This window comes from Streptomyces sp. NPDC001508 (genome assembly GCF_040298665.1).
Classification (GTDB): domain Bacteria; phylum Actinomycetota; class Actinomycetes; order Streptomycetales; family Streptomycetaceae; genus Streptomyces.
Genome location: NZ_JBEPAP010000011.1, coordinates 1 through 111,347 on the forward strand (window position 1 = coordinate 1; position 111,347 = coordinate 111,347).

General features: G+C 69.1%; 101 protein-coding genes and 22 pseudogenes (1 of these 123 running past the window's edge). 75 read left to right on the forward strand and 48 right to left on the reverse strand.

All coding sequences use genetic code 11. From position 1 onward, the window contains the following. From ABT245_RS12970 to ABT245_RS12995, 6 genes and pseudogenes are all read left to right on the forward strand, one after another. A pseudogene (locus ABT245_RS12970) lies at window positions 1-361 on the forward strand (IS701 family transposase); the annotation flags it as partial. 25 nt (window positions 362-386) lie between these two features. Beyond that, a pseudogene (locus tag ABT245_RS12975) lies at window positions 387-944 on the forward strand (HsdM family class I SAM-dependent methyltransferase); the annotation flags it as partial. A gap of 813 nt (window positions 945-1,757) precedes the next feature. Then, window positions 1,758-1,961, forward strand: a complete 204-nt coding sequence (locus tag ABT245_RS12980) for a cold-shock protein (RefSeq protein ID WP_042169227.1) — start codon at window positions 1,758-1,760, stop codon at window positions 1,959-1,961. 341 nt (window positions 1,962-2,302) lie between these two features. Next, entirely contained in the window at window positions 2,303-3,796 is a 1,494-nt protein-coding gene (locus ABT245_RS12985; RefSeq protein ID WP_351732537.1) for a DEAD/DEAH box helicase, read from the forward strand. 44 nt (window positions 3,797-3,840) lie between these two features. Next, window positions 3,841-4,241, forward strand: a pseudogene (locus ABT245_RS12990) (CBS domain-containing protein). A gap of 49 nt (window positions 4,242-4,290) precedes the next feature. Continuing rightward, complete coding sequence (locus ABT245_RS12995; RefSeq protein ID WP_235456259.1) at window positions 4,291-4,599, forward strand: SCO5918 family protein; 309 nt, start codon at window positions 4,291-4,293, stop codon at window positions 4,597-4,599. A 101-nt stretch (window positions 4,600-4,700) separates the two neighbouring features. Here the strand turns inward: ABT245_RS12995 and ABT245_RS13000 are convergent. Beyond that, a pseudogene (locus tag ABT245_RS13000) lies at window positions 4,701-5,047 on the reverse strand (hypothetical protein). 990 nt (window positions 5,048-6,037) lie between these two features. Between ABT245_RS13000 and ABT245_RS13005 the strand changes: the two are divergent. The 3 genes from ABT245_RS13005 to ABT245_RS13015 all read left to right on the forward strand — a co-directional run bounded on the left by ABT245_RS13005 (window position 6,038) and on the right by ABT245_RS13015 (window position 7,274). Beyond that, window positions 6,038-6,376: a helix-turn-helix domain-containing protein gene (locus ABT245_RS13005; protein ID WP_150944300.1), complete on the forward strand. Its 339-nt coding sequence runs from the start codon at window positions 6,038-6,040 to the stop codon at window positions 6,374-6,376. 341 nt (window positions 6,377-6,717) lie between these two features. Next, entirely contained in the window at window positions 6,718-6,906 is a 189-nt protein-coding gene (locus tag ABT245_RS13010) for a hypothetical protein (RefSeq protein WP_351732541.1), read from the forward strand. A gap of 8 nt (window positions 6,907-6,914) precedes the next feature. Then, complete coding sequence (locus ABT245_RS13015) at window positions 6,915-7,274, forward strand: hypothetical protein (RefSeq protein WP_351732543.1); 360 nt, start codon at window positions 6,915-6,917, stop codon at window positions 7,272-7,274. A gap of 319 nt (window positions 7,275-7,593) precedes the next feature. Here the strand turns inward: ABT245_RS13015 and ABT245_RS13020 are convergent, their stop codons facing one another. From ABT245_RS13020 to ABT245_RS13040, 5 genes are all read right to left on the reverse strand, one after another. Further along, window positions 7,594-8,214: a gamma carbonic anhydrase family protein gene (locus tag ABT245_RS13020; RefSeq protein ID WP_351732546.1), complete on the reverse strand. Its 621-nt coding sequence runs from the start codon at window positions 8,212-8,214 to the stop codon at window positions 7,594-7,596. 370 nt (window positions 8,215-8,584) lie between these two features. Further along, the gene (locus tag ABT245_RS13025; protein WP_351732549.1) at window positions 8,585-9,655 is read right to left on the reverse strand and encodes an ABC transporter ATP-binding protein; all 1,071 of its coding nucleotides are present in this window, start codon (window positions 9,653-9,655) and stop codon (window positions 8,585-8,587) included. Beyond that, a complete protein-coding gene (locus ABT245_RS13030; RefSeq protein ID WP_351732552.1) occupies window positions 9,652-10,932 on the reverse strand; it encodes an ABC transporter substrate-binding protein in 1,281 nt (426 codons plus the stop codon). Before ABT245_RS13030 ends, ABT245_RS13025 begins: the two co-directional genes overlap by 4 nt. A gap of 73 nt (window positions 10,933-11,005) precedes the next feature. Further along, the gene (locus ABT245_RS13035; protein WP_351732555.1) at window positions 11,006-11,848 is read right to left on the reverse strand and encodes a carbohydrate ABC transporter permease; all 843 of its coding nucleotides are present in this window, start codon (window positions 11,846-11,848) and stop codon (window positions 11,006-11,008) included. Continuing rightward, window positions 11,845-12,786 (reverse strand): carbohydrate ABC transporter permease, encoded by a 942-nt coding sequence (locus ABT245_RS13040; protein WP_351732558.1) that lies wholly within the window; start codon window positions 12,784-12,786, stop codon window positions 11,845-11,847. The genes ABT245_RS13035 and ABT245_RS13040 overlap by 4 nt, the downstream gene beginning before the upstream one ends. Window positions 12,787-13,152: 366 nt before the next feature. Here ABT245_RS13040 and ABT245_RS13045 point away from each other — a divergent pair, with 366 nt between their 5' ends. The 7 genes and pseudogenes from ABT245_RS13045 to ABT245_RS13075 all read left to right on the forward strand — a co-directional run bounded on the left by ABT245_RS13045 (window position 13,153) and on the right by ABT245_RS13075 (window position 18,922). Next, window positions 13,153-13,872, forward strand: a complete 720-nt coding sequence (locus tag ABT245_RS13045; protein WP_351732561.1) for a GntR family transcriptional regulator — start codon at window positions 13,153-13,155, stop codon at window positions 13,870-13,872. Window positions 13,873-14,026: 154 nt separating this feature from the next. Next, a complete protein-coding gene (locus tag ABT245_RS13050) occupies window positions 14,027-14,929 on the forward strand; it encodes a TauD/TfdA family dioxygenase (protein WP_351732564.1) in 903 nt (300 codons plus the stop codon). Beyond that, the gene (locus tag ABT245_RS13055) at window positions 14,926-15,765 is read left to right on the forward strand and encodes a 2-phosphosulfolactate phosphatase (RefSeq protein ID WP_351732567.1); all 840 of its coding nucleotides are present in this window, start codon (window positions 14,926-14,928) and stop codon (window positions 15,763-15,765) included. Before ABT245_RS13050 ends, ABT245_RS13055 begins: the two co-directional genes overlap by 4 nt. Window positions 15,766-15,999: 234 nt before the next feature. Next, on the forward strand, window positions 16,000-17,154 hold the full coding sequence (locus tag ABT245_RS13060; protein WP_351732570.1) for an NAD(P)/FAD-dependent oxidoreductase: 1,155 nt from the start codon (window positions 16,000-16,002) through the stop codon (window positions 17,152-17,154). A 74-nt stretch (window positions 17,155-17,228) separates the two neighbouring features. Further along, entirely contained in the window at window positions 17,229-17,441 is a 213-nt protein-coding gene (locus ABT245_RS13065; protein ID WP_351732573.1) for a helix-turn-helix domain-containing protein, read from the forward strand. Window positions 17,442-17,843: 402 nt separating this feature from the next. Then, window positions 17,844-17,960, forward strand: a pseudogene (locus ABT245_RS13070) (undecaprenyl-diphosphatase); the annotation flags it as partial. A gap of 14 nt (window positions 17,961-17,974) precedes the next feature. Further along, window positions 17,975-18,922 carry a tyrosine-type recombinase/integrase gene (locus ABT245_RS13075; protein WP_351732575.1) on the forward strand — a complete coding sequence of 316 codons (948 nt, stop codon included), beginning with the start codon at window positions 17,975-17,977 and terminating at the stop codon, window positions 18,920-18,922. A gap of 268 nt (window positions 18,923-19,190) precedes the next feature. Here ABT245_RS13075 and ABT245_RS13080 read toward each other — a convergent pair whose 3' ends face one another. The 4 genes and pseudogenes from ABT245_RS13080 to ABT245_RS13095 all read right to left on the reverse strand — a co-directional run bounded on the left by ABT245_RS13080 (window position 19,191) and on the right by ABT245_RS13095 (window position 20,392). Further along, window positions 19,191-19,664, reverse strand: a complete 474-nt coding sequence (locus ABT245_RS13080) for a hypothetical protein (protein WP_351732578.1) — start codon at window positions 19,662-19,664, stop codon at window positions 19,191-19,193. A gap of 33 nt (window positions 19,665-19,697) precedes the next feature. Continuing rightward, window positions 19,698-19,880 (reverse strand): annotated as a pseudogene (locus ABT245_RS13085) (transposase); the annotation flags it as partial. Continuing rightward, window positions 19,877-20,131, reverse strand: a pseudogene (locus ABT245_RS13090) (transposase); the annotation flags it as partial. The pseudogenes ABT245_RS13085 and ABT245_RS13090, both read right to left, overlap by 4 nt. 123 nt (window positions 20,132-20,254) lie before the next feature. Then, the gene (locus ABT245_RS13095; RefSeq protein ID WP_351732580.1) at window positions 20,255-20,392 is read right to left on the reverse strand and encodes a transposase family protein; all 138 of its coding nucleotides are present in this window, start codon (window positions 20,390-20,392) and stop codon (window positions 20,255-20,257) included. Window positions 20,393-20,662: 270 nt separating this feature from the next. Between ABT245_RS13095 and ABT245_RS13100 the strand changes: the two are divergent. Beyond that, window positions 20,663-21,694: pseudogene (locus tag ABT245_RS13100) on the forward strand (S9 family peptidase); the annotation flags it as partial. Here ABT245_RS13100 and ABT245_RS13105 read toward each other — a convergent pair. Continuing rightward, window positions 21,682-22,749: pseudogene (locus ABT245_RS13105) on the reverse strand (NAD-binding protein); the annotation flags it as partial. The pseudogenes ABT245_RS13100 and ABT245_RS13105 overlap by 13 nt on opposite strands. 171 nt (window positions 22,750-22,920) lie before the next feature. On the opposite strand from ABT245_RS13105, the gene ABT245_RS13110 reads away from it, so the two are divergent. Continuing rightward, window positions 22,921-23,955 (forward strand): permease, encoded by a 1,035-nt coding sequence (locus ABT245_RS13110; RefSeq protein ID WP_351732583.1) that lies wholly within the window; start codon window positions 22,921-22,923, stop codon window positions 23,953-23,955. Further along, window positions 23,952-24,671: a TIGR03943 family putative permease subunit gene (locus ABT245_RS13115; protein ID WP_351732586.1), complete on the forward strand. Its 720-nt coding sequence runs from the start codon at window positions 23,952-23,954 to the stop codon at window positions 24,669-24,671. The genes ABT245_RS13110 and ABT245_RS13115 overlap by 4 nt, the downstream gene beginning before the upstream one ends. Before the next feature lie 188 nt (window positions 24,672-24,859). Here the strand turns inward: ABT245_RS13115 and ABT245_RS13120 are convergent, their stop codons facing one another. The 3 genes and pseudogenes from ABT245_RS13120 to ABT245_RS13130 form a co-directional block, all read right to left on the reverse strand. Further along, window positions 24,860-25,132 carry a hypothetical protein gene (locus ABT245_RS13120; protein WP_351732589.1) on the reverse strand — a complete coding sequence of 91 codons (273 nt, stop codon included), beginning with the start codon at window positions 25,130-25,132 and terminating at the stop codon, window positions 24,860-24,862. A gap of 3 nt (window positions 25,133-25,135) precedes the next feature. Beyond that, window positions 25,136-25,336: pseudogene (locus tag ABT245_RS13125) on the reverse strand (transposase family protein); the annotation flags it as partial. A 5-nt stretch (window positions 25,337-25,341) separates the two neighbouring features. After that, window positions 25,342-25,497 (reverse strand): hypothetical protein, encoded by a 156-nt coding sequence (locus tag ABT245_RS13130; RefSeq protein WP_351732592.1) that lies wholly within the window; start codon window positions 25,495-25,497, stop codon window positions 25,342-25,344. Between the two features lie 10 nt (window positions 25,498-25,507). Between ABT245_RS13130 and ABT245_RS13135 the strand changes: the two are divergent. Further along, window positions 25,508-25,666, forward strand: a pseudogene (locus ABT245_RS13135) (transposase); the annotation flags it as partial. A gap of 306 nt (window positions 25,667-25,972) precedes the next feature. Here the strand turns inward: ABT245_RS13135 and ABT245_RS13140 are convergent. The 9 genes from ABT245_RS13140 to ABT245_RS13180 all read right to left on the reverse strand — a co-directional run bounded on the left by ABT245_RS13140 (window position 25,973) and on the right by ABT245_RS13180 (window position 33,185). After that, window positions 25,973-26,794, reverse strand: coding sequence for an inositol monophosphatase family protein (locus tag ABT245_RS13140; protein ID WP_351732595.1), 822 nt, complete (start codon window positions 26,792-26,794; stop codon window positions 25,973-25,975). Continuing rightward, a complete protein-coding gene (locus tag ABT245_RS13145; RefSeq protein ID WP_351732597.1) occupies window positions 26,791-26,955 on the reverse strand; it encodes a hypothetical protein in 165 nt (54 codons plus the stop codon). The genes ABT245_RS13140 and ABT245_RS13145 overlap by 4 nt, the downstream gene beginning before the upstream one ends. 665 nt (window positions 26,956-27,620) lie before the next feature. After that, a complete protein-coding gene (locus tag ABT245_RS13150; protein WP_351732600.1) occupies window positions 27,621-28,799 on the reverse strand; it encodes an alpha-D-ribose 1-methylphosphonate 5-triphosphate diphosphatase in 1,179 nt (392 codons plus the stop codon). Next, a complete protein-coding gene (locus ABT245_RS13155; RefSeq protein WP_351732602.1) occupies window positions 28,796-29,473 on the reverse strand; it encodes an ATP-binding cassette domain-containing protein in 678 nt (225 codons plus the stop codon). The genes ABT245_RS13150 and ABT245_RS13155 overlap by 4 nt, the downstream gene beginning before the upstream one ends. Continuing rightward, the gene (locus ABT245_RS13160) at window positions 29,470-30,285 is read right to left on the reverse strand and encodes an ATP-binding cassette domain-containing protein (protein ID WP_351732605.1); all 816 of its coding nucleotides are present in this window, start codon (window positions 30,283-30,285) and stop codon (window positions 29,470-29,472) included. The genes ABT245_RS13155 and ABT245_RS13160 overlap by 4 nt, the downstream gene beginning before the upstream one ends. Beyond that, a complete protein-coding gene (locus tag ABT245_RS13165) occupies window positions 30,282-31,148 on the reverse strand; it encodes an alpha-D-ribose 1-methylphosphonate 5-phosphate C-P-lyase PhnJ (RefSeq protein WP_351732927.1) in 867 nt (288 codons plus the stop codon). The genes ABT245_RS13160 and ABT245_RS13165 overlap by 4 nt, the downstream gene beginning before the upstream one ends. Before the next feature lie 5 nt (window positions 31,149-31,153). Further along, entirely contained in the window at window positions 31,154-32,230 is a 1,077-nt protein-coding gene (locus ABT245_RS13170; RefSeq protein WP_351732607.1) for a carbon-phosphorus lyase complex subunit PhnI, read from the reverse strand. Beyond that, window positions 32,230-32,763 (reverse strand): phosphonate C-P lyase system protein PhnH, encoded by a 534-nt coding sequence (gene phnH, locus ABT245_RS13175; RefSeq protein WP_351732610.1) that lies wholly within the window; start codon window positions 32,761-32,763, stop codon window positions 32,230-32,232. Before phnH ends, ABT245_RS13170 begins: the two co-directional genes overlap by 1 nt. After that, on the reverse strand, window positions 32,760-33,185 hold the full coding sequence (locus ABT245_RS13180; protein WP_351732613.1) for a phosphonate C-P lyase system protein PhnG: 426 nt from the start codon (window positions 33,183-33,185) through the stop codon (window positions 32,760-32,762). Before ABT245_RS13180 ends, phnH begins: the two co-directional genes overlap by 4 nt. 423 nt (window positions 33,186-33,608) lie before the next feature. Here ABT245_RS13180 and ABT245_RS13185 point away from each other — a divergent pair, with 423 nt between their 5' ends. The 15 genes and pseudogenes from ABT245_RS13185 to ABT245_RS13260 all read left to right on the forward strand — a co-directional run. Continuing rightward, window positions 33,609-34,439 (forward strand): carbohydrate ABC transporter permease, encoded by an 831-nt coding sequence (locus ABT245_RS13185; protein WP_351732616.1) that lies wholly within the window; start codon window positions 33,609-33,611, stop codon window positions 34,437-34,439. Then, window positions 34,436-35,272: a carbohydrate ABC transporter permease gene (locus ABT245_RS13190; protein WP_351732618.1), complete on the forward strand. Its 837-nt coding sequence runs from the start codon at window positions 34,436-34,438 to the stop codon at window positions 35,270-35,272. The genes ABT245_RS13185 and ABT245_RS13190 overlap by 4 nt, the downstream gene beginning before the upstream one ends. A 49-nt stretch (window positions 35,273-35,321) precedes the next feature. Then, complete coding sequence (locus ABT245_RS13195) at window positions 35,322-36,635, forward strand: ABC transporter substrate-binding protein (RefSeq protein WP_351732621.1); 1,314 nt, start codon at window positions 35,322-35,324, stop codon at window positions 36,633-36,635. After that, complete coding sequence (locus ABT245_RS13200; protein ID WP_351732623.1) at window positions 36,632-37,744, forward strand: ABC transporter ATP-binding protein; 1,113 nt, start codon at window positions 36,632-36,634, stop codon at window positions 37,742-37,744. The genes ABT245_RS13195 and ABT245_RS13200 overlap by 4 nt, the downstream gene beginning before the upstream one ends. 11 nt (window positions 37,745-37,755) lie before the next feature. Next, window positions 37,756-38,316, forward strand: a complete 561-nt coding sequence (locus tag ABT245_RS13205) for an HIT family protein (RefSeq protein ID WP_351732625.1) — start codon at window positions 37,756-37,758, stop codon at window positions 38,314-38,316. Between the two features lie 55 nt (window positions 38,317-38,371). Then, window positions 38,372-39,190, forward strand: coding sequence for a GntR family transcriptional regulator (locus tag ABT245_RS13210; protein ID WP_351732628.1), 819 nt, complete (start codon window positions 38,372-38,374; stop codon window positions 39,188-39,190). 236 nt (window positions 39,191-39,426) lie between these two features. Then, window positions 39,427-39,519, forward strand: a pseudogene (locus ABT245_RS13220) (transposase family protein); the annotation flags it as partial. Between the two features lie 208 nt (window positions 39,520-39,727). Then, window positions 39,728-40,255 (forward strand): annotated as a pseudogene (locus tag ABT245_RS13225) (transposase family protein); the annotation flags it as partial. Between the two features lie 49 nt (window positions 40,256-40,304). Further along, window positions 40,305-40,895 (forward strand): IS5 family transposase, encoded by a 591-nt coding sequence (locus ABT245_RS13230; RefSeq protein WP_351732631.1) that lies wholly within the window; start codon window positions 40,305-40,307, stop codon window positions 40,893-40,895. 87 nt (window positions 40,896-40,982) lie between these two features. After that, window positions 40,983-42,314 carry a type III glutamate--ammonia ligase gene (gene glnT / locus ABT245_RS13235; protein WP_351732634.1) on the forward strand — a complete coding sequence of 444 codons (1,332 nt, stop codon included), beginning with the start codon at window positions 40,983-40,985 and terminating at the stop codon, window positions 42,312-42,314. Window positions 42,315-42,347: 33 nt separating this feature from the next. Further along, a complete protein-coding gene (locus tag ABT245_RS13240; protein ID WP_351732637.1) occupies window positions 42,348-43,259 on the forward strand; it encodes a class II glutamine amidotransferase domain-containing protein in 912 nt (303 codons plus the stop codon). Continuing rightward, the gene (locus ABT245_RS13245; protein WP_351732639.1) at window positions 43,256-43,948 is read left to right on the forward strand and encodes a GltB/FmdC/FwdC-like GXGXG domain-containing protein; all 693 of its coding nucleotides are present in this window, start codon (window positions 43,256-43,258) and stop codon (window positions 43,946-43,948) included. Before ABT245_RS13240 ends, ABT245_RS13245 begins: the two co-directional genes overlap by 4 nt. An 11-nt stretch (window positions 43,949-43,959) precedes the next feature. Next, window positions 43,960-45,303 (forward strand): FMN-binding glutamate synthase family protein, encoded by a 1,344-nt coding sequence (locus ABT245_RS13250; RefSeq protein WP_351732642.1) that lies wholly within the window; start codon window positions 43,960-43,962, stop codon window positions 45,301-45,303. Next, entirely contained in the window at window positions 45,303-46,481 is a 1,179-nt protein-coding gene (locus ABT245_RS13255; protein WP_351732645.1) for an NAD(P)/FAD-dependent oxidoreductase, read from the forward strand. The genes ABT245_RS13250 and ABT245_RS13255 overlap by 1 nt, the downstream gene beginning before the upstream one ends. 10 nt (window positions 46,482-46,491) lie before the next feature. Continuing rightward, a pseudogene (locus tag ABT245_RS13260) lies at window positions 46,492-46,833 on the forward strand (HutD/Ves family protein); the annotation flags it as partial. 453 nt (window positions 46,834-47,286) lie between these two features. Here ABT245_RS13260 and ABT245_RS13265 read toward each other — a convergent pair. The 3 genes from ABT245_RS13265 to ABT245_RS13275 all read right to left on the reverse strand — a co-directional run bounded on the left by ABT245_RS13265 (window position 47,287) and on the right by ABT245_RS13275 (window position 49,419). Then, a complete protein-coding gene (locus tag ABT245_RS13265; protein ID WP_351732648.1) occupies window positions 47,287-47,937 on the reverse strand; it encodes a helix-turn-helix domain-containing protein in 651 nt (216 codons plus the stop codon). Window positions 47,938-48,035: 98 nt separating this feature from the next. Beyond that, on the reverse strand, window positions 48,036-48,761 hold the full coding sequence (locus tag ABT245_RS13270) for a LysR family substrate-binding domain-containing protein (RefSeq protein ID WP_351732650.1): 726 nt from the start codon (window positions 48,759-48,761) through the stop codon (window positions 48,036-48,038). Window positions 48,762-48,987: 226 nt separating this feature from the next. Further along, the gene (locus tag ABT245_RS13275; RefSeq protein WP_351732653.1) at window positions 48,988-49,419 is read right to left on the reverse strand and encodes a hypothetical protein; all 432 of its coding nucleotides are present in this window, start codon (window positions 49,417-49,419) and stop codon (window positions 48,988-48,990) included. Between the two features lie 266 nt (window positions 49,420-49,685). Here ABT245_RS13275 and ABT245_RS13280 point away from each other — a divergent pair, with 266 nt between their 5' ends. Next, window positions 49,686-50,987 carry an ammonium transporter gene (locus ABT245_RS13280; RefSeq protein ID WP_351732655.1) on the forward strand — a complete coding sequence of 434 codons (1,302 nt, stop codon included), beginning with the start codon at window positions 49,686-49,688 and terminating at the stop codon, window positions 50,985-50,987. A gap of 18 nt (window positions 50,988-51,005) precedes the next feature. Next, window positions 51,006-51,395: a TOBE domain-containing protein gene (locus ABT245_RS13285; RefSeq protein WP_351732930.1), complete on the forward strand. Its 390-nt coding sequence runs from the start codon at window positions 51,006-51,008 to the stop codon at window positions 51,393-51,395. Between the two features lie 98 nt (window positions 51,396-51,493). Here the strand turns inward: ABT245_RS13285 and ABT245_RS13290 are convergent, their stop codons facing one another. Further along, a complete protein-coding gene (locus tag ABT245_RS13290) occupies window positions 51,494-52,357 on the reverse strand; it encodes a site-specific integrase (protein WP_351732658.1) in 864 nt (287 codons plus the stop codon). Between the two features lie 716 nt (window positions 52,358-53,073). Between ABT245_RS13290 and ABT245_RS13295 the strand changes: the two genes are divergently transcribed. Together ABT245_RS13295 and ABT245_RS13300 are read left to right on the forward strand one after the other, a co-directional pair. After that, window positions 53,074-53,325 (forward strand): hypothetical protein, encoded by a 252-nt coding sequence (locus tag ABT245_RS13295; RefSeq protein ID WP_351732660.1) that lies wholly within the window; start codon window positions 53,074-53,076, stop codon window positions 53,323-53,325. Window positions 53,326-53,329: 4 nt separating this feature from the next. Then, window positions 53,330-53,707 carry a toxin Doc gene (locus ABT245_RS13300; RefSeq protein ID WP_351732663.1) on the forward strand — a complete coding sequence of 126 codons (378 nt, stop codon included), beginning with the start codon at window positions 53,330-53,332 and terminating at the stop codon, window positions 53,705-53,707. A 107-nt stretch (window positions 53,708-53,814) separates the two neighbouring features. On the opposite strand, the gene ABT245_RS13305 is transcribed toward ABT245_RS13300, so the two are convergent. The 6 genes from ABT245_RS13305 to ABT245_RS13330 form a co-directional block, all read right to left on the reverse strand. Continuing rightward, window positions 53,815-54,816, reverse strand: coding sequence for an NAD/NADP octopine/nopaline dehydrogenase family protein (locus tag ABT245_RS13305; RefSeq protein ID WP_351732666.1), 1,002 nt, complete (start codon window positions 54,814-54,816; stop codon window positions 53,815-53,817). A gap of 378 nt (window positions 54,817-55,194) precedes the next feature. Then, window positions 55,195-56,301, reverse strand: a complete 1,107-nt coding sequence (locus tag ABT245_RS13310) for an NAD(P)/FAD-dependent oxidoreductase (protein WP_351732668.1) — start codon at window positions 56,299-56,301, stop codon at window positions 55,195-55,197. Beyond that, on the reverse strand, window positions 56,298-57,167 hold the full coding sequence (locus tag ABT245_RS13315; RefSeq protein WP_351732671.1) for a phosphonate ABC transporter ATP-binding protein: 870 nt from the start codon (window positions 57,165-57,167) through the stop codon (window positions 56,298-56,300). The genes ABT245_RS13310 and ABT245_RS13315 overlap by 4 nt, the downstream gene beginning before the upstream one ends. A 94-nt stretch (window positions 57,168-57,261) precedes the next feature. Next, window positions 57,262-58,077 carry a phosphonate ABC transporter, permease protein PhnE gene (phnE, locus tag ABT245_RS13320; RefSeq protein ID WP_351732674.1) on the reverse strand — a complete coding sequence of 272 codons (816 nt, stop codon included), beginning with the start codon at window positions 58,075-58,077 and terminating at the stop codon, window positions 57,262-57,264. Window positions 58,078-58,096: 19 nt separating this feature from the next. Beyond that, window positions 58,097-59,023 carry a phosphate/phosphite/phosphonate ABC transporter substrate-binding protein gene (gene phnD / locus ABT245_RS13325; RefSeq protein WP_351732676.1) on the reverse strand — a complete coding sequence of 309 codons (927 nt, stop codon included), beginning with the start codon at window positions 59,021-59,023 and terminating at the stop codon, window positions 58,097-58,099. A 672-nt stretch (window positions 59,024-59,695) separates the two neighbouring features. Then, complete coding sequence (locus ABT245_RS13330; RefSeq protein ID WP_351732678.1) at window positions 59,696-60,520, reverse strand: COG4280 domain-containing protein; 825 nt, start codon at window positions 60,518-60,520, stop codon at window positions 59,696-59,698. 490 nt (window positions 60,521-61,010) lie between these two features. Here ABT245_RS13330 and ABT245_RS13335 point away from each other — a divergent pair, with 490 nt between their 5' ends. Further along, window positions 61,011-61,547: a Chromate resistance protein ChrB gene (locus tag ABT245_RS13335; RefSeq protein ID WP_351732680.1), complete on the forward strand. Its 537-nt coding sequence runs from the start codon at window positions 61,011-61,013 to the stop codon at window positions 61,545-61,547. A gap of 92 nt (window positions 61,548-61,639) precedes the next feature. On the opposite strand, the gene ABT245_RS13340 is transcribed toward ABT245_RS13335, so the two are convergent. Continuing rightward, complete coding sequence (locus tag ABT245_RS13340; protein ID WP_351732683.1) at window positions 61,640-61,852, reverse strand: hypothetical protein; 213 nt, start codon at window positions 61,850-61,852, stop codon at window positions 61,640-61,642. Between the two features lie 799 nt (window positions 61,853-62,651). Between ABT245_RS13340 and ABT245_RS13345 the strand changes: the two are divergent. The 3 genes and pseudogenes from ABT245_RS13345 to ABT245_RS13355 form a co-directional block, all read left to right on the forward strand. After that, window positions 62,652-62,915: pseudogene (locus ABT245_RS13345) on the forward strand (transposase); the annotation flags it as partial. Window positions 62,916-63,480: 565 nt separating this feature from the next. Continuing rightward, window positions 63,481-63,852, forward strand: coding sequence for a hypothetical protein (locus ABT245_RS13350; RefSeq protein WP_351732685.1), 372 nt, complete (start codon window positions 63,481-63,483; stop codon window positions 63,850-63,852). 143 nt (window positions 63,853-63,995) lie between these two features. Further along, on the forward strand, window positions 63,996-64,643 hold the full coding sequence (locus tag ABT245_RS13355; RefSeq protein ID WP_351732688.1) for a hypothetical protein: 648 nt from the start codon (window positions 63,996-63,998) through the stop codon (window positions 64,641-64,643). A 953-nt stretch (window positions 64,644-65,596) separates the two neighbouring features. Here the strand turns inward: ABT245_RS13355 and ABT245_RS13360 are convergent. Continuing rightward, a pseudogene (locus tag ABT245_RS13360) lies at window positions 65,597-65,914 on the reverse strand (M55 family metallopeptidase); the annotation flags it as partial. Between the two features lie 267 nt (window positions 65,915-66,181). On the opposite strand from ABT245_RS13360, the gene ABT245_RS13365 reads away from it, so the two are divergent. The 3 genes from ABT245_RS13365 (at window position 66,182) to ABT245_RS13375 (ending at window position 68,761) form a co-directional block, all read left to right on the forward strand. Then, window positions 66,182-66,739, forward strand: coding sequence for a TetR/AcrR family transcriptional regulator (locus ABT245_RS13365; protein ID WP_351732691.1), 558 nt, complete (start codon window positions 66,182-66,184; stop codon window positions 66,737-66,739). Beyond that, entirely contained in the window at window positions 66,736-67,629 is an 894-nt protein-coding gene (locus tag ABT245_RS13370) for an aldo/keto reductase (protein WP_351732694.1), read from the forward strand. Before ABT245_RS13365 ends, ABT245_RS13370 begins: the two co-directional genes overlap by 4 nt. A 112-nt stretch (window positions 67,630-67,741) precedes the next feature. Next, window positions 67,742-68,761 (forward strand): NADPH:quinone reductase, encoded by a 1,020-nt coding sequence (locus ABT245_RS13375; RefSeq protein WP_351732697.1) that lies wholly within the window; start codon window positions 67,742-67,744, stop codon window positions 68,759-68,761. Between the two features lie 502 nt (window positions 68,762-69,263). Here the strand turns inward: ABT245_RS13375 and ABT245_RS13380 are convergent. Then, a pseudogene (locus ABT245_RS13380) lies at window positions 69,264-69,553 on the reverse strand (transposase family protein); the annotation flags it as partial. Between ABT245_RS13380 and ABT245_RS13385 the strand changes: the two are divergent. Together ABT245_RS13385 and ABT245_RS13390 are read left to right on the forward strand one after the other, a co-directional pair. After that, a pseudogene (locus ABT245_RS13385) lies at window positions 69,554-70,057 on the forward strand (histidine kinase dimerization/phospho-acceptor domain-containing protein); the annotation flags it as partial. A gap of 127 nt (window positions 70,058-70,184) precedes the next feature. After that, the gene (locus ABT245_RS13390; protein WP_351732699.1) at window positions 70,185-71,243 is read left to right on the forward strand and encodes an IS630 family transposase; all 1,059 of its coding nucleotides are present in this window, start codon (window positions 70,185-70,187) and stop codon (window positions 71,241-71,243) included. A 151-nt stretch (window positions 71,244-71,394) separates the two neighbouring features. Here ABT245_RS13390 and ABT245_RS13395 read toward each other — a convergent pair whose 3' ends face one another. Continuing rightward, the gene (locus ABT245_RS13395) at window positions 71,395-72,126 is read right to left on the reverse strand and encodes an SDR family oxidoreductase (RefSeq protein ID WP_351732702.1); all 732 of its coding nucleotides are present in this window, start codon (window positions 72,124-72,126) and stop codon (window positions 71,395-71,397) included. Between the two features lie 70 nt (window positions 72,127-72,196). Here ABT245_RS13395 and ABT245_RS13400 point away from each other — a divergent pair, with 70 nt between their 5' ends. The 9 genes and pseudogenes from ABT245_RS13400 (at window position 72,197) to ABT245_RS13440 (ending at window position 81,794) form a co-directional block, all read left to right on the forward strand. Next, a complete protein-coding gene (locus ABT245_RS13400) occupies window positions 72,197-73,054 on the forward strand; it encodes a LysR family transcriptional regulator (protein ID WP_351732705.1) in 858 nt (285 codons plus the stop codon). A 161-nt stretch (window positions 73,055-73,215) separates the two neighbouring features. Next, a pseudogene (locus ABT245_RS13405) lies at window positions 73,216-73,710 on the forward strand (sensor histidine kinase); the annotation flags it as partial. Window positions 73,711-73,869: 159 nt separating this feature from the next. Next, a complete protein-coding gene (locus ABT245_RS13410; protein WP_351732708.1) occupies window positions 73,870-75,081 on the forward strand; it encodes a sensor histidine kinase in 1,212 nt (403 codons plus the stop codon). After that, window positions 75,074-75,739: a response regulator gene (locus ABT245_RS13415; RefSeq protein ID WP_351732710.1), complete on the forward strand. Its 666-nt coding sequence runs from the start codon at window positions 75,074-75,076 to the stop codon at window positions 75,737-75,739. The genes ABT245_RS13410 and ABT245_RS13415 overlap by 8 nt, the downstream gene beginning before the upstream one ends. A gap of 215 nt (window positions 75,740-75,954) precedes the next feature. After that, complete coding sequence (locus tag ABT245_RS13420) at window positions 75,955-77,235, forward strand: serine hydrolase domain-containing protein (protein WP_351732712.1); 1,281 nt, start codon at window positions 75,955-75,957, stop codon at window positions 77,233-77,235. Window positions 77,236-77,304: 69 nt separating this feature from the next. Then, on the forward strand, window positions 77,305-77,490 hold the full coding sequence (locus ABT245_RS13425) for a hypothetical protein (protein ID WP_351732715.1): 186 nt from the start codon (window positions 77,305-77,307) through the stop codon (window positions 77,488-77,490). Window positions 77,491-77,960: 470 nt separating this feature from the next. Beyond that, window positions 77,961-79,127: a hypothetical protein gene (locus tag ABT245_RS13430; protein ID WP_351732717.1), complete on the forward strand. Its 1,167-nt coding sequence runs from the start codon at window positions 77,961-77,963 to the stop codon at window positions 79,125-79,127. Between the two features lie 30 nt (window positions 79,128-79,157). Then, window positions 79,158-79,367 carry a hypothetical protein gene (locus ABT245_RS13435; protein ID WP_351732719.1) on the forward strand — a complete coding sequence of 70 codons (210 nt, stop codon included), beginning with the start codon at window positions 79,158-79,160 and terminating at the stop codon, window positions 79,365-79,367. A 240-nt stretch (window positions 79,368-79,607) separates the two neighbouring features. Continuing rightward, on the forward strand, window positions 79,608-81,794 hold the full coding sequence (locus tag ABT245_RS13440) for an MMPL family transporter (RefSeq protein ID WP_351732721.1): 2,187 nt from the start codon (window positions 79,608-79,610) through the stop codon (window positions 81,792-81,794). A gap of 837 nt (window positions 81,795-82,631) precedes the next feature. On the opposite strand, the gene ABT245_RS13445 is transcribed toward ABT245_RS13440, so the two are convergent. From ABT245_RS13445 to ABT245_RS13455, 3 genes are all read right to left on the reverse strand, one after another. Continuing rightward, complete coding sequence (locus tag ABT245_RS13445; RefSeq protein WP_351732724.1) at window positions 82,632-83,564, reverse strand: MBL fold metallo-hydrolase; 933 nt, start codon at window positions 83,562-83,564, stop codon at window positions 82,632-82,634. A gap of 61 nt (window positions 83,565-83,625) precedes the next feature. Beyond that, a complete protein-coding gene (locus tag ABT245_RS13450) occupies window positions 83,626-84,312 on the reverse strand; it encodes a TetR/AcrR family transcriptional regulator (RefSeq protein ID WP_351732726.1) in 687 nt (228 codons plus the stop codon). A 397-nt stretch (window positions 84,313-84,709) separates the two neighbouring features. Continuing rightward, complete coding sequence (locus ABT245_RS13455) at window positions 84,710-84,796, reverse strand: creatininase family protein (RefSeq protein WP_351732933.1); 87 nt, start codon at window positions 84,794-84,796, stop codon at window positions 84,710-84,712. A 116-nt stretch (window positions 84,797-84,912) separates the two neighbouring features. On the opposite strand from ABT245_RS13455, the pseudogene ABT245_RS13460 reads away from it, so the two are divergent. From ABT245_RS13460 to ABT245_RS13475, 4 genes and pseudogenes are all read left to right on the forward strand, one after another. Next, a pseudogene (locus tag ABT245_RS13460) lies at window positions 84,913-85,041 on the forward strand (RidA family protein); the annotation flags it as partial. 374 nt (window positions 85,042-85,415) lie between these two features. Next, a complete protein-coding gene (locus ABT245_RS13465) occupies window positions 85,416-86,084 on the forward strand; it encodes a GDSL-type esterase/lipase family protein (RefSeq protein WP_351732729.1) in 669 nt (222 codons plus the stop codon). Window positions 86,085-86,420: 336 nt separating this feature from the next. Then, complete coding sequence (locus tag ABT245_RS13470) at window positions 86,421-86,618, forward strand: hypothetical protein (protein WP_351732732.1); 198 nt, start codon at window positions 86,421-86,423, stop codon at window positions 86,616-86,618. Window positions 86,619-86,837: 219 nt separating this feature from the next. Beyond that, window positions 86,838-88,196 (forward strand): annotated as a pseudogene (locus tag ABT245_RS13475) (ISL3 family transposase); the annotation flags it as partial. 195 nt (window positions 88,197-88,391) lie between these two features. On the opposite strand, the gene ABT245_RS13480 reads toward ABT245_RS13475, so the two are convergent. After that, on the reverse strand, window positions 88,392-90,017 hold the full coding sequence (locus tag ABT245_RS13480; RefSeq protein ID WP_351732734.1) for an SDR family NAD(P)-dependent oxidoreductase: 1,626 nt from the start codon (window positions 90,015-90,017) through the stop codon (window positions 88,392-88,394). A 100-nt stretch (window positions 90,018-90,117) separates the two neighbouring features. Between ABT245_RS13480 and ABT245_RS13485 the strand changes: the two genes are divergently transcribed. Both ABT245_RS13485 and ABT245_RS13490 read left to right on the forward strand, forming a co-directional pair. Then, window positions 90,118-90,705, forward strand: a complete 588-nt coding sequence (locus ABT245_RS13485; protein WP_351732737.1) for a TetR/AcrR family transcriptional regulator — start codon at window positions 90,118-90,120, stop codon at window positions 90,703-90,705. Between the two features lie 39 nt (window positions 90,706-90,744). Next, window positions 90,745-90,926, forward strand: a pseudogene (locus ABT245_RS13490) (Zn-dependent oxidoreductase); the annotation flags it as partial. 149 nt (window positions 90,927-91,075) lie between these two features. Here ABT245_RS13490 and ABT245_RS13495 read toward each other — a convergent pair. Then, entirely contained in the window at window positions 91,076-91,408 is a 333-nt protein-coding gene (locus ABT245_RS13495; RefSeq protein ID WP_351732739.1) for a hypothetical protein, read from the reverse strand. Window positions 91,409-91,463: 55 nt separating this feature from the next. On the opposite strand from ABT245_RS13495, the gene ABT245_RS13500 reads away from it, so the two are divergent. Next, a complete protein-coding gene (locus tag ABT245_RS13500) occupies window positions 91,464-91,820 on the forward strand; it encodes an IS3 family transposase (protein WP_351732741.1) in 357 nt (118 codons plus the stop codon). Between the two features lie 53 nt (window positions 91,821-91,873). On the opposite strand, the gene ABT245_RS13505 is transcribed toward ABT245_RS13500, so the two are convergent. Then, window positions 91,874-92,122 (reverse strand): NAD(P)H-binding protein, encoded by a 249-nt coding sequence (locus tag ABT245_RS13505; RefSeq protein ID WP_351732744.1) that lies wholly within the window; start codon window positions 92,120-92,122, stop codon window positions 91,874-91,876. Further along, entirely contained in the window at window positions 92,073-92,720 is a 648-nt protein-coding gene (locus tag ABT245_RS13510; protein WP_351732746.1) for an FMN-dependent NADH-azoreductase, read from the reverse strand. Before ABT245_RS13510 ends, ABT245_RS13505 begins: the two co-directional genes overlap by 50 nt. Window positions 92,721-92,871: 151 nt before the next feature. Between ABT245_RS13510 and ABT245_RS13515 the strand changes: the two genes are divergently transcribed. Continuing rightward, window positions 92,872-93,285, forward strand: coding sequence for a winged helix-turn-helix transcriptional regulator (locus ABT245_RS13515; RefSeq protein WP_351732748.1), 414 nt, complete (start codon window positions 92,872-92,874; stop codon window positions 93,283-93,285). A gap of 24 nt (window positions 93,286-93,309) precedes the next feature. Here the strand turns inward: ABT245_RS13515 and ABT245_RS13520 are convergent, their stop codons facing one another. From ABT245_RS13520 to ABT245_RS13530, 3 genes are all read right to left on the reverse strand, one after another. Further along, a complete protein-coding gene (locus ABT245_RS13520; protein WP_351732750.1) occupies window positions 93,310-93,465 on the reverse strand; it encodes a hypothetical protein in 156 nt (51 codons plus the stop codon). Continuing rightward, window positions 93,462-94,145, reverse strand: coding sequence for a DsbA family oxidoreductase (locus ABT245_RS13525; protein WP_351732752.1), 684 nt, complete (start codon window positions 94,143-94,145; stop codon window positions 93,462-93,464). Before ABT245_RS13525 ends, ABT245_RS13520 begins: the two co-directional genes overlap by 4 nt. 550 nt (window positions 94,146-94,695) lie before the next feature. Continuing rightward, on the reverse strand, window positions 94,696-97,461 hold the full coding sequence (locus tag ABT245_RS13530) for an AAA family ATPase (RefSeq protein WP_351732754.1): 2,766 nt from the start codon (window positions 97,459-97,461) through the stop codon (window positions 94,696-94,698). Window positions 97,462-97,645: 184 nt separating this feature from the next. On the opposite strand from ABT245_RS13530, the gene ABT245_RS13535 reads away from it, so the two are divergent. The 10 genes from ABT245_RS13535 to ABT245_RS13580 all read left to right on the forward strand — a co-directional run bounded on the left by ABT245_RS13535 (window position 97,646) and on the right by ABT245_RS13580 (window position 110,824). Further along, a complete protein-coding gene (locus tag ABT245_RS13535) occupies window positions 97,646-100,420 on the forward strand; it encodes an AAA family ATPase (protein WP_351732756.1) in 2,775 nt (924 codons plus the stop codon). A 27-nt stretch (window positions 100,421-100,447) separates the two neighbouring features. After that, complete coding sequence (locus tag ABT245_RS13540; RefSeq protein ID WP_351732759.1) at window positions 100,448-101,413, forward strand: alpha/beta hydrolase; 966 nt, start codon at window positions 100,448-100,450, stop codon at window positions 101,411-101,413. Between the two features lie 73 nt (window positions 101,414-101,486). After that, window positions 101,487-102,515 carry an AraC-like ligand-binding domain-containing protein gene (locus tag ABT245_RS13545; protein ID WP_351732762.1) on the forward strand — a complete coding sequence of 343 codons (1,029 nt, stop codon included), beginning with the start codon at window positions 101,487-101,489 and terminating at the stop codon, window positions 102,513-102,515. After that, window positions 102,509-103,480 (forward strand): helix-turn-helix domain-containing protein, encoded by a 972-nt coding sequence (locus tag ABT245_RS13550; protein ID WP_351732765.1) that lies wholly within the window; start codon window positions 102,509-102,511, stop codon window positions 103,478-103,480. Before ABT245_RS13545 ends, ABT245_RS13550 begins: the two co-directional genes overlap by 7 nt. 110 nt (window positions 103,481-103,590) lie before the next feature. Beyond that, window positions 103,591-104,508 (forward strand): glyoxalase, encoded by a 918-nt coding sequence (locus ABT245_RS13555; RefSeq protein ID WP_351732768.1) that lies wholly within the window; start codon window positions 103,591-103,593, stop codon window positions 104,506-104,508. Window positions 104,509-104,529: 21 nt separating this feature from the next. Then, on the forward strand, window positions 104,530-105,891 hold the full coding sequence (locus ABT245_RS13560) for a cytochrome ubiquinol oxidase subunit I (protein ID WP_351732770.1): 1,362 nt from the start codon (window positions 104,530-104,532) through the stop codon (window positions 105,889-105,891). After that, on the forward strand, window positions 105,884-107,146 hold the full coding sequence (locus ABT245_RS13565; RefSeq protein WP_351732772.1) for a cytochrome d ubiquinol oxidase subunit II: 1,263 nt from the start codon (window positions 105,884-105,886) through the stop codon (window positions 107,144-107,146). Before ABT245_RS13560 ends, ABT245_RS13565 begins: the two co-directional genes overlap by 8 nt. Next, window positions 107,143-108,870, forward strand: coding sequence for an ABC transporter ATP-binding protein/permease (locus ABT245_RS13570; RefSeq protein WP_351732774.1), 1,728 nt, complete (start codon window positions 107,143-107,145; stop codon window positions 108,868-108,870). The genes ABT245_RS13565 and ABT245_RS13570 overlap by 4 nt, the downstream gene beginning before the upstream one ends. After that, window positions 108,867-110,363: an ATP-binding cassette domain-containing protein gene (locus ABT245_RS13575; protein ID WP_351732777.1), complete on the forward strand. Its 1,497-nt coding sequence runs from the start codon at window positions 108,867-108,869 to the stop codon at window positions 110,361-110,363. Before ABT245_RS13570 ends, ABT245_RS13575 begins: the two co-directional genes overlap by 4 nt. Continuing rightward, window positions 110,360-110,824, forward strand: coding sequence for a DUF5709 domain-containing protein (locus ABT245_RS13580; protein ID WP_351732780.1), 465 nt, complete (start codon window positions 110,360-110,362; stop codon window positions 110,822-110,824). Before ABT245_RS13575 ends, ABT245_RS13580 begins: the two co-directional genes overlap by 4 nt. 185 nt (window positions 110,825-111,009) lie before the next feature. Here ABT245_RS13580 and ABT245_RS13585 read toward each other — a convergent pair whose 3' ends face one another. After that, window positions 111,010-111,347: the final stretch of a LysR family transcriptional regulator gene (locus ABT245_RS13585; protein ID WP_351732783.1), read on the reverse strand. 454 nt of this gene lie beyond the right edge of the window; the window shows 338 of its 792 coding nt (coding positions 455-792); the start codon falls outside the window, past its right edge; the stop codon is at window positions 111,010-111,012.

A 111,347-nucleotide genomic window follows, 5' to 3' on the forward strand; every position in this document is an offset into this window, starting at 1 on the left:
CCTGGTCAAGGTCGCAGGTTCCAGATGGCGGGTGGAGGAAACCTTCCAAAGTGAGAAGGGACTGGCCGGGCTGGACGAGCACCAGGTCCGCCGCTGCCCGTCCTGGGCCCGCTGGGTCACCCTCGCGATGCTGGCCCATGCCTTCCTCGCCGTTGTCCGCGCCGACGAACATGCTCACCACCCCGCGCCGGACGACGTGATCCCGCTGACCTGCAACGAGATCCAGCGCCTGTTCATCACCGTCGTTGTCCGGCCCGTTCACGACCCGGCCCACCGGCTCAGCTGGTCCACCTGGCGACGCCGTCACCAGGCGCGATCACGAACCAGTCATTACCAGCGACAAGCCGCATCCCAGACATGAAGATCACGATCTACAGCTGGAGTATAAGGCGTTGAATCCGGATGCGACCGTCGACGCGTACGGGCAGGAGCTAAACCCAGAGTCGTGGGCTATCTTCCAGTTGGATTTCTTGATCAAAGGAAAGAGGCCAGACAGTATTGCGTTCGGTAATTCTCTTACCGGTGATGGGCATGCGCAGCGAAAGTTCGACTACCTCCTTGCCAATCCCCCGTACGGCGTGGAATGGAAAAAGGCAAAAGAAGAGGTTGAGCGCGAGTACCAGGACCTCGGAGCGTCCGGCCGCTTCGGGGCCGACCTACCGCGCATCAATGACGGCTCGCTTCTATTTCTTCAGCACATGATCTCCAAGATGAAGGCGTTAGACCAGGGAGGTTCCCGTGTCGCGATCATCTTCAACGGATCACCCCTGTCAAATGGTGCGGCCGGATCGGGCGAATCGGAAATCCGGCGATGGATCCTGGAGAACGACTGGCTGGAAGGGATCGTCACCTTTCCGGAGCAGTCGTTCTATAACACTGGAATTTTTACATACCTCTGGATTCTCACAAATCGCAAGACATCTGACCGTAAGGACGAGATAGTGCACTTCCACTCGGATCACGACGTGGACCTGCACCTCACGGCGGGTGTCATCCAGCGCTTCTCGGGCGTCTGTGGCATGAGTGCGTCCGCAGGGTTGGTGACCCGCATGTGATCGCTCGTGACACGTGAGGACCCCGTCGGCTCGTTTCGGCGAGGCCCTGCGTAGACCAGGGGCGCGGCGTGGTGTCTCGCCTGGTGCCGGCTCCTCCGCAGCGTTTGGGCGTCCAGCTGCTACTGGCGGGCGACCTGTTCTACCGTCCCGAATTCGAGTTTCGCATTCCGTCGGAATGACGCGGTGTGCCGGTTCGCAGGGCACCGACTTCGGCTGCATGGCGCGCTCCGTGTGTGCCGTCGTCTCTGCCCTGGCGGAGGATCGCCTGCGCCGGCGGCCCTTCCCTGCATCAGGAGCGAGGCGAGGGTGCTGCTGGACACCTTTCGAAGGCGTCTCACGGCCAGCCGCGTACGTCGTCGCCCCTGGCGGTCAGGGTTGCACTTCGTGAGACCGCTCTTCCTGAAACGTATCACTCCGAGTGGATCAATATCTGTGCTTGCGAAGTGAGGCTTTGGCGGACCGCGTAGTGAGAGTTTTTGCCGCACTGAGTGGAGCGGAATTACGTAATGCGCGCAGGCCGTTCCAGTGTGCTACTGTCGATCCCGGTTGCAGTCGTGGTTCCCGAAACTTCGAGTGCCCACCCGGTTCTGTCGGTTGGGGGCGCTTCTGTATTTCCGGTCATTTCCGGGCGGGGTAATCATTGCGGCGACACGGCGTCCGCGCAGTGCGGATCCCGATGTACTGCCCCGAAGGAGATATGACATGGCTACTGGTACCGTGAAGTGGTTCAACGCGGAAAAGGGCTTCGGCTTCATCGAGCAGGACGGTGGCGGCGCCGACGTGTTCGCCCACTACTCGAACATTGCCGCGCAGGGCTTCCGTGAGCTCCTCGAAGGCCAGAAGGTAAACTTCGACATCGCGCAGGGCCAGAAGGGCCCGACGGCCGAGAACATCGTTCCGGCCTGACGCTGACGCACATTTTGTAGCTGGGGCCCGCATCCTTCGGGGTGCGGGCCCCAGCTGCACACATCCCCCACAGCAATTTCAACTGCGGGGCGACTCGGAGGAATCCGTAGTCTCACCACGCGCGGCTCCTCCTTCAGTGATGCAGGAGCGTCCTGAAGAGCTGCGCTGCAGCCGACGCCCGGATCTTACGTCCCTATCGCGTCACCCATTTCAGCACCTGTGCCCCGGGTGTTTCGTCGGCCCAAATCTGTTTTTTCGCCACCGGTCCATACTTGTAATTCTCCATGCCGCTCGTTGCTGCGGGAATTCCTTGATATGCGCCACATCGAGGAAGGTTCCGCATGAACCGCACACGCACGAACGATCGCTTCAATCGCTCCCGTCACGGCAGAGCCGCCGCCGGAAAGGGCGGCAGTCGCACGGGCTCGCAGGCGCCGCACCGTTCCGGCGGCCCTGCCCGTTCCGGCGGTTACGGCCGCCGGTCAGCCACAGTGCAAGGTGAGTTCGCGCTGCCCAGGACGATCACGCCCTCGCTGCCTCCTGTTGAGGGCTTCGCCGAACTCGACATGCCCGAGCACCTGCTGACCGAACTCGGCAAGCAGGGTGTGACCGCACCGTTCCCGATCCAGGGAGCGACGCTGCCGAACTCCCTTGCGGGCCGTGACGTACTGGGCCGCGGGCGCACCGGTTCCGGCAAGACCCTCGCCTTCGGCCTCGCCCTGCTCGCCCGTACCGCTGGACAGCGTGCTGAACCCCGCCAGCCGCTGGGGCTGATCCTCGTACCGACGCGTGAGCTGGCGCAGCAGGTGACCGACGCGCTCACACCGTACGCCCGTTCCATCAGGCTGCGGCTGGCCACGGTGGTGGGCGGGATGTCGATCGGCCGGCAGGCCGGCGCGCTGCGCGGCGGGGCCGAGGTCGTTGTCGCGACGCCCGGGCGGCTCAAGGACCTCATCGACCGTGGCGACTGCAGGCTGAACCACGTGGGCATCACGGTGCTGGACGAGGCCGACCAGATGGCCGACATGGGTTTCATGCCGCAGGTCACCGCGCTGCTCGACCAGGTGCGTCCGGAGGGGCAGCGGATGCTGTTCTCCGCCACCTTGGACCGTAACGTCGACCTGCTGGTTCGCCGCTATCTGACTGACCCCGTCGTGCATTCGGTCGACCCGTCGGCCGGTACGGTCACGACGATGGAGCACCACGTCCTGCACGTCCATGGCGCCGACAAGCACGCCGCCACGACCGAGATCGCCGCCCGCGACGGCCGCGTGATCATGTTCCTGGACACCAAACACGCCGTCGACCGGCTGACCCAGGACCTGCTCAACAGCGGAGTACGCGCCGCCGCGTTGCACGGCGGCAAGTCGCAGCCGCAACGCACCCGCACGCTGGCGCAGTTCAAGACGGGGCACGTCACCGTGCTGGTGGCAACCAATGTCGCAGCGCGCGGCATCCACGTCGACAACCTCGACCTGGTCGTCAACGTCGATCCGCCGACCGACCACAAGGACTACCTCCACCGCAGCGGCCGTACCGCCCGCGCCGGCGAGTCCGGCAGCGTCGTCACCCTCGTCACACCGAACCAGCGCCGCGGCATGGTCCGCCTCATGTCGGACGCCGGAATCCGGCCGCAGACCACCCAGATCCGCTCGGGAGACGAGGCCCTGAGCCGGATCACCGGCGCCCAGGCCCCGTCCGGCATCCCGGTCGTCATCACCGCACCGGTGGTCGAACGCCCCAAGCGCAGCGCTTCCTCCCGAGGCCGACGCCGCCCTTCCCCGGCGACCCGGCGCGCCCCCGTACGCCAGACCGTCCTCGACGCGGTGGCCTAGAACCTTCGTGATCGGAAAGTTGACCCATCTCCAGGAGGCACCCTTTGACGCTGATTCAGATGCAGCCTCGCTCGGCGGACGCCAACCCCGTGCACAGGACGGCGGTGGAGGTCATGGACGCGGCCGGACCGCAGGTATGTGACGACATGAGCGTCGAGGTGGCGCTGGCCGTCATGGCCGCCGCACGCACGGGCCGGCTGGTCGTCTGCGACCAGGACGACCAGGGCATCGGCCTGGTGACCCGAACCGACCTCACCGCCGTCCGCGACAGCGGCGCTCACACGGACCGGGTCCGCCTGCGCGACATCCTCGGCGACCACGGATCGTCCACCTCACCCGTGACCACGATGGCGAAGCCGAGCACGTGATGCGCTCCCGTCGGCTCGGTGCTCTGCGAGTCGTAGACGAGCAAGGCAGCGCCCCGGGCATCCTCGCCATCCGCTGAAACGCGTCGCCCCGGGGCGGACCGTTCTTCCCTCTCTCTGTGAGGCCACATGCGCTGCGTCATCGCCCGCTTCCCCTTCGAACTCACCAAGGGCGGAGTGCTGGAATCGATGAAGGGCATCAAGCCCGAACCGGTCACCGGAGAATCGGTGATCATCGGCCGCCGCCACTACCCTGTCAAGCAAGTCGGCCAAGTCATCACCCGCCAGGACCGCCGTGACTTCAGTGCCGCCGAAGTCCTCCGGGCCATGACTCAGCTCGGCTTCACCTGCCGAGCCCTCCCCAAGGCCGCGCCTCTGGGCATCCCCGGCTCGCTGCAGCACGCCTCCGCGATGCTCGGCACCCCCGTGATGGTCTGACCGGGTAAACAGGCACGAGCCGACATCTGACCAGCAGTGTGGGCCCGACCGGTACGCCGGTCGGGCCCACACTGCGTGCAGCGGGTTTTCGTCGCCGTCGCTCAGCGGTCGGAATAGCTGAAGTCGCCGCCGGTCCAGGCGCTGACGTCCTCGATCGCAACCCGGTACATCCCACCCGTCTCCGGGCTCCCCAGGGTGCCCGCCAGGATCCGGGCGACATGGAAGTGCAGACGCGTGGGCGGCCCGTCCTTCTTCGCGGGGAGTCGAAGACGGCGGCGAACTCGCCCAAGCGGGCGGAATCCGTCAGCACATCAGACACCCTCTGCCTCCGCGTGGCTGCGAGAACCAGTCGACCGGTGATGACAGCGCCACTGGTGACCACGGTCGGGGACTCTGACTGCTCTGGTCGGACTGCTCGATCATCCCGGGATCGTCGAGGGCGGCGCAGCCCCTCGTGCCGCGCCCGTCAACGGCCGACCTGCGAGGCGTCGCGGCTGGAAGGGTCCGTCCCGGGCGGTGGTGTTCTTTGCGAGACGCAGTGTTGGCCGGTGCCCGCCGACGGTAGCCGCGGCGCAGTCGGCGACGTCACGCTCAGCCCGACGTGCTGCGCGGCGGTGGGGTGACTGTGAGCGTCGGACTGAGCCTCGGAGCTGCTTGAACCACCCATGGACCGGTCGAGGCGGATTGCCTTATCTTCGAGAGCGCGAAAATCTATGCCAGCCGGAGTAGACATTGGGTGGCGGTGTGGTTATGGTTTCTCCTGTAGCCGAGATCGAGAGAGGCCCGGCAGAGATGAACTGCCGGGCAGCAGTACCGCAGTTGCAGTTCGCAGGACGGTGCGGTGGTGGAGTTCCGAAGCCAAGGCGGTTGCAGGACGGTGACGGGACTGACGGCCGGACCGGGTGGCCCGCAGTGATCAGGGGCCACCATGAGCAGTACCGCAGTGGCAGTACCCGTAAATGAAGGATCGCAGTACCCAGCAGTGAAGTCAGTGAGCGGTACCTCGGTGAAGGCGTCGGCTGCGGGCGCGCGCACCGGGAGGTTCGGCAGTGGGGTTCCAAGCCGGAGCAGACGCAGGACGGGCGACGGGGCTGACTGCCGAAGAGTGGCGCTGTTCGAGGCCACCAGCAGTATGCGGTATCAGCAGTTCGCAGTTTCCGTCAGTGAGTAGTTGATCAAGAGGGAAGAACGGAGGAGCCGAGCGCCATCAGGATCGCCCGGGCGGAAGTCTTGGACCCGGGTACCGCAGGACATCGATAGTGAGGTGGTCTCCGGTCAAGCAACCGCGATCCCCGCGCCCCCGACAGCGTCTCGGTCGGGTCTGCGGAAACAGAGGGCCGGTGCAGTATCAGGGCCGGCAGATGGTGTAGTAGTTCCTTCGGGGCCCTGGTGCCAGTAAGGCGCCAGGGCCCCTCAACGCGTTCCACAGAGAGGTGCAATGACAGCAGACGACACGTTCGGCCGTCTCGACGACGACGATTACCCCGCGTACACCATGGGCCGGGCCGCCGAGTTGCTCGGCACTACCCCTGCCTTCCTCCGCGCCCTCGGCGAAGCCCGCCTGATCACCCCCCTGCGCTCCGAAGGCGGCCACCGCCGCTACTCCCGCTACCAACTGCGTATCGCCGCCCGCGCCCGGGAACTCGTCGATCGGGGCACCCCCATCGAGGCTGCCTGCCGGATCGTCATCCTCGAAGACCAGCTCGAGGAAGCCCAGCGCATCAACGCCGAATATCGCCGCGCCGCCGAATCAGTGAACCCGACGGCAGCAGAATGAGATGAGCGTGCCCGTCAGCGCCGGCGGGCATCGCACGCACGGTCTCGGTGTGCGACGTGATCCTTTCCTATGGTGACGCGATGTGTGGGCGTGTAACGTCTGTGTCAGCTGTCGTGGTTCGGAATTCCCTCTTGCCCACGCCTCTGGTGTGGGCGTTTTGCTGTGCCGCAGGAACCAGGGCGATCACCTCCGTCTGCCACATGGAGTGGGAGGCGTTCATCGACTGGAAGGCATAAGGGGTCCTTTCAGAATGCTGGATCTTTCCGGGCGAGGGTCATGCGGACTGGTGCGTCAATCTGACCGCGGTCACCCTGGACGGCAAGCAGCACCTGATCTCCGACGTGACGGTGGCGCCCGACGGCACCGCGTACGCCGTCCACGAGCTGACCCCGACGGTGTTCCGCATCGACCGCAAGGGCCGCGCCTCGGTACTTCTGCAGAACGACCTGCTCAAGGGCACGCTTGACATTCCCGACTTCCTGAACGGTGTGGGCATGTCAGCGGTGGAGTGGGTGGAGGGAAACAGCTGATCATCGCCATGGCCGACGGCTCCCTGGTACGGGTGCCCCTCAAACATCCCGAAAAGGCGCAGGAGATGAAGCTCTCCGCGCCGCTGGGGTCCCCCACGGCCGGCATGCGGATCCTGAAGGACGGCTCGATCGCGCCGGTCAGCAGCGGTCTGCTGGCCGGCAAGCCCGCCCAGATCCAGCGTGTGGAGCCCCGTGACGGCTGGAAGAAGGCCACGGTCAAGGTCACCGACACCGTCGTGGATCCCGTCACCAACGACGTGACCGCGGGACCGGACGGGACGACGTACGCGCTCAGCGGCGGGCTGGCCGACCTCCTTGCGGGCAAGCCCAACGACGGGTTCAGCCTGACCCCCGTCAAGACCGAGTGAGCCGGCAGCGGTCCCCCAGACGACCTGCGGTCGCCGCTCCCACGACCTGTCCCGGAGCCGGCATCGTGCGGTATCCCGGCCCTGGGCCGACACGTTCACCACCTGCTGGCAGCGGCTCACCGCCCTCCCGGCCGTCGCGTGACGGCCGGACACCGCCCCGACAAGGACCAGGAAGGAGAAGACCGGCAGCACTCCGGGTCCGTGGAGCCCGGCGCACCCGCGGCGTCACGCGACGGCCCACCTCGAACGGTCCGAGGACATTACGGGCGAACTGTCGAATGGGTCAGCCACCGAATCCCGCTGACGAATCGAGGCTAATTCAGTCGATGCAGGCATCCAATGAGTGCCTCGCCAACGCTGCGGAGTACCGTTCCATGGCCTCGGCCATGCGATCGTCCAGGGTTCGGCCAAGTCCACTGCCCGAACGGAATATGCGATCGAAGAATTCTGAGTGAGAGACGTCGTGGTCCCACGCCGCACGATCATCTGCCGCCTCGGAGGGTGAGAAAATCTTGTCTCCCCGGACAAGGTGGTAGGCGGGTACCTCGCGGCGGCTGTCAAGACGGGCGTGAGGTGCGAGAACGCAGTTGATTGTCACCCAGCATCCGTCGCCGACATCAGCGCCATTGAAGACCGAGACTCCACGGGAAAGGTAACACCCATGTCCGATCCTGCAACCAGTCAGGTAGGTCTGCGGGCCGATCAGGCAAGAGTCGCCGACAGTGAGATCGAACGGCCCTGATGCCCGAAGAACAGCCGACTCCATAATTACCGTATTTGAGCCGATCGTGAGTCGAGCGCCGAATTCTGCCGTCAGAATCGCACCGTGAAGAACACTCGCGCCCGCGTCGATCTGCACGGGGCCGGTAATCGTTGCCGTCGGCGCGACATACGCGGAATCCGATATCGTGGGAGCGTTTCCGAGGTGGTCGAACTTCACTGTGGTCTACCTTTCGATGTATCTGGATTGTCCCATTGGTCTGCTCTCGCAGACGGTCGGCAGGGCAACCGCCCAAAGGGGCGACGATATGTAGCCGTGAACATCAGGACACGCGGGACTGGAGGAAGACGGGCCTTCGTACTGGACGATCCCGCGCCGCACGCCGGCGCGGGCGCGGGTGTCATCCGGGGTGGTGCCGGATACGGACAGACGCAGCTGGGCGGCCGGATCTCCCCACCCGGGCGGTGCCACCGGCACCATCTCCTTCACCTCATACCGTGCCCGGACTGCTGCCCGTCGGTGACGATGCGCGTCCCGGCGTTGGTGGTTCCCGGTGCATGTTGCAGTCTTCCGTCGATGATGGCGGGATTCAGCGGCAGCGGCGCCCGTCGCTGGTGAAGTAGTGGATGTCCTGGCGGGAGACGTGCACCGGGATGTCCCCGGTGGGGGGCGCCTGCGCGGGGAGCCGCATGCGGGTGCGGTGTCCGGCGAGGTCGATGTGGACCATCCGGTCCCGGCCGTGCAGTTCGCTCATCAGCACGGTCCCCGTCCACCGCAGGTCGGGCTCGGTGCCGGGCCCGAGGCGCAGGTTTTCGGGGCGGATGCCGAAACTGTGTGCTCCTGGTTGTTCGATTCCGGTGAACGGCAGGCTTACGGGGAGGATGTTCATATCACCGACGAAGGAGGCGACGAACTCGGTGGCGGGGTCGCCGTAGATCTCCTCTGGTGTGCCTGCCTGCTCGATGCGGCCCGCCCGCATCACGACCAGCTGGTCGGCGAGCGACATCGCTTCCACCTGGTCGTGGGTCACGAACACGACGGTCATCCCCAGTTGCCGCTGCAGGGCCAGCAGTTCCGCGCGCATGGCCACCCGAAGTTCGGCGTCGAGGTTGGAGAACGGCTCGTCCATCAGCAACACCGATGGGCGGCGGACCAGAGCGCGGCCGATGCCGACCCGTTGCCGCTGTCCGCCGGACAGCTGGGCCGGGCGGCGCTCCAGCAGTCCGTCGATCTTGAGCAGGGTGGCGATCCGTGAGGCGCGTTCGCGCCGCTCGGCCTTGGGCACCCGGGCCATCCGGAGCGGGAACTCGATATTGGCCTGAACGGTCTTGTTGGGGTAGAGCGCATAGTTTTGGAACACCATCGCCACGCCGCGATCCTCCGCCGCGATGCCGGTGACGTCCTGATCTCCGATGGACAGCCGCCCGGCCGTCGGTGTCTCCAGGCCGGCGATGCAGCGCAGCAGGGTGGTCTTGCCGCAGCCGCTGGGGCCGAGCAGCACGGTGACGGTGCCGGGATCGACGGACAGGTCGACCTGATCAAGCGCCTTGCCGGCCGCGCGATCGTAGGACTTGACAAACTGCTGGCAGCGTACGGGCTGACCGACCGTGGTCTCGTCGGCATCCCGGGGGCGGGTGAGGGGAAGGGCGCCGGTGCTCATGAGCTGCTCATCATGGAGGTCGCTTCCTTGGCTGCCGCGTCGAGCGCGTCGGCCGGGGATTTCTCGCCGCGCAGGGCGAGGATGGTCTCCTGGTCCAGGTTTTTGGTGATCTCCGCGGAGTGCGGGCCGGGGAAGGCGACCCACGGTACGGCGTCCTTCAGCTGCTGGGTACCGGGGGACAGTAGGGGGTTCTTGGCGAGGTACTGGGTTTCGGTTGCGGCCACCTGGTTGACCGGTGAATATCCCTTGGCCTTGACCAGTGTGGTCACGCTGGCGGGTCCGACAAGCTCGGCGACGGCACGGAAAGCCTTCTTCTGTCGCGCCGGATCTTTGGTGAGCACGACCAGCGAGGCTCCGCCGAGCGGGCAACGGCGCGCTCCCCCGTCCGGTATCGGCATGAGCGCTGAGCGCACCTCGAAGGTGGCGCTTTTCCGCAGGGTCACGGCCACGCTGACGGCGTCGAGCAGCATGCCCAGATCGCCTCGGACGAACGCCGCGTCCGACTCGCTCTTGGTCATGGTTCGGCCCAGCCCGTCGCCGAACAGCTTCGCCCAGAATTCGACCACCTGGACGCCGGGCGCCTCGTTGAACATCGGCTTGGTCCGGTCCGGGGTGAGCATCGACCCGCCGTTGGAGAGCAAGAAGTTCTGGAAGGCCCAGTTTCCGCTGTTGTCGTTGCCGTAGGTCGCGCCGTACCGGGTCGCCTTCGACGACACCAGTTCCCGCGCGCAGGCACGCATCTCCGAGAATGTCGTGGGCGGCTTGTCGGGGTCCAGACCGGCTTTGGTGAAGGCATCGGCGTTGTAGAACAGCACGAGGGTGCCGGCCGCATAGGGCAGCGCGTAGGTCTTCCCGTCCTGAACGCCGAGGGTGAGCATCTTGGGGTACAGCTGCGAGGTGTCGAACCCGGACTCACGCATCAGCCCGTCGAGCGCGACCGCACGCCCGGCTTGCACGTAGTTCCCCAGCGCGCTGGCCCCGATCAACGCGATGTCGTCGACGTGTCCCGCGGCCAGGTCGGTCTGCACGCGCTGGTCGACCGACTCGTAGTTGACGCCGCCGGTGCTGATGATCTTGACGGTGGTGCCCGTGCGCTTGGTGAAGGCCGCGCCGAGCGTCGCGGTGACGGTGGGAATGTTGTTGTAGGCGACCAGCTCGATGGGGCCCTTGCCGGACGGTGAGGTGCCCGAGGAACCGCATGCGGCGAGGAGCCCGCCGACGGTGACGGCGCCAGTGCCGCGGAGCATAGTTCGTCTGGTCAGATGGGTGTCGGTCACGATGGATCTCTTTCCGGCGTCGCGAGGTTTCGGGAGGGGCAGGTTCGGTGCGGGCGGGATTTCCGGGAGGGGGTTATTCCAGGCCGCGGGCGAGGGCGATGCCGCGCACGAAGTGCCGCTGGCAGATCAGGAACCCGACCAGCAGCGGGACGGTGGCGAGAGTGGCCGCGGCCATCTGGGGCCCGTACTGGTTGCCGGTGTCCTGGGACACGAACTGGGAGATGGCGTAGGGGACGGTGGCGTGTGCCGGGGTGCGAAGGATGACACTGGGCCAGAACAGGTCGTTCCAGTGCGCGATGACGCTGAACACGCCCAGTGCCAGCAGCCCCGGTTTGACGTTCGGCAAAACCACACGCCACACCATGGCGACCGGGCCGACCCGGTCCAGGCGCGCCGCGTCGAACAGGCTCTGCGGAATCGACAGGATGAACTGGCGCATCAGGTAGATGCCGAAGGCGCTGGCGATGAAGGGGACCACCAGGCCGCCCAGGGTGTCGCCGAGGCCGGCGCGTGACAGTCCGATGTACGTGGGGATGGCGATGACCTGCGTAGGGATGATGAAGCAGGCGAGCACGGTCCAGAACGCGAGGTGGCGTCCCTTGAATCGCAGGCGGGCCAGCGCGTAGCCGGCCGGGACGCTGGTGACGACCTGGCCCGCGAAGATGAGTGCGGTACTGAGCAGGCTGGACAGGTAGTAGCGGCCCCACGGCGCCGTGTTCCAGGCCGTCGTGAAGTTCGCGAGCGTGAGATGGGACAGTCCCAGGCTGCCGTCGAGGATGTACTCCTCGGGGGTGAACGCGGAGCGGAGCATGACGTAGAACGGCAGCAGCATCACCACGCCACCGAGGGCCAGGCACAGGTGCAGGCCGGCCTGCCCGGCCAGGGTACGGGCGCGTCGCGCAGATGCGGTGTTCATCGGCTGCCCGCCGTCTCCCAGCGGCGCCCGAAGGCGCGCAGCTGTGCGAACGTCGTCACCAGCACCAGGCCGAGCAGCACCAGGCTGATCACGGACCCACCGCCGATGTCGCTGAAGGTGATCGCCCGCTGCCACATCAAAAAGGACAGCGTGGTGCTGCTGCGCACGGGACCGCCTTGCGTCATCACCTGGATCTGGTCGAAGACCCGCAGCGCGTCACGGGTCGCCACGATGACCGCGAAGACCAGCGCCGGCCCGAGCGCGGGAAAGGTGACATGCCAGAACCGGTGCCACCGGCCCGCCCTGTCCAGCCGGGCGGCCTCGTGCAGGTCGGGGTTGACGTTGTTCAGCCCGGCCAACAGCATGATCATGGATGATCCGATGCCCTGCCAGCTGCCCACGATCGCCACCGCCGGCAGCGCGAGCGTCGTGGAGTCCAGCCAGTCCCGCCAGCCGGTCACCGCGCCGATCGTCGCATCGACGACCCCGGTGCCCGGATAGAACAGCCATGACCACACCACCGACATCCCGGCCAGCGTCGCGGCCGCGGGCATGAAATACACGGTGCGCCACACTCCCGACCCGCGCGTCACCGCGTTGATGCCGAGCGCGACCAGCAGCCCCACCACCACGGTGACCGGAACCGTGATCAAGGTGTACAGGACGGTGTGCCACAGCGCCTGGGCCAACTGTCCGTTGTCCATGACTGCCCGGTAGTTCCCCGCGCCGACAAAGGTGCTGGTGCCACCGAGCAGGTCGTAACGGAACAACGACAGCACCGACACGACGGCGACCGGCACGACGACGAAGACCAGCAGCAACACCATCGCCGGACTCATGAGGATCAGCGGCGCCAGCGCCGCGGGCACCCTGAAGGCACGGCGGGCGCCCTTCGGAGGCTTGGGAGGCGACACGGTGGTCGCGGGGGTGACTGACATGTTCTGTGCGGTTTTCCCTTCGGAATCCGAGCGCACCGTTGGTCGGGGTCGCCCAGCCGGAAACAGGTCTGGATGGCATCGGGCCGGCTCCGCCCTCGCTCGGGTGCGGCCGCCGACCGGTCACCCGGCCGGCGATACCGCCGCGCGAACGCCACGGCGCGGGCTGCCCTGGGAGCGCGAGTGCGGCACCCTGCCTCCGTCGGTGCGTTCCCTCCGGCTGGTTGCCGAAGCTAGGAACCCGAAGTGAAGCCCTCTCACGTGCGAAGTGAACGGCAGCCGAAGAGCACACACCGGGAATCTGTATAGACTGCTTGTGCTACGGTCGAGACAGCTTTTGGCAGTGACGCTTGTGAAGGACCGTGCCCCATGACCGCTGCTCAGCCCACGTATCTCGTGCTCGCCGATCAGATCGCGGAGGAAATCGCCGACTGGCCTCCCGGTAAGCGACTAGCCAGCGAAGTCGACCTGGCCGAGCGGTACAGTGTCAGCCGGCTCACCGCACGAGCCGCCCTGCAGGAGTTGGAGCGCCGTTATCTGGTCCGCCGCGCCAAGGGGTCGGGAACCTACGTCGCCGAGCGCGTCGACTACCTGATCAACTCGCGCTTCACGTCCTGGTCGGAGATGGTCCGGAAGGCCGGCGCGACACCCAGCCGCCCCACCGTCGGCGTCAACGTCATCCGGCCGTCCGAGGAGATTCGCGACCGGCTCAGACTTCCCGCCGACGCGCGGGTCGTGGAGTTGGTACGACTTGGGCTGGTCAACGATGTCGTCGCCAACCTGAACCGTAGTTACCTGCCGGTCGACCTGGCGCCGGGGTTCCCGGACCTGCTCGCCAACGGAGCCATTGACCTGGCACCCGTACTGTCGTCGATCGGTTACCGGCTCAAACGTCTGTGGGCTCGCGCGGAGCTGGCGACTCCCGACCCGGAAACCGCGCGAGCACTGCAGGTCGAGGGCCGCCCGCCGCTGTGGCTCGTGATCAACTGCGTCAGCGACGCGACCACCGGTCGGCGACTGCAACTCAGTTACGCCTGGAACCGCCCGGACGTCCTCCATGTGCAGTTCGAGTTCGGCAACCCCGACTAGTCGGCCGGCACATCCTGGAACGTGCCTCACCGCCTCAACCGGCTTACCGCCTCACCGGCTCACTGACGTGCCGGCGTGCCGCCGTCCCGCTGTATCGCCGTGCCGGCGTGCCGCTCCATGGTCACCGTAGATCTCTTTCCGGAAGGAAGCACTCGTGCCCCACCCACCCATACTCGACCTGGAAAACTGCGCCTCGGCCCTTGCCGACGCGACCGACCGTGCCCGCGCCGGCCGGCCACTTGACGACCTCGCCGATTCCGGCATCCAGCTGGAGGCCGTACACCGCTTGAACCAGTTGGTCCCCGGCGCCACCACCACGCTGAACCAGATCCCCACCGCACTCGCCCAGCACGGACTGCTGCTGCTGCGCAACGTCCCAGCCGCCGACGACACCTTGCTGATCCTGCTCGGCGCGGTGGCCGCGCCCGCCACTACCTGCGAGGCCAACGGACCACGGCTCGTGGACCACCTCAGCCCCGCCGTCTCCGGCGAGGAACGGCACAGGGCACAGAATCAGCGTTCGGAGATGCTCCTGCACACCGACGCCTCCGCCCAGCAGGCGCCGCCCGACATCGTCGGACTCGCCTGTGTCGCCAATGAGGGCAACGGAGGCGGCAGCGTGCTCGTCGCCGTCGACGACATCGTCAAGCGCATGTGCCAGGACGGCCAGAAGCGGACCATCGGCCTCCTGCAAAACGACTTCCCCTACATCCACCCCCAGCGAACGGAACGCCCCGCCACGCTCGCCCCGGTGCTCCGTGACCTCGGCGACGGGCACTTCCATGTGCGCTACCGCAAAGAGAACCTGGAGACCGGCAAGGCTCTGTGCCCGGACGCCCTGACCGAGGACACCTGGGCGGCAGCCAAGCTCTTCGCACGCTATCTCGAAGCCGACTCCCGGCCGCAGACAACGCTGCGCCTGCAGCGCGGCGACTACCTGCTCTTCGACAATCGCCGCTACCTGCACGGACGCGCGGCGATCGACCCGGCCGCGTACCGGTTGCTCAAGCGCACCTACTTCACCCATCCCACCAAGGTCCAGGAGCCGGTCCGATGACCGCACCACACCGTGCCGCGGGGATCGAGAGCGCGTCATCGTTCGACCCCTGGCCCGACAGCCCCGTTCACCTCGACTGGGGAATCGACGCCGCCCAACTCGCGGCGAGCCGCGGCGACGCCGTCGTCATCGTCGACGCGCTCAGCTTCTCCACCACGGTCATCCTGGCCGTCGCCCACGGCGCGGCAGTCCTGCCTCTCGCCCGGGCAGAGCTCGAACGCACCCCGGACCTGGCCGAGTTGGAAGCCGAACACCGTGCCCGGCTCCTCGCCAACGACCCCGCCGACCGTCAACTCGGCGACGTGCTCACAGACGTCGGCAAGATCCAGCCCGGTGACCGCGTCATCGTCCCCTCACAAAACGGCGGCACCATCTGCTCCGCCATCACCGACGCACCCGCCGCGGCCATCGGCTCCTTCCGCAACCGGACCGCCACGGCCGAATGGGGCGCCCGGCTTCTTGCCGCCGGAACGGTCGGCCGACTCACCCTCGTCGCGGCCGGCTCCTCCTGGTCGCAGATGGGCTCTCGCAACGCGCTGCGTCCGTGTATCGAGGACGGGGTGGCCGCCGGAGCGGTTGCCGCCGCGCTCCGCGACAGCGGCCTCGGACTGTCCGTCGAAGCCTCGGCCATGGCGGCGGCGTTCGACGATGTCCACAGCAACCATGACATCGCCACGTGGCTGCGCGACACCGTGACCGGACGATGGCTCAAGAGCCTCGACGGGCCACCGGACGACGTGATCGACGCCGGCCGGCTCGACGCTTCCCCGGTCGTGCCATCCCTGGCTCCGGACGGCTTCTTCCACGACGCCATGGGACCCGGTCGAACGCGATAACACTCAAGGTGGCGGCTCCGGGTGGGCCGGAAGCCGGCCCGCCCGTGGCGCGAGGCATGGCGGGACCCGGCGAGCAGACGCTGGTCTCGGTGGGGTCCCGGCGGATCGCGGCGCCGGCTCTCGCCATGCCGCCTGCGGAAACGGGCCGGGGGCCCGAGCCAGTAACGACGCTTGCCTCATCCGGTCGCCGCGCCCGCCGGAAGAGGGGCGCATCCACGACCGGAGGAAATGCCGATGTCCGCACGCACCGTGCCCACCCACCCGTCTGTACCTCATGTCGTTGTCATCGGCGCGGGGATCGTCGGCACCTCACTCGGCTACGCGCTGCTACGACGCGGCGCACGGGTGACCGTGATCGACCGGGACGGAACCGCCTCTTCCACGACCGGGACGTCCTTCGCGTGGATCGGAAACCCGGGCTTCTTCCGAAATGGCGAAGGTATCAGCGCCCACCTCGCCCCTCGCTATTTCTGGTTGCACAGGATGGGCATGCTGGCGTGGCGGCAGCTCACTGCCGACATCGGCACCCGCCTGGGCATCCGGTGGAACGGCACCGTCCAGTTCAGCCAACGTGGTTCGTCCGCCGCGGAACGGCTGCGCCAGGACCTCGACCGCCGACAACGATGGGGCAGCACGTCCTTCCGGATAAGCCCCGCGCAGATCCGCGCGCTGGTGCCCGGCATCGCGGTGGGAGCGGACATCGATGCCTTCACCAGCCTGGATGAGGGCCACGTCGACCCGGCCGCGTGCTGCGCGGCGCTCATGGAGGAGATCCGCGCGCTGGGCGGGAACGTGATCCGCGGCAGCGAGGCCACTGGCCTCGACATCACCGGTGCTCGCGTGACCGCCGTCCAAACGACGCGGGGTGCGATCGCATGCGACCACGTCGTCTACGCGGTTGGCGCGAACTCGCCGAAGCTGCTGGGCGACCTCGGCATCTCCGTGCCGCTCGAACCACCCTCGCAAGGCGTCCTCGTGCATCTGCGGCCGATGAAGCCGCTGCTCAGCCCCGTGCTGATCACCGCCGACCTGCACATCCTGCAACGTCCCGACGGTCGCGTGGTCATGGCCCGTCACTACTCCGGCACCTCGGCCACCGACGGGGAGGGAGCAGACGCGAACCTGCTGCTCGCCCGGGCCGGAGAACTACTGCCGGAACTCGCCGGCGGCTCCGTCGAGCGGGTCACCGCCGGCGAACGTGTCGTACCGATCGACGGCCTGCCGGTCATCGGCCACAGCGAACAGGTCACCAACGTGCACAGCGTCACCACCAACTCCGGCATTGTCCTCGGTCCCGTACTGGGCGGCCTCATGGCCACCGAGATTCTCACCGGAGTCACCTGCGAACAGCTCGACCCGTACCGGGCTGCGCGCTTCGGTGACGCGTAGGCGGCAGTATCGCCCCTCCCGCGGATGCGCCGGTCGCAACCGGTCGGCGTGGCAGAAGCCGCTGAGGCCGGGACGTGACGAGCGCGAACCTCGGTCTGTCGCCGGTCGAGTTCGTCAACACCATACGTGTCGACCACGCCGTGTCCCTGCTGCGCACCACCGACCTGAGCGTTGAGGCTGTCGCCGGCCAGGTCGGCTTCCGGAGCGCGAACAGCCTGCGCACGTTGATCAAGCGCAGCCGCTCGATGACCATCAGAGAGATCAGGGGGAACCGGGCGAACGCCTGATGAGCGCCTCCGAGCGCTCTGCGCCTGCCGAAAACCTCATCCAACCAGGTCACGTGGCATACCGATACTCGTGGATCACCCCTCCGAGCCGGTCGTTCCGACGTATGTCCAGACGGGTCAGTCGTTCGGGATCAGTGATCGGGCCCGGCACGCGTGCAGAGCGCCGCCTGGTTCATCGCTCGGTGGGGCCGATACGCGTTGTGATTGCGCCTGCCGGGAATGTCATCCATGCTGCTCACGGCTTGTTAGGTGCTCTGCGGCAGGATGAGCGCTCGTGTTGCTTCGCCTCGCCTACTTGACCGTCACCAACGCGTTCGCCGCACTCCAGCCGGCTGGGCGGCAGATCCGCCTCCTTGGCAAGAAGCCCGTGACCTGGTGGGATTTCACTCAGGCCGCGTCAGCAGCGGCCACGTCGCCTGGGGCCCGACGCTCTTCGCGACGGTGATCGCCTTCGCCTCCGGCTACGCGGTGATCGCCTGGTTCATGAAGTTCATCTCGTCGAAGAGCTTCATGCCGTTCGGAAGTGGTGTCCGGTGAAGGTCACCTGGGCGTCGTCATTGTCGAGGGCGCTGTCGAGGGTGGCGGGCGACTCGAAGCAGGTCCTGGCCCGCGATGCGGTCTGCCTGCTGGACGTGCCGACGCACAAGACCGGTACTGCGTTCACCAAGCCGGTCGATCCGCTCCTCGGCCAGGCCCTCGATGCATGGCAGGCGATCCGCCCGGACCAGCCGAAATTCACCGACCGCCGCACCGGCGAGCTGGTGGACCTGCTGTTCGCCACCCGGGCCCGGAAGATCTCCTCCGCCTACATCAACAACACCGTCATCCCGATGCTCTGCCGCAAGGCCGGCGCCCCTGCCGCCGACGTGCGGGGGAACATCACCAGCCACCGGGCCCGGTCCACGATCGCCAGCCAGCTCTACAACGCGAAGGAGCCGATGACGCTGTTCGAACTGCAAGCCTGGCTCGGACACCGCTCACCACAGTCCACTCAGTTCTACGCGAAGATCAGCCCGACGACGCTGACCCGGGCCTACGACGACGCGGGGTACTTCTCCCGCAACGTCCGCACGATCGAGGTCCTGGTCGGCCGCGACGCGGTCACCTCCGGTGCCGCCGAGGTCGGCGAACCCTGGCAGCACTACGACCTCGGGCACGGCTACTGCACCTACACCTTCTTCGAGCAGTGCCCGCACCGCATGGCCTGCTCACGCTGCGACTTCTACACTCCGAAGGACTCCAGCAAGGCCCAACTACTCGAAGCCAAAGACAACTTGCAGCAGATGCGAGCGATGATCCCTCTGTCCGAGGACGAGCAGGCCGCCGTCGACGACGGCCAGGCAGCCCTCGACCGTCTCCTGGGACGCCTCGCCGACATCCCCACGCCGGCCGGGCCGACACCCCGCCAGCTCGACGTCCCGCCGAACGCGACCCTGGTGCCGATCGTCGACATCCGGCAGGGCAAAGCACCGCAAACTTGATAATTCTGATTCCACAGAATCATCCTGTTGACGTTGCCCTCGACCTTGCCCGAGCTCCACTCCAGGGTGAGTTTGGCGGTGACGGCGTCCAAGTCCTGCCGCAGGCCACGGACCAGACTCCCTAGCGGTTTCAGCCCGGTGTTCTCGGCGCGGGTGAGCCAGTCGTCGAGTTCGCCGCCTCGGCGCTCGGTCATCATCCGGGCGAAGTCGCGCACGCAGTCGGCAACAGCATCCAACTCCGGGCAGCGGGCCAGGAGTTGCTTGCGCCTCAGCGCGTTACTCTCGTCGATCTTGTCGGGGGCGCGGTGATCAGCCAGGTGGCTTTCCGGACGGTCAGCTCCTTGGGCTTCTCGGGCGCGGGCTTGCCGCTGGCGCGGATCTGTTCCAGGTGACCGCGGACAGTCCGCTTGCTGCCGAGGTAACCGAGTCCGGTGATCTCCGCGTGAAGCCGTGCCGCGTCCGTGCAGCCTTCGTTCCATCGTCGGTACAGATGGGACGAATAGGCGTGGATCTGGCCGTAGCGGCGGGAGCCGGTGCCAAGGGATGCATCCTCGGGAGTGGCGGCGTGCGCGTAGCGGCGCACGGTTTTACGGTCAAGCCCGAGGGTCCTGGCGATCACCTCGATCTGCACGCCCTTGTCGTACAGGGCATGCACCGCGGCATGACGCTCGCGTCGCTTGATCACGCGCAGCCCTTCCACGGGCTCTTCTGGTACGTCGTCGGCGGCCAGGCCGGCCTTCACGGCGGCGGGGCTACCAGTGCTCGTGTCCTCGGCGGGCTCGGTGAGGCACGTGCGGTGCTGGGCGACGCACTCCTCGACGGCTTCACACCAATTCTTCCAGAGGTGGTACCTGTCCGCGACCTGCGTGGCGTCGGGGCAGACGGTGCGGACGGCTTCGGCGTAGGCGCTGGCTCGGTCTCTGACACGACCTCGGCCCCGGGATGGGCGGGCAACCAGGCAGTGAGCGTCTCCGAGGTGCGGTCGGGCAGCACGTCCACACGCTCACCGGTCTCCACGTCCAAGATGATCGTGCCGTACACGTGGCCCTTCTTGAAGGCGAAATCATCTACACCCATCACTCGCGGGGCGACTGAGGACTGCTTGTCCGGGAGCCTGCGCACCATCCTGATCGGCGAGTTCGCACTGACGGGGACCGACAGGTGCGCGGCCAGCCGGGCCGCGGGACGTCCCGCGAGCGCCGGTGCCATCCGCTCCAACGTCCGACGGAGTGCGGGGGTGCGGCGCGCGAACCGCTCGGTGAGCCCCTCTATCTGCTCGACGAACGTACGGCGTGCGCACGGCGCCGCCTGGCACAAGAACCTCCGCACCGTCTAGTCGATCACGACCTTCCGCCCAGCCACCGCCAGGTCGGCCAACCGTCGCCGATACCCGCCGTGGACACGGCCAGACAGCGTGCCGCACCCGGGGCAGGCAGCCTCCCGGGTCGCCGTGCGCGCCGTGAGCGCCACCCCGCCATCGTCCCAGTCATGCGCACCTCACGGAAGTGCACGTCTGGGTACGCCCATCTGAGTTAAATAAATAGATCAAATAATGGATAAGGACTGCTATATCCGAAATCACTCTTTTATGCAGTTGCCGTTCACCCATAGAACCTGTGGCAAGATGACGCCCGCAGGTCTCGCGTTGATTCGTGAGACCTACCCGGACGCAACCCTACGAGGCCGCGCAGTCGCCGTCTGGGCGTTGGGAGGCACCTTTGGATCCGCCGCCGGCCCACTCCTCGGCGCACGACGGACGGGCTGCTCTCCCCGGACGGCGCCTGGATCTGGTGGTTCGACGACAAGGACGGCGACGAGTTCGGCGTCTGGCGCCGCCAGCCCTTCGGGGGCGGCGCGGACGAGGCGGCGACGCCGGGCCTGGAGCCGTCGTACCCCTCGGGTCTGGCGTTGGGCCGGGACGGCCGTACGGCGGTCGTGGGCCGCTCGACGGACGCCGAGGGCACGACGATCTACCTGGCCAGAGCGGGGGAGGAGCCGCTGGAGATCTACCGCCACCATGAGTCGGCGGGCGTCGGCGACCTCTCCCACGACGGTTCGCTGATCGCGATCGAGCACACCGAGCACGGCGACGCGATGCACTCGGCGCTGCGCGTGGTCCGCCCGGACGGTACGCGGGTCGCGGAGCTGGACGACACCAAGGGCGGCACGGAGGAGCTGGGCCTGGAGGTGCTGGGCTTCGCCCCGGTCGACGGCGACCCGCGCCTGCTCATCGGCCATCAGCGGCGGGGCCGTTGGGAGCCGCTGGTCTGGGACGTCGCCACCGGCGACCAGACGGACCTCACCCTCGACCTGCCGGGCGACGTGAGCGCGGAGTGGTACCCGGACGGCAGCGCCCTGCTGATCGTGCACAGCTTCGAGGCGCGGAGCGAGCTGTTCCGCTACGACCTTGAGGCGGGGGAGCTGTCCCGGATCCCCACCCCGGCGGGCTCGCTGTCCGGCGCGACGGCCCGCCCGGACGGGACGGTCGAATACCTCTGGTCCTCGGCGGCCGAGCCGCCGGTGGTCCGCTCGACGACGGGCGAGGTGGTCCTCGACCCGCCCGGCATGAAGTGCCCTCCGTCGGTCCCGGTCACGGACGCGTGGGTGGAGGGCCCCGGCGGCCGCATCCACGCGCTGATCCAGAAACCGGCGGGAGCGACGGGGCCGTTGCCGACCGTCTTCGACCTCCACGGGGGCCCGACCTGGCACGACAGCGACAGCTTCGCGGCGGGCCCGGCGGCCTGGGTGGACCACGGCTACGCGGTCGTCCGCAGCGCCCCCACCCGAAACGCCCCCTCCACCGTCCGACCCTCCAACTCCGGATGCCCGGCCACCCCCACCACCGCCACCAACAACACCCTCCGCCCCACAGGAATCGCCCCAAGGATCTGCCGCCCCAGCATCGCCCCCGCGAAGGACGGCGCCGCCAGATACGACACACTCCGACTCCGGGTGACCGCCTGCGGATGCGCGGCGCGCAGCGTCCGGTACACGGCCCGCGCGAAATCGTCGTCGTACAACCGCAGCACCGTCTTCAAGTCCGGCCGCACAGACCGCGCATACAGCACCGCTTCAAGATTCGTCGTATCCCCGCTGGTCACCGCCAGCAGCGCCTGCGCCCGATGAATCTTGGCGGCCTCCAACACCCCCTCCTGGGTCACATCACCGAGCACCACCGGCACCCGCAGCCGCCGAGCCACCGCCAGCCCCCGAGCATCGGGATCGGACTCGACGCACACCACAGGAACATGCAGCTCATGCAACCGGGCCAGCACTCGCGCCGCGGTGTCGGCGTCGGACAGTACGGTGGTGGAGGCGTCGACCACCCCGCCGTCCGCGTCCCCGATCGCCAACGCGGCCGCCTGGTCGAGGAGTTCCTCGACATGCTGCCCCAACCGCCGGTTGTACAGGCGCAGCACGAGCCGCAGCCGGGGGTTCAGCCGACGGGCGGTGAGGGCGGCATGGATATTGGTCTCGTCGTCGTACACCAGCGCGAGCGCGGCGACCCGCTCCACCCCCGCCTCGGCGAGCACGGCCTCGGTGGCCTCGTCGGCCTCCAACACCCGCTCCCCGCACGGTCCTTCACCGGCGACCGGAACGGCACCACCCGCGCCACCGGTCCCACCGGCCCCGTTGGCGGCCCGCCCGACGGCGGCACTGACCACCCGGTCCAGCAGCGCGGCCGACGCGGCCCGGGCCCGTCCGACGACCGGCGGCCGGGCGATGCGCACGTTCGGCGGTACGACAAGGGTGACCTGTTCGCCGTACACACCACGCAATTCGGCGGCCAGCCGATGCGCCAGCCCGTCGTCCCCGCACACCACCATGTGTGCCGGGGCACCACCACCCTGATACGGAACGCTCGCCACGAGGGAAAAGAGTGCTTCAACAGGACGCATGGTTCCAGCAACCAGGTGAACAACCGCCCCTGACCGCCCGTAGGGAGGGGGAGGGAGCATAATCCCCGATCTGATCGAAGTGGCGGAGGTATCCCACCCGTGGCCATCACCGAAGAAGCCGCCCCGCCGGGGCAGGCCCCCCACGACGAGCCGCCCGCCCGCGGCGACCGCCCGGACCAGGAGGGCTGGCGTCTCAACTCCCCCCTGGCCCTGACCCTGTTGCTCGTCCTGGTCGTGGTCTTCCAGGGCCCGGTGCGCGGCGCGCTGTCGACGCCGGTGATGCAGAGCTGGATGACGGTGTTCGTGGCGGTGGTGGTCCAGGCGCTGCCCTTCCTCGTCCTCGGCGTCCTCCTCTCGGCGGCGATCGCGGTCTTCGTCCCGCCGTCCTTCTTCGCCCGGGCCCTCCCGAACCGCCCCGCCCTTGCCGTACCGGTCGCGGGTCTGGCCGGCGTCGTACTCCCGGGCTGCGAGTGCGCCTCGGTCCCCGTGGCCGGTGCCCTGGTCCGCCGGGGCGTCACCCCGGCCGCGGCGATCGCGTTCCTCCTCTCCGCCCCCGCGATCAACCCGATCGTGCTGACGGCGACAGCGGTGGCGTTCCCGCGCAACCCCGAGATGGTGCTGGCGCGGTTCGCCGGCGGCCTGTTGGTGGCCTGCGCGATGGGCTGGCTGTGGCAGCGCCTCGGCCGCACCGACTGGCTGCGCATGCCGGCGCACGCGCACCACGAGGGCGAGACGAAGGGGGAGGCGTTCTGGTCCTCAGTCCGCCACGACACCATGCACGCGGGCGGTTTCCTGGTCCTCGGCGCGATGGCGGCGGCGACGCTGAAGGCGGTGGCCCCGGCGGAATGGCTGCGTACGGCCGCAGCCAACCCGGTGGTCGCGATCCTGGCCCTGTCGATCCTGGCGGTACTCCTGTCCATCTGCTCGGAGGCGGACGCGTTCGTGGCCGCGTCGCTGACCCAGTTCTCGCTCACCGCGAAGCTGGCGTTCCTGATCGTGGGCCCGATGATCGACCTTAAGCTGTTCGCGATGCAGGCGGGCACCTTCGGCCGGGGCTTCGCCCTGCGCTTCGCCCCGACCACCTTCGTTGCGGCGATCGCGGGCGCCCTGGTGACCGGGGCGGTGCTCCTGTGAACCGGCAGGCCCAGGCGGCCGTGATGTTCCTGGTGGGCGCGGCCCTCCTGCACGCAGGTATGACGGACCTCTACCTGCGCTACGTCAAGGCGGGCCTGCAACCGCTCATCCTGGCGGCGGGCGCGGTCCTGATCGCGTCGGCGCTGGCGACGGCGTACTACGAATGGCGTCGAGCCCGCCGTCGTACCACCCCTTCTGAACACTCCCACCCCGAACCCCGTATCTCCTGGCTCCTGGTCCTCCCCCTGCTGGCCCTGATCCTCGTCGCGCCGCCCGCGCTCGGCTCGTACAGCGCGATGCGCGCGGGTACGGCCCTGCAACAGCCGTACGGCTACATGGAGTTGCCGAAGTCCGACCCGATCCCCCTGAACCTGGTCGACTACGCGGGCCGCGCGGTCTACGACCATGGCCGCTCGTTCCAGGGCCACAGCGTCCGCATCGCGGGTTTCGTGACCGTGGACCCCAAGGGCACCCCGTACCTGGTCCGCATGGCCCTCAACTGCTGCGCGGCGGACGCCCAGCCGGTCAAAGTGGCCCTGACCGGCAAGATCCCCCCGGTCCTGCAGCCGGACGCCTGGCTCCAGGTGACAGGCACATACACCGCCCGCGTAACCCACGACCCCGTCAACAACGGCCCCATCCCCTACCTCCAGGTCACCGAGGCAGAACCGATCCCAGTACCCTCGGACCCGTACGACGAGACATGGAACAACTGAGGCCGGAATTGCTCACGTAAGGTAATCGCATCTCCACCTATTGTCAGTGCCGCGTGTTCTCATGGGTTGTGTGGGGTTCACCAAAGACCCTGGACAAGGGGGGACTTGTATGGCGGGACTGGTGAAGGTGTGGCGACGGGCGGTTGTCCGGTGAGCCGCCGTCGCCGGGTGCGCAGGCCGACTCGCCGTTACCGGCGCCAGAACGAGCAGATCGGCTTGCTGGTGGCCGGGGTTGTGGTCGTCGGGGTGGTGCTCGCGATCGTGCAGTGGCTGTTGGTCCACGATGGGTCCTCCTCCTCGCGGTCGTGGCCGCTGCCGCCGTCGGCGGGCTGTGGCTGCGGCGGGCGCGGCAGCGGGCCGAGTGAGTGGTGTGCATCGTGAAGTTGCAGTTCACGGGTCTGGTGTGCGCGGGAGCGGAGATGCTCGTACTGGTCGCGGGCGGATGACTTCGGTGAGATCACCGGTCAGCGGGAAACCTCGCGGTTCGTCAGGACCAGCAGGGACCTGACCAGCGCGGTCGCCCACTTCGGGTCGGTGCGTACCTTGCCCAGCACGCGCCAGTTCTTCAGGTGCGCGAAGCCGTGCTCGACCGGCGCCCGGACCGCGGCCAGCGCCGTGTTGGACAGTTTCTGACCGCGGGTGAGCGGGCGGTTCCGGGCGGCCTTTGCGGTCATGGGCGTTGCTCCTTCGGGGTGTCGTCCCAGCCGGGGACGATGGTGGTGGGGACACCCACCTCTTTCCAGAGCTGGAGCACATCGGGGTTGTCGTCCCAGGCGTGGACCGGGCGGTAGAGGGCGCGGAGCTGTCGGAGGATGTCGCGCTTCACGAGGTAGTCGGGCCTGGACCGAGACCGTGACGCCGTGATCGCCGCGCTCACGCTTCCCTGTAGCAACGGCCCCACCGAGGGCGTCAACACCAAGGCCAAGCGGATCGTGCGCCAGATGCACGGACGAGCAGGCTTCAGCCTTCTTCGCCATCGCATCCTCCTCGGATAACGGCACGCTCTGTCACCACCGAATGCGAGACAGGGCCGTTAAGTTGACACACCCGCACCGGCACCTCCCGGCTGGCCGCCCTCGGCCTTGCAGCACGAGATCAACTGGGCAACAGGGTCATCGATGGGGGAGGCTCAGGGCCGCTGGACGACTCCCACCAGCCGACCCGGCCGCGGGAACGTGTGAGGCAGTGTTTCCCGTATAGGCCGCGCCGTCCAGTGCTTCCTGCCCGGGTTCGGCGACGGTGTGCCGGGCCGGTGTGCGCCGCTCGACGTGACCACCCGCCACCCGGCCGTCGCCTCGCCGTCATGTTCCGCGGATGGTCTCGGCCAGTTGCTCTGCCAGTTGTGGGGTGGCCGCGACCACGCCTGACCAGCGGCGGGTGAGGTCGGGGTCGATTTCCAGGGGGCGGCCGTGGACGTCCATGACGGTGCCGCCGGCTGCGGGGACGGTCACCATGGCGGCGGCCAGGTCGACGATGCGGTGGGTGTCGGAGCCGGCGTCGGCGAATGCGTCCGTCGATCCTTCGGCCACCAGCATCGCTTCCAGGCAACTCGTGGACAGGATGCGGATCCTGGCGGCCCGTGTCGCCACCCGCCACCACGCGCCTGCGATGTGCGGCTGTGGCCGCAGCAGACTTACTGCGGCGCCGTCGAGCCTGGTGCGGCCGCTGGTGCGGTACGGAGTTGGTTGTCCTGCCGCTGTGTGCCAGCAGCGGCCGGTGTCCAGCCAGCAGGTCAGTGCTGCTGTCGGTGTGCCGTCCACCGCGATGACGCCGGCGAAGGCGGACAGCGGGACGCCCGAGGCGGCGTTCGCCGTACCGTCCACCGGGTCGGTGACGAGCGTGACGGCGGAGCCGTTGTCGATGCTGCCCAGTTCCTCGCTGAGCAGATTGACCCGGTGGGCGTCCGCGACCTCGGCGAGCGCAGTGTCCACCAGGATGTCCAGCCTCATCGTCGGGGTGCCGTCCGCGCCCACCTGGACCTTCTCGGCCAGCTGCGCCCGGTCGTAGGTCTCGCGTGCGGCGCGGAAGGCGCCCGCGGCGGCCCGGGCCGCCGCGGCCAGTACGGGGTGGACGCCGGAGGGCAGGTGCGGTTCGGGCACCGGCCATGAGATCCGGCCGCTCATACCGCGCCACCCTCCGAGGCCGCGCGCAGGACGGCCACGGGCCAAGGCCGGCCGAGGCAGGCCGGCATCAGGCCGACGCGCAGGCCCACCCTCAGACGGACACGGTCCGGGAAACCGGCGCCGCCTGCGGCATCGCCGCTGAGCAGGCCCTGCGCGGTCATTTCGCGGCCGGAGGCGTTGACGCAGTGGCCGCGCAGCGGGGTTCCGCCTGCCTCGGTTTCCTCGCTGAGCCAATCCCGCGCCCCCTGGCGGAGACCGAGTCGGCCCTTCCGGTTCAGGCGGCCCGACTCTCGGCCGGGCCACGTGGTGGACAACATCGGTCCGGCCGCGGTGCGGAGCCGTCCGGAGCGGCAGTCCCGCAGGTTCGGGCGCCGCACGCACCGCAGCGATGACGTGCCCCCAACCACGTGCTTTCCGGTGTCGCCATGGTGTCGGCCGCCAACATGGAATGGGCGTGGGCCGTTTGGTGGGGGAGCGGGGCTTTGTTGTTCGATTCGGTCAGTCATCGCTACTCACTTTCACGTCTGTGCGCCGGGTGAGCCGGGCAAGAGCGCCGTTGGATGATGTGCTGTTCCGGAAGACGCGGTGGCCGATGTCCGAGGACGGTCCCCGGGCCAGGTCGCGCCACGCCTCCACGGAAAGGGCTCGGCCGAGGCTCGCCTGACCGTGGTGTTCGCCTGGTCGGGGCGGTCCCTGGCTCGTGGAGGACCGCCCCGGCTGGTTGATCAAGTGGTGTGGCCATGCCGACTCGCCGCCGCCGCGCTCTCCCGAGGCGTTTCGAGCTGCAGTTGCCCTGCCGAGGAGTGTGCCCGTGTTCGCTGTGGAATCAGTTGTGCGGTGTCGGCCCAGTTGCCAACGCCTCGGATCGTGTCGTGGGAGAGACCGTCGGCGGGCCGAACGCGTAGAGGGGCTTGCCGTTGCGCCACATGGTGTGAACGACCGGGTACCTGTCATGTCTGGTGACTGCGATCAGATCGGCACGTCGACCAGGTGTGATGGCTCCTCGGTCAGTCAGGTGTGCGAGGTCAGCCGGTGCCGTGGTGGCCAGCTTGACCGCATCGTTCCACGAGCAGACGTCGGCGTCTTCGAGCGCGTAGATCGCAGCGAGCAGAGAGGGGATGTGATAGTCGGAGACAAGAGCGGTCAGTGCCCCCGAAGCCGCGACGGCGCGGGCGGACAGCCGACCCACGCGTGATGCGCCCCGAACGGCATTGGGCGCGCCCATGACGATGGCGCGGTCGCCGGCGCTTGCCGCGTCGGCTGCCTCCGAGGTTGTCGGGAACTCGATGATGTCGACGCCGAGGCGGGCGGCCGTGGTGACGGCCGCGCGGGTGGGATCGTCGTGCGAGGCAAGGACCAGGCCGCTGTCCTGGGCGAGAGCACAGACATAGCGGCGGACCTCGTCCACGATGCCCGCGGGCAGGGGTCCGGCCCTGTCATGGTCCGGGTGTGTCTGACCCCAGATCGAGTGTCGAATGTCGTCGAGGGCCACCGGACGGTTGGTAGCCGCATGGTTGTCCATGTACGACACGAGTTTTGTTCTGGGGTTGCCCAACGCTGTTCGGACGAGTTCGAGATCGGCCTGCCACAGTTCGATCCTGCTGTGGATGTAGTGGTCGACGCGTAGGCGCGCGTGCCAGTGCCCCAGGGTGTTGACGAGGTCGAGGGCATTGTTACTGGTGCGCCCTTTGGCCGCGTCCTCCTCGAAGGAAGCGCAGACGAAATTGGTCGTGATGCCGTTGGCGGCAGCCTCGGCGTCCACGGCGAGCAGGGCGGCCAGAAGGTCGACTTCTGCGCCCGGCCGAGGGTAGCGGTGACGCTCAAGACAGTCAGAGTGCAGGTCTATCAGTCCGGGGAGCAGGTCGACGTCGCCGAGGTCGACCTGCTCGGCGCCGGGCATCGGCCCGGGTGTCACGCCGACGATGTCCCCGTGCTCGATGCTCACCCAGTGGTCATGCAGTTCTTGTTCCGGAGTTGCGATACGACGGGCTCGGAGGCTGATCATGCGGTGAGTACCTTTCCGTCTCGAAGTTCGACGACACGGTCGACCAGCGGGCCGAGGGCGTCGCTGTCATGAACGACGGCGAGCATGGTGACTCCCGCGTCCTTGTAGTGGCGTAGCACGGCACGTATGTCGGAGCGCCGTGCGCGGTCGAGGGATGCTGTGATTTCGTCCAGGAGGAGGAGGCGCCCCGGGGCGGCCAGGCCCATGGCGATATTGACCAATTGCTTTTGTCCACCTGAGAAGGTTGCCGGTGGTTGATCGGCAAGCTCTTCCGGTAGACCGACACGCCGGAGCAGATCGCGTGCGCCCTCGTGTGTGGTGCCGCGGCTTGCGACCAGGTCGACGGCGGGGACGCGCGGAATGACGTCAAGGAATTGAGTCACGCTGCTCATCACGCTGCGTCGGGCCGAGAGGACGGTCTGGTCGTCGGCGCGAGCAAGGTCGAGTTCACGGCCCGGGGTGCGGAGCGTGATCGTTCCGTCGGTGGGGCGGTAGGTGCGCCATACGCACCGCAGCAACGATGTCTTGCCTGATCCGCTGGCTCCGGTGAGTGCCGTGCAGGTGCCCTGTTCGAGGTCGAGGTCGACACCGCGCAGGACCTGGATGGTGCTGGCGTCTTGGCGTAGATGGCGGTGAAAGCTCTTGCTCAGCCCGCGAATGCTCAGGGTGTTCATAGTTGGGAACTCACCAGCAGCTGGGTGTAGGGGTGTTGGGGGTCTTGGAGTATCTGGTCGGTCATCCCGGCTTCGACGACTCGCCCGGCCGACATCACCAAGGTGCGCTGAGCCAGGATGCGGACGGTGGCGAGGTCGTGCGAGACGATGAGCATCGTCGTTCCCTTGTCGCCGGCCAGGCGCCGGATGAGGTCGAGAACGCGCGCTTGGACGGACACGTCGAGTCCGTTGGTGGGTTCGTCGAGCAGGATCAACTGAGGTGAGCCGGCGAAGGCCCGGGCGAGTTGGACGCGCTGCCGCATCCCGCCGCTGTAGGTGCGGACGGGTTCGGACATGCGATCGCTGGGGATCTCGGTCTCCTCCAGCCGTGCCGTGGCTTCGGCGCGGATCTGTTCGAAGTGCCGCCATCCTCGTGCCAGCAGGGGTTCGGCCACGTTGCCGAGAGCGGAGACTCCAGGGTGCAGGATGTCGCTCGAAGCCTGTTCGACGACGCCGATGTCGGTGATCCGCGTTCGGCGGCGAGCGCGGCCCGTCAGGTCACTGACTCGGTGTCCGCGTAGGCTGACCGTTCCGGTGGTCGGCCTGGTCGCCAGCGCCAGTGCCCGCAGCAGCGTCGATTTGCCGGACCCGGATTCGCCGACGATGCCGACGACCTCGCCGTGGTCCGCGGTGAAGGTGATGTCGCGGCATCCGGTGAGGCTCCCGCAGTACGAGCACAAGGGCTCGCTCGGTTCCGGACTGTCGCGGCAGTACTGGCAACCCGCCCCGTAACGGACGGTGAGATGGCTGACGTGAAGGTGCGGGGACGTCATGCCTGCACCTGCCGGCGGTCGCAGGCGTCAACATCGGAGCAGACCAGCACGTCGGTGGCGGCGATGTGCTGTTTGACGCGGTATGAGGATGTGCTGCCACACCGGGCGCAGGGCTGAGCAAAGCTCTCGATGACGAACGGGCGGTCCTCGAAACTCAACGGGGCAGCCTTGGTGTAGGGCGGGATGGCGAAGATATAGCCTTCCCGGCCCATGCCGAACAAGGAGATGAATTTGGCGTTGTCGAGCCGAGGGAGGTCCCAGCGGGGGCTGGCGACGGTGACCGTGTAACCGCCGTTGACCTCGACCGGATGACTGAGGCTGGAGCGGGCTCGGCCTTCTTGCAGTGTCTGCTCGAAGAGGCCCAGCCAGACCTGGTCGTAGTCGCCCTCCGCGTGCATGCGCCGGCGTTCGCCCGGGCTGGTGACGATCGAGTTCGACGTCATGGAGCGCAGTGGGTCACCGTACGGCAGCTGGAACACGAGAACTTGACCCTCATCGAGACTCGTCTCCGGTATCCGGTGGCGGCTTTGAATGAGCGTTGCCTTCCCGGCGTCCGTCGTGGTGTCCACACCGCAGGTGCGGGCTATGAGGTCGCGCAGCCCGGTCGCGTTCACCGTGTTGTCGTCGCCCTCGTCGATGACCTTCACCGTGTCGCTTCGTGTGATGGCGGCCAATGTCACCTGAAGTCCGCCGCTGCCCCACCCCCGGGCAACCGGCATGTGCCGCGATGCGAACGGCACCAAGTGTCCTGGTATGCAGATGGCCTTGAGGATCGCCTGGCGGATCACGTGTTTGGATGGCTCGTCGAGGTAGCCGAACCGGTAGCCGGCCTCCGCCGGAGGCTGTTGGCCGAGCAGTCGCATCGTGTTCACGCTTCTTGATCCTCCACGGACTCGTAGGCGGACGCGTCCGGGTCGAGTTTGGACTGGAACTGCACATGGTGTGGCAGTTTGAAGTGCTCGATGTGGCCACACGCTGCTGCACCGTCCAGCAGGGGGGCGAGCAGCTCAGGGTCTCCCAGCATGCCCAGACCGACATCGTCCGCGGCACCGTCCCGGCTGCATGTCGCATCGAGCAGAGCGGCACTTATCGCACGACGCTCCAGATGCCCGATGGTCGTTCCGGCGCCGAGATAGAACCGGGCGGCGGGAGCGTCCTTCTGGCCCGGATAACGGTGTTCCACGATGAACTCGGCGGTGCAGACGGGGACTTCACCCAGTGTGATCTGCACACCGAGGTCCGGATGGACGACCTGGACCGGTGCGTACCCTGCGCGCAGCTCTCCGACGATCGGTTCGCGCTGGCTGCCGAAGGTTCGTGCGGCCGCATAGGCAATCGTCGTCAGTGCGCCGGTGTCCCCTTGGGCGAGCGTGGCAAGCAGGGCGCTGTGCGGCGCCGAGTGTGTCCCCGAGCCATGCTTGAGGATGCCGCTGGTCTCAAGGTCTGACACCGCGCGGGGAAACCGAAGCAGTTTCTGTGCGCACGGGCCATCCGTCGCTTCGGATCCCGGTTCATCGCTCACCGCGTGCTCCGGCTCGGGCACGTCGGCGGTCTGCTCGGGAGTGTCGTCGGTCTGAAGCAGTCGCGGCGCGTGATCCGGCGATGCACCGAGGTACTGTCCGTGCTCCGGATTGCGAAATGCCGGTGTCAGTCGCCGTACGACCCGTACGTCTTCCTCGCTGAGCGTGGGAGTGACCAGATGGGGCAGGACGGCGGCCCAGCCTCGCAGCAGGCCCACCGCCCGGCCGACATCGCCTTGCGCCTGGCTCAGCGCGCGCTCGACCAGGGTCGGCGCGAAGAGTCCTGCCTCACCCTGTATCTGGTCGAACAACAGGGGTAGGTGCGCGGCCAGTTCGCCCGGAACGCCAGGCGCTCGGCGCTTCGCGGCCAGTCTTTGTACGGCACTGATCGCGGCGGCGTCCTCTTTGTAGGTCGAGTAACTCATCAATCCACCTGCTGGACGGACGTGGTGCGCGGCAGCCCGGTGACCCATCCGTCACCGGCCAGAAGGAGGTCGACACCCGTGGGTTTCTCCCGACAGGCCGCGTTACGGGCCATGACGTCGTCGAGGGCGAGAGGAAGGCGGACTTCCAGGTCTCCGTCCACACCGGGACCGGTCAGGTGGAGGTGCGCCGCATCGGGCAGCCCCGCCACGAGATAGATGACTGTTGCCCCCCGTTCCGGGTATTCCTCGGTACCTCGCGGGATCCGGCTCAGCACTCCGTGAGAAGTGCTGCCGTTCACGACGAGGACACGTGCTTCCTCAGGTGTGGCGCCCGTCGTCGTTCCGTCTGCGGCGACCGTGGTGACGGGTGTCTCGTCGTCGTACAGGGCGCGCAGGATCTGTCGACCGGTGCGGTTCCGGTGGGTGCGGGACGCGTCCTCGACGGGGATGCGACGGCCTGGGTAGGACAGGGCGACCATTGCGGCCCGGAAGTGGTCGTGTCCCTCCATGACCTCTTGTGTCGCGTACGTCATTCCGACTCCGTTCGGGTCAGCAGGACAAGGCCGGCCTCTTGCTGCCGGGCCAGTTGCTCGGCAGCGAGAGCTTCGGCGGCCAGTGTGTCGGCCATCTCGCCGCCCTGGCCGTCGAGTACCGCTGCGGCGAGAGAGGCGAGCCGGTCCCATCCGAGTACGAGGCCCCATCCGGTGCGGCCGTCGATCGTGACCGTGCAACGTGTCACGACGGCGGCGCCCAGGTCGGAGTCACCGACCGCGGTGTGCAGCGTCAGGGGTGCGGCGTAGGGCTCGGGGTACTCCACGATCACGACGTCCGTGGCCGCGAGTGTTCTGTCGGCTAGGTCGAGAAGGGCTGAGCGCGCGGTCCGCGCGGCGGCGGCCAACCCCGCCAGGCGCTCGGCTCTGTCCAGAGGGGTCTTCGATATGGCGGCTTTGCTCACGGCTCGACCGTAGTACACAGTTAGCCGTCTAGACGTCTCGTTCACTAGCTGTTCCGGAAAGAGTCATCGGCGGGTCGCCCTCTGCGTCCGCTGGGTGCGGCAAGGTCCTGGTGAGTCCACCGCACCCCATGGATCGCTTGTTTCAGACGAAGGAGGAAACGCCGTGACGGACGCGAGGTACCCGGCCCCCGGTGGCGCACACCCGGCGGCCACAGATGGCGGCGACCACTGCGGCGCCGACGGGACGGCGCGGCCGGCTGCCGTAGGGACGGGTCAGTGACTGCCGCCCCGGCAGCGGATCAGCGCACGATGACCAAGCGTTCTCCGGCCGCGGGCGCCGGACCTGAGGACTCGGTCCGACGCGGGTCGCTGTGGCGAAGGGTCGTCAGCGCTTGCGCACCCTACCTTCTGCTCTCCCCTGCGATGCTCCTGCTCACGCTGTTCGTGTTGCTGCCCGTGGGTATCGTGACCGTGTTGTCCTTGTTCCACTACGACCTGTTGGCGCAGTCGCATGGTTACGTGGGCCTGGGCAATGTGCGAACGGCCCTTCGCGGCGGACAGTTGCTGCCCGCCCTGTGGCACACAGTCCTGTACTGGCTCATCACCGCACCGATCATTGTGTGCGTCGGTCTCTTGGTCGCCGTCGCTGTGAACTCGCTCGGAACGGGGGCCGGGCTCTGGCGAACGGCGTACTTCATGCCCGCCGCGTCGACCCTCGCCGCGATGTCTGTGATCTGGACGTGGATGTTCTATCCGAACAGCGGCGTCATCGACTCCACGCTCGGGCGCGCCATCGGTGTGACCGGTTGGCTGGGTTCGACGAGCTGGGCCCTGCCGGCGGTTGCCGTCGTCGGTGCATGGCACGACATCGGATCATCGATGATCATGTTCCTGGCGGGCCTGAACAACGTCAATCCCGATCTGATGGAGGCCGCGCGGCTGGACAGAGCCGGTGCGTGGCAGCGTTTCTGGCACGTCAGCTTTCCCGCCCTCGGCCCCTCACTGGTGTTTGCGGCTGCGGTGGCGACCCGCAACGCCCTGAGCGTCTTCGACCAGATCCAGGTCATGACGGCGGGTGGTCCCGCACGCGCCAGCACCACACTGTCGGTCCTGATGTGGCAACAAGCAATCACCTTTGGAAATCTGGGCGTCGGGTCGGTGATCAGTGTGCTTCTGCTGTTGTTGGTACTGGCTGCCACGTTTGCACAGCTGCGCGGCTTCGGCCGGCGATGGGAAAGGGCAGGCACACGATGACCGCTCCCCGCCGCACGACCGACGTCGCACGCCTGGCCGCTACTCATGGAGTACTGGCAGCAGGAGCTGTTGTCACGCTCTTCCCGTTCTACGTCATGGTCCGCTCCGCCTTCACGCCCGAGCCCTACATCCTCGACGGCAGCCTCGGCCTGTCCCACCTCACCCTGGACAACTTCGTCGCCGCCTGGCGGGCCGCGCCATGGGGCCGGTATTACCTCGACAGCATTCTCGTCACCGGTCTGATATTCCTCTGCCAGTTGATCACAGCTGTGCCCGCCGGATACGCACTGGCGCGACTGCGATTCCGCGGCAGATCCGTGCTTTTCTGGGGCGTACTCGTCTGCTTCATCGTCCCGCCCCAGGTCGTCGCGATCCCGAACTATGTGTTGCTGGCGCGCGTTGGGCTGAACGACTCGATCGCCGGCCTGGTTCTTCCCTATGCTTGCACCGGCTTCGGCATCTATCTGATGCGCCAGTTCATCCTCTCGATCCCGCAGAGCCTGTTCGACGCGGCACGGCTGGACCACGTCGGACCGATCGCGATGGTATGGCGGGTGGTTCTTCCCAACGTCAAGCCGGCCATCCTCGCCCTGGCCGTCTTCAGCGTGATCTACAACTGGAACGACCTGTTCTGGCCCTCGGTGATCCTGCGTACGAACGCCCACGGCACCGTGCCATACGGCATCTCACTCTTCTCGTCCCAGGAGTCCGGCTCCAACTACGGCGCTCAAACGGCGGCCGCCACCCTCGCCGTCATTCCGCTGCTCCTTGGCTTCCTGGCCTGTCAAAGGCACTTCGTTCGTGGGCTGGCCATCGCCCGCGGACTCGACTGACCCGGCTTGTCCCACCGATTTCGGTAACCCTGAAAGTGAGCATCGACCTATGTCTGCCGACAGTTCTCTCTCTCGCCGCACACTGCTCGCCGGCGCCGGTGCCCTCAGCCTCGGCGGACTCCTGGCCGCGTGCAGCGGCAACTTGGACGGCACATCGTCCGCATCCGGCACAGGACGCGACACACTGGACCTCGTCATGATCGACAGCGCCGTCTACTCCTTCATGCCCGCCCTGCTGTCGAGCTTCTACGGCCCCGGCTCGGCCACCACGGTCAAGGTTGTCCAGACGCCAGGCACGTTCGACTCCGTCGATCAGCGGGTGCAGTCCGACCTGGCTGCCGGGGTGCACGACTCGCTCGCCATGATCGGCGGCTACAACCTCAGCAAGTATGTTTCGGCTCAGCGGGCCGTCGCCCTCGATGGGCTGGTCGCGTCCAGCGGCTTCGACCAGGCGGAGATGGTGCCCGCTCTCATGGACCTGTGCAAGGTCGATGGCAGGCTCTACGCGATGCCCTACTCCATCTCGACGCTCATTCTCTTCTACAACGCCGACGCGTTCACCAAGGCCGGTCTCGATCCGGACAAGCCTCCGACCACCTTCTCCGAGGTCCGCCAGTACGCCGAGCAACTGGTGGCATCGAAGGCGACCAAGTACGGAGCCACATTCAGCAACGACCAGAGCGGTAACTTCTGCTTCCAGAACTTCCTGCGCTCCAACGGTGGCGCCATGGCCTCTGCCGATGGCCGGACGCCAGCCTTCGACGATGACGCCGGTGTGGAGGTACTGCAGTTCTGGGCGAAACTCTTCAAGGACGGCCTTGGCCAGACCATGACCTACCAGCAGGAAGCGGACGCCTTCGGCCGAGGCGACCTCGGCATGATGTACACGAGTTCGGCGAAGACCGCTGGAATAGCCAAGGCGTCGAAGTTCGACGTCCGCACCGCGGTCATGCCCATCCCTGACGGCGGTACTCGTCGATGTGTCGCGGGACTCGCCAGCCTGGTCCTTCTCGACCAGGACGCACGGCGACAGAAGTCAGCGTTCGACGTCATCTCGAAGCTGGTGAGCCCGGCCGCGATCACTACACTCGTGAAGGCCAGCGGACTGTCCTCGGTCAATCGAGTGGCCACCGACGGCAAACAATACCTGAGGGGGTTCTTCACCAACCCGCTCTACCGGCCGGGGAACCAGCAACTCGCGAACGTCGTCAATCAATTCGCTTTTCCCGGGTCCCAGTCCAGCCAGATCACCGACGAGCTGCAACAGGAAATCATCCTGGCGTTGCGCGGGTCCAAGAGTTGCGCCCAGGCACTGGGTGACGCCGCCAAGCAAACATCTCTCCTGCTGGAGGAGTCCAAGTGACCGAAGTACACACGCCGCCGTCGTCAGGGTCTCAAACATCGCCCCTGCGTTCCAGCCGCCCACACCTCGGCCACGCGGTCCGATGCGTCGAACTGGCCAAGTCCTTCGACAAAGGGAGCAGCTACGCACTGGACCGGGTCGACGTCACCATTCCAGCAGGTCAGATCACCGTGCTGCTCGGCCCGTCCGGGTGCGGCAAGACCACCTTGCTCCGCTGCATCACCGGCCTGGAGACCCCCACCGCCGGAACGATCGAATTGGATGGCCATGACGTCACCGCGCTCGCGGCTGAGGAACGCGGAATCGCGATGGTCTTCCAGAACTACGCCCTGTACCCGAACAAGACCGCGCGCGCCAATATCGAGTTTCCCCTCCGCATGACGCGTGTGCCCAAACGGGACCGCCTGACGGCGATCAGCGAGACAGCCGGGCTCCTCAAACTCGACGGGCTGCTCGACCGCCGTCCGGCTCAGTTGTCCGGCGGGCAGCGTCAACGTGTCGGCATCGCGCGTGCTTTGGTCCGCGACCCTGCCGTACTCGTCATGGACGAACCCTTTTCCAACCTCGATGCCGAATTGCGTGCAGGAATGCGCACCGACCTGATGGCGTTGCAGCGTCGGCTCGGCATGACGGTCGTCTTCGTCACACATGACCAGATTGAAGCTCTGTCCCTCGCCGACCACCTCGTTGTCATGAACGCGGGACGCGTCGAGCAGGCGGACGCACCGGACGTCGTCTACGGTGAGCCGGCGACCACCTTCACGGCCGCTTTCCTCGGAGGCATGAACCTCTTTCCAGTCGGCCTGCTCCCTCGACATGACTACCGCGGTGCTCACAGCGTCGGTGTCCGACCGGAGGACCTTCGACTCGGGCCGGGTACCGCGGACGACTTCACGCTGACCGGCTCGGTGACCACCAGCGAACTGCACGGACGGGACCGTCTCCTCCACGTCGCGACCGACGCCGGCACCACCCGGGTACGTGTACCAGCCGCAGCCCGGCCGTCCGGACCTCTTATCATCCACACTCAACCGGCACACCTGCACTACTTCGATGCCGACGGACAGCGCATGACCACCACCTCGGTCCGGCATCGCGATCAAGCCTAGGAGCCACTTCCATGACGCTGAACAGCAACCCCACGCCGAACCCAGGCGATGTGTTCCGTCCCGAACCGGACTCCGGCTGCCTGATGTGCTCGGAGATCGAGGCCGGACACAGCGACGTCACAACCGGACGCCACATCGCTGACCTGACCGCCTCTCGACTGCTGCTCGCTGCCAACCAGTACGTCAGCGGGATGTGCATGCTCATCAGCAACGCACACGCCACCGAACTGCACCACCTGCCGCCCACCGCGGCCGGCGGCTACTTCAACGACCTCCTGCTGAGTTCTGCGGCCGTCGAAGAGGCATTCCGGCCGCACAAGCTCAACTGGGAAGTGCTCGGGAACTGGACGCCGCACATCCACGGCTTCATCAAGCCCCGCTACCGCGACGATCCCATTCCTGACAACCGCATACCCCACGACGTTCCATGGGTTACTGTCGACGAGCAAGAGATGGACCGTCGCGTCGAGTTGGTCCGCACCGCACTCTTCGCCGCGCTCGACCGCGACCCGAGGCGCCTGCAACTCGACGTCGTCCTGGACCCACGCGAAGACGACCGACACAGGGGCTGACCGCCCCAGCCATTCACCACCGGCCGCCGCGCACCGAGAAGAGCCCACCAACGTCATGCGAAGCACCCACCTCAACCGGCACAACGGAACAGCGCTCTACCGTCAGCTGAGCGAAATCATCGAAGCGCGTCTGCAGGCCGGCGAGTATCCCCCGGGAAGGCGCTTGCCGAGCTTGCTCGAATTCGCCGATGAATTCGGAGTCAACCGCCTCACGGTCCGGCAGGCGCTCGACGAACTCGCACGGCGAGGCGTCATCGAGGTGAAGCAGGGTAACGGCACATTCCCCGCTGCAACAAAGGTCCGCTTCGACCTGGGTACTGTGCCCAGCTTCACCCACAACATCTCGGCTCACGGCGCGATCACGGAAACCCGCCTGCTCGACGTCCGCACCGTCACGGACAAGCGCATCCAGACCGAACTGGGTGCCGCCGAGCGTCTTGTCTGCTACGAACTCGTACGCTACGTCGACGGAGTCCCCTGGAGCCTCACCACCATCTGGATGGACCGCAGCCGACTGCCGCGCCTGAAAACCCATTGGCCTTCGGCAGAAGGCACCGGATCGCTGTTCGACGCACTGCGTGATCACTACGACATCGAACTGCGCAGGGCCTACCGCACCTACTGGAGCGAGCTCGCCGAACCTCGCGACGCCGACCATCTCGACGTCGCTGTCGGCTACCCCATACTGGCATCAGAGGGTCTGGACACCACCCAACACGGTGAGCCCATCCTGTTCACCGCGTCGAAGGGGCGCGGCGACCGCATCAAGGTGACCTTCCGGTACAACGACACACATGCACACGAAGCCGCCGAAGACCAGCCATCCGGACGCAGCCACGACCGGGATGGCTCGCAGAACACGACTGGACAATAGGCGACGTCATTGTGCGACGCCACAGCACGGTGTCCTGGCGGAACCGCATGTGAGGCCGCGGTGACAGCGACGGTCCGAGGCGGTCGCTGATGTGGTCGCCAGCGGACTTCAAGTCCTCGAACCGCGGCGCCAGTTGCCGCCGGGTCGGGTTCGTCCGCCAGGACGCGGCGACTCTTGCCGCGTCTGGCGGCTGACCGACCGGCCGCACCCCGACCAAGAACTGGGGAACGGCCCCCGACCGCGGCTTCGCCGTCCCCGGCCAGTCCGGACTGCGCCTGCGAACATTGGCCGACGTGTTCGCCTACGCCGATGCCGGAGGGCGTGACCTTGCGGATCGACGGGACCGAGACCCAGGGGCACCGACGAAACACTCGTCGTACGCGGACGAGTTGACGGACGCTCTGACCAGGTCGCGAGCGAGGGGCGCCTCGTCCGACGGGAAAAGATCTCCGACAGCGTGGGAGACGATCTCCGCGCAAGGGTGCATCGTCCCCGGTCAGAGAGTTCAGTCGGTGCGCCACCCAGGTCCGCCGCCCGAAGGCCCGCCGGCCGGGCCGCTGCGCGTTCGTCTCCGGCAAGAAGAAGCAGAACACCATGAAGACCACCACGATCAGCGATGGTCAGGGCCGCACCCTGTGGTCCGGGGCCGACCGGCTGGGAAGAATGCACGATCAGACCGCGATGCGCACCGAAGGCATCGCCGAGCAATTCCGTCTCCATCTGGACGTGAGAGCCGAGGTGGATGAGGGGTGCCGGGGTCTGGCGAACGAGTTCCCCGAACAGGTCAGTGCGCCGCCGAAGAAGCCGAAGGAAGACGCCCCGCTCGGTGACCAGTACACCTGGCGTGAGCAATGGCGCCGCCAGTCCTCGGCGCGGATCTGCGTCGAACACGCCAACGCGGAGCACAAGCAGTGGCGCCCGCTGCAGCGCTTCCTCGGCCGCGGCGAGCACTACCCGGCCACGCACCGGGCCATCGCCGGCCTGGTCTCCGACCGAGCCGCCCAGCGGCCCACCCGTCGCAAACCCAGCACCGAACTCGTGCCCGTCAGCCCGATGACCTGCTAAGAGGACGTCTCACGTGGTGATGTGATGAGCTGGGGCATCATTGCTGCTTGTGGGTGTCGATCACTCGCAGCGGCTGGTTCCTGACGGTCTGTGGGAGCTGGTTGCTCCGTTGCTGCCGTCGTTCAACTCGCGTCCGCAGGGCGGCGGGACCGCACCGTGTGACGAGCGGGCCGTGTTCACGGCGGTTGTGTATGTGCTGACCAGCGGGTGTGCCTGGCGGCATCTGCCGGAGACGTTCGGCGTCTCGCCCGCGACGGCGCATCGCCGGTTCAGCGCGTGGACCCGGGCGGGTCTGTGGAGTCGGCTCCACCGGACGGTCCTGGACGAACTCGGTGCGCGAGGCGAGCTGGACTGGGCCTCGGCGATCGTCGATGCCGCGTCGGTCCGGGCTAAAAGAGGGGGGGGCACGCTGACCGGGCCGGACCCGGCCGATCGAGGCAAGAAGGGCAGCAAGCTGCACGTGCCGTCCGAGGCCCAGGGCATCCCGCTGGCCGTCGCGGTATCCGGTGCGAACACCCACGCAATCTTGGTTCGGCGTGAGCCGCGGTCGACGACGGCGACTCATCGCACAGCCGCCGCAACGCGTATCGACCGTGCGATCCGTAAGACCGGATCCGAGGCTCACGAGACCCAGACCTAACTACTCCGAAATGAGGTCGAAACATGTACTGAGTCTACTCAGCGGAGACGATGATTCATTTCGGTGAACCTGACTTCAGGAGTCATCATGACCGACAACCTCGACCTGGCAGCCCTCTGTGAGACCAGCGGCACCAAGTTCCTCCTGGCGCTCTTCGTCGACCTCAACGGCAAGCCGTGTGCCAAGCTCGTGCCTGTCGAGGCTGTCGACGAGCTGGCGACGGCGGGCGTCGGCTTCGCCGGGTACGCCGTCGGCGCGATCGGGCAGGAGCCCAAGGACCCCGACCTGATCGCGATCCCGGATGCCGCCTCCTTCACACCCGTCCCGTTCGTCAGGGAAGGCCTGGCGATCGTCCACTGCGACCCCTACGTGGAGGGGGAGCCGTGGCCCTTCGCTCCCCGCGTGATCCTCAAACAGGTCGTCGCCAAGGCCGCCGCCGCCGGCTTCGCGCCCTACGCCGGCGCCGAGGTGGAGTACTTCCTCCTCAAGCGCGACGCGGCGGGTGCCCTGGTCCCGGCGGACAGTGACGACGTCGCGGCTCAGCCGTGCTACGACGCGCGTGGTGTCACCCGGATGTATGACCACCTGACCTCGATCAGCACCGCGATGAACCAGCTCGGCTGGGGCAACTACGCCAACGACCACGAGGACGGCAACGGCCAGTTCGAGCAGAACTTCCAGTACGCCGACGCCCTGACGACCGCCGATCGAGTCGTCACCCTCCGCTACCTGCTGAGCGTGCTCGCCCAGGAGCGCGGGATGATCGCGACCTTCATGCCGAAGCCGTTCGCCAACCGCACCGGCTCCGGCCTCCACCTCCACCTCTCCCTACGCGACACCGCGACCGGCACCTCGGTCTTCCCTGCGAGCAGCGGGGGCGATGAGGACTCGGTCGGTCTGGGGCTGTCGAAGACGGCGTACTCCTTCGTCGCCGGCATCCTGGAGCACGCGACCGCGTTGCAGGCGGTCATCGCGCCGACGGTCAACTCCTACAAGCGGACCGGCGCGGTCGCCTCCAGTGCGAGCGGTGCGACCTGGGCGCCCAAACTGCCGACGTACGGCGGCAACGACCGGACCCACTACGTGCGCGTCCCGGACAACCAGCGCATCGAGCTGCGTGGCGGCGACGGTGCGGCCAATCCGTATCTCGCCATCGCCGCGGCCGTGGACGCCGGCCTCGACGGCATCTTCAGCGGCCTCTCCCTCGGCGAGGTCGGCACCGGTCCCGAGACCCCCTTCCCGCTGACGCTGCTGCACGCCGTCGAGGCCTTCGAGGCCGACGACCTCGTGAAGGGAACCCTCGACGTCGCGGGCCCGGGAGTCGCCGACTATTTCGCGAGCCTGAAGAAGGACGAGTTCTTCGCCTACCACGCGGCCGTCTCCGACTGGGAGCACGACCGCTACCTCACGGCCTTCTGAGGCCCCGTCACCCCCGAGAGAGGGACTCAACACATGTGTGGAATCGTTGGGTTGCACCTGCGCAGCCCCGAGCTCTACTCGCGGCTCGGTGAGTTCCTCACCGGGATGCTGTGCGAGATGGAGGACCGCGGCGCGGACTCGGCGGGCATCGCCGTATACGGCAACGAGGACTGGTCGCCGCGCGGCAGGGGCTCGGTCTCACTGATCGACAGCGACGTGTCCGGCGAGACGGTCGCGGCGGCGCTCGGCGCCGAGACCGGCACCGAGGTGACGGCCGTCACCGTCGACAACGTGGTGCTCGTCAGCGCCGACGTCGACTCGGAGGTGCTGCTGGCCGCCGCGGAGAATGCCTACCCGCACATCCTCATCGGCGGTTTCGGCGAGGACCTCGCCGTCCTCAAGGGCGTCGGCGCCCCGCGGGCGCTGGCCGAGAGCTGGGGCCTTGCGAAGGCTCAGGGCTGGCAGGGCGTGGGCCACACCCGGATGGCGACCGAGTCGGCGGTCACGTCGTCGGGCGCGCACCCCTACGCCGTGGGTCCGGGCGAGTGCCTGGTGCACAACGGCTCCTTCTCCAACCACGCCACGATCCGCCGTGACCTGCGGGCCGCCGGCGTCGAGTTCGACTCCGAGAACGACACCGAGGTCGGCGCCCGCTTCGTCGCGCACCGGCTCGCGGACGGCAAGGGCATCGACGAGGCGCTCACCGACCTGACCCGGACCTTCGACGGTTTCTACACCCTGCTGGTCTCCAACCGCGACAGCTTCGCGGTCGTCCGCGACGCCATCGCCTGCAAGCCGGCCGTCATCGCCGAGACCGACGACTGGGTGGCGATGGCGTCGGAGTACCGGGCCCTCGCCCACCTGCCCGGCGTCGAGAACGCCCGGATCTGGGAGCCCGAGCCCGAGGTCATCTACCACTGGAACCGTCAGGAGGTGTCGGCATGAGCTCCGCCGACGAGGCAGTGCCCGCGTTCGACCTGAGCACCACGCCCCTGCGCGAGGTCAACCAGGCGCTCCACGCCGCGGACCTCGAAGGTGAGTATGTGATCGAGAACCCGCGCGGCGCCCACAACGTCGCCGTCGGCCTCGACGCGCAGGTCAAGGTCACCGTCAACGGTCACCTCGGCTACTACGCCGCCGGCATGAACCAGCAGGCCGAGGTCGTCATCAACGGCAACGCCGGCCAGGGTGTGGCCGAGAACATGATGAGCGGCACCGTCCATGTCACGGGCTCTGCCGCACAGTCGGCCGGGGCCACCGGCCGCGGTGGTCTGCTGGTCGTAGACGGCGACGTCGGCGCCCGCTGCGGCATCTCGATGAAGGGCATCGACATCGTCGTCGGCGGCGACGTCGGGCACATGAGCGCCTTCATGGCGCAGAAGGGCCGCCTGGTGGTCCGCGGGGACGCGGGGGACGCGCTCGGCGACTCGCTCTACGAGGCCCGCATCTACCTGCGCGGCACCGCCAAGTCGCTAGGGGCCGACTGCGTCGAGAAGGAGATGCGGCCCGAGCACCTCGCGGAGCTGGCCGGTCTGCTCAAGGCGGCCGGCTTCGAGGACGACGACCCAGCGTCGTACAAGCGCTACGGCTCGGCCCGCACTCTCTACCACTTCACCCACGACAACGAGTACTGAGGCAGGATCCGATGACCCTCACCTCCGACGACCGGGCCCGGCTGGGCCTGCGCGAGTCCGCGACCTTCGACCGGGCCACCATCGCCGCGATCCAGCGAGCCGCCGAGACCGGCATCTACGACATCCGCGGCTGGGGCGCCAAACGCGCCCTGCCCCACTTCGACGACCTGCTCTTCCTGGGCGCCTCGGTGTCGCGCTACCCGCTGGAGGGCTACCGCGAGCGGTGCGGCACCGACGTGGTGTTGGGCGCGCGCAACGCCAAGTACCCCCTCCGGCTCGACATCCCGGTGACGATCGCCGGCATGAGCTTCGGGGCCCTCGGAGCCAACGCCAAGGAGGCCCTCGGCCGCGCGGCCTCGGCCACCGGCACCTCCACCACCACCGGCGACGGCGGCATGACCCCGGAGGAGCGCGGCCACTCCAAGACGCTGGTCTACCAGTACCTGCCCAACCGCTACGGCATGAACCCGGACGACCTGCGCCGTGCCGACGCCATTGAGATCGTCCTCGGCCAGGGCGCCAAGCCGGGCGGTGGCGGCATGCTGCTCGGCCAGAAGGTCTCCGAGCGGGTCGCCGGCATGCGGGACCTGCCCGCAGGCATCGACCAGCGCTCGGCCTCGCGCCACCCCGACTGGACCGGCCCGGACGACCTCACCATCAAGATCAACGAGATCCGTGAGATCACCGACTGGGAGAAGCCGGTCTACGTCAAGGTCGGCGCCTCGCGCACCTACTACGACGTCAAGCTCGCCGTGCACGCCGGCGCGGACGTGGTGGTGGTGGACGGCATGCAGGGCGGCACTGCCGCCACCCAGGACGTCTTCATCGAGCACGTCGGCATCCCGACCCTCGCCGCCGTTCCACAGGCGGTGCAGGCGCTCCAGGAACTCGGCGTCCACAAGAAGCCGGACGGCGTCCAGCTCATCGTCTCCGGCGGGATCCGCTCCGGGGCCGACGTCGCCAAGGCGCTCGCCCTCGGTGCCGACGCCGTCGCCATCGGCACTGCCGCGCTCATCGCGCTGGGCGACAACAACCCGAAGTACGCAGCGGAGTACGAGAAGCTCGGCTCGGCGGCCGGGTTCTACGACCAGTTCCAGGCGGGCCAGGACCCCGCGGGCATCACCACCCAGGACCCGGAGTTGCAACAGCGGCTCGACCCGGTCGAGGGCGGCCGCCGAGTCGCCAACTACCTGCGGGTACTCACCATGGAGGCCCAGACGATCGCCCGCGCCTGCGGCAAGGCCCATGTCACCCACCTCGAACCCGAGGACATGGTCGCCACCTCCATCGAGGCGGCCGCCATGGCCCGCGTCCCGCTCGCCGGTACCTCCTGGATCCCGGGACAGGGGTTCTGATGGCGACGAAGGCAGTGCTCGTCGGAGGCGGCCTGATCGGACTCTCGATCGCCCGGGCACTGACGCAGCGCGGACTCACCGACGTACTCGTCCTGGAGCGGCACCAGCTCACCGGCGGCGGCACCGGAAAGTCCAGCGGGATCGTACGCGCGCACTACGGCGTGCCCTCGATCGCCGCGATGGCGTGGCGGAGCATGCCGGTCTTCGAGGAGCTCGGCGACCGGGTCGGCTTCCGCCAGGTCGGCTACACCGTCATCGTCGGCGAGGAGAACGCCGGGCCGCTCAGGGCCAACACCGCCATGCACCAGGGCCTCGGCATCGACGTCGACCTGATCGACAACGACCGGCTGGCCGAGCTGTGGCCGATGATGGAGGTCGGCGACGTCGCGCTGGCGTCGTACGAACCGCGTGGCGGGTTCGCGGACGCCACTCAACTCGCCCTGCACTACGGGCAGGTGGCCCGCAAACACGGCGCGCGCATCCGGCAGAACACCCCCGTCGCCCGCATCCTCACCGCGGGCGACAAGGTGACGGGTGTGGAGCTCGACGGTGGTGAGGTGATCGACGCCGACCTGGTCGTCGTCGCCTCGGGCTGGTGGTCGGCGAAGCTGCTCGCCGACCTCGGGATCGACTTCCCGGTGGAGGCCTACCGCTCGGAGCTCCTCATCGTCGACGCCGGCGAGCCGCTGCCGAACCTCCCGGTCGTGTCCGACCTGGTGAGCCTGCAGTACTGCCGACTGGAGGGTGCGGGCCAGTTCCTCGTCGGCAACAGCGACCATGCCGACTTCCAGAAGAAGTTCGTCGACCCCGACAGCTACTCCAACATCGCCGGCGAGGCCAGTATCGAGAAGTACGCGGAGAAGGTGATGCACCGCTTCCCGGGCTTCCCCGACCCGTCGGTCACCCACACCTACGCCGGGGTGTACGACGTCCCGCCGGACTGGAACCCCGTGATCGCCCCGGTCGGAGGCGTCGACGGCCTGATCCTCTGCGCCGGGTTCGCCGGCCACGGCTTCAAGATCAGCCCGGCCGTGGGCGACCTCGTCGCCGACCTGGTGTTCGAGGGCGACAGCACCGACCCCGGCATCCCCGCCTCGGACTTCCGCCTCGAACGGTTCGCCGAGGGCAAACCGCTGAACAGCCTGCACCCTTATGTCGGTGCCGGCGAGATGCGGTGACGTGACCGGGATGCTCGACCCCTCCCGGGTGGCCCCGGCCCTCTGGCGCAACGGTGCCGGAGTCACCCGGGAGCTCGCGACCGGGACAGACGCGTCCGGCCGGGTCCTGTGGCGCATCAGCGTGGCCGATCTCGACCGCGACGCGCCGTTCTCGACGTTCCCGGGGCTCGATCGCCTCTTCATCGCGCTCGGCCCCCTTCGGCTGACGGTCGACGGGCGGCAGCAGCGGCTCGCGGCCCGCGACCAGGCACGGTTCGCCGGCGAGGCACCGGTCACGGTGGCCCTCGACACGCCCACCCGGGCACTCAACGTGCTGACGCGACGGGGCGCGTGCCGGGCGGAGGTGGCCGCGGCACTGCTGGTGGCCGAGGTGCGGTGCCTCGCCCGCGCCGTCCCGGACGCCCGGGCCACCGTCGGTCGGCTCGTGCCCGTGCCCGGTGGCACCAACGTCATCGCCTCCCGGGTGGACCTCTGGCTCGATGTACGCCATCCCGACGACGCCGTCACCCGCCATCTCGTCGACGAGATCGGGCGGGCCGCGCGCAAGCTCGCCACGCAGGAGGGCTGCACCGCGGAGATGACCGAGGAGTCCTTCAGCTCCACCGTCGACTTCGAACCACGGCTGCGCGACCGGCTCGCCGACGTGCTCGACACGGCGCCGCAGCTGGGCACCGGCGCCGGCCATGACGCCGACGTCCTCCAGGCCCTGTCGTCACATTCTCGTCTGCCCCGCGTCGGGCAGGAGCCTCGAACCGTCTCTGCTGGGCTGAGGTTCCTGCCTTCCGCAGAGGCCTGGATGGGGGCCTCAGTTGGTGCCGTCGGGGAAAGCGATCACGGAAAGGAAGCGGATCGGCAGGTCCACCAGGTCGACGGGGCCGTGGGCTCCCTCGCCGTCGAGGATCAGGGCGTCGCCCGGCTTGAGGCGGTAGACACTGCGTCCGTGGCCGTAGTCCATCACGCCTTCCAGCATGTATATGAACTCGGTGCCGGGGTGCTGGAAGAGTGGATAGGTCTGGCTCTTCGCGGTGAGAGCCACGAGCAGGCACTCGAGGCGCTTGTGCTCACCGCGAAGAGATCCGAGGAGCTTGTAGTCATGCCCCACCTGGCTGCCGCTGCGAACGATCGGTGTGCCTCGCCCGGCCTTCACATAGGAGACCGGGCGCTCGGCGTCGGCTCCGCGGAACAGTGAGGTCACCGGAATGTCGAGGCCTTTGGCCAGCAGGGAGAGCGTGCTCAGGCTGCACGAGGTCTGGGCATTCTCGATCTTGGAAAGCATCGCTTTGGAGATACCGACCTTGGCCGCCAGGTCGGTGACCGAATGCCCGCGCTGATGGCGCAGTTCACGCACGTTGCGGGCGATCGCTGCCTCGAGTTCGAGCGTCTCGATCGGCTCGTCGGCAGGGCGGTCGCGTGCCGTGCCGACGTTGCGCAGCAGCTGGTTCGAATCTTCTCCCATAAGTAAACCCTAACGTCACAGCGTCCACTGCCAGTGACCGCGGCTCAGCCGGCTCGTACCGGAACGGGAGCCGCCAGCACTACGGCCGACGAGGCCGATCAAGGTGCGGACACGGCGGCCGCCGCCTCGAAGAGTGCCCGCTGGAACAACCGCGCGGCCGGGGTGAGCGTCCGTGGTTCGGCGACGTACATCACGGTGGTCGGGCAGGAGTCGATCCGGGCCACTCGGACCGACGAGGGCATGAATGACGTGACCGACTCCGGCAGCAGCGTGAAGCCCACGCCCGCGGCGACGAAGCCGAGCGCCGTCTCCTGGTGGACGACGCGGGTCCGCATGCGGGGGAACGGCATACCGTTGAAGATCGGCCTGATCTCCGCCACAAAGCCGGGCATGTCTCTGGCGGGGAAGAAGATCAGCGGTTCGCGTGCCAGGTCCTCGGCGCTGACGAGCTCGTTCGCGGCCAGTGGATGGTCCTTCGGCAGGCAGGCGACGATCTGTTCTTCGTAGAGTCTCCTGGTCTGCAGGTCGAGGGCGCCTGCTTCGCCCCGCACGATGCCGATGTCGATCGTTCCCTCGTGCACTCTTTCCACCTGCTCGGCGCTGGTGAGCGGTACGAGGTCGATGTCGAGGTCCGGTGCCTGCTCACGGGTGCTGCGGACGGCGTGGGGCAGGATCGAGTAACTGGCCGAACTCGGGAAGCCGACCCGGAGGCGCCCTGCCCGACCGGCCGCGACTTGTTCCAGGTCTGCCGTCGCCTGGTCGACCTGCTCCAGGATTGCGACGGCGCGGCGGTAGAACTCGGCGCCCACCGCCGTCAGTTGCACGCATCGACGTCCGGGCGGTGGGCGGACGGGCGGCCTGCGGGCAGGGAAGGCGCGGGTACGCACTGACGACGGCCGGGAGTTCGGGGGCACCGACGAAACACCCGGCGTACGCCGATGAGTTGACGGACGCTCTGGCCAGGTCGCAAGCGAGGGGCGCCTCGTCCGGCGGGAAAAGATCTTCGACAGCCTGGGAGACGATCTCTGCGCAAGAGTGCATCGTCCCCGGTCAGAGAGTTCCGTCGGTGCGCCGTTCGTCGCGGACACGGTCGTGGTCGCCTCCGGGCCCTGGCTGCCCGGCCTCGGGCTGTCCCGTCATCCTGCCGCCCTTGCGGGTGACCCAGCAGCAGGTCTTCCACTTCCGGCAGCAAGATCCGGACGTGCCGTTGCCGGTGCTGGTCTCCAAGGACGCGACCCCACAGGTCTTCGGCCTGCCGTCGGGCAGCGACGGGGCCCGCTGCCCGCGGTCAAGGTCGCCGAGCCCGACCGAGGCACCCCCACCACGGCCCGCACCCGCGACGGGGTCGTCGACCCGGCCTCGCGCACGCGCGTCGGTGGCTTCGTCCTCGACCGGCTGCCGGGACTCGGCCCCGAGCCGGTCACCGAGGCCGGCTGCCTCTACCGCATCACCCCCGACGAGGACTTCGTCCTCGACCGGCACAGCCCCCTGGCCATCGTGTCGCCCTGCTCGGGGCACGGCGCCGGGTTCGCCCGGCTGATCGGGGCGATGGCAGCCGACCTGGCCCCGGGCCGGGCCGCATCCCCGGTTCCGGCTGGACCGGGGAGCCTGGGCAGTGACCGAAACTCGCCCTTAATCCGGCGCTTGAGCGTCCGTAACACCCGATCGGTCTACTGCAGTGAAACTTCGTTTCCTTCTGTGGGCCGGCTGTCTGTAGGACCCACCGATCCACTCCGCGGAGCGTGCGCATGGACACCGGAAGTACCGCCTGGATGCTCGCGAGCACGGCACTCGTCTGTCTGATGGTGCCGGGCGTCGCGCTCTTCTACGGCGGCATGGTCGCCGCCAAGAGCGTCCTCAACATGATCATGATGACGTTCGGGGCCGTGGCCCTGGTCGGCTGTATCTGGGTCGTCTACGGTTACTCGGCCGCGTTCGGCGACTCGATAGGCGGGGCCGGGATCCTCGGTGACGTCACCGAGTACTTCGGCCTGAGCGGCATCATCAACGACGACCCGAAGGCCGTCATCCCGCTCTCGGTCTTCGCCGCCTTCCAGGCGCTGTTCGCGGCCCTGACCGCCGCCCTGATCTGCGGCGCGATCTCGGACCGCATCAAGTTCGGGGCCTGGATGGCCTTCACGGGAATCTGGGTCACCCTGGTGTATCTCCCGGTCGCGCACTGGGTGTTCGCATTCGACGGCGACAACGTCGTCGGCGGCTGGATCGTCAACAAGCTCGGCGCAATCGACTACGCGGGCGGCACGGCCGTGCACATCAACTCGGGTGCGGCGGCCCTCGCCGTGATCCTCGTCCTCGGCAAGCGCATCGGCTGGAAGAAGGAGGGCGGCGCGGAACGCCCGCACAACTTGCCCCTGGTGATGCTCGGTGCGGGCCTGTTGTGGTTCGGCTGGTTCGGCTTTAACGGCGGCTCCGCGCTCACCTCGTCCAACGCCGCCTCCGTCGTCGTACTGAACACCTTCACCGCGACCTGCTCAGCGATGCTCGGCTGGCTCGTCGTGGAGAAGCTGCGCGACGGCCACGCGACCAGTCTCGGCGCTGCGTCGGGCGCGATCGCCGGGCTCGTCGCCATCACCCCGTCCTGCGGGGCCGTCTCGCCGCTCGGCGCGCTGCTGCTGGGCGCGATCGGCGGCGCGGTGTGCGCGCTGGCCGTCGGCCTCAAGTACCGGCTCGGCTACGACGACTCCCTCGACGTCGTCGGCATCCACCTGGTCGGCGGCATCACCGGAACGCTGCTCGTGGGCGTCCTGGCCACCTCCGAAGCCCCCAACGGCGTGGACGGCCTGTTCTACGGCGGCGGACTCGGCCTCCTCGGCAAGCAGGCGGTGGGTGCCATCGCCGTACTGCTGTACTCCTTCGGCGCCACCTGGTTGATCGCCAAGGCCCTCGACAAGACCATGGGCCTGCGCGTCCGCCCCGAAGTCGAGGAGGGCGGCGTGGACGTCCACCTGCACGCCGAGAGCGCCTACGACCTCCTCCACCACATGGCCACCGATTCAGCGCCCGCCGTCTCCTCATCTCCAACGCTCTAGCCTGACCAGCTCGTCGTGATGAACACGGGCCGCATAGAACAGGCCGGACCGCCCGACGAGGTGTTCAACACTCCCGCCACCGAATTCGTTGCAACATTCCTCGGCGGAATGAACATGCTCCCCAGCAGCGGCGCACTTTCAAACAACACGCACCCGGCCGCGCGCATCGGAATCCGCCCTGACGACATCCACCTCGGCCAGGGTCCGGACTCTGCCGTGCGATTCGAGGGCACCGTCATGATGAGTGAATTGCACGGACGCGACCGGCTCGTGCATCTCGGCGTCGACACGCAAATGATCCGTCTGCGCGTCCCCGCAGCGATCGTGCCGCACGGTCGAGTCACCGCTCATGCCGACATCACCGCACTGCACTACTTCGCTGACGACGGATCACGTCTGGCCCCTTAGACACACCCCACCAGGCCCCCGACCACCTCCAAGCCCAGCCTGCTCCAGCCGCCACGCTGCCCGCCGCACCCGCGCCAACACACGCTGCACGCACCGGTTCAACCACTACCCCCCCAGAGGCGGTACTTCTGCCAGAACATCCCGCCCTCCGGGGGCACTTCGCCGATACCGGCGCCCGCTGTGTGAACGACGGCGATATTCCCCAGTCCGAACTCCGCGGAATTGGCCATGGGGAACGCGGAGTCGTCGTAGTTGGCGCCGAGCAGCTCGGACGCCCGGGCGCCTGTGGACACCCAGAAGGCCACCAGAGCCCGGTCCCGATGGGAGCGGAGCTGGGCGAACACCTCGTTGAACTTCTCGTCCGGAATGCACCGTGGCACCCGCTGAACGTGCCGCGGGCGGTATAGCCCTGAGCGTGCGTTGCGGTAGAGATTCATTAGGTTGTGGTGGGCGTTGGCTCTGGTACCGCGTCGGACCAGCGGGAACGGGTTGACCATCGGTCCCGACCCGGCATCGCGGTGGAAGTCGTAGAAGCCGCGGAGCACGCTTTCGCTGTGGCCGCGGGTGGCCGGGGCGTACTTGCGGCCCGGTCCGGCCTTGCCTGTCACCGGATTCGGGACCGCCGCGGCGGCATGAGCGCCGGCACGTTTCGGCTTGTCGCTGATCTGGATCCAGCGCGAGAAATCACGGGCCTCGTCCCGGGTCGCCTGTTCCCACGGCGCCTCGACCGCCCACAGGAACCGGAACCAGCGCAGCATACCCATCCCGCACGAACGCTGCGTCGTCGCGGGCCGTCCGATGCCCTGCAGGTCCTTCAGGTACACCGCGACCGGCTCGGCAACCGTGCCTGCTGAATCAAGCAGCCGGTACGGCTCCCACACATCGCCGGTCTCCAGGAGCGAGCCGACTCGTGGTACGTCGAGCGAGCGCAGATCCGGGCTTTCTCCATGTCTCTCGATCACGAGCCGGGACCATAGCCACCCGCTGCGCAGACTGTCCTCTGAACTGCGCAAACACTCCCGGTAGTTCAGTCAACAGGTAAACACCCTGATGCTCCAGAACATGCTCGCCGACCCCGAATGGGCCGACGTGCTGACCGATGAGGACAAGCGGGCCCTGACCCCGCTGTTCTGGATGCACATCCATCCAACCGTACGGCGAGGTGCGGCTGAACATGGGCAGCCGCCTCCAGCTCGCCGCCCCCACCCCGCAGGACCCGGACCCTGAGCCGGAGCCCGCCGCGGCTTGATGCGATATCAGTGCCCGGCGCCACACTGGCCTCCTCGCCGACCAGCAGGGGGCCAGCGGTGCGCGGCGGCGGGACCCGCCCAATGCCTGGCGTGGGGCGGCAAGTACGAGAAACCGTTGCGCCGGACCAGCAGCGCACCCGCTAACCGGACAAGCCGCCCAGATAAGTAAAAACCCGCCCAGTAAGTTACTAGTGGGTTACTTGTCACTTGATATGCCGCTCGTTAAGGGCGCCCCGAGATAGGTGATGTCGCCGACGTGCTTCGTGTTCGGCTCGCTTGCCGTGACGTCGCGGCCGACGAGGTCCGGGGCCTTCGCCGAGGCCGGGTCCGCGGTCGGTGCCCTTCCTCTCGTAGCGTAGCGGTACCCGGGGCGCCCGGCCTGACCTGGGACTATTGAGCCCCGGGTACCCCAGCGGTACCATGAGCGCATGGGAGCACTCAATGTGGAATTTTCCGACGCGGACCTTGAAGACCTCCGGGAGGTCGCCCGGTCCCGCGGTATGACCCTGAAGGCATTCGTGCGGGAATCCACCCGCGATGCGATCGCCCATCAGCGGGCCCTGAAGGCCGCGGCGGACGAGTTCCAGCGGGTCTTCACCGACCCTGCGCTGACGGACGCCATCGCCGCCGCGGGCATCGACGACGGTCCGGCGTCCGGTGCGATGGGCAGGGCCGCCTGAATCCATGGCACCCCTCGTCCACATCGATGTGCGCTGGCTCCTGCAGCAGCACGAGAAGGCACTGGCCGACCAGCCTCACATCAGCGACTTCTCGGCACTCGTGGCGGCCGTGGCCCGGCACCGCGTCGACCCACCCCGTCTCGGCGTCGACCCCGACGCGTCCTGGCGCGCCGCCGCTCTGCTGCAGACCCTGCTCCTGCTGCGGCCGCTGCCGTCCCTCAACGTCCGCTATGCGTGCGCGGTCACGATCGCCTACATGCATGCCTGCGGCGAGGGGATCGACTCCCCCTACGGCGAACTCGTCGAACTGTGCAAAATCCTCATGTCGGGCAAGGAAGATGTTTTCGGTGCCGCCGAGAAGATCCGTTCCTGGCGCATCTGACCGCCGCGGCCCGCACCGGCCACTGGTCCACAGCGCGGTCGGCTGTTCGCCGGACGGTCCGCCAGAAGATCCGACGGGCCGTCATGAAGCGTCGAGTTCGACGAGTGTCATACGTCGGCGAGTGCGGCTTGGGCGATGTCTGCCGCGTCCTCGCGAAGATCGAGCCGCAGCAGCGTCGACGAGATCTCCACGACTGCGTTCGTGCGCGGGCACGGGACGCCGATCAGGTCGCCGAGCGCGGCCATCGGGGCGAGGCCATGGCGTACGTCCTGGTCGAGGAAACGGCAGTGAAGCTGTTGTGGCAGCCGCGAGTGGGTGAATGCGGGAAACGTCGAGAGCGCATCCCGCAGAGTTGAGCCGGTGAGGCCCTGGTCTCCGTAATACGTGACGAAGTGCTCAAGAACCGGAACATCGGGGAGGCCGAGCTTGTCAAGGACGCGGAGTCGTTCCTCGTCAACGGCGTTGATGAGTTCTGACACGGAGGGTGTCAGCGCGTCACGGAACAGGGTCGTCTCGATCTGGCGCTCGATGTTTGTCGCGTTGAGTACGGCGACAGGCGGATGAAGGAGCGGATTGGTGTTGGACAAGGAGGACCGGAGGCGGTCCGTGGCCGTCCCGTCGGGCACGATACGACGGAGCACATCGATCACGTCGGGCTCCGGTTGCCCCGGTACACCAACGAGCAGGCCCCGTTTGACCGCGCGGATCGTCATCACGGAGCCCCGCATTTCCCCGAGAACCGGGTAGCCGGCCGCGTCGGCGACGACGGTCGGCAGGACGCCGTGTTGCCGGCAGAGCGACTCGACGAGAATCGGACCGCTCAGACCGCAGGCGGCCACCACGACCACTCGATCGGTCAGGATCGGCGCCCATGCTTGGATCGTGGCCGGTAGCGTCTCGGGTGTATCGATGATCAGGACGCCTTCCACCTCGTCCTCCGGGGTGCTTTCCAGTCGGCCGACGGTTTGACGTGTTGATGGGTTGGAGAGAACGGCGACCTCGTACTCGGTTGTGTCGAGGCATGTGGTGGCGACCGTCTCGCCAAGCGTGGCTAGGTAGGCGGCGGCAGAGAGCCGCTGGTGCGACTCCCCGATGACAGCGATACTCATCAGGTCTCCAGGGTGTGTGCTCATGGAGGCGGGCAGGCGATGACACCGAGGCGATGACACCGACGCAGAGGCCGTCGAAGAGGCGGCGGCGACACGGATGGTGCGCCCCCGGCGTCGGCCCCCTGCGAGCAGGTGGGCGAGATATGTCTGCGCCGGGCGGCCAAGGGCTGGTCAGGCCGGTCGTCAGGGCGAGCCGAGCGCGATCACGGCGGAGCCGCTCGAACAGCGGTAGCCGCCCCCGGCCGAGAGCCGTGCGCGCTGTGCGGCGGCTCGGGGAAACGGTCCGGCCGTCGGACCGGCGCCGCCCCCCCCGAGCCGCCCTTGCCCCGGCCCGTTGCAGGCGGTCGGCGCGATCGCCGACGCGGCCGGACAGCGGACTCACGTGTGCGTCGGACGCAGGCCGTCGCGGTCGGGCCGGAAGGGTGCCAGGAGCGGGTGGACCGTACCGGTGAGGATCTCCTCGGTGAGGAGCTTGGCGATGATTCCCGCGAGGGTTACGCCGCTGTGGGTGACGGCTTCGTAGTAGCCGGGTATCGATGCGAGGCCGCCGACGCTGGGCCAGCCGTCCTGTGGGACGGGGCGCCAGCCCACGCGGGCATCGCGCAGTTCCGCGGCGGCCAGCTCGGGCACGATGTCGGCGGCGCGTCGGCACAGATCGTCGATGTGCTGGTCGTGCGGGTAGCCGTCGGGGGACAACTGGGCGTCGACGGCTCGGCTGTGCAAGAGGACCTGTCGTGGTCCGTCGGGCCGGATCTCGATGCCGGGCGCGTGCATGGTGTGCCGGACCGGCACCGGGTCGCAGTACAGCCGGGCGACGAGCCCGGGTTCGTCACGCAGGGGCAGTCGGCGCCCGGCCATGTCGGCCAGGTGATGGGCGTTCGCCCCGGCCGCGTTGATGACCGCGTCGACGCCGTGGCTGGTGTCGCCTACGACGACGGCGGCGACCCGCCCGCCGCGCACCGTGAGGGAGCGGACCGGTTTGCCGAGCGCCGGGACGGCGCCACAGGTCACCGCGGCGCGCAGCAGCCGCCTGGCCATGGCCGGGGCGTCGATGGCCGGCTCGTCCGGGGTGTGCAGGACGGGATGTTCCGGCCCGGCGAACCGGACGGACGGTTCCAAACTGGCGCTCGCCTCGGCAGGGTTGAGAAGTTCGGCCGGGTACCCGCGTGATCGCAGCCGCGTGTACCGGTCTCGCAGCGCCTCGGTCTCCGGCTGGGTATCGGCCCACTGAAGGTGGCCGGAGGCCAGAGTCCAGTCCCCCTGCAGTTGTTTCGAGATCAGCCGGTGTTCGTCCAGGCCCGCCACCCGGAGAGCGAAGTAGTCTTCCGACGCGGCGCTGCTGGCGTTGGCCCAGGCGAGGCTTGCCCCGGTGGCGGCCGCACCGGGCTGGCTCACGTCGACGACGAGGACGTCGGCGCCCGCTTCCGCGAGCCGCCACGCGACGGCGGTTCCGACAATGCCGGCGCCGAGGACTGCGACCTTCACGTGTGTTTCCTTTCGTTCGTGACCGGCGTGCCGATGGTGGCCGGCGGTTCGCCCGCTCCGGCGTACAGCAGGTCAAGTTCGTTGTCACTGATGTCGGTAGAGGGCCGGTCCAGGACGAGGTGCCCGCCGCGCATGCCGAGGATCCGGTCGGCATAGCGCTTGGCGGCGTCTACCTGGTGCAGGGTGCAGACGACCGTGGCCCCGGTCTCGGTGGCCAGATTCCACAGCAGGTCCATCACTTCGGTGGCGGCCCGCGGATCGAGGCTGGCGATCGGTTCGTCGGCGAGGATGAGGCGCGGGCGCTGCATGAGCATGCGCGCGATGGCGACGCGCTGCTGCTGTCCACCTGACAGGGTGCTGGCGCGCCGCTGGGCAAGGTGGGCCAACCCGACCCGGTCGAGGCATTCGTACGCGAAATCACGCTCTGCGCCCGGGGCGGTGGCGGGCCACCACGACCGGATGCCGCCCCGCCCGAGTGCGCCGTGCAGGACGTTCGCGAACACCGTGCTGTATCCGACCAGGTCATGGGTTTGCCATACGAAGCCGACCTCGCGCCGCAGCGCCCGCAGTCCGTGCGCGTCCAGGGTGGTGACCGGGTGAGCGCCGATCGTCACGGTCCCGGCGGTCGGCTGCTCCAGGCGTACCAGACAGCGGAGCAGTGTTGATTTCCCGGATCCGTTCGGGCCCAGCAGCACGACACGTTGGCCTGGCCTGATGGTGAGTGAGACCTGCCGGATGGCGGAGACATCACCGTAGGTCTTGGCCAGTTCCGTCACCTCGATGGGCATCCCGGTGACCTCGGCGCCGGGGAGGCCACCGTCGGGGTGTGCCGCGTCGGGAGTGGTCACGGGATCGGGGGCGGTCATCGGGGACATCCTGCGGTCACGTCCGAGACGGGAGCTGCTGACATTGGCGGCATGGGCCCATTCCTTTCGGCACGCTCCCGGGCCTGCGGGCGCGTCACAGGATCCGCCTGCGGACCGCGGCGGAGACCCGCTCGACAGCGATGACGACGACGAAGATGATGATCACGATGGTCAGCGCCTGCTGATACTGGAACAGTTGCATGTCCGTGGACAGGTCGATGCCGATCCCGCCCGCGCCGACCAGGCCCAGCACGACGGCGGACCGCACCGCCTTCTCCAGCGCGAACATGCTGGTGGCCACAAACGACGGAAGGACGGCGGGTACGACGCCGCAGACGATCACGGCCGGGGTGTGGGCGCCCGTGGCGCGCAGCGCCCGCAGGGGTGCCGGGTCGAGTTCCTCGACCCGTTCGGCGAACAGCCGGCCGCAGTACCCGATCGTGTCGACGGCGATCGCACAGATGCCGGCCGCGGGTCCCAGCCCGACCGCGACCACGAACACCAGACCCCAGACCAGGTCCGGGATGGCCCGCAGTGATGTGACCAGCGAGCGCACGGTGGCGGCCAGGGGTGCGGGGCTGAGGTTCCGTGCTGCCAGCACCGCGACCGGGAGGCTGGCCACCGCACCGAAGACGGTGCCCACGATGGCCATCTCGATGGTCTGCCCGGTGGCGGAGGCGACGGTCCGGCCCTGCTCGAGCACCGGCGGGAACGCCTTGCCCAGGAAGTTGACCAACCCCGGGGCCCCGGAGACGAGCGTGCTGGGGTTCAGGCCGCTCCAGACGATTCCCCAGACGAATCCCCCCAGGACCACGACCGCCACGACGAGCAGGAACGGTGACGTCCTGGGCAGACGAGGCGGCGGGTGACCCGCCTGGCGCTGCGCCCGGTCGGTCATGCTGAGTGACATCCGGTTGCTGCCTTCCACATCAGGAGGGGATCTTCGCGAGGTTCGGGTATCCGTCCTGACGGTATGCCTGGCGGATCATGTCGAAGTCCTTGTCGGTGACCGGGATGATCTTCGATTCGGCGTAGCTGCTCACATAGATGCCCCCGGCTGCCTGGATGGACTTCATGATCGCGGCGCTGTTGGCGGACAGTTCGCTCTTGATGCGGTTGCGCAGCGATGCGGAGAGCCGGGGGTTGGCGATGATGAGGTTGGGCGGGAACATCGGGCTTCGCGCGATGACGGGCGCCTGCTGGGGTGTGAGGCCGCCGAGCTTCAGCAGGGCCGCGTATCCGGCCGGGTAGGTGGCGACCGCGTCCACCTTGTGCCCGAGGAACGCGGCTGCCTGATTGCTGCTCAGCGGTTGGGTCGTGACGGTGCTGCCGGGCTTCAGTCCGGCGTCGAGGAGCATTTTCAGCGGGTAGACGTATCCGCTCGTGGAGCCGGGATCGGTCAGGCCCACGGCCTTGCCCTTCAGTTGGGCCAGCGAGGTGATCGCGCTGCCGCCGTGCACGACCCACAGGGTCCGGTAGCCGGGCTGGCTGAGACCGACGACCGGCAGTGTGCCGGACTCCGCGCGGAGGGCGACGTACTCGGCGGGGCCGGCCATGACCAGGTCCAGATGGTTGGACTCGATCGCCGCCGCGGCGGCCGTCCGGTCGGCGACCGGGAACAGCTTCACCGGCATGTGCAGAATCTTCGTCAGCTTGGCCTGTAGCGGGCCGAACTGCTTCTGGAGCTGTTGGGAGCCTTCTACGCTGGAGATGGCCAGCGTCAGAGTGGCGGGGTTGTCGACGGATGAACTGGCCGTTTTGGTCGAACTGCCGCACGCGGCCAGCAGTCCGGTGAGGATCAAGACATGGACGAGCAAGAGGATGGGCGACTTACGCACGCCGAATGCTCCGGTCATCGGTCCAGGCTCCATTTCTTGGCTGGACAGTTCGGGGCGACGGGGCGGGGTGCCTCCGAGCCCGGTGTCCCAGCTCGGGACTTCTTCGGAATTTATCCGGCATAAATGAACCCACAGATAAGACGGGCCACACCCGGATGAACTTTTCGTATTGCGGTGAATTCTTGGGGGAGGGGCGATCCAGAACGCCTGGCCGTGTTGGACACGGCGCGGAGAACCGTTGAGGAAACCGGAGCCGCGGATCACGCTGGCCGTATGGGCAGGTCAGCGACGGTCGCGGAGGTGTTCACGGAGGCGTTCAAGGAGCCGCGTAGTCAGTGAGTCCGCGGAGAAAGTGGAGAAAGTAAAGCGCACAAGCTCATGGAGGAGGAGTTCATCAGGCTCGTGGACGGCGGCATGGTCACGCCTTTCCTACGAGTCGAGGAAACCCTTGAACCGGCGCGTCCGTCTGGAATGCGCATTGAGTACTTCGGTAAATTGACTCAGGCTGCCAAGGGAATACTCGGAGGCGAGTCAAGTCGCAGAAGAAGTTGAACTGGTCTTTCCCTCGATAATTCTTGGCGGCATCGTTGCCCGCCCGATCTCATACTGTCTTCCCGCTCGGACTGGACGCGTCCGGCGCACCCGCCATTCCCTGCGGCCGTGGAATGCCCCAGAGCCGCAGGTACCCTCTCACGGCCCGACGTCCTCGGTCGGCGCCATCCCGGTTGTCAACGCCGGGGGCACGGTCTTGGTCGGCCGCACCCGCAGGACCCGGATCAGCAGTTGGGACAGTGCCAGCCAGCCGGCCAGGACCGCGCCGAGCGCGACGGTGCCGCCGGGCCAGTCCAGCGGTTGCCGGTCCGGCTGGAAGGTGCCGAGTCCTTCGACGCACCAGAACATGCCGAACGTCGACAGCAACACGGCGACGCCGTACTTCAGGGTGTTCTCCGGAACCTTCGTCAACGGTCCGTGCGCCACCACCGCCGCGGCCGCGACGATGACTGTCGCCAGCAGCGCCGCACCCGTGGCCACCGGAACATCGCCTGCCCTCAGACCGAAGGTGATGACGATGAACACCACCTCGACGCCCTCCAGGAAGACGCCCTTGAGGCTCACTATGAATGCGAAGTAGTCCAGTCCGAGGAAGGACCGTTCGCCCGCCTGGCGAGCCAGGGCACTTTGTTTCTCGAAGATCTCCGCCTCGTCGTGCAGATCCTTCCGTCCGGACGAACGCAGGATCGCCTTGCGCATCCACTGCAACCCGAAGATCAACAGGAGTGCTCCGATCGCGAGTTGCAGGGCGGCCTCGGGCAGCCATGTGACCACCGCGTAACCCGTAACGAGCGCGAAGGCGATCACCGATGCCAGGCCAACCACGGTGCCGGCGATCGCTGACCGCCAGCCGCGGGTCATACCCATCGCGACGACGATGGTGACGGCCTCCACCGCCTCCACGAGACACGCCAGGAACACGGCGACAGCCAGTGCCCAGACAGCCCCGGTACCAACAGACATAACCTGTCCTCTCACCTCACGCCGACGATGACGCGAGAAACGAACATCACGTGCGGACGCTAACAGCTGATACATCTAGTGTCTATGGGTCGTTACATTCATGCGCTGTCGTCCGGGCGACTCGACATGGGTGGTGTCCTCGTGCGTCTGGCGCGCGACCATCACGAAGAGGCCGTGCGCGCACGACAGTGGTGTGGAGTGAGGGGCCCGGACGGTGCCGCCGCGGCGCGGAGTGGCTGGACGGTGGCAGAACGTGCCATCGCATCCGATCGCCACGGCAGGAGGCCCGGTGAGCATGCGCACCGGGATGACTCCGCTGCTTCAACCGTTAGGGCGGCGGAGTATTCTCCGTTCAGAATCTGTTCGAACGGCTGACACCCGTCGCCTGTCGTTCATGGGGGCGAGGGCGGGGGCCGCTCCGGGCATGATCCATGCCCTGGCGTCGAGTACCGGGCGCATGCACCCGGCACGGATAAACAAGGACGAGCGTATGAACGAAGCTCCTGAGTGGCTGGTGCTGATCTATCGGGTCCCGCCGGAACCCTCTCGTCTCCGGGCGGCGGTGTGGCGTCGCCTCAAGGGACTGGGGGCCCTGTACTTGCAGAACTCGGTTGCCGCTCTACCGACCAGTCCCGCGGCGGAACGGGCGCTGCGATCACTGCGCAAGGACATCCTGGACATGGGTGGCACTGCCTCGTTGCTCAGTTCCCGGGTCATCGCGGGCGCTTCTGATGTCGTCGCCGCCTTCAACGCCACCCGGGACGACGAGTACGAGGAGATCATCGACAAGTGCGATGACTTCCGAGCGCAGGTGAAAAAGGAGTACGAAGCCAACCATTTCACCTACGCCGAACTCGAAGAGAACGAGGAGGATCTGCACAAGCTGCAGAAGTGGTTCGCGAAGGTCGTCGATCGTGACGTCCTGGGTGCCGCTCAGCGCAATGCGGCCGAGGAAGAGCTGAAGTCCTGCGTGCAGGTCCTCGAAGACTATGCCAACCGGGTGTTCCGCGAGGAGGACAAGGACTGAGACCGGTCACGGCACCCGGCAGTTGACGATCGCAGCGCGCCTGTTCGCACGCTGGGCGCGCTGCCTTCGGCTGACGCCGGTTTCTGCCGGCGTCAGTTCTTCCGTGTGTCGATCAGCATGGTCGCGGTGAAACCGGCGCCGAACAGGACTCCCAGCAGCGGCGGGAGCAGTGCGACACCGCCGACGCCGTTCAGCACGGCCACGGCGCCGACCATGAGCACCATAAGCACAGCCGCGGCGATCTTCCAATCGTCACCGATGACGAAGTCGTACCAGAATCCAGCGAACGCCCGAATAAAGGCCATGCTCAACTCCCCTCACCAATGGGCTCGATCACGGAACCGACGGACGCCGGCGCAGTGGCCTGGCCAGGAACACCCCGTAACGGTCCGAGTAAGTAGAGAGTAACGACCGTTAGATCTCACGTCAAACAGTCGATCCCATGCTTGGGTGACGCGTGTCCGATCGCATGGTCACGGAGATGATGTCGGCCCGCTTGCCGACCTGGAGTGCACCGCGGTCGCCGAGTTCAGCGGCGCGGGCGGGAGCGGAGGAGGCCGACGAGACAGAGCCGAATTCGACCAGCCTCATCACCAATCGCTCCCGTGCTGCCGCCCCCGCTCGCAGGGGCGGGGCCGACTCCGAGCGCGCGGCGTCCGGTGGTCGGGCGTGGCTTCGGCTCGGTGGCCGGTGCGGCGGGCAGACGTTCGGCGGCGAGCTGGGCGCGGGATGTGGGCGGCAGCCCGGCGTCTGGCGCGTGGGGCAGGTCGGCTCGGCGGGGTCCAGTGCCCAGTGGGCGGCGGTCGGTCCCGAGTAGGCGGGAGGGCATCTGCCAGTTCCACACGGTCCAGCCGATGCCTACCGCGAGCGCGAGGCTGGCGACCGCGATGGCCACCCGGCGCATCCGGATCAACCGAGTGTGCTCGAGCTGGCTTGCGCTCAAGCCTCGCGGCGTCGATCCGTAACTGGCCCCAGCTGATCATCTGCTCCAAGGCGGTGCCGGTGGCGTTTGACGTACTTGGGTACCTCGGCCGCCATGGCGGCCGGAACCTTGAAGGTCGACTCGAGGCCTTCGAAGGAGGTGGCGAGGGTGAACACGCTGGTCTGGCGTCCGAGTGTCGCCGGATCGTGGACCGGGCTCGGAACGAGGGTCTGCAACTGACCGGTGAGGGTGGGCTGTTGCAGCAGCTGACCAAGCGGGTCCTGGAGTCCGCCCTGGAGGGCGAGATCACCGACCACGTCGGCTACGAGAAGCACGATCCGGCCGGGAAGAACAACGGCAACAGTCGCAACGGCACGCGGTCCAAGACTGTGCTGACCGATGTCGGGCCGGCCGAGGTGAAGGTGCCGCGTGATACCGCCGGCAGCTTGGTCACCGCGCCCGGCGGGCGTGCGGGAACCGTCATCAGGAGGGGCTGGGTGTGGAGGACTTCTTCGCGCGGGTCGAGACCCGTAGCCATCCCGGGCCGCCGGGACTTGCACTGGCTGGTCCTTTCTCCGGAGCCGCTGGCTCGGGAGTACCTGTACGAGCCGTACTGTAGGTTCGCATTTCGCGTGTCCCTTTCTCATTGACCATGGCCTTTGTCCGACCCAAAGGACAGCGTGATGAGACGAACTCCTGTCTGATCGTTCACTCGTCGTAGTGCTGATCCCGGTCTCGATCTATGCAGCGCCCCTCTCCGGTCTGATCGTGGAGACGTCGCAGCTGATCGAGACCGGGATTTCTGCTCCCCGCTCTCGCTGCCCGGGGGTGGGGTATGTCGCGTGTGGTCGGCGAAGTCTCGATGAGTCTCCGTCGTACGGACGGGGAGATCGACGAGGACCTGGTCTGGCCGGACACCGGAGCCGACGTGTTCGAGCCGTCGAGAGCGGCACGGCCGCCCTGTTCGCTCAGCGCGCCCTGGACTGCGTCTTGCAATGTGAGACGCACATCTTGGTCATCGACGATCTGCACTTTTTGAAGTGGCATGACCGCAACGGCACCGAGGTCAGCAACCACTTCAAGTACATCGCGAACGGGTTCCCGGTCACGATCATCTTCATCGGTGTCGAGCTGGCGGACCGCGGCCTGTACTCCGAGACCAACTCCCGCGGCAACATCACGCTCGCCCAGACCGCTCGGCGCACCACCCCGCTGACGATGGAGCCGTTCACCATCACCAACGACAAGCACCGCATCGAGTGGCGCAGCATGCTGCTCGCCCTGGAAAGCGGATCGTGCTGTGCCGGAAGTTTCCCGGCATGCTCGCCGACGAGTTGTCCGACTACCTCTACATCCGTACCACCGGACACATCGGCTCGCTGATGACACTGATCAACCGGGGCTGTCAGCGTGCCGCCCGCACTGGCACCGAACTCCTCAATGAAGAACTCCTCGACTAGGTCAAGCTGGACGCGGCGGCGGAGCGGGCGCGCAAGGCGCTCGCGAAGAAGTTCGCCCGCGGACGGATGACTACCAAGGCCCGTTCCCGCTTCGGCGTCTGCGGCCGTAATGCGCAATCTTCCCTGTCGGTGCTCGCCGACATGAAGGGCATCGCCCGCCGCATCCTGTTCCATATGCCGTCGTACCGGATATCCCGTCTCGTCCCGGATGAACCGGTCCAGGCGCACCTGCGCGCCGGGGAGCACAACAGCAGCCTCAGCAGCGCCAAGCGGCGCGCGCCGGTCGACCCCGGACGGGCGGCCCCGGCGTACGTGGCGACGGCCGCCGCGGGCGCCACCGCCGCCTGGAGCATCCTCGGGCAAGCCGACTGCCGCCAGGCAGCTCCACGGATGCGGGAGCTGCACGAGGCCTTCGTGGAGCGCGGCTACTGGGCCAGCCCCACCGTGACCCGTGCCTGGGGCCGCCACACCAGTCCGGTGCTGGAATCCGTCCACCTGGCGGCGGTCGCGTCGGCCCTGTGGCCGAACGCTGCGCTGCGCTACCGCACCGCCTTGCCCACCCCGTCGATGCCGACCACCACGCCCTCCCAGGTGACCGCCCGGGCTCGCAAGACCCCTGGCGCCGTCTGGCCGCTGTGGGCTGTTCGCCTCAACCCCGTCCCCCAGGTGCGCGACCACCTCGCCGCCTCGCTCGCGGCGAGCCTGCTGCTGTGAACAGCCGGATCGAACTCACCGCGGCCGCCAAGGAACTCGGAGACGTCATCGACCAGCCCATCCTGACGCACACGCTGCAGGCGCTGCGTGACGACGTCCGCTACGAAGGGATCCAGCTTGCCCTGATCCGCCTGACCGCCTACCTCGACAGCCACGACGTACCTATCGACTACGCGCGGCGGCGGCGCCTTGACTACACCGGTCTGCTCCGGCTGGAGGAGTGGCGCGAGGTGTGGGACCGCTCGTTGCTGCCGCCCCGCCCCAATCAACGCTTCGAGCCCGCGCGGTGCTTCCTCTTTGAGCGCATCAGCGGTCTTCCCTACCCACAGATGCCCGATCCTCCGAACAACTCCCTGTTGTTCAGGACCCGGTGGGGGCGATTCCCGTTCCTGCTCACCCGCGGCCTGATCGACGGGCTCGACCAGATCGGCCGCGTGTTCCTCGATCGGAACGGCATCCACGACGAACCGGTGTGCTGGCAGCCGCCGGCCAGTCTGCTGGACGGCCTTGATCTGCCCCGCCCCGGCCCCGCCCACCTCGACATCGAGCAGTTGCACACGCTCGTCGACTCGGGGCAGTCCCCGCCGGTCATCGCACAGTCGCTCGGCACCGACCTGAGGAGTCTCCGCTACGTCGCAACCCAACACCCGCTGCCCACGCCCGGCCTGTCCGCCGAGGCGATCCGGGCACGTGCTTCCGCCCGCATGATCACGAGCATGCCCCTGGTCCGGGAACTCCTTCCCAAGGACCGGCTCGAGCGGTTGTACGTGGACGAGGACCGCCCGTTCACAGAGATCGAGCACGAGATGGGTGTCAGCCGCAAGACCCTGGCCGCGCTCGCGGACGAGTACGGCATCCCCCGACGCTCCACCACGCAGCGCAAGAAGCTGGACAAGCAGTGGCTGCAGGAGCAGTACGTCGTCCAGGGCCGCACGCTGGCCGACCTCGGGCGGGAGACCGGCATGAGCGGAGCAGCCGTGGCAGCCCGCGCCCGCAGCCACGGGATCCCGGACGGAGAGCGACTTGTGGCGTCCGGTGAGCATCTGCGTACGCTCGTCGAGCTGTTCGAGCAGCAGGTTGCGCATGGTCCAGTGGGCCTTGTCGACGAGCACCTCGTCCGCGCCGCCGTCGTGGAAGCCGAGGACGGCGGCGTTCACGTCGGAGGTGAACATCGACCGGCACCGCTCCCACTGCGGTGTCCCGGGCAGCACGTCGGCCGGCCAGGTGACACCGGTGGCACCCTCCATGTCGGCGCTGATCAGGATCTTCATGGTGCGTGACGTTACTCGGCACTGAAGCCCCGGGCCAGGAGCCACACATCCGCCGGACGTACGCACCTCTGACATCAGTACTGAGAGGGAGGCGCCCCTTCTCGATCTTCTCCATGAGTGAACCGCTGACCCGCGCCTTCGCACCCAACTCGGCGTGCGTGAGCGGGCCGCGCTTCTTGCGCCAGATCTCCACCCACCGCAAACAGAACCACAATTCTGCTAGCATCCCCCACAAGCAGAACATTGATTCTTTTTGTGGGAGGTGTGGTGCCTCGGCTCACCGACGCGCGCAAGGAACTCCGGCGTACTCAGATCGCCGAGGCCGCCGTCCGCTGCTTCAGCCGCAACGGCCTGGAGCGGACCTCGATCGCCGACATCACCGCCGAGTCCGGCCTCTCGGTCGGCTCGATCTACGCGCACTACCGCAACAAGGCCGACCTGGTCCGGGTCGCCGCCCGCGAGGTGCTCGCCAAGCGCGCCGACGTCCTCGGCGAGTACGCCGCGGCCGACGCCCCGCCCGGCCCCGACGAACTGCTCTCCCGCCTGATCGCCGCGATCGACCCGGCCGAGGCTCGGGTCGGCGTGCAGACCTGGGGTGAGTCGACCACCGACCCGGCCATCCGCGCCATCGTCGTCGACATGACCGACCGGATGCGCGCGATGCTGCACGACTGCGTCACGGCCTGGCTCGTCAAGGTCGAGCACCATGAGCCGCCCCAGGCCCAGGAGCGGGCCGCTCCGATCGCCCACCGGGTCATGGCGCTCTACCAGGCCGAACTGCTGTACACCGCCTTGCGAACACCCACCGAGGAGACACCGTCGTGACCACCGGGACCACTTCGTTCGCCGCCCGCACCGTTTCCCGGATCGGCTACGGCGCATTGCAGCTCGAACGGCTGCACGACCGCCGCGGCAAGGCCGTCGCGCTGCTGCGCCGCGCGGTCGAGCTGGGCGTCGACCACGTCGACACCGCCGAGTTCTACGGCTTCGGCTTCGCCAACGCCGTGATCCGCGAGGCACTTCGCCCCGAGGACGACGTCCTGGTCGTCACGAAGGTGGGCGCCGACCCCAACCCTGGCGGGCACCTGCCGCTGCGTCTGGCGCAGCGGCCCGAGCAGCTGCGCGCCAGCGTCGAGGACAACCTGCGCGGCCTCGGCGTCGACCGGCTCGCGGTCGTCAACCTCCGCCGCCTGGACACCGGCCCCGGGCTGCGTCCCCAGGGGGACCAGGTCGTCGACCTCGACGACCAGCTCGCCGTGATGACCGCACTGCGCGACGAGGGCAAGATCGGCGCGATCGGCCTGAGCAGCGTCACCCTGGACGGCCTGCGCCGTGCCCTGCCCGTCGGCGTCGTCTGCGTGCAGAACGCCTACAGTCTCGTCTCCCGCGACGACGAGGACATGCTGCGGCTGTGCGCGGCCGAGGGCATCGCCTGGGTGCCGTTCTTCCCGCTCGGCGGGGCCTTCCCCGGCCTGCCCAAAGCGACCGACGATCCGGCGGTGCACGCCGTGGCCGAGTCCCTGGGCGTGACGCCCTCCCAGGTCGGCCTCGCCTGGCTGCTGCACCACGCCCCGAACGTGCTGCTCATCCCCGGCACCGCCGACGCCGCCCACCTGGAGGCCAACGTCGCGGTCAGCGAGATCACCCTCGACGCCGAGACCCTCGCCACCCTCGATGCCATCGAGTCCCGCTCCAACGACGTCCCCATCGGCTGACCGGAACCAACGCGACTCGGCTCGCGACCACGCCACACCACACGCCGGACACCCTGACGAACCGCCAGGCCACGCCGGGAAACCCCGCTCTACCAGGCTCCAAGGACGGATCATGAAGGCCATCATCTACCGCGACAACGGCGCCCCCGACGTTCTCCAGCTCGTCGACCGTGACCTGCCCGCGCCCGGCCCCGGCGAGGTTCGCGTCCGGGTCGCCGTGTCCGGGGTCAACCCGACCGACTGGCAGGCACGCGCCGGCGTCGGCCACCCCAAACACTTCTCCGAGATCACCCCGCACCTCGACGGCGCCGGCACGATCGACGCCGTCGGTGAGGGGGTCGACCGGAGCCGGGTCGGTCAGCGGGTCTGGCTGTTCATGGCCGCCGCCGGGCGGCCCACCGGCACCGCCGCCGAGTTCACCGTCGTACCCACCGAACAGGCCGTGTCACTGCCCGACGAGGCCGGCTTCGACGTCGGCGCCGCACTCGGAGTCCCCGCGCTGACCGCGCACCGCGCGCTCACCGTCGCCGAGGACGGGCCGCGTCGGCTGCGGCCCGGGGCACTCGACGGGAAGGTGGTGCTCGCCGCGGGCGGGGCCGGAGCGGTCGGGCACGCGGTGATCCAGCTCGCCCGATGGGCCGGCGCCACCGTGATCAGCACGATCAGCAGCCCCGAGAAAGCCCGGCTGGCCGCCGACGCCGGAGCCCACCACGTGATCAACTACCGCGAGGGCGACCCAGCCGCCGAGATCCGCGAGATCGCCCCGGACGGCGTCGACACCGTCGCAGAGGTGGCCCTGGGCACGAATCTCGCACTGGACCTGGCCGTGCTGCGAACCCGCGGCACGATCTCGACCTACGCCAACGACGGTGGCAGGCCGGTCGAACTGAACGTGCCGCAGAACATGGCGCTGAACACACGCTTCCAGTTCCTGGTGCTCTACACGGCCGGTCAGGAGGCACGCACCGCGGCCGTCCAGGACGTCGCCGCCGCAGTACGCGACGGCGCGCTGCCGGTCGGCGAGAAGCACGGCCTGCCGCTGATCCGCTTTCCTCTCGACCGCACCGCCGACGCGCACCGAGCGGTCGAGAGCCGCGCGGTCGGCAAAGTCCTGGTGGACGTCACCTCCTGACACCCAGTCGACCACCGCACGCCCACCCGCCACCCCGACCTCTGTCCGGCCCGCGGCCACCCCATACCTCAAGGGTTCTCATAAAGGGCCGTTCGCGAGAATCGGCTGCGCCCCATGCCGGTTACCCAGAGGCTCGGGATCACCCCGCTTCCCTTTCGGCTCACTTCGGGGACGGACCGCAGGAGGCTTGGCCGGGGCTACCGGCAACCGCTCTCATCCGACTCACGCCAAGACTTCACACACCGGTTTACGTCACTCCAAAGAGCCCCCGCACGCCCCCCCCACGCCCCGGACCGCGCCGACCTCGGATCCACTGAGACCCGTGCATCGTGAACGGTGCAGGTGAGGCGGGCTGGTGTGCGGGCGAGTTGCTGTGTTCGCGCTGGTCGGCGCGGGACCGCTCCTCAGCCGCGGACGTAGACGGTGACTCGCGCCCCGTTGACATGGGTTGTTCCGTGCTCACGGAAGTGGCGCCGCAGTCCGCCGACAAGATCATCCGCCAGCGGGCGACTTCCCGGTTCGTCAGCACGAGCAGGGCCCGCACCAGCGCGGTCGCCCACCTCGGATCCGTGCGGACCTTGGCGAGGACGCGCCAGTTCTTGAGATGGGCGAAGCCGTGCTCGACCGGGGCACGCACCGCGGCCAGTGCCTTGTTGGACAAGTTCTGACCACGGGTCAGGGCCGGTTGCATGCAGCCTTGTAGCCTGTGATCACCGCCGGGTCGGTGTCCGGACCGGCATCATCGAGCCCGACGAACCCCAGGTCGGCGATGGCGCCGAGACCGGCCGCCCGGTGGGCGTCGCCGCCGACGCCCGGCTGCGGGTCTACGTGGTGGTGCTCCCGCACACGGGCGAGGACATCGCCGAGGCGATCACCAAGGCCACCGACCTCCTGCTGTTGCGGGCCGGGCTCGTCGGCCTCGTACTGATCGCCGCCGTCGCTTACTTCGCCGTACGCATCGCGCTGCGGCCGGTCGGAGCCATCCGTGTCCTCACCGCCTCGGTCACCGCGAACGATCCCCGCGAACGCGTCACCGTCCCCGCCACGGGACACGAGATCACCGCCCTGGCCACCACCCTCAACTCCACTCTCCAACGCCTCGACAACGCCGCCGACCGGCAACGCCGCTTCGTCGCGGACGCCGCCCACGAACTGCGCAGCCCCCTCACCACACTGCTGGCCAGCCTGGAAGTCGCACTCGCCTACCCGGAACGCACCGACTGGCCCGCCGCGGCCACCACCGCCGCACGACAGACCCGCCGCCTCCAGGCCCTCGCCGAAGACCTGCTGCTCCTGGTGGCTTGGCTCGGATCCTTGGTCGGGTAAGTGATCTTCCGTTCGTTGCGCGGCAGGCTGCTTCCACGTTGTGATGGTGGAGGTGGTCGTGGGACGTCGTCCGGGGGTGTTCGTCCGGCCGGTAAGCATGGAGGAAGGGCGTCGGCTGCAGCGGATCAGCCGGACCGCGAAGGATGCGGTGCGGCTGCGGCGGGCGATCGTGGTGATGATGTCCGTGCAGGGGCAGTCGGTTCCGGACATCACCTCGTTGATGCAGGTCAGCGCCGACTATGTGCGAGACGTCATTCACGCCTTCAACGAGCAGGGGTTCGAGGCGCTGGACCCAAAATGCAGCGGGGGTCGCCCCAGGACGATCAGCAGCCAGGTGCGTGAGCACATCTGCCTGATCGCCCGGACGTCCCCCGCCGACTGGAAGATCTCCGCGTTCTCCACCTGGAGCCTGACCAAGCTCGCCGAACACCTGGTCAAGCAGAACGTGGTCCCCGCCGTCAGCCGCGAGACACTGCGACGGATACTGCGCGAGGGCAGGGTCTCCTGGCAGACCAGCACGACCTGGAAGTCCTCGAACGACCCAGACTTCATCGCCAAGATGCACCGGATCCTGGCGCTCTACGACTCCCCGCCGACCGACGGCCGGGTGGTCTGTGTGGACGAGTTCGGGCCGCTCAACCTCATGCCCCGCAAAGGCAAGGCATGGCGCCCGCACCGCTCACCACGTCGTCTGCGGGCCACCTACAACCGCTACGACGGCGTGATGCACATGCTTGCCGTCCTCGACCTGGCCACCGGCAAGATGTACTACCGCATCCGGCCCCGCAAACGGTGGTGCGAGTTCCTGTCCCTACTCAAGTCCCTGCGCATCCGCTGGCCCGGCGAGAAGCTCTACGTCGTCCTGGACAACTTCTCCCCTCACAAGCACCCGAACGTCCGCGCGTGGGCCGCGGCGAACGACATCGAGCTGGTCTTCCTGCCGACCTACGGATCGTGGCTGAACTGGATCGAGTCCGAGTTCGCCGCCCTGCGCTACTTCGCCCTCAACGGCACCGACCACCGCAGCCATGGCGAACAGAACGCCGCCATCGGCGCCTACGTGCGCCGGCGAAATGCCCGGGCCGAACCGAAGACCAGCTTTGCCCCCGACTCACCCATCCGCACCTGGACCGAGTACCCGGCCAAGGCTGCCTGACGGTCCGCTACCCTTCCGTAGGCTGTTGCCGGGGCGGTCCGGCGGGCAACCCGGGCGCTGCGGCCCGTCGGGCGCCGGCGCGGTCTCCGGCTCGCCCATCCCGTCCGGGCTGACCCCCACCACCCCGTCCCTCGGTTCCCTGACAGGCAGCTCACCAGGGGACGCGGCCGTGCTCGTCGAAGAAGTCGCCGGTCGGCCCGTCATCGGGCAGCGTGGCGAGCCGGACGACCACGGCCGCGCCGTCGGCCGCGGTGCGGGTGAGGCCGGGGAATGCGGTGGTGAGGTCGGTCGCACACGGCCCCGGATCGGCGGCGTTGACCAGGATGTTGCGGCTGCGCAGTTCCTTGGCGTACTGCACGGTCAGCGAGTTGAGTGCGGTCTTGGACGGGACGTACGCGGCCAACGGGGGCCGGGTTGTGAAGTAGTCCTCGGGATCGGTCATCCGGGCGATGGAACCCAGTCCACTGCTGACATTGACGATCCGGGCGGCGGGGGAGCGGGCGAGCAGCGGCAGCATCGTGGTGGTCACGCTGATCACGCCGAACACGTTGGTCTCGAACACCTCGCGTACAGCGGGCAGTTCGACACTGCCAGGGCTCTGGGCCGCGAGGTCGCCAGAGATGCCGGCGTTGTTGACCAGGATGTCCAGCCGGCCAAAGCGCTCCTCGATCCAGCGGGCGGCGGATAGGACGCTGGCGCGGTCGGTGACGTCCAGGGTGACCGGGTACACCCGCGGGCCCAGGTCGGCTGCGGCTGCCGCACCGCGGTCCGGGTCGCGCGAGGCCAGCAGGACGTTCGTGCCGAGCGAGGCGAGCCGCGCTGCGACCTCGCGCCCGATGCCCTTGTTGGCACCGGTGACCAGGGCAGTCGTGGTTTCTGTCATGCGTTCAGCCCACCACGGGGGCGGCCGGGAGTTCCAACACCGATCAGGTACGCAGCGATACCGTGCGGGTATGGAAAGACTGGAGGTCCGCGAGCTCGTCTACTTCACCGCTGTCGCCGAAGAACTGCACTTCGGTCGGGCGGCCGCCCGGCTAGGGATGGCCCAACCGCCGCTCTCCCGCGCCATTCAGCAGCTCGAACGACGGCTGGGCGTAGCCCTGTTGGAACGTGGCAGTCGCCGGGTCGCATTGACCGAGGCGGGGGCCGTCCTGCTCCGCGAGAGCCGTACGGTGCTCGACGCCGCGTCGGCTGCGGCGCGCCGCACCCGGCGGGCCGGCCGCGCCGACCCGCGTCTGGTCCTGGTCATCAAGCCGGGCGGCGACGGTGGCCTGCTGCCCGCAATCCTCGACGCCTATCAGGCTGAGCCGGGTGCGCTGCCGGTCGAGCTGGTGTGCAGCTTCGGCGAGCGTGGGATCTTCCTGCGGGAGGGCCGTGCCGACGCCGCCCTGCTTCACCGCCCCTCCCACGACCTCACCGGCCTGGACACCCAGGACCTCCTAACCGAGACTCAACTTCTCGTGATGCCGAGTTCGCATCGCCTCGCGGGCCGTACCCGGGTCTGCCTGAACGACCTCGCTGGGGAGCCCCTGCCGCGCTGGCCGGGCGCAGCTGAGGGTGGCTCACACGGACCCGAGGTCCACGACCTTGGGCAGCTTCTCCACCTCATCGCCTTGCGCCGTATGGTCGCCGTCCTCCCCTCCTCCATCCGCGGCCAGCTCCGCGACGACCTGGTCGCTGTCCCAGTCGATGATGCCGAGTCCACCACGCTCGTCCTCGCCTGGCCCGAGCACGCCACCTCCCCAGCCCTGGCCGCCTTCGTCCGCGCGGCCGCCGCCGTGGCGGGCAAGGCGATGGGCCACGGCGGGTAGAGCGGAGAGACACGCGGGGTGGGAGGCGCCCCCGCCCATGCTCGCAGGCTTGCGAACACTCCAGGACGCCCTCACGGCCACCGTCGAGATCACACCTGGAGGCAGAATGACGGGCACCGGACGGCGAACCAATTACGCGGTCGACAATCCGAGCCAAGCCACTAGCCCGCCTCGACACCCGCACCCCCACAGCCGGCCCCGAGACCGTCGACCTGACCGCCCTCGCCTCCCGACTGACCGAGCAACAACCCCTCGCCGAAAGGCCGTTGACCCTCACCTGCGACAGCACCGCCCCCGCATACGTACACGGAAACCCCGACGAATACGAACGGCTGCTGCGCAACCTCGTCGACAACGCCGCCCGCCACGCAGCGCACCACATCCAGATCACCGTCCGGAACCAGGACGACCGGGTCGTCCTCACGGTGCACGACGACGGCCCCGGCGTGCCCCCCGAGGACACCCAGCGCATCTTCGAACGCTTCGTCCGGCTCGACGACGCCCGCTCCCGCGACCACGGCGGCACCGGCCTGGGCCTCGCCATCGCCCGCGACCTCGCCCACCGCCACCGAGGCACCCTCACCCTCACCCCCCGCACCCTCGGAGCATGCTTCGAGCTACGCCTTCCCCAAGCCCCTGCCCCGGCCGAGAAATGACGCGCTGCACCGCGGACAGCCGCCGACGACCGGCACGAGCACGGCCTCACCCACCCATGCCGCCCCCGTGACCCGCACGTTCAGGACGGGCCCTCCTGCCTGCACGTTGGTCCCAAGGAGTGATGACCGGTCGGGGCAGAGGTCATTAGGGTCGGGCGCATGACGGACGCTCCCCTTCTCAGACGCTTGGGCCCATATGCATGGGGCGCGGACGGCGGGCTCGTGCTCCTGGTCCTGTGTCCGGCGGTGCTGATGCAGTCGAGCACCGAGGGCACCGCGCTCGCCTGGGGACTGCTGGCAGGGCTGGACACCGTGACCGGCGCGGCCCTTCTGCTGCGCCGCAGACTGCCGTTGACGGTCTTCCTGGTCGTCATCTGCGCCCTGGTGACGACCACGGTCATCGGCGCGGCGCACGGGACACGGCTGTCCTCCCTCGCCTCGCTCGCGCTGGCGGTCGCCGTCTACAACGTCGGCAGCCGCTCCCTCGACGGCCGGCGTACGGTGATCGCGTTGTGCGGTGCCGCCGTCGTCGTCGCGGCCGGTGTCTGGGTCAACCACGTCACCGCCCGGCCCGATTACCAGGCCGGCTCGGACGTGCTCGCCGTGCTGGCCACGCTGCCGCTGGCCTGGGCGCTCGGCAACGCGGCCCGCACCCACCGCACCGGCCTCGCCACTGCCGCACGGCGGCTGGACGCCATGACCCGTGAACGCGAGCTGCGCGAGCAGCGGGCCGCCCAGCAGGAACGGGTGCGGATCGCCGGGGAGATGCACGACGTGGTCGCCCATTCCCTCACCCTGCTCGTGGTACGAGCCGAGACCCTGCGCGCCCGAGGCGGCGAGCTACCGGACTGGGCCCGCCCCCAGATCGACGGGCTCGCGGTGGCGGGTCGGCAGGCGGGCGGCGAACTGCGGGACCTGCTGCGGGTGTTGCGCGGTCCCACGGACGAAGCGCCCCTGCACCCCATGCCGGGGCTCGGCGAGTTACCCGAACTCCTCGACCGCGGCCGGGCCGCAGGTGTCCGGATCGACGCCCGCCTCACCGCGCCGGAGGAACTGCCCCGGCCGGTGCAGCTGACCGTCTACCGCATCGTCCAGGAGTCGCTCACCAACGCCCGCCGGCACGCGCCGGGAGCGGCCGTGCGGGTCACCGTCCAAACCGATGCGGAGGGTGTGCGCTGCGAGGTGGAGAACGCGCCGCCCGGGGCACCCGGTGACGTCAGCTGGGGCGCAGGGCTCGGCCTGGTCAGTATGCGCGAACGGGTGGAGGCCCTCGGCGGCCTGCTGCGGGCGGCGCCGACCGCGGAGGGCGGGTTTAGGGTGTCGGCCACGCTGCCGCTGCGCGGAGCACTCCTGGACGCCGCCCGTGACTGACACCATCACCGTCCTCGTCGTGGACGACGAGCGGATCATCCGCGAGGGCCTGGCCGCGATCCTCGGCGTCCAGAGCGGCGTGAGCGTCGTCGGCTTGGCCGGGGACGGCGAGGAGGCCGTCGAACTGTGCGTCAGGCTCCGGCCCGACGTGGTGATGCTCGACATCCGGATGCCCCGCCGCGACGGCCTGTGGGCACTTCGGGAACTGGGCCGACGCGGCCTCCTGGGCCCCGGCAGAACCCAGGTGCTCGTGCTGACCACCTTCGGCCTCGACGAGTACGTCGACCAGGCGCTGGTCGCGGGTGCGGCCGGGTTCCTGCTGAAGAACAGTTCCTACGAGGAGCTGACGGCCGCGATACGCGCCGCTGCGGCCGGACAGCGCACGCTGAGCCCCGCCGTCACCGAACGCATCATCGAGAGCCACCTCGCGGCCCGGCGGCAGCCGGACTCCGGTGACCTCGACCGGTTCGCCGGCCTCACCTCCCGGGAGCGGGACGTCCTGCGGCTGGTCGGCGACGGGCTGAGCAACGCGGAGATCGCCGACCGGCTCGTCGTCAGCCTCCACACGGTCAAGACGCACGTCAGCCGGATGCTCGCCAAGACCGGCTGCCAGAGCCGCGCGCAGGCGGCGGTACTGGCCCGCCGCACACTGCGCTGACAGCCCGCCCGTGTCACTCCTTGGTGTGATGTCGGGCCGGCTGGGGTCCGTCGCGGGAGTGAGCGGCGGCCTGCGAAGCAGACGACAACGAGTGACGACCAGGCCCGTACGTTCTGGCTGAATGGATTCCGCGCGGCTGTCACGCCGCCGAGGATGACCAGTTCAGGAGGAACACCGTGAGTCGCCGATACACCGGGGCAGACCGACGCAAGCGTATGGCTGCCCGACGTGGCGTCTTGGCCGCCGCCACCATGACCGCGGCGGCGGCCCTCGCCGCCTGCGCCACGCCGGCCGAGGCCGCTCCGCGGATCGTCAGCATCGCCAACACCGGCAGGACGGAGGGACGGTCTGCCGACGCCGCCGCCGTGACACGGCAGTTGGAGACGCTGATACGGCAGGAGGTGGCCGCGGGCGCGCCGGGCGTGGCGGTGCGGGTGGATCTCGGCAGGGGCAGGGTGATATCGCGCGCCGGCCAGGCCGCCTGGACCAGAGCGGATCACCGGTTGTCCGCCGACGACCAGTTCCGGATGGGGTCGAACACCAAGACCATGACCGCGGCGCTGGTGCTGCAACTGGTCGCCGAGCACAGGCTGGCGCTCCAGGACCCGGTGGAGAAGTGGCTGCCGGGGCTGGTACCGAACGGACGGAACATCACGCTGAGGATGCTGCTGAACCACACCAGCGGCCTGTACGACTACATCCAGGATCCCGGCAGCCTGGCCCGGGTCACCGGCGCGGACACATCCGCCGTGAAGCCGGAGGAGTTGCTGGCGGTCTCGGCACAGTACCCGCCGCTGTTCGCGCCGGGCGCCGAGTACTCCTACAGCAACACCAACTACGTGGCGCTGGGCCTGGTGCTGGAGAAGGCGACCGGCCAGAACGTGGCAACTCTGTTGCAGCGGCGCATCATCCGGCCGCTCGGCATGCACGACACCTATCTGGCCACCAGCGGCGTCTCCCGGGACGGCGCCGAGCTGGCCGACGGCTACGAGCCGGACGCCGAGCACCTGGCGCCGCTGCTCCCGCCGGGCGTGCCCAAGGGCACCGCGTTCTCCGGCCCCGCGCGTGGCGACCACGTGCTGGCGACCTCGCTCAGCCCTGATTGGGCGTGGACCGCTGGGGCCATCGTGTCCACACCCGCCGACGAGCAACGGTTCCTGCGCGCGCTGGCGTCCGGCAAGCTGCTGCCGCCGGCGCAACTCGCCGAGATGAAGACGACCGTGGTGGAGACGCCCGGTGACCCGGACAGCGCGCGGTACGGGCTCGGTTTCGAACGGTACGTCAGCCCGTGCGGACCGGTATGGGGGCACACCGGCGCGGTTCCCGGCTACTCCAGCCAGAACTACACGGACGAGACCGGCAGGCGCTCGGTCACCGTGGTGGCCACGACGCTGTTCGGGATGCGCGCCGAAGGTGTGGCTGCCGCGGACCGGAAGGTGATCGACGCCGCGATCTGCACGATGCTGGGCAAACCCCTCCCGGCCAACGCCGACTGACGCCGGCCGACACCGAGGAACCGACGGGACACAAGTGGAACGCCGGCTGACGACGGTGTGGATCGCGCGATGGAGCGCGACACACCCGTGGCGGGCGACGCCGACTTCTCGTCGGGGGAGTCGGGCCGTGCGACCGAGATCGTGGACAGCGGCCGGTTCCCCGCACCGGCGGTGGAGAACGTGCTGATCCGCGCGCGATCCGGGGCACTGAGGCTCCGCCAAGCTCGTTTCCGCAGTTCAGTGGGGCTGGTGTGATGGCATAAGTACTGCACCTGCATCTGGCGTGACGGGCGATCACTGGTCTCGTTGGTATGAGGCCTCGACAAGTGATGGGTGGTCAGCTTGCTGTGTGCCCGGCGGGTGGTTGCGCAGTGTGATCGTATTCGTTGGTTGGCTCGATTGCGGAAGCCGTAGGCCTTGCGGCTTCGAGGCAACACCCGCGGTCATAAGCTCGGCACATTGACCGTCGGCAACTCATTGGAGCGCGACGGACATGGCGGATGCGAATGTGTCAGCGCCGACAGGGGGTTGACGCAGACGCATTATGCATCGCAGCCGAGTGTGATATCTGGGGAGCCGGGCACACCTGGCATTTCCACGAAGCTCGATCGGCGCGCTTTCTCCAGAAGAATATCAAGTCAACTTCTGCTTGAAAGTACAGAAAGCCGTTATTTTGATCCACCGCCGATGACACGTCGGTGTCCAATGTTGAGGGAACAGATGCTATGGCCAAGATCGATCGTCGAACCATTCTCCTCGGGGGTGCCGCAACGGCCGCGTTGGCGGCGACGTCCACCATCGTCATGCCTGGCTGGGCATCGGCAACTGCCCCAATCGGCCCCCGCACACCGATAGAACCTGCCGAGTTCGACTCACCGGTGTGGCGCGATCTGCCGCTGCTGGATCGTCAATTCCTCACGGGACTGAGCCAGGTCTTCGCCACGTTCCGCAAGCACGCGCGAACGATCTGGGGCGATTACCGTCCTGACCGAACCCAGATGGTCTGTCCGTACTGGCCAGGCGGCGATGCTTCGCCCGACTACGCCTACGTGCTCAATTCGCGGCAACCCACATCGACGGGCGATGCCCAGCCCGTGAACCTGCCCGGCGCGTTGGGACTCGGCGCGGTGTACCGCATTACCCGAGGCGCGGGAATGGACGCCGCAAAGTCGCCGAGCGGCACCGTCTCGTCCGCCGACATCGCTGGCGTACCGACCCTGCTCATCGGGTTCACCACTTCCCAGCCGGGCATGCTGGTCTTCAGCGAGTGGCTCGCCACCCGTGTCATGGTCCATGAGGCGTTTCACCAGTACCAATCGACGTGGAAGCCCTTCCCCGGGCCGGCCGAGCAACCGAACCCGACGGATTACCCCCGGGACACCGAGAACGCGGCATTGGCGCTCCTTGAGGACGCGGTGCTCAATCTGCCGCCGGATCAGCCTCCCGTGACCGCGGCCAAGGCGCTGCGAACCTACCTGGCAATCCGTGCCACCCGCCAGGACAGACTGCCGGAGGTTGCCTGGCGTGACGGGTTCTACCAGCGGGGCGAAGGCACGGCCCGGTTCGCCGAAGACCGGTACGTGCGGTTGAGTGGCCAACAGCTTGCCGACAGGTCCAGAGACCTCACCACCGGCCCCGCACTGCTGGTATGGCTCGGCAGGACGCGCGGGTACCCGGTCGGCGCGTCGTGCGGCGAACTGCTTGAGTCCGTGGACGGGCCGCGGTGGCGCACCCGAATGTCACAAGGAGACTGTCCGGCGGACGTCGCCGCCAGGGTGATAGGCGTGCCGACCGCGGACCACCGCGATCGGTTGGTCGCTGAGGCGAAGGAGGCCCTCGACTACGCGAAGCTGCTCGACATGGTTCGACGAGCCGACCTGCCGGACGCATGAGGCCGTAGAACGGCAAGGGTGCAACTCTTCATGAGTGAGGTCGTTCGGGCAGAGATGGCGGGTCCGGGCGACGACGCGGGAGAACACGTCCGGGCGCTGCCGGACGCGACGGCCGCCGTCGCGAAGGGCTACCCGGGGCTGCGGGTGGAGGAGGCCGGAGACGCCTCGATCGCGGGAGTGGCCGGCGGCGTGCGAAGCAGGCGACAACGAGTGACGATCCGCGGCGGGATTCCCGGCTGAATGGTTGATGCGCGGCAGTGGGCCACGCAGCACACGCTCAGCGCAGGAGAACACGATGGACCACCGGCCCGCCGCCACCGGCCCGCCGCCACCGGCCGCCCGGCCCCCTTGAGCCACCGCCCCCGCCTTGGGCGTCTTGGACTAGGCCAGGCAAATGCCGTTCCGAAAGAGCCTGTTGACCCAGGCAATTTCGACAACGGGACCGAGAAGCCGAACAACTGCGAAGTGGAAGAAGACGAGATGACGAGGGAACGTGGCGGGGTGACGGTGCGCATAGCCCGCTGGAGTGCGACCCACCCCTGGTGGGCGGTCTGTGCCTGGGTGCTGTTCGTGGCGCTCTGCGTCGGCGCGGGCGCCGCGGTGGGCACCCGGACGAGCGACACGGGCCTGGCGACGGGAGAGACGCTGCGGGCCGCCGAGATCGAGGACGGCGCCGAACTTACCGCCCCCGCCGTGGAGAACGTGCTCATCACCGCCCGCTCCGGCGCCCTGGACAAGGCGAGCGCGCAGCGCGCCGCGGCCGATGTGACGGCCCGCCTCGAAAAGCTGCCCCAGGTCACCGAGGTGGCAGCGGCGGTCGCCGCGCGGGACGGCTCGGCGCTGCTGGTCCAGGCGACGATGGCGGGCTCCGCCGACGACGCCGGCGCGGACGTCCCACGGCTGCTGGACGCGACCGACGCCACCGCGGCGGCCTTCCCCGCACTGCGTGTGGAGGAGGTGGGCGACGCCTCCATGAGCGCCGCGCTCGACAGCCGCCTCGACGGCGACTTCCGCAAGGCGGAACTGGTCAGCATCCCCGTCACCCTCGCCATCCTGCTGGTGGCGTTCGGCGCGCTGCTCGCGGCCGGCGTCCCCGTGCTGCTGGCTCTGTCGTCGGTGGGCGCGGCCATCGGACTCTCCGCCCTCGCCTCCCAGCTCGTCCCCGCGACCGATGTGCTCGACAGCGTGATCCTGCTGATCGGCATGGCCGTGGGCGTCGACTACTCGCTTTTCTACCTCCGGCGCGACCGGGAGGAACGAGCCCTCGGCCGGGACCGGATCGACGCCGTGGAGATCGCGGCCGCCACCTCCGGGCACGCGGTGGTGGTCTCCGGTCTCGCGGTGTCGGTGGCCATGTGCGGCATGTTCGTCTCGGACAGCTCGACATTCCACTCCCTGGCGATCGGCGCGATCCTGGTGGTCGCCGTGGCGGTCCTTGGCTCGGTGACGGTGCTGCCCGCCCTGCTGGCCGGACTCGGCTCGCGGCTGGAGCGCCCGAGGGTGCCGCTGATCTGGCGTCTGACGACGCGTCGGCAGGGTGAGGGCCGCTTCTGGCCGGCGGTGCTGCGGCCCGCCCTGCGCCGGCCCGCCGCGACTCTCGCGCTCTCCGTCGTCGCCCTGCTGGCGCTGGCCGCCCCCGCCACCGGCATGAAGCTGAAGCTCCTCGACGACTCCGACCTGCCCCGCTCACTGCCTGTCATGCAGAGCTACGACCGCCTCACCGCCGCGTTCCCCGGCACCGGCTCCTCGCTGCGCGTGGTGGTCCGGGCCCCCGCCGCGGAGGCAGCCGAGGTCGGCAGGGCCCTGACCGCACTGGCCGAGGACACCGCCGGGCAGCAGCTGTTCACCAGGGACGCAACGGCCCGGCCCCGGACCTCGGCGGACCGTACGGTGACCACCATCGACCTGGGCGTCGCCCACCGGGCCGGCACCGCCGACGCGAAACGCGCCCTCGACCTGCTGCGCGAACGGCTGCTGCCACAGGCGCTGAAAGGGGCCCCTGTCACGGAGCACGCGGTGGGCGGCCCGGTCGCGCTGACCGCGGACTTCACCGACGACGCCACGAACGCGATGCCCTGGGCGATCGGCTTCGTCCTGCTGCTCACCCTCGTCATGCTGATAGCGATCTTCCGCTCCCCGGTCATCGCCCTCACCGCGATCGTGCTCAACACCCTGTCCGCCAGCGCCTCCTACGGTCTACTGACCCTGGTCTTCCAGCACCACTGGGCCGAGGGAGCACTCGGTTTCCACTCCAACGGCGCGATCGTGACCTGGCTTCCGCTGTTCCTGTTCGTCGTTCTCTTCGGCCTGTCGATGGACTACCACATCTTCGTGGTCAGCAGGATCCAGGAACTGGTCCGCCAGGGCCTGCCCACCACGCAGGCGGTGGCCCGGGGCATCACCGGCTCGGCGGGCACGGTCACCAGCGCCGCCGTCGTCATGGTCGCCGTGTTCGCGATCTTCGCGACCCTGTCCACGCTCGACATGAAGCAGCTCGGCGTCGGCCTCGCCGCGGCCATCCTCCTCGACGCCACAGTCATCCGCGCGGTGGTCCTGCCGTCCGCGATGATCCTCCTGGGCCGGGCGAACTGGTGGACCCCCCGCCTTCTCACCCGCCCCGAGACCACCCCCGCGGCTGGCCGGGACCACAAACCCACTCTGGTCTGATCCATGCCCCGGCCATTCCGGCCGGTCCGAGCCGCCCCGCCCGAGCCGAACACCACCGGCCCGGGCGGGACGCGGCCTCCGGCTTCAACGGTCATACGGGGCCTTGGACCCCAGGACTCCGTCGTTCTCGCGGCCTGCCCGGAGCCGCGGGTACGGGCTCGATACCCCAAGCCAGCGACGCTGGGCGGTTCGCGGCGCGCGGCGGATACGCCTACAGGCCCGGCCTCCGGTGGTCACGGAGTGTCGAATCCGCTGATCACCGCAACGGCAGACCGCGGCTGCATCAGGATCTTCGCCGGCAAGACGTCCGCCAAGAACACCGAACGCGCGGAGTTGCGCAAGGTCCTCGACTGCCACCTGCGCGAGGACGACACCCTCATCGTCCAGGGCACCGGCGAGGGCCTGGACGCCGTCCGCACCCGCGGCGCTCCAGAGCTTTGCCGTCGCCAACCTGCGCCGCCGCCCCGCAGCGGTCGAAGTCGGCGGCTTCGTCGCGGGATTCGATCCGGCGACGACCAGCCCCTGTATCAACTACGCAACCCCCGTGGCCGGAGTTCGCTCCGGACGCCGGGCCTGCCGTGGACTCCCCACTGCGCCGAGCGGGATTCACCACGGAGGCAGTACACGAGTACATGGTCTGCACTCCCGCCACGTTGACCCCGCGGCCGACCGGCAACCGGGCAGCCGCCGGACTCAGCGTGGAGATCCCGTGTGGCCTCCCCCTGAGCGGTGGACACGCTGATACTGGATCTACTTGATCCGAAGGAAGCGAGTGTCGGCGAGAACACCGCTGATGGCGATGAAGGACCACTCGGACAGGTTCAAGACCTGGCTTCATCAGTCGCGTGGGAAGTCGGCCCATTCGGTGATGGCGAAGCCGTCACCGTCCTGCCGGACCTCGGCGGCTCCGCGCCCGGGCCAGTGGGCCGGGATGACGAGTTCACGCAGCTCGGCGGCTCGGGAGAGGTAGGAGGCGCGGGTCTTGGCCGCGAGCTGGAGGTCGTCGCAGAAGCAGCTGTTCCACCGGGGGTCGAGGACTTGGACGGGGCTGTGCAGCATGTCGCCGACGAAGACGGCGCGGTCGGCGCCCGAGCGCAGGGTGAGGACGGACGAGCCGGGAGTGTGGCCCGGTGCGGCCTCCAGGCGCAGGTTGCCGTCGATGCGGTGGGTGTCCTCCCACAGCACCGCCTGTCCGGCCCGATGGACGGGCGTGATGCTGTCGTCGAACACGAGCTTGCTGCCCTCCCAGCGAACGCGCTCGTGCTCGTCGCGTGGCGCCCGGCTGCGGCGGGGGCCTTCCGGGTCGAAGTACAGGTTGTCGGCGCGAGGGATCAGGTACGTGGCGTTGGGGAAGGTGGGGGCCCACTCACCGTCGCGCAGTTCGGTGTTCCAGCCGACATGGTCGTAGTGGATGTGTGTGTTGATGACGACGTCGACGTCCTCGGGTGTGACGCCGGCCTCGCGCAGGCGGGCCAGGAAGTCGGTCTTCAGCCCGGCGAACAGCGGGATCTGGGGGCGCTCCCGGTCGTTGCCGACGCCGGTGTCCACCAGGATGGTCTTGCCCTCGCTGCGCAGGACCCAGCTCTGGATGTGACAACGGTAGGCGTCGTCGGCCGCGGTCCAGAAGTCCGGCTCCAGCCACCGCTGGTTGCGCCGCCAGGTTTCCTCGTCGCTGTCCGGGATGATGAAGCGGGCGGTGCGGATGGGGCCGGACCATTCGATGACGCGTGTGATGTCGACGTCGCCGAGTGTGATGGTGTCTGCGGGCATGCCAAGGTCCTCAAGGGTGGGATGAATCGGATACCGATGCGGTGGCTGCGCGGCGAGCGGGTCAGGCGGGCCGCGCCGGGCCGTCCGGTGCGGGTGAGTAGCGGGCCAGGAAGGTGAGTACGGCCTCCTCGACCACCACCTGCGCGGAAGGCTGATCGGCAGCCTCGTCCTCGAAGGCCATGACCCTCGGCCAGACGAGGAACTCCTGGACGAGGCCCATGAACTGGCGGGCCGCGAGGTGGGGGTCGGGGCATCGCAGGCGGCCGCTGCGGACCAGGCCGCCCAGGCAGTCGGCGAACGCGGCCGTGATCGGCCCCTTGCCCAGTCGGTAGAACTCGTCGGCGATCCACGGCAGACGCCCGGACTCGCTCACCACGAGCCGGGCGAAGCGGATCTGGTCTGTCTCGTCGGCGAAGCGCTGGAGCGACTGGGCGAACCCGCGCAGAACGTCCTCGGCGCTCGCTTCGGTGTCGCACTCGGCGAGCGGTCGGTCCGGGCCGACGAAGGCCGACCAGTGGTGGCGGACCATCTCCCGGAAGACGGTTTCCTTCGACCCGAAGCGGTTGTAGACGGTCTGCCGTGAGACTCCGGCCCGTTCGGCGATCCGCTCCAGGTTGACGCCGTCGTAGCCGTCGGCCAGGAAGAGCTCCTTCGCCGCTGCGAGGATCTTCTCCTCGGAGGCCGGTCTGCCACCGCCGCGCTCCTTGCGCCGAGCCCTCGGCCGGTCCGCGCTCAGCTGATCGGTCATGCTCTTTTGCTCCTCTCTCGCACGCTGGTCCCCTTGGCCGGCCGGGGGCGTCATCGCGGTGCCGCAGTGGTGATGACGGGCGGCACCCGCTGGACCAGCCTGTCGGCCGGCGCCTCGGCACGGGCGTCGAGGATCGCGTCGCCTTTCGCGGGCGTGCATCAGAGTGTCCGCGCGAGGTGAAGATCTCCGCGATGCGGTCCTCGGCCGCTGTGAAGTAGCTGGGCACCGCGATGTCCAGGTCGAGCTCCCGGGACAGCTCGTGCCCTGTCGCACCAAGCGCGCTGACGTCGCCGCCGTGGCCGTTCACGATGAGCAGCTGCTGGAACCCTGCCCGGCGCACCCAACCCCACGGCGCCACCACGGCGGGTCGGCCGCGTCCGGCCATCAGCGCGGCCGTTCAACGGCACGCCTCGGCGGCGAGGAAGTCGTCGACTCCCATGGGCAGGTGAGGGCCGTGCTGCTCGCTAGCGCCGACCGGTTCCACAGATGGGTGTCCATGCGGAGTCTTCCCAAGCCCAACTCTGCATTCTGCGATTTAGATTTTACAGTACAGTCTAATTCAAGGCCCGGACAGACCCTGAAGTGCCCAGGTCGCAAGTGGTCCCGCGCATCGTCACCGCCGCCCTCAAGGCGGGCGGCGCAAGCCTGTCAGACGTCGTCATGCTCCGCGTCCACCTCACCGACCCCGCCCGCACCACCGTGTACATGCAGCTTCCGCCAGGACTCCTCAACCCTGGCGCGGGAACACCTCGTACAGTCCGACTGTCTCGACGAACTCTCCGCGCGAGCTATGCCCGACCTGGCCGACGTCCTCCTGGAAGTATTGAAGTCCACCCCGACACCCCTGGACTGGACCGCCGACGACGACGGACGGCGGGCCTCGGCCGTGATCGGCGGAGTGGTCCACGGCGTGATGGTCCAGAAGGCGAAGCACGCGTCGACGTTCCGTGACTCGTGTACCGGTTGGTGGAGCCGGATGCCGCAGGTCGCAACGCGGGGGTGCCGTGGTGTCGGCGGCATATCGGGGGACTGTCGGTCCGATGTCGGTGGAGTCTGGCACCTTTCGAGAGGTCCTCTTCCTCAGCCGAACTCAAGGAGCACACATGACTATCACTGTCCGACCGGGAAGCACCGTGATGTTCACCGGCGATTCGATCACCGACTGCCAACGACTGGAGAGCGAAGACGGTCTCGGGTTCGGCTACCCGCTGCGCATCGCGGGCGAATGGGGGCTCAAGCACCCGGACCGGCCCGTGACCTGGCTGAACACCGGGATCGGGGGCCACAAGGTGATGGACCTCGAAGCCCGCTGGCAGACAGACGTACTCGACGCACGCCCGGACGTGGTCTCGATCCTCGTCGGTGTCAACGACATGGGCTGGCACACGCTGGACCCGAAGGGGTACGTGATCCCCGCGGAGGAGTTCGAAGCAGGCTATGACCGCCTGCTCGCACCCCTCACCGAGGCGGGCACGAAGCTGATCCTCATCGAGCCGTTCCTTCTGCCGATCCACGGCGTCGTCGAGGCCGGCGCCGGTTACGCGCTCATCGGAGACGACGAGCGAAAGGAATGGCGCACCGACCTGGACCCGAAGATCCAGGTCGTGCGCAAGCTCGCCCACAAGTACGGCGCGCATCTGCTCGCCGCCGACGACATGTTCGCCGAGCTCGCCACGACGACCGGGCCGGAGTACTGGGCTGCGGACGGCGTGCACCCGACGCCGGCCGGTCATGCCGCACTCGCGGCGGCCTGGCTGCGCATGGTCGCATGACAACTCGGCCGCAATGCCCCAGGCGGGGGCCGGCTGGCGGGCGGTCCCTCTCACATGTGGAGCTCCGCTCCTGGGCACTCGCGATTTCGCTGAGGAATGAAGCAGAGCCACTCTGAGGCGGAGCCGATCACGGGGTGGCTGAGTTCAAGGAACCCCGTCACTATCGGCGCGCACCACGGAGCGTCACAGACCGCCGGTTCTGACAGCTTCTCACCACGCAGGCAGTACACGTGTCCGCGTACTCGTCTGAGTGGTCGGGTAGCCCGGAGGTGCGATTCCTCCGGGCTACCCGACCAGAGAACCTCGTACGCCGACACCCCGAGACGTTCCCCGCTCGTGGACGAGTACGGCCTGCCCCTCCACGACCACTGCCCTGGCGGAAAGGTCGACCCGGAATGGCTCCGCACCCAGTGCATCGAGCTCAACCGCACCATCACGGACATCGCCGACGACGCCGGCGTGAGCTTCGGCGTGGTCAACCGATGGCTCCGCATGCACAAGCTCACTCGCCCCACCGAACCCAAAGGTCAGTGACGTGAGGCTGTCCCGCCGGGCATCGGCACCGTGGCGATCGAGAGCAAGGGCTGCCCCGGCCGGCCCGCACCGGCAGTTGTGGGAGATGACCTGGCAGGCGCACCGCATGGTGGTTGGCGACCGGTGGCTGCGGATCCCGTCGAGTTCGTGCCGCCGGCTGCGGCGGTGGTTGGATGCGTTCGGTGGCGACCTGGTCGTAGTCGACGCCGTCGACCGGTCGGACGTGCTCAGGCGCGCGTACCCAGACCCGGTATTCCGCTGCTTCCACATTGCCGTTTTACTGGTGGGTCTGTCCGGTTCTGGGCTGTGGGCGACAGACCTTCCGTGAGCAGATTCCCGGACTGCTGGAGCGCCATCAGCGCCGCACGGTGCGGCTGGCTGGGCAGATATCGCAGGTGGCGCAGGCGTTGTGCGGCCGGGTGACGGCACACCTGGCCGGCCTGCTGGCCCTGCCCGTCTCCCGCAGTACCGCGCTGCGCCATCTGCTGCGCCTACCGGTCCCTCAGCAGGCGATCCCGCGGGTGATCGGCGTGGACGATTTCGCGCTGCGCCGTCGCCACCGCTACGCCACGATCATCACGGATGCCGAGACGGGCCGACGCCTCGCGGTCCTGCCCGACCGCGAGGCCGCGACGTTGGAGTCCTGACTGCGGACCCATCCCGGCGCCGAGGTCGTGTGCCGGGACGGCTCAGCGACCTACGCCGAGGCCGTCCGTCGCGCCCTGCCGGATGCGGTGCAGGTCAGCGACCGGTGGCACCTCTGGCGCAATCTCTGCGACAAGGTCCAGCTCGAGGTCCGCGCGCCCGCCGGATGCTGGGCCATCATCAACCCGCCCCGCCCCGGCGGAGTACGCGAGCAGACCACCCGTGAACGCTGGAACAAGGTCCATGATCTCCTCGGTCAGGGTGTCGGCCTGCTCGACTGCTCCCGCCGTCTGAACCTGGCCCTGAACACCGTCAAACGCTACGCCCGCATGCGTGAACCCCAGGTGTTGCGAATTGCCCCCGCCTACCGCCCAACCCTCGTCGACCCCTACCGCGAGCACCTGCGCCGTGCCCAGGAACCGGCCGTCCCGGTCACCCACCTTTTCGAAGAGATCCGGGAGTTGGGCTATACGGGCAGCGCCAACCTGCTGGTCCGCTACCTCAACCAGGGCCGCGCCGAAGGCGACCGCCCCGTCACCACCCCACGTCACGCCAGCCGCCTCCTGCTCACCGACCCTGAAAACCGGCGCCCGAAGGAAACAACCCTGCTGGAGAAGATCACCGCGGCCTGCCCAGAGATGACCGCACTCGCCGATCTCATACGCGGCTTCGCAACCCTGCTGAAACCGGCCGCGGGCAACGACGCGAAACTCACCGCCTGGATCACGGCCGTCCGCGCCGTCAACCTGCCCCACCTGCGCAGCTTCACCAACGGCCTCGAAATCGACCGGCCCGCCGTGAACGCCGACCTCACTTTTGCCCTACCACAACGGCCGCACCGAAGGCGTCAACACCCGCACCAAGAGGATCATGCGACAGATGCACGGACGAGCCGGATTCGACCTCCTCCGCCACCGCATCCTCCTACCCTGACCGTTACCCGGCGTCACCACCGACTACGGGCCAGAGCCAGGGAGTTGACATCCATCACAAGATCATGATCAAGGACGGCTACTCAACGTCACCGCCGACTACGGGCCAGAGCCAGTGACCGTACAGTCCCCAATCTGACGCAGGCGAACGTCACGACTGGCATCCCTGGCCCCAGGGCGGATGAGCGGCGCCGTGTCAGCGGACGGTGAGGCCGCCGTCGACGTCGAGGATGGCGCCAGTGGTCCAGGTGGCGGAGGCCAGATAGGCGGCTGCGGCCGCGATGTCGGATGCGGTGCCCAGGCGTCCCAGGGGGTAGGACTGTTCGATCTGCCGGTCGTGGGAGTCACGCTGCTCGGCGCTCATGGGCTCAAGGTAGGAGCGTTCATAGGTGGGGGTGCGGACGGCGCCGGGGGCGATGGCGTTGACGCGTACGCCTTGGGGGCCGAGTTCGTTGGCCAGGGCCAGGGTCAGGGAGTTGAGGGCTCCCCGGGTGGCGGAGTAGGCGGCCGAGGGGCGGCCGGCGACCATCTTGTGGGCCCAGTAGCTACTGATGTTGATGATGTTCCCTTCGGCTGTCAGGAGGGCGGGCAGCAGCTGCTGGCTCAGCAACAGGGGTACCTGGACGTTGAGGCGCCACATTGTGTGCATCGCGTCGGTGGTGGTGTCGGCGAGCGAGGCGAAGTGTGCGGTTCCGACGCTGTTGACCAGGGTGTCAACCCGGTCGGTCAGGTTGCGGATCCGGTCGGCGATCTCGGCCGGGGCGTCGGGTGTGGCCAGGTCGGCGGAGACGGTGTGCACGGTGGTGCCGTGCTGGAGGAGGTTCTTGCGGGCCCTTTCGAGTTTGTCGTGGTCGCGGGCGACGAGGACCAGGTCGGCCCCGCTCCGGGCGAAGGTGTCGGCGATGGCGAGCCCCAGGCCCTCGCTGCCGCCGGTGACGACGGCGAGCGGGGCGGTGGTTCGGCGGGTGGGCATTTTGGTGTTCCTCGGCTGGTGGTCGGTGGAGATGCTCAGCGCGGTGTGGTGGCGCAGCTCGCGGAGCTGGCTGGTGCGTGCGGACTCGATGCTGGTGAGGGCGTCGCTGCCCAGAGGCAGGCGCAGTGGCGGTTCGGGCAGATCCGCGAGGGCGATGAGGGCCCGGGCCGCGCGAGCGGGATCCCCGGTCTGGGCTCCTGCGGCACCGGCCGAGCGGGCCAGTGCCTCGTGAACAGGGGCGTAGTCGGGGATGGCTGCCTGCGCGGGAAGCCGCCCGGCCCAGGCGGCGCGGAAGTCGGTGCGGGTGGCGCCGGGTTCGACGATGGTCGTGTAAATCCCCAGCGGGGCGAGTTCGGCGGCCAGCGAGGCGGAGAGCCCTTCCAGCGCGTGCTTGCTGGCGGTGTACGCGCTCATGCCGGGCGAGCCGATCTGTCCTGCCAGTGAGCTGATCTGCAGCACCCGGCCCGCCCTCGCTCTACGCAGATGCGGCAGGGCGGCCCGCAGGACGTTCACGGCGGCGAAGAAGTTCACCTCGAACTGAGCGCGAAGGCCGGCGTCGTCCAGTTCCTCCAACGGGCCCGCCAAGGCGTAGCCCGCGTTGTTGACCACCACGTCCAGCCGGCCGCACTCGGTCACAGCGCTGTCCAGCGCTCGTTGCAGCGCGACGGCGTCGGTGATGTCCGCATCCAAGGCGTGCAGGCGCCCGGGATGTGCGGCGGCAAGGCGCCGTAGCTCCTGCGGGCGGCGCGTTGGGGCGATCACACGCTCGCGGGCCGCGAGGACCGCACCGACCAGGGCGCGCCCCAGCCCGCCCGCGGCGCCGGTGACCAGCCATACACGGGAATCCACACTCCCACCTCCATCACCCAGAAACGGACAATACCTGTCCGGTTATTCCGAGAGTAGGTAAACGGACAAGCCTTGTCCACTTGTGGGTACGATAGGAGTCATGAGCGCCCAGAAACCGACAGCAGCAGCGCCGGTGCGTGCCGACGCACAGCGCAATGCAGAGCGGGTCCTGGCGGCGGCCCGCCGCGCCGTGGCCGCTCATGGGCTGGAGGTGAGTTTCCACGAGATCGCGCGGGAGGCGGGTGTGGGCGTGGGCACCGTCTACCGGCGTTACCCCGAGCGCGAGCAGCTCATGGCAGCCGTGCTACGAGACATCCTCGGCGAACTGACCGCCACTGCCCGCCGGGCCCTGGAAGCCGAGGGCGCGTGGGACGGCTTCGTTCTGCTGTTTGGCGACCTGACCCTGCGCAGCGCGCAGAACGCGGGCCTGTCGAGCTCCCTCGGTCAGCACGGCGGCCCGGCGATCGCCGCGCAGCGCCGCCAGCTCCTGGACCTCGCCCGGCTAGTGGTCGAGCGTGCCCAGGGTGCCGGATCCCTGCGGCGCGACCTGACCTGGCAGGACGTGCTGCAGTTGACGCAGGCCGCCACGGCGTCCGGCTGCGCCCTGGGGCTTGAGCCGGCCCCTGCCCGCAGCCGCCAGACGACGCTCGCCGTCCTCCTCGACGGGCTGCGGACGGATGCTCGGTGACGGACCGGCGAGGGCACCGTGAGGTGCTCACAGGCTAAAGCCGGCCGGGTGGTGGCGGCCAGCGCCGACGTGGACGAGAGCCTCGTCGGTCGCCGCGTGATCGTCGACCCCGCCGTCCATGACGGGCCGAACGCGAACCCCGTGATTTCGATGGGAAAAACGAACGGGACGGCGGTAACGCCGAATGCGTGACCGCTCGGGCGCAGCGCGCGCACGATGTGGCACATCTTCGCCACCGGCGCCTCCGGCTGGATCGGCTCGGCCGTCGCCCCCGAACTCATCGGCGCCGACCACGGGGTCGAGACTGGTATGGCCCGGTGATCAGGTAGTCGGTGTTCTCGGGGCATTGGCTTGATGCTGCGTGTAGTTGTTACCGACTGTGGTCGCCGGGGGCGTATCGGCTCCAGGGGGAACCGGCTTCGGTGGCGGTGCGGGTCGTGGTGGTGTCGTGGTAGCCGAGTATCCCGGCGACCACGGGGGTCGGGGCCTGGAGGACGAGCTGGCGCAGGGCGGCGATGCGCCCGCCGAGCGCGGGGACGCCGGCTTCTCGGAGAGCGTCGCGGATAGTGCCGGGGTCCATCGGGCGTCCTGCTCGGCGGCCGGGGAACAGCCAGGTGCTTGCCGGGTTGGCGGCGGTGCCCTGGTTCGGGCGCTGGTTGAGGTAGTCCCGTAGGAGCGTGGCGAAGGGTTCGGGGACGGGCAAGGGCGGATCACTGATACGGACCTGGGTTTCACCGTCTTCGTGGAGGACGTCGCTGGTGGTGGCCGCCGGCCGCGGTGATCTGAAGCCCGGCTGCATCATGCACAGCGACCACGGCAGCGAGTACACGAGTAGCGAATTTCGCGGAGAGTTGCGGAAGTTGGGGCTGAGACGGAGCATGGGCAGAACCGGCATATGCTGCGATAACGCCGCAGCCGAGAGCTTCTTCGGACTGCTGAAAGCGGAGATCGGAACTACCGTCTGGGAGAGCCGCGAGGCCGCCCGAGCCGACGTCTTCCGCTTCATCGAGGTTGAGTACAACCGCACCAGGCTCCGCAAGCACCCCGAGTTCGGGTACCTCACCCCTCTCGAAACCCGAGCCAGGCTTCGGCGAGACTTCACCCCCGCAGCGTAAGCATCCGCTGTCCATGATCAGGGGGGAACTTCAGGTCGGGATTGGCGAAGCAGTCAGACAAGTCGGATGCGCTTGGTGGCTGCGACTTGCGAGTCACCCGCCGCCGGCTGAACCGAGTCTGGGTCGCGCACGAGTGCTCGGACGCGGTGGCCACGCTGAGCGGCCTGTTCGAGGACGTGTACACCGGTGCGGCCGCTGCCACCAAGGACGAGCAGATCAGTCACGAGGGTTACTCCGCGGTCGGTTCGGGGTTCAGGCGGCAGTCGTGCCGTCCGCGATCGTGGCGGCGAGCTCGCGGGCACGGTGGTGGGCGCTGGCCATGGATGCCTCGTGCCTCGGCAGCAGGGCGGCCAGGGCCGGGGCGTGGGGCACCATCGTCAGTTCGGGAATGACGGTGGTGACGTCGAGGCCGAGCATGTCCTCGCGGCCGAGCACGGCCTCGAGGGTGGGCACGACGTAGTCCAGGCCATGCTTGGGTGCGCCGGGACCGTAGCCGCCGCCGCGCGCCGAAATCACCACGGCTGGACGACCGGCAGCCGGCGAGGGAGCCTCGAAGTCCATGGTGCGGCCGAAGACCATGATCTGGTCCAGCCACGCCTTGAACACCGACGGCATCGTCAGGTTGTACATCGGGACCGTGAAGAGATAGGCGCTCGCGCCGAGGAACTCTTCGATCAACGCGTCCTGCATCGCGGCCGCCTCGGCCTCCTCGGGCGTGTACTGAGCGGGGGCGGCGGCGCGGGCGGTGATGCCGGCAGCGGATAGATGAGGCACGGGCGAAGCAGCCAGGTCGCGGTGAACGACGTCGCCGCTCCAGCCGTCGAGGAAGGACTGCGCGACCTGGCGCGAGACCGAGGCCTCGCCGAGCGAGGAGGAGTCGATGTGAAGCAGGTACGACATGGGGTGGGTCCTTTCGGAGTGGTTGTGAGCGCGCTCCGGTGATCCGAGAGCGGGCTCGCACGAGGGGCTGTTGTCGTGGATTGGCGTGTGGTCGCCCCGAGGGCCTTACATACTGGTAGTGCGGTTACACACCGGATGAGAGGTTGTTGAGATGGCGTCAGCGCGACAGATCGCAGGTCCGTGCCAGACATGGCCGGAGGACAGCGCCTTCATTCGCGAGGTGCTCGACCGCATCGGCGACAAGTGGACCGTGCTGATCATCAGCACCCTGAACGCCGGTCCGTTGCGCTACTCCAACTTGCAGGCGAGCATCCCGGGGATCTCTCAGCGGATGCTGACCCAGACGCTCAAGCACCTCGAGCGCGATGGGCTGATCACCCGGACCGCGTACCCCGAGGTCCCTCCAAGGGTGGAGTACGAGCTCACCAAGCTGGGCCGGTCGCTGATGGAAGCGGTCATGGCGATGGCTGGCTGGGCCGCCGCCCACCACCGTGAGATCGCCGCCAACCGGGCGGACAGCGAGCTGACCGGAGTCGGCCGAGGCAAGGCCGCGGTCAGCGCGTAGACGAACCGCGGCGACGGTGGTGGCTCACCGCTCCGCAGCGCTGGGCGTGTCGTGCACGGCCGTCTCGTCGAGAGCCTCAGCGCGGCCTGTCTCGTCGATGTGGCGGACTCCGGTGTCGGGCTCGCACCACCCGCTGGCAGGGGCCGCGACGATCTGGAGGCCACCCTTCGGCTCGCTCATGACACACGCTCGCTCGGCACGGGCCCGGCCACCTGCTCCAGCAGCTGGCCGTAGACCGGAACCTCCTGGGCACCCGGGGCAGCGACCCGCCGGTCGAGGACGACGAACGGCACGCCGGTCGCGCCCAGCTCCACACCTTCGGTTCGGTCGGCGCGTACGCGGTCGGCGTACTCACCGCTCGCGAGGATCGCGTGCACTCGCCGGCCGTCCAGCCCGACCGACTCGGCGACCCCGGCCAGGGCGTCAGGGGCGTAAGGGTTGAGGGCGCCGACGAAGAAGCCGTCCTGGACAGTCGAGAAGAACTCGAACCCCAGCCCCTCGTCGTTGGCGTACTGCACCACGCGGTGCAGGTCGAAGGTGTTGGCGCTGAGACGGTCCAGCGTGAACTCGAGGCCCTCCTTGCGGGCGATCGCCTGGATCTGGCGCTCTGCCGCCATGAAGTGGGCGGCGGTTCCGCCGTGGGTACGAATGAAGGCTTCCTCGATCGTCTCCGGCTGCTTCGGCGCGGCCGGGTTCAGCTCGAAGGACCGCATCACGACCTTGAACCGATCCGCGTCCGGGCGGTGCTCGATCGCGGTCCGGAGCCGGTGCTTAGCGACATAGCACCACGGGCAAGCCAGGTCGGACCACATCTCGATGACGACCTGCGCCCCCTCGGGGTGCGTTACCTGCTCAACCATCTTCCTTCTTCACCTCACTAGTAGTGCGTAACACCATCATGAGTGAGTAAGGGAGAGCTTACAAAAGGCACTTTCAAGTGCGTGGGCACCGCCCGACAGGCACTACACCCTCATCTGCGAAGAGCCCTCCCTGGGCTTGGGTTCGAGCAGGCAAGATGGCACCGCAGGCACGGGCCCTCCGTGTGATCACTGAGCGTAGAGAACTCCATGATCACTCAGGCCCGTGTCTGTCTCACGTCCGGCGCCCTCCGTCGACAAGCGGCCCCACCATTTGCCGGTCGGTCTTATACGGAGTGAATCCCTCCGCATGCCGTCGCTCCACCTGCACCCTCAGTGGACTCATTGCCACATGATGTGTACTGAGCGCTAATGCCTGATCCGTCCCCCTTGGAGATGCCCGTGTCAGGGTGCTTTTATCGTGATTTCGCAGGCTACGAGCATAATGGGCGACTCGGATCCCCTATGTGGGGCGATTCGGGTCGGATGTGGCGGCGGTGAGGCGGGACAACGCGCGGACGCACTACCCGTACCGCGTTCGCGCGGCACCTGGTCACTGCTGCGGATCCCGCGAGAGGGCGTCGCGGAGTTGGGCCCTGGCGTGGATGCCGAGCTTGGGGAAGATCTTGTGCAGGTGGTAGCCGACGGTCCGGGGCGAGAGGTAGAGCCGGGCCGCGATGTCGCGGTTGGTCAAGCCTTGAGCGGCCAGTTCGGCGATCTGCCGTTCCTGCGCAGTGAGCTCGCTCGCCGGGGTCGCGGCCGTCGCTGCCGGGGCTCCTGCGGCCCGGAGTTCTGCGGCTGTGCGGTCGGTCCAGGGACGGGCGTCGAGGCGCTGGAAGCACTCCAGTGCCGCGTTGAGATGCGGGCGGGCCTCGGCGGTGCGCCGACGCCGGCGTAGCCACTCGCCGAAGTCGAGCCGGGCGAAGGCCCTTTCGAAGGGCCAGCAGCCGGTCGTGGAGTCGGCCAGGGCTGCGCGGAAGTGGGTTTCGGCGTCGTCGGCGTCGGTCAGCAAAGCAGCGGCCCGGTGGAGGACGGCGGCCAGCCGGGGGGACCTGTCCGGTTCCAGTTCCAGGCTGTGTTCTACGGCGTTGACCACCGTGCGCGCGTCGTCCGTCCGCCCGGCGCGGACCGCAGCGGCGGCCAGGTCGCCCAGGTAGTAGAGGGAGGCGTGGTAGTGGACGGGAGCGGGGCGGAAGTCGCGGGTGAAGGTCGCGCGCAGTTGCTCGTAGGCGTCGGCGTGGTCGCCGGCGACGAACGCGGCCATACCCAGTGCGTGGCGGTGGCGGACCTGAAGGCTCAGGGATCTACGCAGGTCCACGCCTCGTACGGCCTCCATCGCCTGGGTCCGCGCCGCCGCATGGTCGCCCTGCAGCGCGCTCAGCGTGGCCCGGAGGATGCAGGCTCCCACGGTCACGTTGTCGGCTCCCGCTTCCGTCGCCATCCAGAACGCCTCGTCCGCCGCGTCCTCGGCCGCCGTCCATGAGCCGCTCTCGAACAGGGCGAGGGCGAGCGTCTGGGTGACGGTCGCGTTCGTGCCCGCGCTGCCGGCGCGCCGCAGGACGTCCATGGTCCGCCCCAGGATGCGCAGGGCCTGCTCGGTCTCGTCCAGGATCCAGGTCGTGCCGCCGAGCGCCGTGAGGGCTCCGAGTGACTCCTCGTACGACATGCCGGACAGTCCCTCCTCCAAGAGCCGTATGAGACGCGGCCGATCGCGATGGGGACCGATGACCGCTTGGGCCCAGGCGTAGGCGGCGGGATCGCCGTCCTTGCCGAGCAGATCGCTGATCCGCCGCAGCTCATCCCGGTAGTACGGCGACCCGGAGTTGTAGACAGACGTCGCGGCGGTGCTCAGGGCGCTGAGGGCCAGGTCCGGAGCCTTGGCGGCGGTGACTTCGGCGACGCTCAGCATGAGTGCCAGCGCTTCCTCGTGGCGGAGCGTGACCCCCAGGGCCCAGCCGCCCAGCAGCGAGGCCTCGGCCCGCAGCCGGGGATCCTCGGCCAGGTCGCCGATGCGCTCGCTCATGTCGCCGACCCACTGCGGGTGGCCGGCGAACATGGCTGCCTGTGCGGCCGTCAGCAGGCGGCGGGCGCGCAGCTCCGGTGCCGGGGTCAGTTCCGCCGCGCGTTCCAGCGCCGCCGCGGCCGCCGCGTAGCCGCCTCGGCCGCGGGCACGCTCGGCGCTCTCCGCCAAGGCGTCGGCGACCTCCGCGTCCTGACCGGTCGCCGCGGCGGCCAGATGCCAGGCTCGGCGGTCCGGTTCCTCGGTGAGCGCGGAGGCCAGGGCGAGATGGGCCTGCCGGCGCTCATGGAAGGAGGCCGCGTGGTAGACGGCCGAGCGGACCAGGGGATGGCGCAACAGCACCTGGCCGTTCTCCACCCGTACCAGGCCGACGCGTTCGGCGGGGTCCAGTGCCTGGACGATGTCCAGCGACGGGGCGGCACGCAGGAGGTCGGCCAAGTGTGCCGTTCCCGCTGCGGCCGCCACCAGGAGCAGGGCCTCACGCGTGGGTGCGGGCAGTCCGGGAAGGTCGGCGGCGAACAGAGTCTCCAGGCGTGCGGTGAGCGGAAGGGCGGCGCCGCCGGTCCGGCCCCGGGCCAGGGCGCGCGGCAGCTCGATCAGGGCCAGCGGATTACCGGCCGCCTGTTGGAGGATCTCGGCCCGCGCCTTGCCCCGGGGCGGATCCGGCTGTACGTCCAGGAGCTGCCCGGCCGCGGTACGGCTCAGCGGGCCCACGGTCACCTGCGGAAAGGCCCGGTCGAAGCGGCCCGGCACGCCATCCTCACGGGCGGCCAGCAGCAGCACCACCGGCCTGCCCTCCAGACGCCGGGCGAGGAAGGCCAGCACGTCCACCGAGCCGAGGTCCAGCCACTGGGCGTCGTCCACGAGCAGGAGCAGAGGCCGGCGTGCGGCGGCCTCGGTGATGAGCTCGAGCACGCTGACGCACAGGGACAGCTGGTCGAGTTTCAGTTCGTACTGCGCCGCCTCATCAGGCCCGAAGGCGCGGTCCAGGGCCTGCCGACGCCCCGCGGGCAGATTGTCTCCGGGCAGCAGCGGATGCAGAAGCTGGTGCACGCCCGGCAGACCGAGGCCCACCTCGCCCTCGCTGCCGCGCACCCGCAGGATCCCGAGGCCCCGGGCCCGGCCCCGCTCGGCCGTCCAGTCGACGAGGGTGGTCTTCCCCGCCCCCGGCTCCCCGGTCAGCACCAGCACCTGCGGGCCGCTACCGTCCACCGCCGCGAGCAGACGGTCGAGGCGGGCCAATTCGGCGGCCCGGCCCAGGATGCCCGGATCGGAGGGGTGGTCGGTGCCGACGTGCATGAACCGTCCTTGTCGTCGGGCCGTTGATACGGCAATCCTGCCAGTGGCGACCGACAGGACGGGAATCGCGGGTGAAGGGACAGGACGGGAACCGGGGGTGACTGGTCATGTGACAGAAGCGTCCCGCCCCGGTCTCCGCGATGATGGCCCTGGCCAGGGAAAACACGCACCGCTACAGGAGTACATGCATGACGGTCCACTCCCGCAGCAGTCCATGATCGGCGACGAGGCCACCGTCCTGGGCCGGGATGGCGAGATCGAGCGGATCCTGCGGTGTGTGACGCGTGAGCCCGGCACTCCTCAGACCCTGCTGCTCCTCGGCGAAGAGGGGATCGGGCGTACGACCGTGCTCCGGCACGTCCGGGAACGGGCCGCAGCCGACGGCGTGCTGGTGCTGTCCGCGCAGGGCTGGGCCGATGACGCGAGGCATGCGTACGGCTGTCTGCAACAGCTGCTGGCGCCGCCGGTGCGAAGCGAGCCGGCCGCCCTGCCCGCCGCGCACCACCGGGTGCTGACGGCCGTACCGCGCGGAGACGACAACCCGGACGAGGCGGAGCTGCACGCGGCGGTGACGGCGCTGCTGGACCGGCTCGCCGCGGCCCGGCCGGTGCTGGTGTGCGTGGACGACGCCGACCTGTGCGACCGCCTCTTCCTGGAGGCGCTGTTCGCCGCGGCCCGGCTGCTGGCCGGACGCGCGGTGACGATGCTGGTCGCCGCCCGGCACGAGTCGGCCCTGCCCGGCCCGCCGCCCGGCACCGCGACCCTGCGGCTGGGGCCGCTGAGCGGCACTGCGGCCGCTGCGCTCCTCGACGGGCAGCCGGCGCCGCCCACGGGTCGGCACCGGCTGGAGATCCTCGCGGAGGCCGAGGGCAACCCGCTGGCCCTGGTGGAACTGAGCCGGGGCGTGCAGGGGCTGCGGCACCCGCCCGCGGAGCACGTCTTCGGCGTACGACTCGACGCGCTGCCCGCCGCGACACGCCAGGCCCTGCTGTACGCGGCGGCCGCGGGGCCCGGCGAGCCCGTCGCCGCCGTCATGGCCGCCCTGCGCACCGGCGACCTGGCGGTGTGGGCGCCGGCGGAGGCGGCCGGACTCGTCACGCTGGTCGAGCACCGGCTCGTCTTCCGGCATCCGCTGGCCCGGTCGGCCGCCTATCTGGGGCGCCCGGCGGGCGAGCGCCAGCAGGCACACCGTGACCTCGCCAAGGCCGCCGTGCTGCCCGAGGTCAGGGCCCGGCACCTGGCCGCCACCACCATCGGCCCCAACGCGTTCGTCGCCGCCGCGCTGGAGGCCTCCGCCTGGCGGCGCGGGGACGCGGTGGAGGCCGCGCACGCACTGGAGCAGGCGGCCCGGCTCAGCTCGGAGCGGCCGGAACGCGCCCGCCGACTGGCCGAGGCCCTGACGGCGGCGCACGCGGTGGGCGACCCCGGCTGGGTGCGGGAGCTGTACGGCCGAGTCGTCCGGGAATCCGACGATCCGGAGCTCGTCTGCGCCGCGGCCGGTGCCCTGGCCGCCACGCTCTCCCAGGAGTCCGCCCAGCGCGAGGCCTTCGAGCTGCTGGCCGACGTCTCGGAGCTCTTTCCCGTGATCGACCGGACCCTCGCGCTCGCGCTCGCGGGCCTGGCGGCGGGCATCGCCTCCCAGTCCGGGCTGCCGGAGCACACGGTGGCCCTGGCCACGCTGCTCGACCGGGCCCGGCAGGCCGAGGAGTCCGAGCGGTGGCACCCCTCCGCGGCCGGACCACTGGTCCGCCTGGACACACCGCACACCCGGCGGGCACTGGACGCGCTGGTCACCGCGGTGGCCCGGCCGCAGTCCGCCACCGGCTCCCTGTCCGGCCTCGGCCGGTCACACGGCGCCTCGCCCGTCGGCCCGGACGCGCCGGCCGCCCGCGCGGTGCTGGCCGCGGTGGCCCACCACGCGGACGAGGCGGACGTGGACCTGGGGCAGTCGCGCACCGCCGACGACCGGCTGCGGGCCGCCCGCGCCTTCGGTCTGCGCGGCTGGTCGGTCCTCGCCCTCGTGGAGACCCTCGTCGCCATCGGGCGGTTCCCGGCGGCCGAGACCGTGATCCAGGACGCCATGACCGAGGCCGCGGTGCTGCGCCTGCCCCGCCTCCAGGCCGATCTGGAGGCACAGGCCCTGACCGTGCGGGCGCTGCGCGGAACCCATCCGGCGGCGGCACCCCGGCTCACCCCCGCCGTCTGGCGCGCCGTCTGCCTGGACGAGAACCGGGCCACCCACGCCCGGCTGCTGCGCGGCCGCGGCCTCGCCGCCCTCGCGCACGGAGACATGGAAGGTGCCTGGCGGCAGCTGCGCGACCTGTTCACCGCCGACGGAGCGCTCCTGCACCCCTTCCTGTCGGCACGGAGCATCGCCGAACTCGCGGTCACCGCCCAGCGCACCGGCAGATCGGCCGAGGCCCTGCCGATCCTGGAGCGGGTCCGGGCCGAGCAGGGCGAGCGCCCGAGCACCAGGATGACGCTGCTCCTGCACCACGCCACCGCCATGGTCGGCCCGGACGGCGAGGCCGAGGAACACTTCCAGCTCGCGCTCGTCAACCACGCGGCGAACCGGTGGCCGTGGGAGTGCGCCCACGTCCGCCTCAACTACGCCATCCGGCTGCGCCGATGCCGCCGCACCCTGGAGGCGCGCCAGCAACTGACCACGGTCCTGGAGACCGCCGAACGCCTTGGTGCCGACGCCCTCGCGGCCGCCGCCCAGCGCGAACTGCGCGCCAGCGGCGCCGCGCCCGCCCCCGAGGACGACGGCCTGCTGGAGCAACTGACTGCACAGCAGCGGCAGATTGTCCAGCTCGCCGCGCGCGGTCTGTCGAACCGGGAGATCGGCGAGCGGCTCTTTCTGTCGCCGCGCACCGTAGGCTCGCATCTGTACAACGTGTATCCCAAGCTCGGCATCAGCAGCCGTCATCAGCTCCGTGACCTGGTACAGGGCCGGTGAGGGGGCGGCGGACCGGTCGGAGAGCCCATGAGGCCCGGACAACCGGGTACGGCCGTGGTCCTCGACCGCGTGGTGCAACGCCTGGTCAGCGCCTTGGCCGCACCGCCCGCCCTCGACGACCTCGGCCCGAACGCGGCGCGGCGGGCGCTGCGGGAGACCCAGGCCGACCGGTTCGAGGACTTCGACGTGGACGCGGTCTTCGGCGTGGCACCGGTCGGCCCGTCGCGGCTGCTCGGCTTCTGGACGATCCGCCCGGCCGGGGTGCCCGGCCCGTTCCCGACCCTGCTGTACCTGCACGGTGGCCGGTGGGCGCTCGGCGACGCCCAGACCCACGCCCGGCTCATCAGCGAACTCGTCACCGGCGCGGGTGTGTGCGCCGTGGTCCCCGAGTACAGCCGCGCCCCCGAGGCCCGCTACCCGGTGGCTCTGGAGGAGTGCTACGCCCTGTTGACCTGGGCGGTCTCCCAGGCCGACGAACTCGCGCTGGATCCTGACCGGTTGGCGGTGGCGGGGGACTGCGCCGGGGCCACGCTCGCGGCCGCCGTGACCATGCTGGCGAAGAAGCGCCACGGGCCGCGGATCGACGCGCAGCTGCTCTACTACCCGCTCACCGACGCCCGCTGCGACAGCCCCTCGCAGCGGCAGTTCGCCACCGGCTACCTGCTCACGCGCCGGGCGCTGCGCACCTACTGGGAGCGGTACGTCGCCGACCCGGCCCGGCGGACCGAAGCCACCGCGGCACCGCTGCGGGCGCGCCCGGAGGAGCTGGCGGGGCTGCCGCCGGCCCTGGTCGTCACCGCCGAGGCCGACGTGGCCCGCGACGAGGGCGAGGAGTACGCGCGGCGGCTGTCCGAGGCCGGGGCCGAGGCACTGTCCGTGCGGTTCCTCGGCACCATCCACGACTTCGTGGCGCTGCACGCCCTGGCCGACAGCGTGCCCACTCGGGCAGCGATTCTGACCGGATGCGCCTTTCTGCTCGCCCGTTTGCGGTGACGGGCACCGGCACGACCGAGGACCAGTCGGCCGACTGATGCATCCACCGGTGCCGCCGCGACAGGATGACGGCATGCCAACAGCGATCGACTCCTACGAGGAGAGACGCCGGCATCCGACCGGCTCGGCGAGCGAGCGGACCAGGGTGCTGACCACGCGCTCGGTTCCGCCGGACGAGAGCCTGGAGTACTGGCACGACGCCGTGTTCGACACCCTGGTGGGGATGGACATCGCCACCGACGGCCGTACCTATGACGCGACCCTGCGCACCGACCGGCTCGGGGATCTGCGGATCACCACGGTGCAAGCCGATCCCGGCCAGGTCCACCGGGCGTCGCGCTTCATCGCCCGCGGCGACGGGCGCGAGGTCTTCGTGGCCGTCCAGAGCACCGGCCGGGCCCAGGTCGAACAGGATGGTCGCAGCACCGAGTTGCGGGCCGGTGACATCGGGTTCTTCGAGACCCTCCGCCCCTTCCGCACCACCTTCCCGGAACGCTTCCGGCTGAAGATCTTCGCGGTCCCGTGCCAGCTGCTGGACCTTCCGGATGCCGACGTGCGGCAGATCACCGGCCGCGCGGTACGCCCGAGCGAGGGGCTCCCCGCCCTGCTGGCGCCGATGCTGGAGCGGCTGGCGGACACCTCCGAGTCGTACACGACACCGACGGCCGAGCGACTGGCCGAGAGCGTCATCGACCTCGTGGCGGCCACGGCGGCGGACCAGCTGGGGGCGGAGCCCGCCGAACTGCCGGGCGCCGACGGCGTCCTGCTGCTGCGCGTCAAGACGTACATCCGCTGGCACCTGTCGGACCCCGGACTGACCCCGTCCGTCATCGCCGGGGTGCACGGCATCTCGGTCCGCTATGTGCACCGGCTGTTCGAGGCCGAGGGCAACACCGTGTGCCAGTGGATCCGCGAGCAGCGCCTGCGGGAGTGCCGCAGGGAACTCCTCGCGCAGCCGCCGGGTTCCGTCAGTCTGGGCCAGGTCGCCCGGCGCTGGGGGTTCGCCGGCCCCGCCGGGTTCGGCAAGGCCTTCCGCAACTCCTTCGGGCTGTCACCGACGGACTGGCTGGACCAGGTGCGGGCGGCAGGGGAGCCATGCTGACCGGCCACGCCCCAGAGGTGTCCCGCGCCACCCGGGAGCCGGCACCCGGCGACCGCCTCGCGGCCTGGCAGCGCGCCCTCTCCCGGACCTTCGTGGACGTCGAGGTCACCGTGGCGCGCGACGACCGCCAGTGGACCGGCGAACTGACCGCCGACCGGCTCGGCGCCCTCCAGATCGCCACCGAGGAGTTCGGCCCCGGAACGATTCTGCGCGACGCCCGCTCGGTGGCCGCCGACCCGCGCACCCACATCCTGGTCCGCCGGCACCTGGCGGGCACCGCCCTGCTGCTCCAGGACGGCCGCACCGCCGAACTCCACCCCGGTGGCCTGGCCTTCCACGACGCTCGGCGCCCGTTCCGGATCGTGCTCCCCGCGCGGCAGCGGGCGCGGATCCTCATAGTGCCCCGAGCCCTGCTGCGCCTGGAGGAACGGCAGTTGCAGGCCCTCACGGCCACCGTGGTGGACGGCGCCGACGGGGGAGCGGCGGGCCTCCTGCTGCCCCTGCTCGACGGACTCGTCGACGAGGTCTCCCGGCCTGGCCTGCCCCGGCGCGAACAACTCGCCCGTACCGTCGCGGAGATCCTCGCCACCGTGGCCCTCGAACGCATCGGCGGACAGCCCGAGTCGGCGCTGTGGGAGCGCGTCACCGCGTCCGTCCGGACCCGGCTCGGCGAACCCGGACTCGCTCCGCAGGCCATCGCCGACCAGCACGCCATCTCGCTGCGCTATCTGCACCGGCTCTTCCAGCGCCAGGGCACCACCGTGGGCGCCTGGGTGCGCGCCCGCCGGCTGGAGGCGGCCCACGAGGAGCTGGCCCGGCCCGGCGCCGCCCACCGGTCGATCGCCGCGGTGGCCGCCCGCTGGGGCTTCGCCAGCCCGTCCCACTTCAGCCGGGCCTTCCGGGAGACGTACGGGATGTCGCCGGCGCAGTGGCGCCGGGCGGCCTGCACGGTCCGAGCGGACTGACACCGCCCGCTGTTCCCTGTCGGACCGCACCCCGGGCGCTCTCGGAACGATCGCCCCCGCCCTTCCCGGCTACCGTCCGGATCACCGGGTTACGGCAGAAAGGCATGTGCATGAAGCGCAAGGCGATGGCATGGACGCTTCCCGCGGTGCTGGTGGCGCTGAGTGTGGTGGGCTCCGGAGCCCCCTCCTCGGCCCGGAGCAGCGCCGCCCGGGTCTCGACCACCGCGGTCGGCCCCCAGTACGACACCACCCACGTCTATGTCACCCCCGGCAAGGAGGACGCTTTCGTCGACAGCTGGCTGGCGACCTTCGGCGGGACCCACACCACGAAGGCTCTCACGGACGTCACGCCGACGCCCAGCGAGACCGAGTCGGAACTGGTGCTCTCACCCGTCGGTACCCTGTCCGTCTTCGACTTCCGGACACCCGTCCCCTACCCCTTCGGCGCCGAACGGACGGGCTGGCTGATGAGCGGCTTCGACCGGGGCGTCCGGCTGGCCCGGCAGAGCGGCGCGAACATCGTCGTGGCGCCGTTCGACGACCCGATCGGGAAGGACGCGGTCGTCCAGTTCCCGGGCGGGATCAACGCCCAGCTGTACTGGCACACCAAGGCACCGTCGTACGCGCCCCTGGAGACCGTGCCCGACAACCGCGTCTATCTGACGCCGGACTCTGCGACCGCCTTCCTCCGCTCCTACCTGCGGTTCACCGGCGGCCGGATCGTCTCCGACGACCGTACGGCGGACGGCGGCGACCTCGGCCTGCCCGGCAAGACCTACCGCCGTGTCGCCCTCGGCTCCCCGTTCGGCGGCACGGTCGTCAGCGTCACCGACGGCCACCTGCCCTACCCGTTCGGCCGGGAGACCACCGGCTACGCGGTCAAGGACCTCACCGCGACCCTGCGCAAGGCCGAGGCGGCGGGCGCACAGGTGCTGTGGGGCCCGTACGACGGCAAGGGCCGTAGCAACGCGATGGTGCAGTTCCCCGGCGGTTACGTGGCCGAACTGCACCAGGGCAGAGACATCTGATCAACTCCCTGGAGCCCGACCATGGCCTCGTCCTCCGTCGTGGAGCTGTCGCGCTGGCAGTTCGCGATCACGGCGATCTTCCACATGACCTTCCCAGCGCTCACCGTCGGGCTGTCCCTGCTACTCGCGGTCGCGTACACCGTGTACGTCCACACCGGCAACCCGCTCTACCTGCAGATCTTCCGCTTCTGGAAGAAGATCTTCGCCGTCGGCTTCGGCCTCGGCGTGGTTGCCGGCACCGTGATGACCTTCGAGTTCGGCCTCAACTGGGGCATCTACGCCCATGCGGTCGGCCCGGTCATCGGCATCACCATCGGCATGGAGGTGATCACCGCCTTCTTCCTGGAGGCCGGTTTCATCGGGATCATGCTGTACGGCGACGGCCGGGTGAAGCCCCGCACCATGGCCCTGGCGTCCTGGACGGTGGCCGCGGGCACCCTGCTCTCCACCACCTGGATCCTCTCCGCCAACAGCTGGATGCAGGACCCGGCCGGATACACGGAGGCCGGCGGCCAGTTCCATGTCACCGACTGGTGGCAGGTGCTCCTCAACCCGGCCTTCGGCTACCGCTTCCCGCACATGCTGATCGCCGTCCTGATATCCGCGTCCTGGTTCGTCGCCGGCATCAGCGCCTGGTACCTGGTCAAACGCCGCGCGTCCGCCCTGCCGTTCGCCCGGCGCACCCTGTCCGTGGCCCTGGGCGTGCTCGCGATCCTGATGCCCGTCCAGCTGTACGTCGGTGACGCCACCGCCGTCTTCATGGGCGGGCACCAGCCCGCCAAGCTCCAGGCCTTCGAGGGCAACTGGAAGACCGACAACAACGGCTACAACCTCGTCGTCATCCCCGACACGGATCAGGGGAAGAACGACTTCCGCATCGAGATACCCCACCTCGGCGCCGTCATCGGCCACGACCTGACCGGCCAGGCCGAGGTCCCGGGCCTGCTCCGGACCCCGCCGGACGAACGCCCCAACATGTGGAGCGCCTTCTACGGCTTCCGGGCGATGTACTTCACCGCCCTCGCCATGTTCGCCACCGCCTTCGCCGGGCTCGTGCTGCGCCTGCGCGGCCGTCTGTTCACCTCGCCGCGCTTCCTGCGCTGGCTGGTGTGGATGACCCCCGCCGGGATCATCGCCATCACCGGCGGCTGGATCACCGCCGAGACCGGCCGCCAGCCCTGGGTGGTCTACGGCAAGCTGCGCACCGCCGACGCCGTCTCCCACCTCAGCCTCACCGAGGCGGCCCTCAGCCTCACCGGGTTCGTACTCCTCTACGCGACCCTGCTCACCATCTGGATCCGCTACATCGTCCGCACCGTCAAGGCCGGCCCGGAACCGGTCACGGACCTTCGAACTCCCGCGCCGGAGGCCTCCGTTGTCTGAGTACCTGACCTACGCCCTGGTCCTGCTCCCGCTCGGGGCCTATGTCATCCTGGACGGCTACGACCTCGGCGTCGGCATGCTGAGCCTCCTCGACCGCAGCGAGCGGCGGCGCCGCGAGTACAACGAGCTCATCGCCACCGCCTGGGACGCCAACGAGAGCTGGATCATCCTGGCTGGCGTGGCCCTGTGGGCCGGACTGCCCGGGGCGTACGCGACCGTCCTGCCCGGGGTGTACCCGCCGCTGATCGCCATGTTGTTCGCGGTGATCCTGCGCGGCATGGGCCTGGAGTTCCAGAGCGCCTCCGGTACGTACCGGCGTGGCTGGGGACTCCTCTTCGGCGGAGCCTCCCTCGCCGTGACGCTCTGCCAGGGCCTGGTGATCGGCGCGGTCCTGTCCGGACTCCCGCAGCGGGACGGTCACTTCACCGGCGACGCCCTCGCCTGGCTCACCCCCTACAGCGTGCTGTGGGCGCTCGGCCTGGTGTGCGTGTACCTGCTGGCGGGCGCCGCCTGGCTCCAGGACAAGACGGAGGGCACGGCCCACGAGTGGGCGGGCCGGCTCGGCCGTCCGCTGCTCGGCGCGACCGTCGTGGCCGCCCTGGTCCTCGGCTTCGGCCTGGAGGTCGCCGACCCGCAGCACTTCCAGTTCGAACAGCCCCTGCGCGCCACGCTCTTCGGGCTCGCCGTGGCCGCCGCCGCGGTCTGCGGCGCGGTGGCCTGGTACGGCTTCGGACGGCGGCCGGACTGGCGGCCGTTCGCGGCGGTGCTGGGCGCCGAGGCCGCGGGGCTGCTGGCACTGGTGGCGGCGACGGCACCGGTCGTCGTACCACGGTCCCTGACCCTGCACGAGGCGTCCAGCCCGCACGGCTCGCAGGTGTTCCTCGTGGTCGGGGTCGGGCTGTGCATGCCGTTCGTGCTGGCCTACAACATCTATGCCTGGTGGGTCTTCCGGGGGAAGTTCCGGGAGCCTGCGCGGCAGTCGCCGACCACGACGGCACCGGACGACGGAACCGCCGATCCGTTCGTGTCCCGGCCGGAGTCCCGGATCGTCGTCATCGTCCGCCGGACCCTGCTGACGCTGCTCGGCATCCTGCTGGCGGCCGTCTGCCAGGACATCTTCGGCGGCGAGTCCACGTGGGTCGATCCGCTCGGCATCGCCCTGCTGTCCGGCACCGCGCTCGTCGCCTGGATCCTCGGGGACCGCCGGGACGGGCGGCTCGGTGAGTACGACCTGCCCGGCGGCGAACGCCCATGACCGACACCGCGGCCCTGGTGGCGGCGCTCGCCGACGCAGACGGCGACGGCGACCGCGCGGACGAACGGGTCTCGACGCGTCGGCTCCGGGCCTGGGCGCGGATCGGCGAACCGGAGCTGCGCCGGGCCGGCACCCTGCGCGGCCTCGCCCAGCTCGGCCACGTCAGCTGGGCGGCCGGTCTCGGTTGGGCCGCCCAACGGGGGCTCGCCGCACAGCAGTTGCACACCGCCCCGGCGGCCGTCGCACCGGCCGTCGGGGTCGTGGTCGGTGGCGTGGCGCTGCGCGCCGTGCTACTGGCGGCGGCCGACCGGGCGGCGGCGACGGGCGCTGCCCGGGTACGGTCCGCGCTGCGCGCCCGCGTCCTGCGCGCGGCACTGCCGGGGCGGACACCGCGCCGGGCACTCCCGGACGTCGCCTACACCGAGGCCCTGGACGCCGAGGTGGCCCGCCTCGACGACTGGCTCACCGACTACGTCCCGGCCCGCCGCGCCATGCTGCTCGGCAGCGGTGTCGTCCTGGCCGCCATCGCCCTGCGCAGCTGGTTCGTGGCTGCCCTGCTGGTGCTGGCCACCCCGCTGCTGCCGGCCAACCTCAAGGTCATCGGGATGGGCACGAAGGCGGCCGTGGAGGCCCAGCTCGGTGCCGTCCGCACCCTGCACGGCCGACTCCTGGACCAGCTGCGCGGACTGCCGACCCTGGTCGGACTCGGCGCGCAGGAGGAGGCGGCGCGCGCGCTGCACCGGGACGACGAGGAACTCGCCCGCCGCACCACCCTCGTCCTGCGGGTGGCCTTCCTCTCCACCGCCTGGGTGGAACTGCTCATCACGGGCACCCTTGCGGTCGTCGCCACCTACTGTGGCCTGGTGCTCCTGGACTACCTGCGCCTGCCCGGCGTACCGGACCACATGAGCCTGGCCACGGCCCTGTTCGTCCTCACCCTCACACCCGCCTACTTCGCCCCCGCCCGCGAACTGGCCCGTGGCTACCACGCCCGCGCCCAGGCGTCGGCCGCGGCCGACCTGATCGCCGGGGCGATGCGGGGGGCGGCTCCCGAGCGCCGCCCCCGCCCGGCCGCCCGTGGCGTCGCGCCCGTGCCCGTCCGCCTCCGCGAGGTGTCCGTAGTCCATCCCGGACGGGCGCGGCCCGCCCTGGACCGGGTCGAACTCGACATCAGGGCTGGGGAGTTCGTCGTAGTGACCGGCCCCAGTGGCGCCGGCAAGTCCACGCTCCTGTCCGTGGCGGCGGGCCTGCTGGTGCCCGACCGGGGCAGTGCCCGGCACGGGCCCGAGCGGGCAACTCCCGCGCACGTGGCCTGGGTCGGTCAGCCGGGCTTCCTGCTCCCGGGGAGCGTGCGCGAGAACCTCCGGCTCTCCCGGCCGGAAGCCGATGATTCCGAACTCCTCGAAGCCTTCGATGAGTTGGGCTTCAGCGGTCTGCCGGCAGCGCTGCCCGACGGTCTCGACACACCCGTCGGCGAACGCGGCTTCGGCCTCTCCTCCGGCCAGTCGCAGCAACTGGTCTTCGTGCGTGCCCTGTTGCGGGACGCGCCGCTGCTCTGCCTGGACGAGCCGACGGCTCATCTCGACCCGGACGCCGAGACGGCCGTGGCGGACGCGCTGCGCCGCCTGGCCCGGCACCGGACCGTCCTGCTGGCCACCCACAGCCCGGCCCTCCTTCCCCTCGGGGACCGCGTGATCACCCTGGAGCAGGGACGGCTCGTATGACTCTGCGCTTGCTGAGAGCGGCGGTACGACGGCGCGATCTGCTCCACGGCCTGCTCCTTGCCGCAGCGGCCGAACTGTCCGCCGCCACCCTGCTCGGGGTGTCCGGCTGGTTCCTCACGGCGTGTGCCCTGGTCACGGTACGGGCCGACACCACGTGGTCGTGGATGTACCCGTCCGGCGCCGTCCGCGCCCTCGCCCTGTCCCGCACGGGGCTGCGTTACGCGGAGCGCCTGGCCAGCCACCGTGTCCTGCTCAATGCCACGGTGGCGCTCCGGGCCCGGCTGGTGCGCGGCGCCGCGGCTCTGCCGGCGCGGCAGTTGCGCGCCCTGCGGGACGGGGCCCTGCTGAGCCGGCTCACGGACGACGTCACGACGGTCGGCGCACTCCCCGCCGATGTCCTGGCTCCCCTCGCCAGTACGGCAGTGACGGCGGCGGTTGTGACCGGGCTGCTGTGGCACGCCGACGCCTGGCTGGGCGCGGCGGAGCTGCTGGTGTTCCTGCTCGCCGCCGCGATCGCTGTGGCGACGCACCGGCGTGCGGAGGAAACGGTAGGACGGTCGGCGCGCGAACAGGCCGTCGTACGGACCGAACTCCTCGGCGCCCGGGACGCGTTGCCCGAACTGATCTGTCTGGACGCGGTGACGCCGGCCCGGGCCCGGATCGCGGAGGCGATGGAGCGCGCCCATCGCGCCGATGAGGACACCCGACGGGCCTTGCGGGCAGGGCAGTTGGCGCTGCGGCTGCTGGGCGCGCTCGGCCAGTGTCTCGTCCTGGCCCTCGCCCTGGACCTCGCGGCGACGGCGCGGTCCGTGTCCGCCGCGATCGGTGAGGTCCTGCTGATCGCCGCCGGTTACGAGCTGGTCGAGCAACTGCCGAGGATTCTTCCGGCGTACGGCCGGGCGCGCGCCGCGGCGCGGCGGCTGGCCCCGCTGAACGCCGTGCCTGATCCGCCGGCGGGGGAGACGCCGGTGACCCTCGATGCCGAGCCCGGTACCACCACCCTGGTGACCGGCCCCAACGGCAGCGGGAAAAGCACGCTGTTGGGCCGGCTGGCGGGTCGTGCGACCCCGCGGGACCTGACCCTGGTCGAGGCCGAGGACTGGCTCGCCGACGCGACCGTCGCCGAGAACCTGCGGCTGGCCGCCCCGGACGCGGGCCCGGAACGGCTCGCCGAGGTGCTGGGCCTGGTCGCTCTGGACGACATCCCGCCGGACTTCGCGGTGGGCCCGAACGGCGGCAGGCTCTCCCAGGGCCAGCGCCGCCGGCTCGCCCTGGCGCGGGCCGTGCTGCGGGATCCGCCGGTCCTGCTGCTGGACGAGCCGACCGCCGGACTCGACCGGGCCACCGCCCGCCGCGTCCTGGGCGCCGTCCGCTCCGCCCTTCCCGCCACCGCTTTCGTGATCGCACTGCCCGACCGTGACCACGACCTCCTGCCCTTTCCGGTTGACGGCCGGATCGAACTGACGGCCCGAGTGGCGATGGAGCGCGTATGACCGGCGAAGCGTCGGGTGACGAAGTCTGCCAGCCGGACGGTTCGGAGATGCAGGACGACGCGGGCCTTCTGGGCGCCTCGGACACCCTGGACCACCGGGCCGGCGAGGAGGCCCTGGACGAGGGCTGCTCGCCGCCGGAGCGGCCCTGGGCCGTGGAGCACACGGGCGTGACGGCGGCGGAGGGACTGCTCGGGGAGACCCTGGACGAGCGCCTCGCCGAGGAGGTGCCGGACATCGGCGTCCCGGACGGCGACGACCTCGGCGACGCCTGGGACACGGATGGCGAACTCCTCGACGACGAGGTCGGCGCCGACCGCGCCGGACGGCTCCTCGCGCCGGACGAGGGCGCGCACGAGGTCACCGAGTCCGACCTGTTCGCCTTTGACCGGGGCCTGGATGGCGCCGGGGCGTCGGCGGAGGAGGCCGCGATGCACGTGATCCCCGAGTCCGAGAATTTCTGAGGCGACACAGGCGACACAGGCGGGTGCGGGGACGTTTCCGTCCCCGCGGCCGCGCTTTTTCCGGGAGCGCGTGGCGGCGCACCACCCGCGCATCCGCCGGGCGGGCGGCGAACCCGGAGTCCGGGGACGCGATCAGCGCGCTCGAACGGCAGCTGTCCGGCCTGCGGTTCGACTGAGAACGGCGTTCAGGTGAGGTGGCGCAGCAGTGCCGCGACGGCCGCCGGAGGCTCGCCCGGCGGCCGTACCACCATCACCTTCCAGCCCGGCGCGTGCCGGGCGAACCGGTAGGTCGTCAGGTCCGGGAAGCGGTCGGCGATGGTCGGCGGCATGACGCAGACGCCGAGGTCGGCCCGGACCAGTTCGGACGCGGCCACGATGTCGTTGACCTCGAAGGTCGTGGCGCGTTCGACGCCGGCCGCCCGGAACGCGCGGTCGGCCGCGTCGCGGATCGTCCAGCCGGGGGTGAACTCCACCTGCGGCAGCTCGGCGATGTCGGCCAGGTCGACCGTGCCCTCGGCGCCGT

What these genes read in the sequence shown, in the direction of transcription:
- ABT245_RS13190 (WP_351732618.1), top strand. Translation starts at nt 34,436, where the DNA reads ATGACCGCTCCCCGCCGCACGACCGACGTCGCACGCCTGGCCGCTACT.
- ABT245_RS13315 (WP_351732671.1), bottom strand. Translation starts at nt 57,167, where the DNA reads ATGACCGCCCCCGATCCCGTGACCACTCCCGACGCGGCACACCCCGAC.
- ABT245_RS13450 (WP_351732726.1), bottom strand. Translation starts at nt 84,312, where the DNA reads ATGACCGATCAGCTGAGCGCGGACCGGCCGAGGGCTCGGCGCAAGGAG.
- ABT245_RS13485 (WP_351732737.1), top strand. Translation starts at nt 90,118, where the DNA reads ATGAGCGCCCAGAAACCGACAGCAGCAGCGCCGGTGCGTGCCGACGCA.
- ABT245_RS12980 (WP_042169227.1), top strand. Translation starts at nt 1,758, where the DNA reads ATGGCTACTGGTACCGTGAAGTGGTTCAACGCGGAAAAGGGCTTCGGC.
- ABT245_RS13300 (WP_351732663.1), top strand. Translation starts at nt 53,330, where the DNA reads ATGGCACCCCTCGTCCACATCGATGTGCGCTGGCTCCTGCAGCAGCAC.
- ABT245_RS13155 (WP_351732602.1), bottom strand. Translation starts at nt 29,473, where the DNA reads ATGAACACCCTGAGCATTCGCGGGCTGAGCAAGAGCTTTCACCGCCAT.
- ABT245_RS13330 (WP_351732678.1), bottom strand. Translation starts at nt 60,520, where the DNA reads ATGTCTGTTGGTACCGGGGCTGTCTGGGCACTGGCTGTCGCCGTGTTC.
- ABT245_RS13165 (WP_351732927.1), bottom strand. Translation starts at nt 31,148, where the DNA reads ATGCGACTGCTCGGCCAACAGCCTCCGGCGGAGGCCGGCTACCGGTTC.
- ABT245_RS13545 (WP_351732762.1), top strand. Translation starts at nt 101,487, where the DNA reads ATGCCAACAGCGATCGACTCCTACGAGGAGAGACGCCGGCATCCGACC.
- ABT245_RS13335 (WP_351732680.1), top strand. Translation starts at nt 61,011, where the DNA reads ATGAACGAAGCTCCTGAGTGGCTGGTGCTGATCTATCGGGTCCCGCCG.
- ABT245_RS13540 (WP_351732759.1), top strand. Translation starts at nt 100,448, where the DNA reads ATGAGGCCCGGACAACCGGGTACGGCCGTGGTCCTCGACCGCGTGGTG.
- ABT245_RS13340 (WP_351732683.1), bottom strand. Translation starts at nt 61,852, where the DNA reads ATGGCCTTTATTCGGGCGTTCGCTGGATTCTGGTACGACTTCGTCATC.
- ABT245_RS13525 (WP_351732752.1), bottom strand. Translation starts at nt 94,145, where the DNA reads ATGGTTGAGCAGGTAACGCACCCCGAGGGGGCGCAGGTCGTCATCGAG.
- ABT245_RS13395 (WP_351732702.1), bottom strand. Translation starts at nt 72,126, where the DNA reads ATGACAGAAACCACGACTGCCCTGGTCACCGGTGCCAACAAGGGCATC.
- ABT245_RS13555 (WP_351732768.1), top strand. Translation starts at nt 103,591, where the DNA reads ATGAAGCGCAAGGCGATGGCATGGACGCTTCCCGCGGTGCTGGTGGCG.
- ABT245_RS13240 (WP_351732637.1), top strand. Translation starts at nt 42,348, where the DNA reads ATGTGTGGAATCGTTGGGTTGCACCTGCGCAGCCCCGAGCTCTACTCG.
- ABT245_RS13205 (WP_351732625.1), top strand. Translation starts at nt 37,756, where the DNA reads ATGACGCTGAACAGCAACCCCACGCCGAACCCAGGCGATGTGTTCCGT.
- ABT245_RS13265 (WP_351732648.1), bottom strand. Translation starts at nt 47,937, where the DNA reads ATGGGAGAAGATTCGAACCAGCTGCTGCGCAACGTCGGCACGGCACGC.
- ABT245_RS12995 (WP_235456259.1), top strand. Translation starts at nt 4,291, where the DNA reads ATGCGCTGCGTCATCGCCCGCTTCCCCTTCGAACTCACCAAGGGCGGA.
- ABT245_RS13430 (WP_351732717.1), top strand. Translation starts at nt 77,961, where the DNA reads ATGGCCAAGATCGATCGTCGAACCATTCTCCTCGGGGGTGCCGCAACG.
- ABT245_RS13570 (WP_351732774.1), top strand. Translation starts at nt 107,143, where the DNA reads ATGACCGACACCGCGGCCCTGGTGGCGGCGCTCGCCGACGCAGACGGC.
- glnT (WP_351732634.1), top strand. Translation starts at nt 40,983, where the DNA reads ATGACCGACAACCTCGACCTGGCAGCCCTCTGTGAGACCAGCGGCACC.
- ABT245_RS13060 (WP_351732570.1), top strand. Translation starts at nt 16,000, where the DNA reads ATGTCCGCACGCACCGTGCCCACCCACCCGTCTGTACCTCATGTCGTT.
- ABT245_RS13535 (WP_351732756.1), top strand. Translation starts at nt 97,646, where the DNA reads ATGCATGACGGTCCACTCCCGCAGCAGTCCATGATCGGCGACGAGGCC.
- ABT245_RS13550 (WP_351732765.1), top strand. Translation starts at nt 102,509, where the DNA reads ATGCTGACCGGCCACGCCCCAGAGGTGTCCCGCGCCACCCGGGAGCCG.
- ABT245_RS13150 (WP_351732600.1), bottom strand. Translation starts at nt 28,799, where the DNA reads ATGATCAGCCTCCGAGCCCGTCGTATCGCAACTCCGGAACAAGAACTG.
- ABT245_RS13285 (WP_351732930.1), top strand. Translation starts at nt 51,006, where the DNA reads ATGAACACGGGCCGCATAGAACAGGCCGGACCGCCCGACGAGGTGTTC.
- phnH (WP_351732610.1), bottom strand. Translation starts at nt 32,763, where the DNA reads ATGACGTACGCGACACAAGAGGTCATGGAGGGACACGACCACTTCCGG.
- ABT245_RS13420 (WP_351732712.1), top strand. Translation starts at nt 75,955, where the DNA reads ATGGCTGCCCGACGTGGCGTCTTGGCCGCCGCCACCATGACCGCGGCG.
- ABT245_RS13255 (WP_351732645.1), top strand. Translation starts at nt 45,303, where the DNA reads ATGGCGACGAAGGCAGTGCTCGTCGGAGGCGGCCTGATCGGACTCTCG.
- ABT245_RS13170 (WP_351732607.1), bottom strand. Translation starts at nt 32,230, where the DNA reads ATGAGTTACTCGACCTACAAAGAGGACGCCGCCGCGATCAGTGCCGTA.
- ABT245_RS13580 (WP_351732780.1), top strand. Translation starts at nt 110,360, where the DNA reads ATGACCGGCGAAGCGTCGGGTGACGAAGTCTGCCAGCCGGACGGTTCG.
- ABT245_RS13435 (WP_351732719.1), top strand. Translation starts at nt 79,158, where the DNA reads ATGAGTGAGGTCGTTCGGGCAGAGATGGCGGGTCCGGGCGACGACGCG.
- ABT245_RS13280 (WP_351732655.1), top strand. Translation starts at nt 49,686, where the DNA reads ATGGACACCGGAAGTACCGCCTGGATGCTCGCGAGCACGGCACTCGTC.
- ABT245_RS13195 (WP_351732621.1), top strand. Translation starts at nt 35,322, where the DNA reads ATGTCTGCCGACAGTTCTCTCTCTCGCCGCACACTGCTCGCCGGCGCC.
- ABT245_RS13025 (WP_351732549.1), bottom strand. Translation starts at nt 9,655, where the DNA reads ATGAGCACCGGCGCCCTTCCCCTCACCCGCCCCCGGGATGCCGACGAG.
- ABT245_RS13410 (WP_351732708.1), top strand. Translation starts at nt 73,870, where the DNA reads ATGACGGACGCTCCCCTTCTCAGACGCTTGGGCCCATATGCATGGGGC.
- ABT245_RS13400 (WP_351732705.1), top strand. Translation starts at nt 72,197, where the DNA reads ATGGAAAGACTGGAGGTCCGCGAGCTCGTCTACTTCACCGCTGTCGCC.
- ABT245_RS13045 (WP_351732561.1), top strand. Translation starts at nt 13,153, where the DNA reads ATGACCGCTGCTCAGCCCACGTATCTCGTGCTCGCCGATCAGATCGCG.
- ABT245_RS13295 (WP_351732660.1), top strand. Translation starts at nt 53,074, where the DNA reads ATGGGAGCACTCAATGTGGAATTTTCCGACGCGGACCTTGAAGACCTC.
- ABT245_RS13355 (WP_351732688.1), top strand. Translation starts at nt 63,996, where the DNA reads ATGACTACCAAGGCCCGTTCCCGCTTCGGCGTCTGCGGCCGTAATGCG.
- ABT245_RS13440 (WP_351732721.1), top strand. Translation starts at nt 79,608, where the DNA reads ATGACGAGGGAACGTGGCGGGGTGACGGTGCGCATAGCCCGCTGGAGT.
- ABT245_RS13185 (WP_351732616.1), top strand. Translation starts at nt 33,609, where the DNA reads ATGCTCCTGCTCACGCTGTTCGTGTTGCTGCCCGTGGGTATCGTGACC.
- ABT245_RS12985 (WP_351732537.1), top strand. Translation starts at nt 2,303, where the DNA reads ATGAACCGCACACGCACGAACGATCGCTTCAATCGCTCCCGTCACGGC.
- phnE (WP_351732674.1), bottom strand. Translation starts at nt 58,077, where the DNA reads ATGTCACTCAGCATGACCGACCGGGCGCAGCGCCAGGCGGGTCACCCG.
- ABT245_RS13015 (WP_351732543.1), top strand. Translation starts at nt 6,915, where the DNA reads ATGGCCGACGGCTCCCTGGTACGGGTGCCCCTCAAACATCCCGAAAAG.
- ABT245_RS13305 (WP_351732666.1), bottom strand. Translation starts at nt 54,816, where the DNA reads ATGAGTATCGCTGTCATCGGGGAGTCGCACCAGCGGCTCTCTGCCGCC.
- ABT245_RS13005 (WP_150944300.1), top strand. Translation starts at nt 6,038, where the DNA reads ATGACAGCAGACGACACGTTCGGCCGTCTCGACGACGACGATTACCCC.
- ABT245_RS13055 (WP_351732567.1), top strand. Translation starts at nt 14,926, where the DNA reads ATGACCGCACCACACCGTGCCGCGGGGATCGAGAGCGCGTCATCGTTC.
- ABT245_RS13560 (WP_351732770.1), top strand. Translation starts at nt 104,530, where the DNA reads ATGGCCTCGTCCTCCGTCGTGGAGCTGTCGCGCTGGCAGTTCGCGATC.
- ABT245_RS13040 (WP_351732558.1), bottom strand. Translation starts at nt 12,786, where the DNA reads ATGTCAGTCACCCCCGCGACCACCGTGTCGCCTCCCAAGCCTCCGAAG.
- ABT245_RS13035 (WP_351732555.1), bottom strand. Translation starts at nt 11,848, where the DNA reads ATGAACACCGCATCTGCGCGACGCGCCCGTACCCTGGCCGGGCAGGCC.
- ABT245_RS13250 (WP_351732642.1), top strand. Translation starts at nt 43,960, where the DNA reads ATGACCCTCACCTCCGACGACCGGGCCCGGCTGGGCCTGCGCGAGTCC.
- ABT245_RS13515 (WP_351732748.1), top strand. Translation starts at nt 92,872, where the DNA reads ATGGCGTCAGCGCGACAGATCGCAGGTCCGTGCCAGACATGGCCGGAG.
- ABT245_RS13390 (WP_351732699.1), top strand. Translation starts at nt 70,185, where the DNA reads ATGGAGGAAGGGCGTCGGCTGCAGCGGATCAGCCGGACCGCGAAGGAT.
- ABT245_RS13465 (WP_351732729.1), top strand. Translation starts at nt 85,416, where the DNA reads ATGACTATCACTGTCCGACCGGGAAGCACCGTGATGTTCACCGGCGAT.
- ABT245_RS13530 (WP_351732754.1), bottom strand. Translation starts at nt 97,461, where the DNA reads ATGCACGTCGGCACCGACCACCCCTCCGATCCGGGCATCCTGGGCCGG.
- ABT245_RS13425 (WP_351732715.1), top strand. Translation starts at nt 77,305, where the DNA reads ATGGAGCGCGACACACCCGTGGCGGGCGACGCCGACTTCTCGTCGGGG.
- ABT245_RS13160 (WP_351732605.1), bottom strand. Translation starts at nt 30,285, where the DNA reads ATGACGTCCCCGCACCTTCACGTCAGCCATCTCACCGTCCGTTACGGG.
- ABT245_RS13145 (WP_351732597.1), bottom strand. Translation starts at nt 26,955, where the DNA reads ATGACCGCGCAGGGCCTGCTCAGCGGCGATGCCGCAGGCGGCGCCGGT.
- phnD (WP_351732676.1), bottom strand. Translation starts at nt 59,023, where the DNA reads ATGACCGGAGCATTCGGCGTGCGTAAGTCGCCCATCCTCTTGCTCGTC.
- ABT245_RS13510 (WP_351732746.1), bottom strand. Translation starts at nt 92,720, where the DNA reads ATGTCGTACCTGCTTCACATCGACTCCTCCTCGCTCGGCGAGGCCTCG.
- ABT245_RS13210 (WP_351732628.1), top strand. Translation starts at nt 38,372, where the DNA reads ATGCGAAGCACCCACCTCAACCGGCACAACGGAACAGCGCTCTACCGT.
- ABT245_RS13375 (WP_351732697.1), top strand. Translation starts at nt 67,742, where the DNA reads ATGAAGGCCATCATCTACCGCGACAACGGCGCCCCCGACGTTCTCCAG.
- ABT245_RS13445 (WP_351732724.1), bottom strand. Translation starts at nt 83,564, where the DNA reads ATGCCCGCAGACACCATCACACTCGGCGACGTCGACATCACACGCGTC.
- ABT245_RS13245 (WP_351732639.1), top strand. Translation starts at nt 43,256, where the DNA reads ATGAGCTCCGCCGACGAGGCAGTGCCCGCGTTCGACCTGAGCACCACG.
- ABT245_RS13520 (WP_351732750.1), bottom strand. Translation starts at nt 93,465, where the DNA reads ATGAGCGAGCCGAAGGGTGGCCTCCAGATCGTCGCGGCCCCTGCCAGC.
- ABT245_RS13575 (WP_351732777.1), top strand. Translation starts at nt 108,867, where the DNA reads ATGACTCTGCGCTTGCTGAGAGCGGCGGTACGACGGCGCGATCTGCTC.
- ABT245_RS13140 (WP_351732595.1), bottom strand. Translation starts at nt 26,794, where the DNA reads ATGAGCGGCCGGATCTCATGGCCGGTGCCCGAACCGCACCTGCCCTCC.